Annotated in this window: 90 protein-coding genes and 1 riboswitch (1 of these 91 cut by a window edge); of the genes, 28 read left to right on the plus strand and 62 right to left on the minus strand. The window is 33.5% G+C overall.

The window, feature by feature from the left end; translation table 11 throughout:
• Window positions 1-252 precede the first annotated feature (252 nt).
• The 5 genes from B7R65_RS04300 (at window position 253) to B7R65_RS04320 (ending at window position 5,644) form a co-directional block, all read left to right on the plus strand.
• Complete coding sequence (locus tag B7R65_RS04300) at window positions 253-1,713, plus strand: spore germination protein (protein WP_088041517.1); 1,461 nt, start codon at window positions 253-255, stop codon at window positions 1,711-1,713.
• Window positions 1,698-2,801: a GerAB/ArcD/ProY family transporter gene (locus B7R65_RS04305; protein ID WP_088041518.1), complete on the plus strand. Its 1,104-nt coding sequence runs from the start codon at window positions 1,698-1,700 to the stop codon at window positions 2,799-2,801. The genes B7R65_RS04300 and B7R65_RS04305 overlap by 16 nt, the downstream gene beginning before the upstream one ends.
• Window positions 2,798-3,916 carry a Ger(x)C family spore germination protein gene (locus B7R65_RS04310; protein WP_088041519.1) on the plus strand — a complete coding sequence of 373 codons (1,119 nt, stop codon included), beginning with the start codon at window positions 2,798-2,800 and terminating at the stop codon, window positions 3,914-3,916. Before B7R65_RS04305 ends, B7R65_RS04310 begins: the two co-directional genes overlap by 4 nt.
• 91 nt (window positions 3,917-4,007) lie before the next feature.
• Window positions 4,008-4,625 (plus strand): DUF47 domain-containing protein, encoded by a 618-nt coding sequence (locus B7R65_RS04315; RefSeq protein WP_088041520.1) that lies wholly within the window; start codon window positions 4,008-4,010, stop codon window positions 4,623-4,625.
• Between the two features lie 11 nt (window positions 4,626-4,636).
• On the plus strand, window positions 4,637-5,644 hold the full coding sequence (locus B7R65_RS04320) for an inorganic phosphate transporter (RefSeq protein ID WP_088041521.1): 1,008 nt from the start codon (window positions 4,637-4,639) through the stop codon (window positions 5,642-5,644).
• 106 nt (window positions 5,645-5,750) lie between these two features.
• Here the strand turns inward: B7R65_RS04320 and B7R65_RS04325 are convergent, their stop codons facing one another.
• Complete coding sequence (locus B7R65_RS04325) at window positions 5,751-7,028, minus strand: MDR family MFS transporter (protein ID WP_088041522.1); 1,278 nt, start codon at window positions 7,026-7,028, stop codon at window positions 5,751-5,753.
• 457 nt (window positions 7,029-7,485) lie between these two features.
• On the minus strand, window positions 7,486-8,697 hold the full coding sequence (locus tag B7R65_RS04330; RefSeq protein ID WP_088041523.1) for a multidrug efflux MFS transporter: 1,212 nt from the start codon (window positions 8,695-8,697) through the stop codon (window positions 7,486-7,488).
• A gap of 250 nt (window positions 8,698-8,947) precedes the next feature.
• Here B7R65_RS04330 and B7R65_RS04335 point away from each other — a divergent pair, with 250 nt between their 5' ends.
• Window positions 8,948-9,511 (plus strand): TetR/AcrR family transcriptional regulator, encoded by a 564-nt coding sequence (locus B7R65_RS04335; protein ID WP_179194763.1) that lies wholly within the window; start codon window positions 8,948-8,950, stop codon window positions 9,509-9,511.
• 76 nt (window positions 9,512-9,587) lie between these two features.
• Window positions 9,588-10,328 carry an MBL fold metallo-hydrolase gene (locus B7R65_RS04340; RefSeq protein WP_088041524.1) on the plus strand — a complete coding sequence of 247 codons (741 nt, stop codon included), beginning with the start codon at window positions 9,588-9,590 and terminating at the stop codon, window positions 10,326-10,328.
• Between the two features lie 103 nt (window positions 10,329-10,431).
• Here B7R65_RS04340 and B7R65_RS04345 read toward each other — a convergent pair whose 3' ends face one another.
• Complete coding sequence (locus B7R65_RS04345) at window positions 10,432-13,602, minus strand: ATP-binding cassette domain-containing protein (protein WP_088041525.1); 3,171 nt, start codon at window positions 13,600-13,602, stop codon at window positions 10,432-10,434.
• 207 nt (window positions 13,603-13,809) lie between these two features.
• On the opposite strand from B7R65_RS04345, the gene B7R65_RS21215 reads away from it, so the two are divergent.
• Complete coding sequence (locus B7R65_RS21215; protein ID WP_179194764.1) at window positions 13,810-13,950, plus strand: hypothetical protein; 141 nt, start codon at window positions 13,810-13,812, stop codon at window positions 13,948-13,950.
• A 90-nt stretch (window positions 13,951-14,040) separates the two neighbouring features.
• Here the strand turns inward: B7R65_RS21215 and B7R65_RS04350 are convergent, their stop codons facing one another.
• Together B7R65_RS04350 and B7R65_RS04355 are read right to left on the minus strand one after the other, a co-directional pair.
• Window positions 14,041-14,346, minus strand: coding sequence for a hypothetical protein (locus B7R65_RS04350; protein WP_218780392.1), 306 nt, complete (start codon window positions 14,344-14,346; stop codon window positions 14,041-14,043).
• A gap of 71 nt (window positions 14,347-14,417) precedes the next feature.
• The gene (locus B7R65_RS04355) at window positions 14,418-15,881 is read right to left on the minus strand and encodes a flavin monoamine oxidase family protein (protein WP_088041527.1); all 1,464 of its coding nucleotides are present in this window, start codon (window positions 15,879-15,881) and stop codon (window positions 14,418-14,420) included.
• A gap of 294 nt (window positions 15,882-16,175) precedes the next feature.
• Between B7R65_RS04355 and B7R65_RS04360 the strand changes: the two genes are divergently transcribed.
• Entirely contained in the window at window positions 16,176-16,613 is a 438-nt protein-coding gene (locus B7R65_RS04360; protein WP_088041528.1) for a YybH family protein, read from the plus strand.
• Between the two features lie 33 nt (window positions 16,614-16,646).
• The gene (locus B7R65_RS04365) at window positions 16,647-17,114 is read left to right on the plus strand and encodes a DinB family protein (protein WP_088041529.1); all 468 of its coding nucleotides are present in this window, start codon (window positions 16,647-16,649) and stop codon (window positions 17,112-17,114) included.
• 158 nt (window positions 17,115-17,272) lie between these two features.
• Here B7R65_RS04365 and B7R65_RS04370 read toward each other — a convergent pair whose 3' ends face one another.
• Both B7R65_RS04370 and B7R65_RS04375 read right to left on the minus strand, forming a co-directional pair.
• On the minus strand, window positions 17,273-17,458 hold the full coding sequence (locus B7R65_RS04370; RefSeq protein WP_088041530.1) for a hypothetical protein: 186 nt from the start codon (window positions 17,456-17,458) through the stop codon (window positions 17,273-17,275).
• A 190-nt stretch (window positions 17,459-17,648) separates the two neighbouring features.
• On the minus strand, window positions 17,649-17,993 hold the full coding sequence (locus tag B7R65_RS04375) for a Na-translocating system protein MpsC family protein (protein WP_088041531.1): 345 nt from the start codon (window positions 17,991-17,993) through the stop codon (window positions 17,649-17,651).
• Between the two features lie 353 nt (window positions 17,994-18,346).
• Here B7R65_RS04375 and B7R65_RS04380 point away from each other — a divergent pair, with 353 nt between their 5' ends.
• Window positions 18,347-18,955: a trimeric intracellular cation channel family protein gene (locus B7R65_RS04380; protein ID WP_088041532.1), complete on the plus strand. Its 609-nt coding sequence runs from the start codon at window positions 18,347-18,349 to the stop codon at window positions 18,953-18,955.
• Between the two features lie 1,013 nt (window positions 18,956-19,968).
• Window positions 19,969-20,562, plus strand: coding sequence for a YdeI/OmpD-associated family protein (locus tag B7R65_RS04385; protein ID WP_088041533.1), 594 nt, complete (start codon window positions 19,969-19,971; stop codon window positions 20,560-20,562).
• A gap of 343 nt (window positions 20,563-20,905) precedes the next feature.
• On the opposite strand, the gene B7R65_RS21480 is transcribed toward B7R65_RS04385, so the two are convergent.
• Window positions 20,906-21,133 (minus strand): hypothetical protein, encoded by a 228-nt coding sequence (locus tag B7R65_RS21480; protein WP_218780393.1) that lies wholly within the window; start codon window positions 21,131-21,133, stop codon window positions 20,906-20,908.
• Window positions 21,134-21,257: 124 nt separating this feature from the next.
• On the minus strand, window positions 21,258-21,449 hold the full coding sequence (locus B7R65_RS04390; RefSeq protein ID WP_088041534.1) for a hypothetical protein: 192 nt from the start codon (window positions 21,447-21,449) through the stop codon (window positions 21,258-21,260).
• A gap of 959 nt (window positions 21,450-22,408) precedes the next feature.
• Between B7R65_RS04390 and B7R65_RS04395 the strand changes: the two genes are divergently transcribed.
• Together B7R65_RS04395 and B7R65_RS04400 are read left to right on the plus strand one after the other, a co-directional pair.
• Window positions 22,409-22,759 (plus strand): helix-turn-helix domain-containing protein, encoded by a 351-nt coding sequence (locus B7R65_RS04395; RefSeq protein ID WP_088041535.1) that lies wholly within the window; start codon window positions 22,409-22,411, stop codon window positions 22,757-22,759.
• The gene (locus tag B7R65_RS04400; protein WP_088041536.1) at window positions 22,711-24,741 is read left to right on the plus strand and encodes a GIY-YIG nuclease family protein; all 2,031 of its coding nucleotides are present in this window, start codon (window positions 22,711-22,713) and stop codon (window positions 24,739-24,741) included. Before B7R65_RS04395 ends, B7R65_RS04400 begins: the two co-directional genes overlap by 49 nt.
• Before the next feature lie 297 nt (window positions 24,742-25,038).
• Here the strand turns inward: B7R65_RS04400 and B7R65_RS04405 are convergent, their stop codons facing one another.
• The 17 genes from B7R65_RS04405 to flaG form a co-directional block, all read right to left on the minus strand.
• On the minus strand, window positions 25,039-26,232 hold the full coding sequence (locus B7R65_RS04405; protein WP_088041537.1) for a PDZ domain-containing protein: 1,194 nt from the start codon (window positions 26,230-26,232) through the stop codon (window positions 25,039-25,041).
• 228 nt (window positions 26,233-26,460) lie between these two features.
• Window positions 26,461-27,894, minus strand: a complete 1,434-nt coding sequence (locus tag B7R65_RS04410; protein WP_088041538.1) for a S41 family peptidase — start codon at window positions 27,892-27,894, stop codon at window positions 26,461-26,463.
• Window positions 27,895-28,069: 175 nt separating this feature from the next.
• Window positions 28,070-29,533, minus strand: a complete 1,464-nt coding sequence (locus tag B7R65_RS04415; RefSeq protein WP_088041539.1) for a catalase — start codon at window positions 29,531-29,533, stop codon at window positions 28,070-28,072.
• 334 nt (window positions 29,534-29,867) lie between these two features.
• On the minus strand, window positions 29,868-31,160 hold the full coding sequence (locus tag B7R65_RS04420) for a murein hydrolase activator EnvC family protein (RefSeq protein ID WP_088041540.1): 1,293 nt from the start codon (window positions 31,158-31,160) through the stop codon (window positions 29,868-29,870).
• A gap of 269 nt (window positions 31,161-31,429) precedes the next feature.
• The gene (ftsX, locus tag B7R65_RS04425) at window positions 31,430-32,323 is read right to left on the minus strand and encodes a permease-like cell division protein FtsX (protein WP_088041541.1); all 894 of its coding nucleotides are present in this window, start codon (window positions 32,321-32,323) and stop codon (window positions 31,430-31,432) included.
• Window positions 32,313-32,999, minus strand: a complete 687-nt coding sequence (gene ftsE / locus B7R65_RS04430; protein ID WP_088041542.1) for a cell division ATP-binding protein FtsE — start codon at window positions 32,997-32,999, stop codon at window positions 32,313-32,315. Before ftsE ends, ftsX begins: the two co-directional genes overlap by 11 nt.
• Before the next feature lie 288 nt (window positions 33,000-33,287).
• Window positions 33,288-33,614, minus strand: coding sequence for a cytochrome c551 (gene cccB / locus B7R65_RS04435; protein WP_256941153.1), 327 nt, complete (start codon window positions 33,612-33,614; stop codon window positions 33,288-33,290).
• A gap of 70 nt (window positions 33,615-33,684) precedes the next feature.
• Window positions 33,685-34,557 carry a YitT family protein gene (locus B7R65_RS04440; RefSeq protein ID WP_088041543.1) on the minus strand — a complete coding sequence of 291 codons (873 nt, stop codon included), beginning with the start codon at window positions 34,555-34,557 and terminating at the stop codon, window positions 33,685-33,687.
• Window positions 34,558-34,914: 357 nt separating this feature from the next.
• A protein-coding gene (prfB, locus tag B7R65_RS04445; RefSeq protein WP_142288198.1) for a peptide chain release factor 2 occupies window positions 34,915-36,013 on the minus strand; the annotation gives its coding sequence in 2 pieces (ribosomal slippage) (window positions 34,915-35,940 and window positions 35,942-36,013; 1,098 coding nt in all).
• Between the two features lie 141 nt (window positions 36,014-36,154).
• Window positions 36,155-38,665, minus strand: coding sequence for a preprotein translocase subunit SecA (gene secA / locus B7R65_RS04450; RefSeq protein WP_088041545.1), 2,511 nt, complete (start codon window positions 38,663-38,665; stop codon window positions 36,155-36,157).
• Window positions 38,666-39,130: 465 nt separating this feature from the next.
• Entirely contained in the window at window positions 39,131-39,679 is a 549-nt protein-coding gene (gene hpf / locus B7R65_RS04460; protein WP_088041547.1) for a ribosome hibernation-promoting factor, HPF/YfiA family, read from the minus strand.
• A gap of 252 nt (window positions 39,680-39,931) precedes the next feature.
• Window positions 39,932-40,129 (minus strand): cold-shock protein CspD, encoded by a 198-nt coding sequence (gene cspD / locus B7R65_RS04465; RefSeq protein ID WP_088041548.1) that lies wholly within the window; start codon window positions 40,127-40,129, stop codon window positions 39,932-39,934.
• Window positions 40,130-40,313: 184 nt separating this feature from the next.
• A complete protein-coding gene (locus B7R65_RS04470) occupies window positions 40,314-42,134 on the minus strand; it encodes an APC family permease (RefSeq protein WP_088041549.1) in 1,821 nt (606 codons plus the stop codon).
• A gap of 200 nt (window positions 42,135-42,334) precedes the next feature.
• Window positions 42,335-42,685, minus strand: a complete 351-nt coding sequence (gene fliT, locus B7R65_RS04475; RefSeq protein ID WP_088041550.1) for a flagellar protein FliT — start codon at window positions 42,683-42,685, stop codon at window positions 42,335-42,337.
• Window positions 42,685-43,086, minus strand: coding sequence for a flagellar export chaperone FliS (gene fliS / locus B7R65_RS04480; protein WP_088041551.1), 402 nt, complete (start codon window positions 43,084-43,086; stop codon window positions 42,685-42,687). Before fliS ends, fliT begins: the two co-directional genes overlap by 1 nt.
• A gap of 23 nt (window positions 43,087-43,109) precedes the next feature.
• Window positions 43,110-44,657 carry a flagellar hook-associated protein 2 gene (locus B7R65_RS04485; RefSeq protein WP_088041552.1) on the minus strand — a complete coding sequence of 516 codons (1,548 nt, stop codon included), beginning with the start codon at window positions 44,655-44,657 and terminating at the stop codon, window positions 43,110-43,112.
• Window positions 44,658-44,669: 12 nt separating this feature from the next.
• Window positions 44,670-45,023 carry a flagellar protein FlaG gene (gene flaG, locus B7R65_RS04490; protein ID WP_088041553.1) on the minus strand — a complete coding sequence of 118 codons (354 nt, stop codon included), beginning with the start codon at window positions 45,021-45,023 and terminating at the stop codon, window positions 44,670-44,672.
• A 306-nt stretch (window positions 45,024-45,329) separates the two neighbouring features.
• Between flaG and fliB the strand changes: the two genes are divergently transcribed.
• Window positions 45,330-46,550, plus strand: a complete 1,221-nt coding sequence (gene fliB, locus B7R65_RS04495) for a flagellin lysine-N-methylase (protein WP_088041554.1) — start codon at window positions 45,330-45,332, stop codon at window positions 46,548-46,550.
• Between the two features lie 72 nt (window positions 46,551-46,622).
• Here the strand turns inward: fliB and B7R65_RS04500 are convergent, their stop codons facing one another.
• The 17 genes from B7R65_RS04500 to B7R65_RS04580 form a co-directional block, all read right to left on the minus strand.
• Window positions 46,623-50,420, minus strand: coding sequence for an Ig-like domain-containing protein (locus tag B7R65_RS04500; protein WP_088041555.1), 3,798 nt, complete (start codon window positions 50,418-50,420; stop codon window positions 46,623-46,625).
• Between the two features lie 135 nt (window positions 50,421-50,555).
• Entirely contained in the window at window positions 50,556-51,389 is an 834-nt protein-coding gene (locus tag B7R65_RS04505; RefSeq protein WP_088041556.1) for a flagellin N-terminal helical domain-containing protein, read from the minus strand.
• Between the two features lie 255 nt (window positions 51,390-51,644).
• Window positions 51,645-51,866 carry a carbon storage regulator CsrA gene (gene csrA / locus B7R65_RS04510; RefSeq protein ID WP_088041557.1) on the minus strand — a complete coding sequence of 74 codons (222 nt, stop codon included), beginning with the start codon at window positions 51,864-51,866 and terminating at the stop codon, window positions 51,645-51,647.
• 4 nt (window positions 51,867-51,870) lie between these two features.
• The gene (fliW, locus tag B7R65_RS04515; protein ID WP_088041558.1) at window positions 51,871-52,317 is read right to left on the minus strand and encodes a flagellar assembly protein FliW; all 447 of its coding nucleotides are present in this window, start codon (window positions 52,315-52,317) and stop codon (window positions 51,871-51,873) included.
• 10 nt (window positions 52,318-52,327) lie between these two features.
• The gene (locus B7R65_RS04520; protein WP_088041559.1) at window positions 52,328-52,903 is read right to left on the minus strand and encodes a DUF6470 family protein; all 576 of its coding nucleotides are present in this window, start codon (window positions 52,901-52,903) and stop codon (window positions 52,328-52,330) included.
• A gap of 59 nt (window positions 52,904-52,962) precedes the next feature.
• Window positions 52,963-53,877 carry a flagellar hook-associated protein FlgL gene (gene flgL / locus B7R65_RS04525; RefSeq protein ID WP_088041560.1) on the minus strand — a complete coding sequence of 305 codons (915 nt, stop codon included), beginning with the start codon at window positions 53,875-53,877 and terminating at the stop codon, window positions 52,963-52,965.
• Between the two features lie 6 nt (window positions 53,878-53,883).
• Entirely contained in the window at window positions 53,884-55,398 is a 1,515-nt protein-coding gene (gene flgK, locus B7R65_RS04530; protein ID WP_088041561.1) for a flagellar hook-associated protein FlgK, read from the minus strand.
• A gap of 23 nt (window positions 55,399-55,421) precedes the next feature.
• The gene (locus B7R65_RS04535; protein ID WP_088041562.1) at window positions 55,422-55,910 is read right to left on the minus strand and encodes a flagellar protein FlgN; all 489 of its coding nucleotides are present in this window, start codon (window positions 55,908-55,910) and stop codon (window positions 55,422-55,424) included.
• Between the two features lie 25 nt (window positions 55,911-55,935).
• Window positions 55,936-56,199 carry a flagellar biosynthesis anti-sigma factor FlgM gene (flgM, locus tag B7R65_RS04540; protein ID WP_088041563.1) on the minus strand — a complete coding sequence of 88 codons (264 nt, stop codon included), beginning with the start codon at window positions 56,197-56,199 and terminating at the stop codon, window positions 55,936-55,938.
• 40 nt (window positions 56,200-56,239) lie between these two features.
• Window positions 56,240-56,656: a TIGR03826 family flagellar region protein gene (locus tag B7R65_RS04545; RefSeq protein ID WP_088041564.1), complete on the minus strand. Its 417-nt coding sequence runs from the start codon at window positions 56,654-56,656 to the stop codon at window positions 56,240-56,242.
• A 91-nt stretch (window positions 56,657-56,747) separates the two neighbouring features.
• The gene (locus B7R65_RS04550) at window positions 56,748-57,428 is read right to left on the minus strand and encodes a ComF family protein (RefSeq protein ID WP_088041565.1); all 681 of its coding nucleotides are present in this window, start codon (window positions 57,426-57,428) and stop codon (window positions 56,748-56,750) included.
• Window positions 57,425-58,510, minus strand: coding sequence for an ATP-dependent helicase ComFA (locus tag B7R65_RS04555; protein WP_256941184.1), 1,086 nt, complete (start codon window positions 58,508-58,510; stop codon window positions 57,425-57,427). The genes B7R65_RS04550 and B7R65_RS04555 overlap by 4 nt, the downstream gene beginning before the upstream one ends.
• Before the next feature lie 404 nt (window positions 58,511-58,914).
• Window positions 58,915-59,757 (minus strand): DegV family protein, encoded by an 843-nt coding sequence (locus B7R65_RS04560; protein ID WP_088041567.1) that lies wholly within the window; start codon window positions 59,755-59,757, stop codon window positions 58,915-58,917.
• 517 nt (window positions 59,758-60,274) lie between these two features.
• Window positions 60,275-60,952 carry a response regulator gene (locus B7R65_RS04565; RefSeq protein ID WP_088041568.1) on the minus strand — a complete coding sequence of 226 codons (678 nt, stop codon included), beginning with the start codon at window positions 60,950-60,952 and terminating at the stop codon, window positions 60,275-60,277.
• Between the two features lie 165 nt (window positions 60,953-61,117).
• A complete protein-coding gene (locus B7R65_RS04570; protein ID WP_088041569.1) occupies window positions 61,118-62,287 on the minus strand; it encodes a sensor histidine kinase in 1,170 nt (389 codons plus the stop codon).
• 291 nt (window positions 62,288-62,578) lie between these two features.
• On the minus strand, window positions 62,579-63,604 hold the full coding sequence (locus B7R65_RS04575) for an LCP family protein (protein WP_088041570.1): 1,026 nt from the start codon (window positions 63,602-63,604) through the stop codon (window positions 62,579-62,581).
• Between the two features lie 91 nt (window positions 63,605-63,695).
• Complete coding sequence (locus B7R65_RS04580; protein WP_088041571.1) at window positions 63,696-64,316, minus strand: YigZ family protein; 621 nt, start codon at window positions 64,314-64,316, stop codon at window positions 63,696-63,698.
• Window positions 64,317-64,546: 230 nt separating this feature from the next.
• On the opposite strand from B7R65_RS04580, the gene B7R65_RS21035 reads away from it, so the two are divergent.
• The 4 genes from B7R65_RS21035 (at window position 64,547) to B7R65_RS21220 (ending at window position 72,013) form a co-directional block, all read left to right on the plus strand.
• A complete protein-coding gene (locus B7R65_RS21035) occupies window positions 64,547-66,556 on the plus strand; it encodes an N-acetylmuramoyl-L-alanine amidase family protein (RefSeq protein ID WP_142288199.1) in 2,010 nt (669 codons plus the stop codon).
• A gap of 313 nt (window positions 66,557-66,869) precedes the next feature.
• Window positions 66,870-67,526 carry a sugar transferase gene (locus B7R65_RS04590; protein ID WP_088041572.1) on the plus strand — a complete coding sequence of 219 codons (657 nt, stop codon included), beginning with the start codon at window positions 66,870-66,872 and terminating at the stop codon, window positions 67,524-67,526.
• 710 nt (window positions 67,527-68,236) lie between these two features.
• Window positions 68,237-71,608, plus strand: coding sequence for a S8 family peptidase (locus B7R65_RS04595; protein WP_088041573.1), 3,372 nt, complete (start codon window positions 68,237-68,239; stop codon window positions 71,606-71,608).
• Window positions 71,609-71,839: 231 nt separating this feature from the next.
• Entirely contained in the window at window positions 71,840-72,013 is a 174-nt protein-coding gene (locus tag B7R65_RS21220; protein WP_179194766.1) for a hypothetical protein, read from the plus strand.
• 108 nt (window positions 72,014-72,121) lie between these two features.
• Here B7R65_RS21220 and B7R65_RS04600 read toward each other — a convergent pair whose 3' ends face one another.
• The 5 genes from B7R65_RS04600 to B7R65_RS04620 form a co-directional block, all read right to left on the minus strand.
• Window positions 72,122-73,519, minus strand: a complete 1,398-nt coding sequence (locus B7R65_RS04600; protein ID WP_088041574.1) for an Ig-like domain-containing protein — start codon at window positions 73,517-73,519, stop codon at window positions 72,122-72,124.
• A 133-nt stretch (window positions 73,520-73,652) separates the two neighbouring features.
• A complete protein-coding gene (locus B7R65_RS04605) occupies window positions 73,653-76,091 on the minus strand; it encodes an SH3 domain-containing protein (protein ID WP_179194767.1) in 2,439 nt (812 codons plus the stop codon).
• 512 nt (window positions 76,092-76,603) lie between these two features.
• The gene (locus B7R65_RS04610) at window positions 76,604-77,209 is read right to left on the minus strand and encodes a lysozyme family protein (protein WP_373419551.1); all 606 of its coding nucleotides are present in this window, start codon (window positions 77,207-77,209) and stop codon (window positions 76,604-76,606) included.
• 388 nt (window positions 77,210-77,597) lie between these two features.
• Window positions 77,598-81,146, minus strand: a complete 3,549-nt coding sequence (locus B7R65_RS04615; protein WP_088041577.1) for a S8 family serine peptidase — start codon at window positions 81,144-81,146, stop codon at window positions 77,598-77,600.
• A 591-nt stretch (window positions 81,147-81,737) separates the two neighbouring features.
• Window positions 81,738-83,045, minus strand: a complete 1,308-nt coding sequence (locus B7R65_RS04620) for a TcaA 3rd/4th domain-containing protein (protein ID WP_088041578.1) — start codon at window positions 83,043-83,045, stop codon at window positions 81,738-81,740.
• Window positions 83,046-83,567: 522 nt separating this feature from the next.
• Between B7R65_RS04620 and B7R65_RS04625 the strand changes: the two genes are divergently transcribed.
• Window positions 83,568-84,959: a M48 family metallopeptidase gene (locus tag B7R65_RS04625; protein ID WP_179194768.1), complete on the plus strand. Its 1,392-nt coding sequence runs from the start codon at window positions 83,568-83,570 to the stop codon at window positions 84,957-84,959.
• Between the two features lie 70 nt (window positions 84,960-85,029).
• Here the strand turns inward: B7R65_RS04625 and B7R65_RS04630 are convergent, their stop codons facing one another.
• A complete protein-coding gene (locus B7R65_RS04630; protein WP_088041580.1) occupies window positions 85,030-85,461 on the minus strand; it encodes a hypothetical protein in 432 nt (143 codons plus the stop codon).
• Between the two features lie 255 nt (window positions 85,462-85,716).
• Here B7R65_RS04630 and B7R65_RS04635 point away from each other — a divergent pair, with 255 nt between their 5' ends.
• The 3 genes from B7R65_RS04635 to B7R65_RS04645 all read left to right on the plus strand — a co-directional run bounded on the left by B7R65_RS04635 (window position 85,717) and on the right by B7R65_RS04645 (window position 88,868).
• The gene (locus tag B7R65_RS04635; protein WP_088041581.1) at window positions 85,717-87,876 is read left to right on the plus strand and encodes an LTA synthase family protein; all 2,160 of its coding nucleotides are present in this window, start codon (window positions 85,717-85,719) and stop codon (window positions 87,874-87,876) included.
• A 137-nt stretch (window positions 87,877-88,013) separates the two neighbouring features.
• A complete protein-coding gene (locus tag B7R65_RS04640) occupies window positions 88,014-88,421 on the plus strand; it encodes a hypothetical protein (protein ID WP_088041582.1) in 408 nt (135 codons plus the stop codon).
• 258 nt (window positions 88,422-88,679) lie between these two features.
• Window positions 88,680-88,868, plus strand: coding sequence for a hypothetical protein (locus B7R65_RS04645; RefSeq protein ID WP_088041583.1), 189 nt, complete (start codon window positions 88,680-88,682; stop codon window positions 88,866-88,868).
• Between the two features lie 454 nt (window positions 88,869-89,322).
• Here the strand turns inward: B7R65_RS04645 and B7R65_RS04650 are convergent, their stop codons facing one another.
• The 6 genes from B7R65_RS04650 to B7R65_RS04675 all read right to left on the minus strand — a co-directional run bounded on the left by B7R65_RS04650 (window position 89,323) and on the right by B7R65_RS04675 (window position 102,146).
• Complete coding sequence (locus B7R65_RS04650; protein ID WP_088041584.1) at window positions 89,323-89,973, minus strand: 2OG-Fe(II) oxygenase; 651 nt, start codon at window positions 89,971-89,973, stop codon at window positions 89,323-89,325.
• 343 nt (window positions 89,974-90,316) lie between these two features.
• Window positions 90,317-91,750: a flavin monoamine oxidase family protein gene (locus B7R65_RS04655; protein ID WP_088041889.1), complete on the minus strand. Its 1,434-nt coding sequence runs from the start codon at window positions 91,748-91,750 to the stop codon at window positions 90,317-90,319.
• 228 nt (window positions 91,751-91,978) lie between these two features.
• Window positions 91,979-92,530 carry a YARHG domain-containing protein gene (locus tag B7R65_RS04660; protein ID WP_088041585.1) on the minus strand — a complete coding sequence of 184 codons (552 nt, stop codon included), beginning with the start codon at window positions 92,528-92,530 and terminating at the stop codon, window positions 91,979-91,981.
• Window positions 92,531-93,207: 677 nt separating this feature from the next.
• A complete protein-coding gene (locus B7R65_RS04665; protein ID WP_088041586.1) occupies window positions 93,208-94,809 on the minus strand; it encodes a PQQ-binding-like beta-propeller repeat protein in 1,602 nt (533 codons plus the stop codon).
• Between the two features lie 243 nt (window positions 94,810-95,052).
• Complete coding sequence (locus B7R65_RS04670) at window positions 95,053-99,411, minus strand: glycosyl hydrolase family 28-related protein (protein WP_088041587.1); 4,359 nt, start codon at window positions 99,409-99,411, stop codon at window positions 95,053-95,055.
• Between the two features lie 293 nt (window positions 99,412-99,704).
• A complete protein-coding gene (locus tag B7R65_RS04675; protein WP_256941155.1) occupies window positions 99,705-102,146 on the minus strand; it encodes a hypothetical protein in 2,442 nt (813 codons plus the stop codon).
• Between the two features lie 499 nt (window positions 102,147-102,645).
• On the opposite strand from B7R65_RS04675, the gene secA2 reads away from it, so the two are divergent.
• Window positions 102,646-105,027: an accessory Sec system translocase SecA2 gene (secA2, locus tag B7R65_RS04680; RefSeq protein ID WP_088041588.1), complete on the plus strand. Its 2,382-nt coding sequence runs from the start codon at window positions 102,646-102,648 to the stop codon at window positions 105,025-105,027.
• Window positions 105,011-105,916: an accessory Sec system S-layer assembly protein gene (locus B7R65_RS04685; protein WP_088041589.1), complete on the plus strand. Its 906-nt coding sequence runs from the start codon at window positions 105,011-105,013 to the stop codon at window positions 105,914-105,916. Before secA2 ends, B7R65_RS04685 begins: the two co-directional genes overlap by 17 nt.
• A 47-nt stretch (window positions 105,917-105,963) precedes the next feature.
• On the opposite strand, the gene B7R65_RS04690 is transcribed toward B7R65_RS04685, so the two are convergent.
• Window positions 105,964-106,500 (minus strand): competence protein ComK, encoded by a 537-nt coding sequence (locus tag B7R65_RS04690; protein WP_088041590.1) that lies wholly within the window; start codon window positions 106,498-106,500, stop codon window positions 105,964-105,966.
• Between the two features lie 313 nt (window positions 106,501-106,813).
• On the opposite strand from B7R65_RS04690, the gene B7R65_RS04695 reads away from it, so the two are divergent.
• On the plus strand, window positions 106,814-107,329 hold the full coding sequence (locus B7R65_RS04695) for a sigma-70 family RNA polymerase sigma factor (RefSeq protein ID WP_088041591.1): 516 nt from the start codon (window positions 106,814-106,816) through the stop codon (window positions 107,327-107,329).
• A 60-nt stretch (window positions 107,330-107,389) separates the two neighbouring features.
• On the opposite strand, the gene B7R65_RS04700 is transcribed toward B7R65_RS04695, so the two are convergent.
• A complete protein-coding gene (locus B7R65_RS04700; protein ID WP_088041592.1) occupies window positions 107,390-107,839 on the minus strand; it encodes a chemotaxis protein CheX in 450 nt (149 codons plus the stop codon).
• 388 nt (window positions 107,840-108,227) lie between these two features.
• A riboswitch (cyclic di-GMP riboswitch) is annotated at window positions 108,228-108,367 on the plus strand.
• A 34-nt stretch (window positions 108,368-108,401) separates the two neighbouring features.
• On the opposite strand from B7R65_RS04700, the gene B7R65_RS21225 reads away from it, so the two are divergent.
• Together B7R65_RS21225 and B7R65_RS04705 are read left to right on the plus strand one after the other, a co-directional pair.
• Window positions 108,402-108,539 (plus strand): anti-repressor SinI family protein, encoded by a 138-nt coding sequence (locus tag B7R65_RS21225; RefSeq protein ID WP_179194770.1) that lies wholly within the window; start codon window positions 108,402-108,404, stop codon window positions 108,537-108,539.
• Window positions 108,540-108,601: 62 nt separating this feature from the next.
• Window positions 108,602-108,922, plus strand: a complete 321-nt coding sequence (locus tag B7R65_RS04705) for a helix-turn-helix domain-containing protein (protein WP_088041593.1) — start codon at window positions 108,602-108,604, stop codon at window positions 108,920-108,922.
• A gap of 404 nt (window positions 108,923-109,326) precedes the next feature.
• Here the strand turns inward: B7R65_RS04705 and B7R65_RS04710 are convergent, their stop codons facing one another.
• The 5 genes from B7R65_RS04710 to B7R65_RS21885 form a co-directional block, all read right to left on the minus strand.
• Window positions 109,327-110,508: a hypothetical protein gene (locus B7R65_RS04710; protein WP_088041594.1), complete on the minus strand. Its 1,182-nt coding sequence runs from the start codon at window positions 110,506-110,508 to the stop codon at window positions 109,327-109,329.
• 28 nt (window positions 110,509-110,536) lie between these two features.
• The gene (lepB, locus tag B7R65_RS04715; protein ID WP_088041595.1) at window positions 110,537-111,118 is read right to left on the minus strand and encodes a signal peptidase I; all 582 of its coding nucleotides are present in this window, start codon (window positions 111,116-111,118) and stop codon (window positions 110,537-110,539) included.
• Window positions 111,115-111,687 carry a hypothetical protein gene (locus B7R65_RS04720; protein WP_088041596.1) on the minus strand — a complete coding sequence of 191 codons (573 nt, stop codon included), beginning with the start codon at window positions 111,685-111,687 and terminating at the stop codon, window positions 111,115-111,117. The genes lepB and B7R65_RS04720 overlap by 4 nt, the downstream gene beginning before the upstream one ends.
• A gap of 94 nt (window positions 111,688-111,781) precedes the next feature.
• A complete protein-coding gene (locus B7R65_RS04725; RefSeq protein ID WP_088041597.1) occupies window positions 111,782-112,552 on the minus strand; it encodes a hypothetical protein in 771 nt (256 codons plus the stop codon).
• Between the two features lie 390 nt (window positions 112,553-112,942).
• On the minus strand, window positions 112,943-115,343 hold the 3' portion of the coding sequence (locus tag B7R65_RS21885) for a S8 family serine peptidase (RefSeq protein WP_088041598.1). 1,697 nt of this gene lie beyond the right edge of the window; only the last 2,401 of its 4,098 coding nucleotides appear in the window; its start codon lies off the right edge, out of view; the stop codon is at window positions 112,943-112,945.

Below are 115,343 nucleotides of genomic sequence, written 5' to 3' on the forward strand. Positions count from 1 at the left end.
CGCAGCTCCCACAGGAGTCTCGCACCTTCCGTTTCAACCAACTTCTTTTTCTGTGCTACCCTTTTAAAGTACTACCCAAATATCAACTTTTTTAAAAGAGGTCATTACATATCTATATCTAACTTAAATCAATCATTTCTATTCATATTTTAGTAAATAAATGGACTTCAAGTAACAGTATTTTTAAGTCTGTATACTCTTCAAATCTAAGGAAAGAATACAATTAATTAGACTGCTAAGGAGTAATAAAAAATGAGTCAGGTAAGATCTTTAACGAGTGATTTAACCGATAATATACAGAAAGTCCAAGAGCTTTTAAGTTATACAGAAGATTTGATTGTTAAAGACATTTATCGAAATGGCGAGAGCTGTACCATTCTATACATTGAAACTTTAGTAAAAAATGAATTGATCTATTCATTTATTATAGAACCATTATTAAAAGACGCTTCAGAGGATATTGAAAAAATCATAAAAGGATATGAGATTACGACCTCTTCATTATTTACTGCTCTATCAAAGAGTTTACTGGATGGATTTTGTATTATTTTAAGAGAGAATTGTTCGACTGCAGTTATGACAGCAATTTCAGATGATCAAGGACGAACAATTCAAGAGCCTTCTAATGAACAAAACATCAATGGTCCACATGATGGGTTTGTAGAGAGCTTAAGTACGAATGTTCACTTATTAAGAAAAAGAGTTAAAAATCCTGATTTTAAAGTAAAATACTTTACGATTGGTAGTATGACTAAAACGAAAGTAGCAATTGTTTACGTAGATTCTTTGGCTAATAAATTGATGGTTGAAGAAATAGAAAGGAGGATTTCATTAATTGAAATTGACAACGTGCATTCTACAGGAACCTTAGAGGAAATGATTGAGGAAAATCCTATTACACCTTTTCCGCAAATATTAAACACTGAAAGACCTGACAGAGCTGCATCCTATTTATTAGAAGGAAAAGTTAATATCATCGTTAATGGAAATCCGACGGTTGCAGTTTTACCTATTACTTTCTTTTCATTTTATCAAGCGCCTGATGATTATAATCATCGCTGGTTAGTAGGATCATTTTTTCGAATTATCCGTGTGCTTAGCTTCATTATAGCGATAAGTTTACCTGCCATTTACATTGCGATCGTTTCTTTTCATTCTGAAGTACTTCCGATCGGTATCCTATACTCAATTAGAGTATCTTTAGAATTTGTCCCTTTCCTTCCACTAATCGAGGCCTTTACGATGCAGATTATACTAGAACTCCTAAAAGAAGCAGCTATTCGATTGCCTTCTCCTATTGCTCAAACAATCGGTATCGTTGGTGGTCTTGTTATTGGAACAGCAGTTGTAGAAGCACATTTAGTATCTAATACTATGATTGTTGTAATTGGATTAACAGCTATCGCATCATTTGTTGCACCTGTAAGTGAAATGGGGACAAGTGCACGATTATTAGGTTTTCCGACAATGATCGCTGCATCTATATTAGGATTTTTTGGAATTACTTTAACTTTGATGCTAATCTTTATGCATTTAAGTAAACTTCAAGCGTTTGGTATACCGTATTTTTCTCCTTTTGCACCTTTTAGGAAAGAAGATTTAAAAGATTCATTTATAAGATTACCGGCATGGAAGATGAACAATAGACCGACTAATACAAATCCCCAAAAATTGAATCAACAAGGGGTCTCTAGGGTGTGGAAGAAAAAATGATACCTAATACGAATACGATCTCTAAATTCCAGTTTTTTTTCTTTATTGTGCAGAGCCAGCTCGGCATCGGATTACTCTCATTACCTAATGTTGTCTATAGCACTAGTAAAGGTGATGGATGGATTTCAACCCTTTTTGCTGGTGTAGTGGTTCAAATCACTCTAACCTTTTATTGGTTCTTGATGAAACGCTATCCAGATCTTGGTTATGCTGAAATAACTCAAAAAGTACTTGGAAGGTATTTAGGTAAATTCTGTAATTTATTTATTTTCCTCTTCTTTATTCTAACTGGTAGTTTAGCACTTAAACTGTTTATCATTTGTATAAATTTATGGTTATTACCGTTAACACCCATGTGGATTCTCTCATTAATTATTATTTTGTCTTCCATTTATTTAACCGTAAGTGACTTGAGAATTATAGCTAGATTTTTCGTTTTAGCTTCTTTTCTAATCATATTACTATTCTTTCTATCTTTGTTAACATTCAATCTTCCACAAGAGTTTCAATATATTCTTCCGATAGGGAGTTCAGGCGTGAAAAATATCCTACTTGGTAGTAATAAGTCACTTATCTCAATGTTAGGTTTCGAAGGATTTCTGATTGTTTTTCCTTTTATTCTAAATAAAGAGAAAGGTGTATTTAAAACGATTTCTCTAGCAAATTGGACCGTTACTTTTATCAATACTTACTTTCTCTTTCTTTGTCTTATAAGTTTTAGTCCACTTCAGTTAAAAAAGCTTAAAGACCCTGTGCTATTTTTATTTGAAGCATTGTCATATGAAATGGTCGATCGATTAGATTTAATTTTCGTATCAATTTGGATTGTTCCAATGACTACTTCAGTTATTGCTTATCTATATTTCTCTGTTAAAAGTATTGCTAAAACGAAATCGTATAAAAAAATGGTATGGATTAATGCAACACTAATCTACTTTATTTCAATTTTTCCTATGGATGAAATGAAAATAAATCTATTCAGCAAATATGTTACTTATTTAAGCTATGCAGTAGTATTCGCACTACCAGTCATACTTCTTGGCTTGTCTATCCTCATCAACAAACTGGAAATGAGTGAAAATACATGAAGCGCATGATATTAATTACAATAACTTCCCTTATTTGCCTATTAGTTGGCTGTTGGGATCAGAGTTTATTAATTAATAAAAAATTCGTTAACGGTGTCAGCTTTGATTTAACAGATGAAGATAAAATTTTAGGGACAGTTCGAGCTTTAACTATTCAAAATAAAGGTGGCGGACTATTCGATGTAAAAGATGAAATTGTTGAAGCAACTCGCCCTGCCTTGACTGGAATTCAACTTGATCTTAACAATAAATTACCTGGACAAATCGATGCAAGTAAAGCTTATGTCATTCTAATAGGTCAAGAACTAGCTAAAAATGGTATACATCCTTTTCTGGATATTTTTTATCGAAATAAAAATGCTTATGTTGCCTCTAGAGTTGTCATTACAAAAGGGAAAGCTAGTGAACTTCTTGCACTTGAACCGGAAACGAGCCCAATTGCCTTTGTCATATTAAAAGGATTACTATCAGCAGAAATTTCATCAAAAATTCCAAAAGAGACTGTTTTTACTGCGTGGACTAAAATTGTCGATCCAGGTCAAGATATCGTGTTACCTTCCATAGATAAGGATAAATCAAATAAAATAATAATTGGAGGAATTAATTTATTTGATGGGGACAAATTTACTGGAATTAGTTTAACTGGAAAAGACAGTAGCCTATTATTACTTCTAATGAATAGATTAGAGAAGGTAAGTGAAATTGCCTTATATTTGGATAAAAAAAGAGGTGCCTCATTTTATGTAACTAGTTTAAAAAGAGATCTAAAGGTAAAAGTAAATAAATCAACAAATAAAATAATTAGTAAAGTAAACCTAAAACTACATATTACTCTTGTGAACTACTCAAATAATCCTAATAAAAACATTAATCCTAATGAAAACATAAATATAGATAAACTCAATAAAGAAATTTCAGCCGAGCTTACAAAGCAAGCTAAAGTCGTGACTGACTCACTTATTGAAGCGAATTGTGATGCCCTTGGAGTTGGAAGAAAACTAGCAAGTACACATCCTGACCTTTGGAAGAAATTGAAATGGAAAAAAGAGTATAAGAATGTTCAATTTGAAACGAAAGTAAAAGTAATCATTGATAAAACTGGTTCAGTATTTTAATCATTTCTTGTTTCAATTATCTATAATATTAAAATATCTAGTGCATGATATGAAAAGGTCAAAATAAGATTCATTAGGAGGAATCAGTACGATGTTTGGACAGAAAAATAATCTATTTTTTGATATGCTCTTAAATATTGCCGAGAACTTATATTCTAGTTCAAAATATTATGTTGATTTTAATAGTAATAAGGCAGCTGACTTAAAGATTTTCTCTCAGGAAATGAAGAAATTCGAAACAAAAGGTGATACTCTTGTACATGAATTAATTGTGGAATTAAATAAAACATTTATTACTCCTATTGAACGTGAAGATATTCTTCAATTAGCATTAAAGATGGATGATGTTTTAGACGGATTGGAGCATTGCTCTGCTATGTTTGAAATGTACTCGATTAACCAAAGTGATGATTATATGCACAAATTTATTAACAACTTACACAGTGCTTCGGGAGAAATTTTAAATGCAGTTAAATTGCTTTCAAAGAAAAAATTTTTAGAAATCAGAGTTCATGCAATCCAAATAAAAGATTATGAATCACAATGTGACGTATTGTTGAGATCTTCAATTAAAGAATTATTTAAGAAAGAATGGCATACGGTAAAAATTATGCAATTCAAAGAAATTTACGAAGTGTTAGAAGCTGTTTCTGATAGTGCACAAGATGTAGCAAATATGCTTGAGCAAATTATCATGCGAAATGCGTAAGGGTTAGGAGTATGGAAACTATATTACTACTTACGATATTAGTCGTTATCTGTGCAATTGTCTTCGATTTTATTAATGGTTTTCATGATACAGCAAATGCTATCGCTACTTCTGTGTCTACAAAAGCTTTGAAACCAAGTAGTGCTATTATATTAGCATGCTTAATGAACTTTATAGGAGCAATAACTTTCACAGGCGTAGCAAAAACAATTACAAATGGAATTGTTGATCCAGTCTCAATCGAAGGAACGAATGGTCTGATCGTCGTTATATCAGCTTTATTAGGGGCTATCGTTTGGAATTTGTTAACTTGGTTGTACGGTATACCAAGTAGTTCATCCCATGCCATTATCGGAGCAATAGCTGGTGCCGCTGTTTCGGCAAAAGGATTTTCTGTGTTAGAAGCAGATGGATTTATAAAAATTATTCAAGCACTACTAATTTCACCTATCATTGCGATTATAGTGGGCTTCATCGTTATGACAGTGTTAGCACTTATTTTTAAACGGTCAGATCTTTCTAGAACAAATAAAGGTTTCCGTTTTTTTCAAGTATTCACTGCTGCATTACAATCTTTTACCCATGGTACAAATGATGCACAAAAAGCAATGGGAATCATAATGATTGCCCTAATTGCTGCAAAGATTGAAACGCCTGGTGCAGATGTGCCATTATGGGTTCGTATATCTTCTGCAGCAGCAATGGCGCTAGGCACATCAATTGGGGGTTGGAAAATCATTAAAACCGTTGGCGGGAAAATAATGAAAATTCGCCCTGTGAATGGAGCTGCTGCTGATTTATCCTCAGCTGCAATTATTTTTACATTTACATCACTCCATTTACCGGTCAGTACTACGCATGTAATCTCATCTTCAATTATGGGGGTTGGATCTGCACAGCATATTAAAGATGTTAACTGGGGTACTGCTAGACGAATGGTTATAACATGGATTATTACAATACCTATCTCTGCCACTGTATCCGCTATTTTCTATCAAATATTACGATTATTTATGTGAAGTACGTTTTTACATAACCTCTTTATTCACATTAAAAAACCTTCTAATTCCTTTAATATCTAGGAATTGAAGGTTTTTTTGAAAGTTTTAACTGCGTTGTTCGATCTCAAGTATTCAACTCAGCAGTTCGATTTGGTTTGACTTCTGATTCACCTTTAACTCGTCTTTCTAATGCAGGTGTAATCCGGACGAAGATAATAATACCAATTACTCCTAAGCTTGTTAAAAAGAAAGATGTCGCAAATTTTGAAAGAAACGCACTTAGTGCAACCGTTATTGAACAAATAAACATTGCCAAATTAAACGTTAAACCAGCAACAGCCATATAAGAACTTCTTGTTTCTTCTGAAGGTAGATGGGCCATATAGTTTTGTTGAACTGGAACACGAAGAACTTCTGCAACTGTTGCTACAAACATCGCTATAAATAATAATAATATGGAATTACTATAAGAAATTACGGCATATCCTCCTACGAATGCTACACAACTCCAAATGAGTGTAAGTTGATCATTCATATTCTTGACAATCTTTGTCGCAAATAGCGCCATTACAACTACTAGAATTGTATTTTCCGTTCTTAGGAAACCTGTCATTTCGATCCCACCGAATGACCAATTCAGTAGATGTTGGGTTTGGAAATCATTCGTTAATCGAATACCAATGTAATTTGATAACTGAAATTCCATTGAAAGGACTAGTAAACCAGCAAGTACATATAGGATAAATAATTTATCTTGAAATACATCACGATAATTTGAAATCATTTTTTTCGCGTGAGAACTGATTGTTTTCATTTCTGATTGTTGTGTTATCAAACTTTCTTTAACGAAAAATGTAACTAAAACCCATGTAATGAACGAAGCAACTGAAAGAGCCAGTAACAGTTCGAACAAATACGATTTGAATAAAAATCCGCCAAACACTCCACCAATTGCAATTGATAAATTGTTCGACCAATACATGATGGAATACATCAGTTTTCGTTCTTCAGGTTTACTCACATCAATCAGCATAGCTTGATTCGCAGGACCGGCCAATCCCCAACAAATACTATTAACTGTCATCATTAAAAATGTGATAAGTGGTGATGAAAACCATGGTGAATTACAGAACATCATCGTTATAAACGCTAATAACCGTAATGTTTCCGCAAACACCATTGTCTTTTTTCGACCGAATTGATCTGAAAAATACCCACCAAAAAAGTTCATGATAATTCCAATAAAAACATTTACTAGCAATAGCAATCCAGCGTGTTTTACGCCAAAATGCTTTGATAGATAAATAGCCATAAACGGAAAAATCATACTGCCAATTGCCGAACTTAGAAAAGATTCGAGTAGTCGGATTTTAATATTTCTGTGAAATTTAAGTAGATTCATTGTTTTTTAACCTCTCGTTTTTCCAATAATTTCATCGATATAACAATCCTATAACACTTATCGTTCATAAACAACACACTTGTTTGTTAATTCATATTATTCAATCTCTTTTTTCACATAAAAAGAGAGTTGCATACCAACCCTTACCTTTTCACTCCTTTTACATAGCTGTTTTCGTAAACCATGTTGCTATTAAAAAAGAATTTCGTAGATTTCCACTCCAGAATGCTCGCTTTCCGTGAGGTGGGCGATGAGCCTTGAGCCCACACGATGTGGGTCATGCATGCGTTACGACAGGACGTCGTGGTATTAGCATACCTACCTTTTTGACCACTGCTAAGGTCTCAACTGTCCCGCTAATCCGATAGGAGTCTCGCATATCCGTTCATCATCTTCTGTATTTACAGTTTGCTTTAAAACCCCTTTTAATAAAAACAATCTTCTAGAAAACAGCCTTTTACATAGAGAATGATGTTTCATCTTTTATACTAAGTTTTTTATACACTTTTAAATAAACCCATAATGCATTTAAAAATAACAATGCACTTGTAATAAGAAATACATATCTTATACCTAAATAGGCGCCTACTTGTCCACCTAAGATTGAACCTACAAATACCCCTAAATATCCTGCGGACATGTTAAAACCAAAAACTCTACCGGTCAGTGAATCAGGTGTAATTCTCTTAACCAATGTATTAACAGAAGGATTTAAACCTGCTGTCGCTAACCCTAATAAAAATCGGAAAAACATTAATTCCCAAGCATTTTTGACAAAAGCTTGTGGAATAATCATTAATCCTGCCAATACAAGTGCCCCTAAAATCACTTTCTGTGGCCCAATTCTATCAGAAAGCTTTCCTAGTCTTGGCGCAGCAATTATATTTGCTAATCCCGAAGCTGAAAATGCCATACCTGCTAATAAAGCAACATGACTTGAATGACTTGATATCTGCATAATATAGACAGTAATCACTGGTTCAATCGAATACAATGCAAGAGTTAATACAAAAAAGGTCACAAACATTGTAATCGTTAAACTTTTGTCCGGAATAATTCTCCATATTTCTTTCATTCTAAGTACTTTTTTATCCTGACGCGTAAAAGATTCCTTTACAAACAATGCGGTAGTAATGAATGCAATTAATAATAAAGCTCCAGTTATATAAAATACATTTTCTAAACCAAGCGTCTCTCCAATATAAGCACCGATCATTGGTCCAAGTAATGAACCCCCGACGCTTGCTGTAGAAAGCGTACCTAAAGCCCAACCTGCGTGTTCTTTATCCGTTTGAGTAGCGATTAATGTAGTACAAGCCGTACTATAGCCTGTAATGATTCCCTGCAATAACCTTAAACCAATCAGTACATATACATTTTGAGCAAAGCCCATACTAAATACAACTATCGCCATTCCAAGACTTGCTCGCAAAAGCATTGGTTTACGACCAAATTTGTCTGCTGCTAAACCCCAAATAGGTGAAAATATGGCAGAAATAACAAATGTAGCACCAAATGCAATCCCTGAAAATTGATCGATTAATGCTACATTATGAACCCCGAGGTTTTTAATGTATAAAGGTAAAACTGGGCCAAGTTGACTCATCCCTATACTCGTTACAAACATCCCGAACCAACAAACGATTAAATTTCTTCTCCACATGCTCATAATAACCCTCTCCCTTTTTTGTAAAACTAAGGAATTCCACTATAATAGACCTCTTTAATTAGAGACGTAATGAAAATATCACCCGATAAATCAGTTTAGTAGTAATTAAAAATACGCATTTAACATCCGACACCTTTTAAGATAAACTTAAACTATAAATTAAAGTTTGTAAACTATATATTATAGTTTACGTACAATACATTATAATGTTAAACTAATTTTATAAAGTAATATGATAAGGAGTAATAGAATGGTGCAAAAACGAAATTTGACTAAGGAAAAGATTATTGAGGCTGCTTTTTTATTGGCAGATGAAATCGGTCTTAATCAAGTTACTTTCCAAAAAATTGCAGAAAAATTACAGATAAAATATCCATCACTATATAATCATTTCACTAATATGGATGACCTTAAAATAAAAATGACTATCTACCTTTTGAATAAATTGAATTCGAATTTAATGCAAAAATTAGTCGGTAAAAGTGGTGAGAATGCAATAAAAGAGTATGCCTATGTTTATCGTGACTTTGCATTCAAAAACAAGACGGGGTATGGATTATTTATGAATATTCCAAGCACGCAAGATGAGGAAGTTAGACGTTTAGCGAAAGAAACTATGGGTATTATTCATCAAATCTTAGATTTTTATATTAAGGATGAAACGCAATTAATTCATAAAGGAAGAGCTCTAAGGAGTCTACTACATGGATTTGTCTCCATGAATTTCCTTGGTTATTTCCAACATCCTGTAAATGTAGAAGACAGCTTTCAATCGATGATCGATGATTTTATTTTATCCGTTTCGAGAAATTAGAAATGGTAAATACATTCTCACATTAAATCATTAAAAAAAGGGAGGTGTGGTAAAGCATTTTAGCTTTACCATAAAAATGAAAATAGCTAAAGGTATAGAAACGATCGAATTAGTTATGAAGTTAACTGGGCCAGAAAGTATCATCCATCCGACTTTGATTTGGGATGAAAATGAAACTATTTTAGTGGACACTGGAATACCTGGTCAAAATGGAGAAATTAACGAAGCAATCGAAAAAGCTGACGTACCAAATAACAAGCTGACAAAAATTATTCTTACACACCAAGACTTTGACCATATTGGAAGTCTCTCTGAAATTCTAAAAACTTCTGACCATAAAATTGAAGTCTTAGCACATGAAGTAGAAAAACCCTATATCGAAGGTGACAAGCCATTAATTAAAATGAATGCAGAACGAGTAGCAAAAATGACGGAATCTCTTCCAGAGGAACAACGCCAGAAAATAAAAGCTATATTTGAAATACCATTAAGCGCTAATGTAGATAAAACAATTAGCGATGAAGAGTTATTACCTTACTGTGGAGGAATCACTGTTATCTATACACCTGGACACACTCCTGGTCACGTTAGTTTGTATCATCACCAGAGTAAGACATTAATTGCTGGAGATGCACTTGTAGCAGATAATGGGATCTTAATGGGTCCTAGACCGGCTGTGACACCTGATATGGAGACTGCGCTTCAATCTATTAAGAAATTTACAAAATATGATATTGAACAAGTGATTTGTTACCACGGTGGATTGGTTAAAGAAAATGTGAACCTACAAATTTCTGAATTGGCTAATTCTAATTAACTAGCAAGTTTCAATCTAAATAGTAAAGGGCACCTTTCTCGAGGTGCCCTTTTACAATTATTCTCTTTTGAATTACTTAACGCCATTTACATATCATTCAAGATTAATTATTTCGCTCGAGACACTCATAAACTGCCATCATATCTCGTTTATTCAATTCACGAATTCGGTTGAAGATTGGAATATCTGCAACAGCTTCAGTCAGTAGGCTTTCAGAAACAACATCACTTACTTTGCCAGTTAGCCATGTATGTACGTCTATACCTTCAACGATTTCCTTACGCCCCTCGTCATTAATACCACTTGCATAACAACTTACACAAGGGATTGATAATTTATATACGCCATCATGGAGATTATCTTCTGAAATGACTTTCTTCCCTTTACAGAATGGACAAGGATTACTTGCTTTGATTTTATTAATTAACGTAACAATTTTTTTGTAACCAAACGCTTCATATACGTAAGTTAGTTTTTTGTATTTTCCATTCGTAAAATATTTATCTATAATGGTTTCTCTTGTTTCAGAAATATTGGCGAAATCACAGATTGAAATTAGGTTTTTGCTACTTATCGTTTCAATATTGCCTTTAATACTATCCCAAAAAGGTAGAACATTTTGTAAAACTACTTCATAGCCAACAAAGCTAGCTTGTTCTATTTCATACATTTTCAGGGCAACCTGAGTCTCCCTCGGAAGTAAAGAGACATCTTCTGCAAGTGAAAGATCGCCACCAACAATTGATTTTAGTTTTTCTAGTTCTGGTAAGTTCCCTACTGCTTTGATGACCTGATCAATCGGCTGATTAATAACCTCCCGAATATCTGTTTCTCCAAATTTTAGTTTTTTATGATGGTTAAGCACTGTTCCATGACAAACAGGACAAGTGATCATCTCTTTTGACGTTTTCATATTCTCTTTTATAGGTGATTTTGAAATAGACATATAACGTCCAATGACGATATTAAATCCTTCCCAGATTCTCGAAGCTTTACCTGCTTTATCATAAAATGACTTTTCCCAATAACCATATAAAAACGTATTCTTTTCAGCTTCTGTCATATCATTGTAGCTCTTACTGATATCGTGACCGAGTTCGTTCTTTATTTCATCAAATAGGAATTGTAGTTTAGGATATTGATAATATTTTAATACCTCCATCACGTCTGGATGCAGTAATCCATCCCAAAATGGAACTGTTTTATCTTGAATTACTACGTCTATATCAAATTTTTCAATGACTCGACGACCGGAACAACATGGACAATGATTTTCTTGATAATAGAAATCAAAACTTCTTGTATCTTTATTGGTCGGATGGGCTGCCACTATATGATTGATCAATCCACCAGTTTCATAAAGAAAACTAAATTGACTATACAAGTGTCTTTCAAGGTCAATGGCAATGACCGGAGCAATTGTTTCGGAGTCATACTCACCATAAATTACACGAGCAATTGGTGATAAGCTTTTTAAAATACCACCTTTATAGACATTTTCAGCATTTTTAAAATATGCAATATGATCAACTTTTAAGTAGTTAATTCCATTTCGTGACCTTAGTGTTGAAGAAATTTGTAATGGTGTTACGTTATCTGAATGATCTTTTTGTCGATAATAATCATCATGACTAACAACATCAAGATGTTGAACAGGCTGCGCTCGTCTTTTTCCAAAATCAACAATAAAATCAGAGCTCTCTAGCATATAAGCATTATGCTCAATCATCAAGATTGAGACCGATTCATCTTGTAGAATAACTCTAACACTATCTATAAATTGATTTAAAATATTTTGAGATAACCCTTTTGATGGTTCGTCAAAAATAAAAAGTGTATGTGGGTTTCTAGTGTTGGCAAATAGTTCTGAAACTAAATGAACACATTGAAACTCACCAGTCGATAATGTTTTCGTTTTTCTTTCCAAAGTTAAATAACCAAGGCCAAGTTTAATCAACAAGCTAAGGCGTTTATAGGCTATGTCTTCACTTGGCAGATCATCAATAATATCTTCAATCGAGCGCTGAAAAATATCATCAATGTCATCACTATATTTAGTGAGTTTCTTTTTAATATCGAGAAATGTCGCAACAGTTGAAAGACTTGTAATCGATTGGTTTCGATCTTGTCCAACCATAACTAGCTTATCTTTTGGATAGCGCTTCACGAAATCTTTCGCCATGCATTCATTAACCAATGTCGATTTACCACAGCCAGACTCACCAGTAAAGGTTACAAGTCTATTTTTTGGAATCTGAATGTCAGAAATGTGAATATTACGGCAGAAAAGATCATGAAATTGATAATAGTCTACTGGAGTTTCCTGGTTTCGTTCCCAGCTAATTGGTTTTGGACGTGGAGATTCTTCCACTATTTTTCCGCCATATTTTCCACTACCTGGTCCGAAAAACACTTGCTCATCAGTTATATTGAGCACTGTATCAGAATGGTCAATGAGCCAAATTTGGTTTTTATAACCTAATTGTTTAATCTGATCTAAAATTCTTAATAGCGTTTCATGATCTAGGCCAACCGAAATTTCATCAATAATAATAACGGTATTCTCACTTGTTGCCATAAATTCCGCTAAATAAAGTCGAGTTAATTCCCCGCCTGATAAAGTTCCCATAATTCGATTTAACGATAGATAACCTATATTCATATTAATAATATTTTTAAGTATATTTTGTTTCGCTTCACCAATATGTAAATCCTCTATAAGTGTATAAATGGATTCAATACTCAAGTTGTTAATATCGGAAATAGTATACGGTTTATCAAATAGATCAATTGTATAGTGCAAAACTTCTTGATTATAGCGTTGTCCATTACATTTTGGACATTCGACGTTTTTTGTATAACCACGTCCTTTACAATCCGGACACCAGCCTAGTGGATTATTGAATGAAAAAACTTCTGGAGATAGATTAAATTTTTCAGCAAGACAATCACGAATCTCTTTAAAAACACCTGTATGCGTGCCAATTGTTGATCGTGGATTTGAAGATATTGACGATTTTCCAAGAAAAAGGACTAAGGGCATTTCTTTCATTTTAATCGCACTAAAATTTGTTTCCATAATATTCGGAAAAAGATACTGATACTCAGCTTTAGGCAATAAAGAAACGAGGCGCTTCTTTGATTCTTCTCCGATTGTTTGGCAAAAAGTTGTTTTTCCGGATCCAGACAAACCAGCAATCCCCAACGATTTATCTACTGGTAGTGTTGCATCTAATTTGCTAATATTGTTCGCAATTAGTTGATTTATTTTCATAATCATTTCCTCTCAATTTCTACTTTTTCTATCTAGCATCATCATAGCAGAATTATTTCTTACAAAATTCAATGATATTGCCTAGTCTTTTGTATACTATGACCGTTTTACTGATATAAACATCATACCCATTTTTCCATTTATTGTTAACATCAAATATGACAGATACATGAAATCTAGCACATACTATTCGTGGAGGTGATAAACATGGGTAACAATCAAAATCCACATGTTAAAAAGAAAAAACAAAATTCAGGAATACCTGAGCCTGCTGCAGTAAATTCAGAAGGATATTTTGCTCCAAAAAAATCGAATGCTGAAGCACTTAATGAAGTAAAAAACCAATAGAAATAGACCGTCTTATGACGGTCCTCCTGATTGACTGCATTGAAAACATTCCACTTTAACCGATCAAAACTATTATTTTCTTTTTTACGTTTAACTCGATTCTATTTCAACAAAAACGATTTTTCCAGTATGGCAATAAAGCAATAAATTCTGATGTTCTTCTTCACTATAATATGTGTAACAAGTAAGGTCTGTAAATTCGCCACGGGATATGTCGTGTATTGTGTTTGTAAGTTTGTATGTACTCCCACGATATTTCATCTTACGTTCGATTGACGGTTGTTCAGTTAATATTTGTTCCTTCGATCGGAAATCCATTGAGCTCACTCCTTTTTCTTTCCCTCTTAGTATTGCCGCGACCGATGAGATTAGACGTAATTTGCGTTGTGAATACATTTATTCAAATACTAATGAATTGACATTCCTTCTAAAAAAGGATTGCAGAGGCAATTCGAATAACCCGAACCTCATTCCCTTTTATTAACTTCATACGCTACTCGAACGCCGGACTCAATTGCTCCTTGAATCCAACCTGGCGTAGACGAAATGTGTGCCCCTGCAAAATGGATTCTTCCTTCAGGAGTGCTCATGTAAGGACCCAATTCTTTTTGTTGATATGGTTTCGACATGACAAATGCTCCACCAGAAAAAGGATAGTCTGACCAGCTATGAGTACTTCCTACAATAAATTCTTCATATACTATTTTTCCAAATATATACGAAAGATTCTCTAGTGCTTTTTTTATTCGATCTTCTTCTGACATACTGTCCCAAATGAATGCATCAGATCCCCATGTATAGCTAGCTAAAACGACTCCAGTGCTATTAGAGCCTAACTCATGACTAGGAAAATATGAAAATTTTATCGGTAAATCAGTTGTTATCTTACCTCCGTATAGACCCATCTTTTCCCAAAATCTTGTTTTGAATTGAAGTCCAATTTTTGTCGAGTCTGCATAGTGCATCTCTCTAATTGCTTTCCATTTATTATAAGATATAGACTCATATGGGAAGAGCTGCACGAAGTCCAATAAAGAAAAAGGAATGGTCACAATAACTAAGTCAGAAGTGACTTGGTGTTTAGTAAAATTTTTCTTATCATCAGTAAAGACTGATACACCAGTATTTTCTTGTACGATTCTGGTCAGTTGTTGATTAAAATAAAGATTGTCACTTAGTTGATTTAAAAATGAATTCGGCAACTGATCGTTTCCACCAGTAATTTCGTAAAGTTTAAGGTCTTCTTCAAGAAGTATCATAACTTCTCTTAATACTGACGTAAAAGCAAGTTCAAGAAACCCTTCTATTCCAACTATAGCCTCAATCATATCGACTGCTCCTATAGATAATGATAACCCGACAGGATTATCCTTCAAAAAATTCTCCATTGAATATTGATCGTACTTATTAATCACAATTTCCCAATTTTTTTGAGGGTCTTGTTTAACAAATTTAAGAACAGGATCCACTGCTAGTTTTAATAGTTCTTCCGCTGTTTTACCTCCCTCAATAGGAGCTAATGGAAATCTTAATAAATGGGGGTTACTTTCATAATATTTCTCTCGTGTTAAAACATTATTTACATAGATTGGATCATTAGGAGTACTATTAATAAACTCATTAACAGGTAGATTAAATTTGTTTATATATTCGAATGTAAGTCGGTGAACTGAAGGTATTCGCATTGCTCCCAATTCGACATACTGGTTATTTATAAATGGTTGCCTTTTAGTATATACACGACCACCGAGTCTATCATTTATCTCTAAAATCGTTACTTCATGTCCTGCCTCTTTTAATAAAGATGCAGCAACTAAACCTGACATTCCAGCGCCCACAATCGTAACTTTCTTTGATTTGTTTGTTTTTTCTAATCCACTTCGAATGAAAGATACTATTTGTTCCATTGTAAGATTTAATTTATTATTCATAGAAATCAACTCTTCCACGGATTTTAGGATACCCTATAAATTTATTCGAAATTATATATGTTTAGAATTAATACATATTGAATCAATGTAATTTTGAAATGCTTCGTTTCATTAACAAGCATGAAATATTCCCCATTCTTGTCCTATATTCTATTAGTATGAGAATTAATTGATAGAGTTCAGGCTTATGTTTAAGAGGCTGTTTAATATTAGAGGAAAAATGTAGAAGAAATAGAATACAGTAATGGTAATATATAAACCTAATTTTAAGTGGACAACAAAGGAGATCTAATTATGAGTATTCGTTTTAATAAAGTACAGGATGTTCTAGAAAATTACAGATCTGCAATTTACGAAAAGGATGTTGAGAGATTTGTATCGACATACTCTGCTGACGTGCATGTTTATGATTGTTGGGAAAATTGGGAGTGCATCGGTATTGTCCAATGGAAGGAAACGGTGAAAGACTGGTTTAATGGTTTAAGTGAGGATGGCCATTTACTCAAAACAGATTTCGATAATGTAGTAGTTGAAGAAAATTCTAACCTCTCTTTCGTTCATTGTGCAGTTACGTTCACTGCTCTAGCAGAATCAGGAGAGAAAATTCGTCAAATGACAAACAGATTCACATTCGGATTAAAAAAAGAAAATGAATCATGGACAATAATCCATGAACATTCATCATTGCCATTAAGTATGGAAACTGGGAAGGGTATTTTTAACTTAAAGTAATATTACGATAGCTATTAAAGGAGGCGTTAATCATTGAATCGAATTGACCTGCTTTTAAACGTGCTAGATACAACGTTCGATAAGGAAAGTTGGTATGCACCGCTCAAGCATGCTATTGATGGAATCAATGCAGAACAAGCAAGTTGGAGGCCTGCTGGACAGTCAGCCACCACTATTTGGGAGACCGTTAATCACCTTATTTATTACAAAGAGAGACTTGTTGCGAACATTGAAGGTCGTCAATGGACGCGGATCGACGGTAATGAGACCTTTTATATCACTGAACAATCCAATGATGATAATGAATGGAAGAAAGTAGTAGATCGACTTGAAACCATTCATAACAGTTTAAGACATTTGCTGAGTAAGATGTCAGATGAGGATCTTGACCAAAATTCTTTCGAGAGTAATCTACTAGACATAATGCTACACGACGCTTACCATACAGGCCAAATTATTCAAATCAGAAAAATGCAGGGGTCCTGGCCTTCCCATCGATAACTTTTGTAACAACATTTGTGTATAATTCATTAGTAGAAAAAGGAATGTATATAAAAAATAACCTGTATCTATGATTATCAAGTAATCAACGATACAGGTTTTATATTTCGTGAGTTTTCATTCTTATATAGGTGGTTTCCTGGAGTCTTAATTTCTTTTTACTTACCCAAGATTGCCATTGTCCCTTTAAACACTAAGAAAAGGGAGAAAATTACAATTGCTAAAATACCAATTACAGTTGTTAATGGCTCTAAACTTGCTAAGAAAGTGCCTTCTAAAGGAACTTTTATTAATGCAAAACCAGCTAAAATACCAGCTAACATTTGAAGAATAAATCGATCCATGTTGTTTTCCCTCCTATCAATATATTTTATGTACATTTGAAAGGTAGGTTCAACAAAAGATAGACTTTTATAAAAATGTGCGTATATCATGGTCAACATCTACACGTTATTTTCGTCATTTTGGATCTTGAAAGATTTCTAATAAGAATTCTCAAAAATCATAGTCAATAGGTTCAAAATACTTTCGCTTCTACACGATTGGTTTTTCAAAGATAAATACGGATACAGCCATATCCTCTTCAATCTTTGCATCCGAAAATAAATGAAGTAGCTTCGAACCGACAAGCTCTTCCATTTCTTCAGGAACCTCCTGCCTATATACATCCCTAATCATTTCGGTTCTCGCACTATGAATTACTTTTTTTCCTTCTTGGGATTTTGCTATAAACTTTTCCGTAGGAGTTAGAATACCACTCATTGTCGTTACTGCCATATTCTCAACGAAATGAGTAAAAATCCGCTCTGGGCCCTTTCCGAAAATTTCTTTCCGCATTTTCCGCACGATATCATTAAACGCTGTTTCCTTTTTCCCCATATTCTTGCCTCCTAACAATTCAATTCTTACTAAATTTACTGATTAATTTTGTCTTGTTTTTTTGGATGAGAGGAGTATAATTATGTCTATTGAACATAATTTATACAAATTTTATGAATGGAATTCTAATAAAATATTTTGTTAGAGCTCTATTTAATATTCCCAATGGAATGATTCATTAGTAGGAATTGCTAATTGATTACTCCACCACAACATCTCTTTAGATGATCTCTTGTGGTGGAGTTTTTTTGTGTGGAAAAAGAAAGCAATCTTTTCTCTCTCACGATACTCTATTCCATTGGTCCCATTTTTCAATTAACTATTAACATACTATATTAGGGGGTATTAGAGGAATGTCTTGGACAGTTCTACATTTTATCGGAATTATTTCATATGCAGCAAGTGGAGCATTTGTTGCTCTTGAAGCTGAATATTCTTTTATCGGAGTTTACGCTTTGGGATTAACCACAGCATTCGGAGGAGCGATGATTCGAAATTATATTATCGGTGTCCCTGTCTCTGAACTATGGATCCATTCCATCATTTTAACGGTTTTAATGACTCTGACAATCATCGTATTATTACCGCTAAAGTGGATCAATCATTGGAAACGATGGAGTTTATTTTTTGATTCAATTGGACTTGCTTCATTTGCTCTCCAAGGAGCAATGTCAGCAAAAGAAGTTTTTTCGGATGATTTTGGCGTAATGATATTGGCATCTATGTTTACCGGCGTTGGAGGAGGGATGATTCGTGACATAATAGCTGCTCGAAAACCTCTTGCCTTAAAAGAAGAAATCCATGCAATATTAACGATTTTATGTGCTATATGTATATGGCTTGGTTGGAACAGCCCACTTCAGTTGACTCTGATTGTCCTGGTTGTTATCGCTTTACGCATGTCTGCTATTCGCTATCAGTGGAGGCTGCACTTACCCTGCCACTTTAGAAAAGGGAGTTAAACAGATACATTTATGTATTCTACTGCCAGGTGAAGATTCTTTAGGAAAATCAATCTATAAAAAGGTGATTTAAGTTTTAGCAGTCAAATAAAACTTAACTACTTAATTTTTTAAAAAAGGAAACACATATAAGCCCAGCTAGTCACCTTACTGGGCTATATTAGAATATTAAAGAAAATTTTAACCGGTGAACCTTAGACTTTTAACAATAATTTTCAACTTCTTCAGTGGGAGCCTATATCGAAAATAACTTTAGACTATGTCCAACTTTTATATATTATTGGAGCAATTTTTTAAACTTAAAACCTGATTAACTTAGACATCTTACCTTACATAATCCTATATAGTTCAACAGTACAATTCAATCATACTTAGTAAAACTATTTAAGCAATCAAGTTGTGAATCTAAGGGTTTATGGGTGGTTAACGCAAGTGATAGGTAGATCATTAAGGATTTTGCAAAAAAAAAACCAGCTCAAAATAGCTGGTTTAGCTTAAAATACAATCTTCAGTATCCCGCCTAGTAGTAATAGTACAGATCCTGTCAATAGAGTAATTCTCGTGGATCGATTAGATTTATGAAAAAGTTTAATTAATATTTTCAACACCTCACTTTTAATAAATAGCTTACTAATATTTATTATGAGTAAACATTTAATAAGATAAGAGTATTCATGTAAATAGTTATAGTTCAGTCCGACATTATACGTTTTTAATAGAAGTTTCTAATATAACCATTGCATGCCTTAGACAAATAAAGAATGGATTCAATTTAGCAAAATACGTACATACTTTTAAAAGAATTATAATTATTATACTTAGAATTTAGAGCTTTTTGTAAGGATTACAGTGGTTTTTTAGTTTTCGACAATCGGTTATACTTTTCCTTTTTGGCTTGGAGATGTGATCTAAAAGGAACTAATACCAGTGGTTTAATAAAAATATGTATAGTAAAATTAAACAATTAAGTAAAGGTAAAAAATGGTATGAAGAATTTGAGTGAGGTGTTCTGTATGACAGAGAATAAAATTAATCCTAAGGTTGATGTATTTTTAAGGAAAGCCAAAAAGTGGCAGGAAGAGTACGAGAAGTTGAGAAAAATCGTACTTGATTGTGAACTGACCGAAGATTTTAAGTGGATGCATCCTTGTTACACTTTTGAGAATAAAAATATAGTTTTAATACATGGATTTAAGGAATATTGTGCGCTTCTGTTTCACAAGGGTGCCCTGTTAAAGGACTCCAACGGTATTCTAATCCAACAAACGGAGAATGTGCAGGCGGCGCGCCAGATTCGCTTCACGAATGTTCAAGAAATAATCGAGATGGAAGACATCATAAAGGCCTATATTTATGAAGCCATTGAAGTGGAAAAAGCCGGCTTAGAAGTGGAATTTAAAAAGAGCTCAGAATATATAATTCCTGAAGAATTCCAACTTAAATTAGATGAAATTCCTGACTTAAAAACTGCTTTTGAAGCATTAACACCAGGTCGACAAAGAGCATATATTCTTCATTTTTCTGCACCTAAACAATCTAAAACTCGAGAGTCAAGGGTTGAAAAATGTATGCCGCAAATTCTCAATGGAAAAGGGTTAAATGATTAGACGATAGTCTACTTTAATCTATTTGCGTTCAATAAAAAGGAACACATTCTAAAATAAATGTGTTCCTTTTAGCTTAATTATTTCCGTCTTTTATGAACAATCACAACAATTGTGATTGTTCATTATCTTCCGGAATACGTTGTTAATATCTCGGCTATTATTAAATCACTTTTTTCATAATCCTCCGGAAAATTTATTTTATTATTGATAATATGAAGATTTTTATCATAAACTTTCGGAAAAACATTCACTAACTTTTACAACTAATAGAAAAAGGGCTACAAAAATGTAGCCCTTCCTTTTTCAACTATCGCATGCGTTAGTTACATAAGGAATTTGATTTTTATAAAGAAAATATCGGCAATACACTAAAGGAAATACCCATTAATAAAAATATAATTTTACCTACATACCATGGAAGCATCAAGAAGAGATCAACAGTAATATATATACTTCCTCTTTTTTTTGCCTTTTCGTGACTTTTTTTGTTATAGAATATCGCAATAATTATAACAATAGCGATTCCAAGAATTTGTGCGAAAAAAGCTCCTGATGATATATATTCATTCATTTCACATTTTAATATGATTTACATTAAATTATATCATTTCTTATTGAACTAGAACGGCAAATACTTAAATAAGAAAAAGCTTTATTTTAATTGATTTATACTAAAGGTAAAGGTAGTAAAGTGTCTAATCCCAATAATTAAACAATACATCACCTATTGTTATTGGGTTCCAACGTTCAACTTGTTCTTTAATTGTACGCACATTTCTTAATTCTTCATGATCTTCAAGAAAAAAATTCTTGTTTAGGTCACTTACTTTCATTACTGTATAACCCGTAAACTCTACTGCCAACTCTTCAAATTCGATAAACTCCAATGGGAATGAATTTCCAAATTCACCGAATTCATCTGCAACACAAAATGCTACAAAAGGCTGTGCATCATTTACTACTGCATAAATAGGTTTTGGAAGAAAGAAAAACTTTACTGCATAAAAATTTTTATAATCCCTTTCTAAATCAATTAATATCTCACATTTAATATGTCTTCTTGAAGCGATCTCTTTACACTAAGAATAAAACTTTGATTTATTTATAGTGGGTGGCTCTGGATCTTCTCCTGGCATGTAATATCCACCCGTTATTCCATATGGTAAATTCATTTTGGTCATTTTTAACTCCTATATCAAATTGTATTTTAATTAAATTAATTATTCCAATTAAATGGACCTGAAATGATATTCCTTGAAGAAAATATCCTGTCATTTAGTGCATTAAAAAAAGAACTGCCGAAGCAGTTCGTGGTTGTTTAACTAACGCATGCCTTAGTTGAATTAGAAAGGAAATTAGTAGTTATCAAACAAAAATTATTTTTCATTTAAGAATTTAAAAATCCTCCATAATTCTCCAATATTATTTACTAAATCCTCTTGTAAGCATGAATTTGAATACCAATATAATATAATCCTGATTCCTCCGTATCATAAAATGACCTTACAAATCTGTCACTCGATTCCTCGAATCATACATTAGTTGATTCGTTAACAAACTTAAATGAATTATTTATATTTAATTTCACCATTTATTTTTTCAAATTCTTCTTTGAACATCCAAATGAATACACCTGTAGTTAGTCCTACATTAGGGGAAGTAGTGTCAGAGATTCAATCAGTAATTGTTACATTTCTTTCCACTTGACAATCAACTTTTATTTAATACTGTTAACATTAAATCATATCGCACTTTTCGATTCTTGTCAAAAATATCTTGAATTCCATAAAGCACTGCATTACAATCACAGTATAAACAAACTACGTAACACAACTAGAGGGGCAGATTGATTGAATTGGTAAAAAGAATACTAACAGACCAACAAGTAATAGAAATAAAAACAAAGTTAATGAACGGTGTTTCTAATGTTGAGTTGACACGAGAATATGAGGTGTCATCTGCACTTATAGCAGATATTAAAAAAATGAAAACATACAAAAATATTTTTGTTCAAGGATGCAATGTTAGACCCAAGCCACCTGTTCCACAAACTCTTGTGAGTAAGCTTCTTCTTGAGGGAGTTGTGTATAATGAGATAGCCGAAAAGTGTGGTGTAAATAAGGCAACAATAGTTAGAATAAGAAAAAAATGGAAGCAGAAGGGATTATTGGCAAACATGATAACAACAAAAGATTAACAGATGACCAAGTAAGAGAAATAAGATTAAAATTTATGGACGGTATTCCTAATGTGGAAATTATGGAAGAATATAAAATAGCAAAAAAAACTACCTCAAATATTAAATTAATGATTACACACCAACATGTTATTATAGAAGGCTATGATGTTGAGGAAATTAAGAACAAAAAAAGAGCAAAACGAAAGTGGTATATTTCTAATCAGACAACATCCAATTGGAAGGTTAAGGGTATTATCTACAGAGCCACAAATACTGTTAACGGTAAGATGTATATCGGTCAAACTGTTAAAACTTTACAAGTAAGAATGGTTAATCATAGATCTGATGCGATGGGTAAAGTATCTAAAAGCAACTACCATTTCCACAGAGCAATCCGTAGATATGAATTTGAAGCTTTTGAGTGGGAAGTAATTGACGAAGCAGACAATTATGAAGACTTAAATGAGAAAGAAAAGTACTGGATTGACTATTACGACACCTTTAACAATGGCTACAATATGACAGTTGGTGGCGAAGGTAGTAATGGGTATATTATTACAGAAGAGGATACTTTAAAGAGAATCAAATCGCAAGGTGTGAAACCGTTTATTCTCTTTGACACAGAAGGAAATATTAAAGGTGAATATGAAGTAGTAAAGTGGGTAGAAAAAGAATTGGAAATCCCTAGTGGTGGAATATTTAGTACATTGTACAATACTGCTTTCTCTACTACCTCCTATAACGGAACTACTTACAGTGCGATATACACAGATGATTTTACCCATCTAGCAATGTGGGAGAGAATATACAAAATCAATAATCCCCATAAAGCAAGAGGCGAAGATTCTGCAATGGCTAAATTAACAGAAAAACAGGTGTTAGAAATCATTGATTTAATATTGGATGGATTTTCGTATAAAGAAATATCTAATAAATATGATATCCATGTTAATACTATCAGTTCGATTGCGAAAAGGGAAAATTGGTCACATGTTAAATTATCTATAGATATAGCGAAACGACTTCAAGAGTTGATTGAACGAAATAGAGAAGTTTATGGACATCTATCAGATGAAGAAGTACGTGAAATGCGGTTGAATTTCATGGATGGTGCTACTATCGAGGAAATGACACAGGAATACGAGATGTCAGAAAAGGCTATAAGAGACATTAGAGATATGTGTTCGTATACACATGTTGTCATCGAAGGCTATGATGTAGATTTTATAAAAGCAATTCACATGAAAGTGCCTCCACAAATGCGAGAGGAAATAAGAGAACAACTTATGCAAGGAGAACTTAAACAATTTGAGATTGCAAATATATACGATGTTCACACAACAACAGTAGAGAGAATAAGAAAAGAAATGGTATTAGAAGGGATTGAACCACCTTCACGAATCGGTAAAATAATAGAGAAAATCAAAACATATCTTCTCGAAGGAAAGCTTATGAATATAGAGATTGCAGAAAAATGTGGTGTTCACCCACAAATGGTGTCAAATCTAAAGATGAAAATGATATCAGGGGGAATTGTTATAAAGTCGCCTCCTCGACCTTTATCTTCACAAACTGAGCAGATTAGAGAACTTCTTAAACGGGGAGTCAATGCACAGGAAATAGCAGATACATTTAATATGAACGTATCAAATGTATACAAAAAAAAGAGAGCAATGCAAAAAGAAGGGATTATTCCTCCTTCACGAGATATGGCTAAAGTTGCAGAGAAGATACGAGAACTTATATTGCAAGGAGTTACACAGAGAGCCACTGCAAAAGCAACTGGTGCTAGTCGAAAGACTGTGCAGAAAGTAAAGAAACGAATTCAAGAAGAAGGGATTAAGCTTCAATCACGAGATAAGGATAAAATCAAAGAGGAAGTCAGAGAACTTCTCAAGCAAGGATTTGTGCAAAAAAGGGTTGCAGAAATATGTGGTGTAAGCTTGGCAACTGTAGAGAGAGAAAAGAGAAAAATGCGAGATGAAGGGATTGCTATATAGCGGTCTTTTTTTTGTCCAAAAATCCTCTAACTCCATTTTAATCGTATCTACTAATAGAGACAACTAAACAGAAAGAGGAAGATGCCAAGTCCAGCATGAACATGCGGTATCCTCCAACCACGCTATTTCATTATTCCACTAAACTGCCAAATACTTGAATAAGGAAATATAAAAAAAGGATCATATTTCGTTAAGAAATACGTTCCTTTTTTTGTTTTTACTTCCATTCCGGAAGATTATGAAATATATTCCGGAGGTTTTTGAAAAAATTCCGCGAGTTTATGAAAAATCACACAATCAGCCAACCTGTCCAGTAAGTTTAGCTTCTTCTTCAGGGAAAAGGAAGCCTAACTCATGGTGGTCACCTTCATATACTGCGCATTGAGTAATACGGATTTCATTGTTAAAGTCTAGTACTTCAATTTTGCAATATGCGCGATTGATTTGGAGTGCTTCATAGAATTCTGCAACAGTAGACACGTTTTGACCATTTACTTTTGTAATGGTTTCCCCTACCATAATTTCCATTTTGTCTGCAACTGAGTTTGGTAAAATCCCTAATACAACTAGACCAACAGCTTTTGATGTGAAGTATGATGAAGTGCTAATGTCTCTAGTTTTATGAATATAAGATATTACTTCCCGTCCAACGACTGCGATGGCTACTGCTACAAATGCTACGAATCCAACAAAATAGCTCGCAATACCACCTATACATACTAAAATGGATAATGTAACAACCTGTTTTCCAACAAGTTTAATAGACTCTTTGGCAACCATTCCTTGTACGAGATGATAGAAACCAATTCCGAATGGTACGCAAAGTATAGAATAGCCACTTTCTCCTAATGGTAAAGTTGGCCACCAAGAATAGTCGCTAATGATTGTCCCATTTGGAATAAGCAAAAATAGAGGTACAAGCCATAACTTGTTTGTTTCGTGGGCTCCAACCCGTTTACCACGTTTACTTTCGATAAATAACGGAGTCGTATATTTTGCAGCATTACGCTGAACTAATATTCCCTCAGCTAATAATAATAAACTTAATAGAATCGTAACAGCTGGAAGCATAGCATTCATATCTTTTGGTATCACTTTTTCTAATAACGATAGCGAAGGCACAGCTTTGTTTAGTAAAGGCAATGCAATTAGTGCCAATCCAAATACATATGCTGGAGACATCCACCTAAACTGTAATAAAAGAGCACTAACAATCGTTAAAATACTAATTAATGTTATCATTTCTATTGGAATACTAATTCCTACTAGTAATGAAACAACTGAAAGGATCCCACCTATTAGTAGTCCATACAATAAAGAAGTCTTCCATTCAAACGATGCATTAAAAATACGTATTGAAAAATGCTTACGTTCTCTCTTTACACGTAAATAACCACTAAAAAGAGTTGCAATAAAGAATATATAAGTAAATGGATTTAAAAATAATTTCGCGAATCCAACTAAAAGTCCCATTAAACCATCTGACCACATAACGTTCACCACCTTTTCTTAAATTAATAGATTCATATATATTTATGTTATCGGTTTATACTCACTTTTTCAAAGGGAATATTCCTTTTAACAAGAAAAAAGTACACTTCCCCTTGAAGTGTACTTTCGACATTCAATTTAGAAACTCCTGCTTTAGCTTGTTACAATCTATCTATTTCCCAGGAATTATGTCAAAAGAGGACGAAATTAATTCGCCCTCTTTACACTTTATTTAGAAACGATATCTAATGCTTCTTCTAATTGAGTATCATTTTTCTCATCTCTAATTTTTTCAATTAATGATGCTTCAAGCTTTTCCGAAGTTAACGGATCAAGCTTACCATTCACAGTAGCTCCAACGTCTTTTTGGAATTTCTTAATTGCTTTTTCAGTTCCTTTGCTGAAATATCCGTCTTGACGTCCTGTATCATACCCTATACCATTTAGCATGATTTGAGCTTGTTTAATGTTTTCATTATTATCATCATATTTAAATGTTTTCGTTTTATCGATTGGAGTTGCATAGAAATAATCTGGTTGTTTAACTGCAACATCTGGCTTAATACCTTTTTTATGAATCCATGTTCCATTAGGTGTTAACCATTTAAATTGAGTTAATTTAATATTACTTCCATCTTTAAAATCAAGTGTAGATTGAACAGTACCTTTACCATATGATTTCTCTCCGATTAATTGATAATCTCCTGCTTCACTTAATGCAGCTGCTAAAATTTCTGCTGCTGACGCGCTTCCTTTATCAATTAATACGTCGATTGGATATGGCTTGGCTTTATTTAGCTTAGTGTAATACTTCTCACGTTGACCATCTCTATTTTCAACTTGTAAATAAGGCTCATTTTTAACAACTAATTCTTCAAGAACTCCCTCAACTGCTTGTAAGTAGCCTCCAGGATTTCCACGAACATCGATTGTTAAACCTTGAATATTTTGATCTTCTAACTTTTTCAGTTCTTTCTTAAACTCATCAGCCGTTTTTTCGTTAAATGACGTAATGTGTATATATCCAATTTTTTCACTGTTTATATCTTTAACTGAACCGAAAACTGTATACATCGGAATATCATCACGTTTAATATTAAATTTGATAGGCTCTGGAACGCCTGGACGTTTAATTTCAATCGTTACATTTGTTCCCTTTTTACCACGAATTTTTAATACTGCATCATATTGAGATAAGCCTTTGATACTTTTCCCATCAACAGTTAGAATTTCGTCTTTTGGTTTTAAACCAGCTTTTTCAGCAGGTGAATTTTTGATTGGTGACACAATAATTAGCTTTTCACCATCTTTTGAAACTTCAGCCCCGATTCCCTCAAACGAAGAACCTAATGATTGATGGAATTCTTTCGCTGTTTTTCCATCCATATAAGATGAGAAAGGATCATCTAATGTCGTAACCATCCCTTGAATGGCACCTTCAGTTAATTTATCAGGATCAATTTTTTTCACATATTGATTTGCAATAATTTCATATGCTTTTTGTATTTTTGCAATGTTTTCGCCCTCTGTCGCCTTTACTTCTTCACTTTGTGATAATTTGTTGACGATAGAACTTGTACCATCATTGAAACCAAATGCCCCTACTCCAATACCAACAACAAATGTTGCTGACGCAAGTATCACTGAAGTCTTTCGATTCATAAAGAACCTCCCATCCGTTCATTTTAGAACGTATCAATCTACTATATAGTGTATGTATAGAAAAAGCATCACACAGACGTGCGATGCCTTTTCTGTTCTATTATATGATAAGTGAGTATCACTTATGATTGCAAGTAGAACACTATTTAATAAATATTTATTAGAAGAAATTAATCTATTTTGGTAAATGTTGTAAGTAAGGTGATAAATCTAAGCCAAGTTGATTTGCAAGTCTTTCACCTAATTTAGCATCTGCACGGTAGAAATTACATACAGCTCGTAATTTTATTTTTTCATCTACACCTTCTATGTCCGCACTAATATTTTTAATTAATGCATCTTGTTCATCTTTACTATATCGATTCCAAACTTCTCCAGCTTGACCGAAGTCATTTGTTTTTTCAATCTTTTTACGTTCCGACACACCATTAAGTGGCTGAGCAACTTCTACATATGCTACGTCTTCTTTTGGCGTATCTGAATAACTATTTGGTTCAAAATTAATCTGATGTGTCTGTTGACCAAATGGCATGTGTCCGTCTCGTTGACCATTTGCAACTTTTGCAAAAGGACAGTTGATAGGAAGTTGCAAATAATTTGCACCAATACGATATCTTTGAGTATCTGAATATGAGAAAAGTCTTCCTTGTAATAACTTATCTTCTGAAGGCAGTATACCAGGTACTAGCACACCTGGATTGAAACCAACAGACTCCGTTTCAGCAAACACATTTTCAGGGTTACGATTTAAAATCATCGTTCCAACTAATTGACGAGGAATAACATCTTCAAACCAATCCTTCGTCGGATCTAGAGGATCAAAATCAAAATCATCCATATCAGCAGGGTTTAATACTTGAACATATAAATCCCATTCCGGATAATCACCATTTTCAATTGAATCATACAGATCACGGCTTGCGTGGTTGAAATCTTTACCTTGGATTTCACTAGCTTCTTCCATTGTTAAGTTCTCAATACCCTGTTTTGGTACCCAACGAAGTTTTACATATACTGTATTACCATATTCATTAACCCATTTAAATGAGTGAACACTAGAACCTCTCATTTGACGGTAATTTGCAGGAATTCCTTCATCTGTAAATAAGTGTAATAACATATTCGTAGATTCAGGAGTTAATGACATGAAGTCCCAATAACGATTACCAGTTTGAAGATTTGTTCTCGGATCTGGTTTTAAAGAATGAACCATATCAGGGAACTTCATCGCATCTCTAATGAAGAATACTGGTAAATTATTTCCTACAAAGTCATAATTTCCATCTTCTGTGTAAAACTTTACTGCAAATCCACGTGGATCACGTAGGGTTTCTGGTGAATGCGTACCGTGTACAACTGTTGAGAAACGTGCGAAAACTGGTGTTTCTGTTCCAGCTGTTTGTAAAAATTTAGCTTTAGTATATTTTTTCATACTATTTTTTGTAACGAAAACACCGTGTGCACCTGCTCCACGTGCATGTACAACACGCTCTGGTACCCTTTCACGATCAAAGTGAGCTAACTTCTCAATTAATTGGTAATCTTCTAATAGAGTCGGTCCTCTACGTCCGGCAGTTAATGAATTTTGATTGTCTCCAATTGGAACACCTTGATTTGTCGTTAAACGATTATTAGTCATATCAGATCTCCTTATTTATAATTATTATTATTTAGTATTAATTATATAATATTGTAAATCATAATGAAAATCAATATCAAATTATAATTATTATAAACTAGTAATTCATTTAGTCGATTTTAACCACCTCTTTACTATGTAAATGACCGATTTGCCTAAAACTAGTTAATGATAATACCTGTCTAATTAATGTTTATTTCACTAATCCCCTTTTTAGCATTAAAAATAGTATAAAATCGAAACAAAGAATAATTATAAATAATAAATACTTGTAAAATACAAAAAACCTATCCTAGAAATATAGGTTAGGTTTAAATGATTAATTTGGATTCAATTAGAAATTAATATATTTTTGTGGATCAACAGCATTAGTCTTACCATAATTCCATTCACCTTTATGTAATTCAAAGTGTAAATGTTGGCCAAAAGAATGTCCTGTATTACCCATGTAGCCAATTTTTGTTCCTTTTGAAACAGATTGGCCTGTTGAAACATTATAGCTATCTAAATGCGCGTAAACAGTTGTCCATACTTGTCCATTTATATTATGTGTAATGAAAACACAATTCCCATAAGTGGATGATACATATGCTCGAATGACTACTCCGTCACCGGCAGCTACAACTGGAACACTACCACTTGCTGCTATATCAACTCCATCATGGAATTCTCCACCTTCAAATGAACGGGTACCAAAACCAGATGAGATATAACCAGATGCTGGTCTAGTAAAGTTACCACTAGATACTGGCGGAGTATTATCTGATCCACCACCTGTTGATGGCTTATTGTTATTATTATTATTTTTATTCTTTTCAATCTCTGCCTTACGTCTTGCTTCTTCAGCAGCAGCTCTCTTTTTAGCTTCTTCAAGAGCTTTTTGCATTGCAGCTTGTTGACTAGCTAGTAATTGATCTTGCTCTTCTAAGTTTAAAGCATCTTCATGAGCTTCTTTTTCTTGCGATTTGAGCGAAGCCATAAGCTTGTTTTTATTACTTACTTGACTTGCTAGTTCAGTTTTTAGATCTTCTAAATTAACTAGATCTCGTTCAATTTTTGCTTGTTTAATCGTCATTTCATCTTTCTTACTGCTTACATCAATTAGATCTAAATTTTGCTGTTTAATAATATCTTGATCTGCATGCATGATAACTTGTACAGCACTCATTCGTTGAACTAAATCTCCGAAACTATTAGAGCCTAATATAACATCGACGTAAGATAACATCCCACCAGTTTTTTGAAGCGAACGCATTCTGTCTTTTAATAACTCTTGTCTTGTATCAATACGCTTTTCAATAAATTCAATTTCTTTTTTAAGCTTTTCAATTTGCTTTTTACCACTATTAACTGCATCTTTCGTTTGGCTAACCTTTTGCTTAGTATCATCCATCTTAGCATCTAGTTGTTCAAGCTCAGCAACAATTTTTTCTTGATTTGCTTGCAAGTTCTCAATTTTGTTATTTGCTGCGTTTGTTTGATTTTTAACCTCACTACGTTTCTTTTTGATACGGTCAATTTCTGTTTGGTACTTACTCTCTGCAAAAGAAACGGATGGGATTGCCGCGATGATGAAAGTACTGCATAAAACCGTAATCATTACTTTCTTAGTTTTTCTCTGTTTCATCTAAGATCCCTCCTTATATGTATATAGAAAAGCTTTAGTATCGTTCTCAACTCAGATAGACGTTAAATTAGACACTAAAGCTTATCATTTCATTACTTTTTGGCTGTTTTCGTATACGTTGCTACTATTTATCTGTTATTGGTTGAGTATCGATCCATTCAAACGGATTATTAACCTGTTTGTATTATCAGAACCCAATAAAAACAACAATCTATTTAAAAAGAGCCTACTTATTTAAAACAATTAAACTTTTATATAATATTTTCAAATTATTTACGTAAGAATTTTCGGATTGACATTACAGAACCCCACATACCAATTACTGCACCAATTCCAATTAGAACACCTGAAATTTGGTACACAAATGGTGAGAACGGAAGTAAAGTAAACATAGATCCAGCTAATTTCGGCATTAGCATATTATAAACAAGGTTATAGCCAGTCAAGATTAATCCAATAGGAACAATTGCCCCTAGAACACCAAGGAATAATCCTTCTAATAAGAAAGGCCAACGAATAAAGTTATTTGTTGCACCTACTAATCTCATAATCTCAATTTCACGACGTCTTGCCATGATTGTAATTTTAATTGTATTAGAGATTAAGAACATCGCAGTGAATAGTAGACCAACAATTAGTACTAAACCAATATTTCGACCAACTGAAACTGCTTTAAATAATTTTTGTACTTGTTTTTTACCATAAATTACATCATCAATATAAGTTAAGCCTTCGATTTTCTTTGCAACTGGTGCAATTTTATCTGGCGAATCTGTTTTAACAATAAAAGTATCATTTAATGGATTTTCTTGTTCAAAAAGTTGGAATGCTTTTCCATCTTGTCCCATACTTTTGATCAAATTATTTAGTTCTTGATCTTTAGATGAGAACTTAACTGTCGTAACATGATCTATTTTCTTAATATTATCTTTTAATTCAGCTTGTTGTTTCTTAGTTGCTGTTAAATCAACTAGCACACGTATTTCAACATCTTTTTCTAAAGTTGTACCGATATGATTAACATTCAGAATTACAGTTAAGAATACACCTACTAGCATTAACGTTACTGCAACAGCACTTACAGACGCGAATGTCATCCAACCATTACGTTTTAAGTTACGTAGACCTTCACGAACATGTCTTCTCGCAGTTCTAGCTTTCATAACCGTACACCCCTCTCGCTTGGTCGCGTACAATTTTTCCGCCTTCAATTGCAATTACACGTCGTTTAATATTATTAACAATATCTTTGTTATGTGTTGCCATTACAACTGTCGTACCGCGATCATTGATTTCCTTAAAGATATCCATAATCTCCCAAGTAGTTTCAGGATCTAGATTCCCTGTAGGTTCATCCGCAATTACAACTTTAGGTTTGTTTACAATTGAACGAGCAATCGATACACGTTGTTGTTCTCCACCAGAAAGTTCTGTTGGTAAGAATCGAGCTTTATGTTTTAACTTAACTAGTTCAAGAACTTCCATAACTCTCTTCTTTATTGTTTTCGGATTTTCTTCTATAACTTCAAGTGCAAAAGCAATATTTTCATATACAGATAATGTAGGAAGTAACTTATAATCTTGGAAAACTACTCCTATATTTCTTCGTAATAATGGAACTTTACTATTCTTCATCTGGCTTAAATCAATTCCATTAATTAAAATCGTACCCTTTGATGGTCTTTCTTCACGATACATCATCTTAATGAATGTTGATTTCCCAGCACCACTAGGTCCTACAACATATACGAATTCACCTTGGCGAATCTTTACATTAATACCATTTACCGCAAGAACACCATTAGGATAAGTCTTGTAGACATCTTTTAACTCAATCATGACATTCTCCTTATTTTTGTTCCTTTTTTATCGAATAGGAATAAACCCATTTTATTTGGTTTTACAAAATCTCTATCCTTAACCAATACCTGCTCTTAATCTACATAATTCGATATATTTAGCTAAGCTCCTCTATTATACCATCTAAAAAATGTCAATACTGATAAATTTATGTTACATTTTGAATAATAGTCAATATTTAATTCGGCCTATTTACTAATTTCTTTAAATAAATGGTGATAATTGTCATATAAATGAAAACAGACCATAAATGGTCTGTTTTAGTTTTTATTTTTTAGTTGCTAACCATTTTGCTACGCTTTTAGCATCATTTCCTTGAAGTACACCACTTGGCATTGATCCTCTGCCATCATGTATGATATTTTCAATATCTTTTTCAGAGTATTTTGCGCCGACCTTTTTTAAACTCGGTCCAACGATTCCTTCAAGCTCGCCACCGTGACAGGTAGCACAGCTTTGTTTAAAAAGTTTTTCCCCATTACTGACTGAAACTGGTTCACCAGAATCTTTATTGTTTGAATTATTATTTGAACCACATGCTGCAACTGTTAACAGCATTCCCCCTGTAATAAAAGCAAATAATAGCTTTTTCACAAAAATCTCCCCTTTAAAAAATGCCATTAAATATAGTCTACTACTAATGCGAGAGATTTATTTTTCCTTTTTATGTCAAATTTGTGAAACCTTCTCCAAGTACTTCAGTTGCATCCACAACTGTTATAAAAGCATTTCGATCGATTGACTGAACGATGTCTTTTAAGGATGTGAACTCAGATTGATCAAGTACACACATTAACACTAAACGATCTTCATTTGTGTATCCGCCAACACCAGTTAATTTTGTTACACCTCGATCTAACTCATGAACAATTGCATTTGTCACAAGTTCCACTTCTGAAGTAATAATTAGTGCCATTTTAGATCTAGCAAGTCCAATTTGAACTAAGTCAATCGTCTTACTTGTTACGAAAAGTGCGATTAAAGCATACATTCCACTTTCAAGGTCAAATACGATTGCTGCAGTTAATACAATTAGCCCATCAATAAATGCAACACACACACCTAGTGATAAACCCGTATACTTATGAACAATTTGAGCTGCTAAATCCGTTCCACCAGTAGAGGCTTTTCCACGAAATACAATACCTAATCCTAAACCAATACAAAGCCCACCAAAAATTGCGGCTAAAAGTGGATTGTCTGTAGCAGGAGCAACATCTTTTGTTAGTAATACAACTAATGGTAAAAAGATTGTTCCCGCAAGAGTTTTCACACCGAATTGACGTCCGAGTAAAATCACACCTGCTATAAATAAAGGAATATTAAACGCCCATTGTACGATTGCAGGCTCAAAACCAAGGGTGTTTTGTAGAATTGTTGATATCCCACTTACACCACCTGAAGCAATCTTATTAGGTAATAAAAATACGTTAAATGCAACGGCTATAATTCCAGAACCTACTAATACAAATAAATAATCAAAAAACGTTTTACCCCACCCTACATAAAGAGCAGTGGCATACTTTACTTTCTTCAATTTTATCCCCCTCAATACTTCCCTCTAGATGATAACTTTCAATTTTGTATCCTTTTATAAGGACTATCTCTCTATTTTTAATTATGAAAAATACTAAAAGCTTTCATTATATGTTAACCAAAATCAACTTTTTTACATTTGTAAAACAACTAAAAAATGAATATGATTCAAGTAATTCCTTCGCTATAGCAAGTCTTGAAACTAGCTACCTACCTAGAGAGAAATACTCAAAAAGAGAACACCTTCTAAACAGAAGATGTTTAAATGAGGTTTTAATTATCCCCTATAACCCCAATTTAAAGGCTGTTAAGAAAGAGAAAATCCCCCTTCTTATCAGCCTATTTTTCAAAGTATATATTAAATCTTAGAACGTAAGTAAGCGTCGATAAATGGATCAAGTCCACCATCCATCACAGCTTGTACATTACCTACTTCAGCACTTGTACGATGATCTTTAACCATTGAATATGGGTGGAATACATATGAACGTATTTGACTTCCCCATCCAATTTCTTTTTGCTCACCACGAATTTCATCAAGTTGAGCTTGTTGCTCATCTAATTTACGTTGATATAATTTTGCTTTCAACATTTTCATCGCTGATTCACGGTTTTTGATCTGTGAACGTTCAGATTGACATGTAACAACTGTATTCGTTGGAGTATGAGTAATACGAACTGCTGAATCAGTTGTATTAATATGCTGACCACCCGCTCCACTTGCACGGTACGTATCAATTTTCAAATCTTCTGTACGAACTTCGATTTCTATTTCTTCATTGAATTCAGGCATAACTTCACAAGAAACGAATGAAGTATGGCGACGACCTGAAGAGTCAAATGGTGAGATACGTACTAAACGATGTACACCTTTTTCAGCTTTTAAATAGCCATAAGCATTATGTCCCTTAATCGCTAAAGTAACACTTTTAATACCAGCTTCGTCACCCGGTAAGTAATCCAATGTTTCAACTTTAAAACCACGTTTTTCAGCCCATCTAGTGTACATACGTAATAACATTGAGCCCCAATCTTGTGACTCAGTTCCACCTGCACCTGGGTGAAGTTCTAGAATTGCATTATTTTTATCATAAGGCTCACTTAATAATAATTGAAGTTCAAAATCATTTAACTTAACTGTTAATACTTTCACTTCAGAAACTAACTCTTCAAAAAGCTCGTCATCGTTTTCCTCTTTAACAAGCTCATATGTTAATTCTAGATTTTCGTAACCATCACTTAATTCATTGAACTCATTAATTACTTCTTTTAATCCACTTACTTCACTTATAACAACTTGTGCTGCTTTTTGGTCATCCCAAAACGTTGGCTCAGACATAAATGCTTCAAGCTCGTCTAATCTTCCTTGCTTCGTTTCTACGTCAAAGAGACCCCCTAAATGCTTGAAGGCGTTTGGCCATCTTTTCTAATTCTTGCTTTACTTCTACTAATTCCATTACTTACACCTCAATTAAAATTTTATGAACAATAAAAAGCAGGTAAAGACAAGTAATTTGGAAGGAGTAACAGTTGTAAGTTACACCAATTTCCTAAATAACTACTTGCCCTTGCCCCTTTTTCATACAGTTTCTATAGTATTAGATTCCTTTTCCGTGGCAGTTTTTATACTTCTTACCTGATCCACAAGGACAATCTTCGTTTCGACCAGTCTCTTCAGCTTTTACGATTGGCTTACGTTTAACTTCACCATCATCGTTACTTACGTGAATTGCTTCACCTTGAATCGCTTCACGCTCAACATCAGCCTCAATTTCAGCTTTCATAATGATACGAGATACTTCTTCTTCAATAGAAGCTATCATTTCTTCGAACATCGCGAAACCTTCCATTTGGTATTCACGTAATGGATCGATTTGAGCATATGCACGTAAATGAATTCCTTCACGTAGTTGATCCATTGAATCGATATGAGCCATCCACTTACCATCTACAGTACGTAATAATACAACTTTTTCGAACTCACGCATTTGTTCTGCAGGTAAAGCGTCTTGCTTTTCTTCATAACGTTCAAATACAACTTTTGAAATTAATTCAACCATTTCATCTGGCTCAAGAACGCGTAATTGATCAACAGTAATTTCATCTTCATTTAATAAGTTAGCTTCTAAGAAATCGATGATTCCTTCTAAATGCCACTCTTCTTGAAGTTGCTCGTTTGGCGTATGTGCAGAAACAACACGATTAATTGTTCCTTCTATCATACTCTTAACGATTGGTTGTAAATCATTTGAGTCGATTACTTCAGAACGTTGAGCATAAATAACTTCACGTTGCTGACGTAAAACATCATCATATTGTAATAATTGTTTACGAGCATCGAAGTTATTACCTTCAACTCGTTTTTGTGCTGATTCAACCGCACGAGAAACCATCTTACTTTCAATTGGTTGAGAATCATCTAATCCTAAACGATCCATCATAATTGAAAGATTGTCAGAACCAAATCGACGCATTAACTCATCTTCCATTGAAAGATAGAATGTTGTAATACCTGGATCTCCTTGACGACCAGAACGTCCACGTAACTGATTATCAATACGACGACTCTCATGTCGCTCAGTACCGATTACTGCTAATCCACCAAGCTCACGAACACCTTCGCCTAATTTAATATCTGTACCACGTCCAGCCATATTCGTCGCAATTGTAACAGCACCTTTGTGACCTGCTAAAGCGATAATATCAGCTTCACGTTCATGGTTTTTAGCATTTAATACTTCATGTTTTACACCTTTACGTTTTAACATTTGAGAGATTAACTCAGATGTTTCAATTGCAACAGTACCAACAAGAACTGGTTGTCCAGCTTTGTGGCGCTCAGCAATTTCTTCTACTACTGCAGTGAATTTACCATTCATTGATTTATAAACTAAATCTGCTTTATCAATACGAGCAATTGGACGGTTTGTCGGAATGACAAGTACGTTCATATTGTAAATATTACGGAATTCTTCTTCCTCAGTTTTAGCTGTACCTGTCATACCAGATAACTTTTTGTACATACGGAAGTAGTTTTGGAAAGTAATTGTCGCAAGAGTCATACTTTCATTTTGAATCTTTAGACCTTCTTTTGCTTCAATCGCTTGGTGAAGACCTTCGCTATAACGACGACCTTTCATTAAACGACCAGTAAATTGGTCAACAATCACAATCTCGCCGTCTTGTACAACATAGTCAACATCATTTGTCATCGTAATATGAGCACGAAGACCTTGGTTAATATGATGATTTAAATTCACATTTTTTAAGTCAAATAAGTTATCTACACCAAACGCACGTTCAGCACGAGAAATACCTTCTTCAGTTAATAAAACTGATTTAGTTTTCTCATCATACGTAAAGTCTACATCTCTCTTAAGCATACCTACAAATGCATTTGCTGCGATATATGCTTGTGCAGATTGTTTTGCTTGTCCAGAAATAATTAATGGAGTACGAGCTTCGTCAATTAAAATCGAGTCAACTTCATCAATAATTGAATAATTTAAAGGACGTTGAACACGTTGTTCCGCATAAACAACCATATTATCACGAAGATAATCGAAACCTAATTCATTGTTTGTTGTATACGTGATATCACATGCATAAGCTTCACGTTTTTCATCTGGATCCATGCTATTTAAATTTAGACCAACAGTTAGGCCTAAGAATTCGTATAATTGTCCCATTTCACGAGCATCACGGCTAGCTAAGTATTCATTGACTGTAACAACGTGAACACCTTCTCCGCTTAACGCGTTTAAGTAAACTGGTAATGTAGAAGTTAATGTTTTACCTTCCCCAGTTTTCATTTCTGAAATATTACCTTCGTGTAATGAAATTCCACCTAATAATTGTACTGGGTATGGTGTCATACCTAGAACACGAGTTGCGCCTTCACGAACTACCGCAAATGCTTCAACAAGAATATCATCAAGTGTTTCTCCCTTTTGAATGCGTTCTTTAAAAGCAGCTGTTTTGGCTTTTAATTCTTCATCAGATAATTTAGCAATTTGATCTTGCATCGCTACAATTTGATCAACTTGTTTCTGCATTTTATTTAATTGTCGTTGATTAAGGTCAAATACCTTTTTTAACATTCCAAGCATACGAAACGCTCCTCTATTATAAAGTCATAAATAATGTCTTCTATTAGGTAGATACTATTTCTAATTTTATCATTAAATGAAGATAAGTGACAACCTTATGTAAATATTGTTCGATTAGAATTGTTTAATAGTTTTGAAAATATACAAATATAGCTTTAGATTAGCTATTTAATTAAAGCTTTTTCGTAAATTTTGTTGCTAGTAAAAAATGGAGTATTCTAGATTTCCTCTCCAGGATGCTCGCTTTCCGTGGGGCGTGCGATGAGCCTCCTCGGCTCGCCTGCGGGGTCTCATCTGTCCCGCTACTCCCACAGGAGTCTCGCACCTTCCGTTCCAATCATCTTCCTTATTTAAAGTTTGCTTTAAAAGCCCTTTTAAAATCAACATTCTTTAGTAAAGAGCATAAAACAAAAAAGGACTAAGCGTAATTAATTCCGCTTAGTCCTTTTATCATTTACTATTTTATTATTTTGCTTCAATCAATCCATAACGACCATCTTTTCTAGCGTAAACGATGTTCGTTTTGTTTGTTTCACCGTTTAAGAATACGAAAAAGTTATGTCCTAACATATTCATTTGTAGAACTGCTTCTTCAGCATCCATTGGTTTTAGATCGAATTGCTTTGTACGAACTAATTCAATTTCATTCTCATGTTCCTCCACTGCAACAGCAGCTTCAGCAGATGGTGATGGCGCAAACATATATTTTAAAGATCCTTTTTCTCGTAGTTTGCGATTTACTTTTGTTTTATGTTTTCTAATTTGACGATCTAGTTTATCAATAACTAGATCAACAGCTGCATATAAGTCAGCATGTTCTTCTTCTGCACGTAATAACATGTACGTGCCTGGAATAGTTACTTCAATTCTTTGCTTGTCGTGGAATACCTTTGCATTAACTCGTGCTGATAAATCTTCATTAAAATAACGGTCAAATCGCGATAATTTTTTCTCTACGTAATCACGAATTGCTGGAGTAATTTCAATATTTTCGCCGCGGATGTTTAGCATCATATGGGTTTCCTCCTTCATCAAGCTCCAAAAATGAAAGCTGTCTATACTTATATTCTACATTATATCGGATTATTCCTGCATCTAATATGTGTCGAATATAAGAAATCTTTTTAGTCTGCTCATGAAAGTATATTTAAGAACATGCTTAAAGATACACTGTATTTTTTTCCAAAAACAAACAAAGGCTTACTCAAATGAGCAAGCCCTTGTGGTCCGAATCTATATAAGCAAATATTTACTTATTAACGGAAATTAAATTTTAGTTACATTAGCAGCTTGAGGTCCGCGGTTACCTTCAACGATTTCGAAGCTAACTTCTTGGCCTTCTTCTAAAGATTTGTAACCATCAGCATTGATTGCTGAGAAATGTACGAATACATCGTCTCCATCTTCGCGCTCGATAAATCCAAAACCTTTTTCAGCATTAAACCATTTTACTTTACCTTGCATTCAAATCCATTCCCTTCAGTCGAAAACTTGTGAATATTCTCCACATTTCAACTATACATCATGAAAGTGGGACAAGTCAAAACTAGCTTATCGCCTTTTTTTTCATGAATTCGACAAAAAACGAAAAATTCTAATTACTTTTTAACACTACTATTATTCTTCTTATTTTTACATTAAAATCACGTTAAACTTTAAAACGATAAGGTACCGTCGTAACGATTACGCTACGTTTATAAAGTAAGTACGTACGTAGTAAAAGACTCGATTGATTGTGTAGAACATTATGCCAGTTTTTCTTTGTAATAAATTGTGGAATTAAAACTGTGATTTCAAATCCATTATCATGAGCTTTTTGTTCCATTTCATCTATTACCTTTAAAAGTGGTCTTGTGATCTCTCGATATTCAGAGTGAACGACGATTAGTTTTACATTTGGATTCCATGCTTCCCATTTATCTCTCATTTGCTGTTCGCTATCTTTATCAAAAGAGATATAAACTGCATAAACTTCATCCGCAATACCTTGGGCATATTGCATCGTACGTTCAACTACTTTTGTAATACCAGCGACTGGCACGACCATAATATTCCCATTAATTTTTTCAGGAATATCATTGTTTAACCTTAATTGATCGCCTACTGCTTCATAATGCTTACGGATTCTTAAGAATAAAATAACGATTAAAGGTAAGAAAATAAAAATTGACCAAACTTGAGAAAACTTAGTTGTTAAGAAAATAATTGAAACCGTTGCTGAAATAAATGCCCCTACAAAGTTTGCAATTAATTTTGGGAACCAACCTGCTGGTTTCTCTCTTATCCATTTAATAACCATACCTGTTTGAGAAAGTGTAAACGGTACGAATACACCAACAGCGTATAGTGGTATTAATTCTTCAGTTTTACCTTGGAAAGCAATAATTAGTAAAATTGAAGCTACACCAAGTGTGATAATCCCATTTGAATAACCTAAACGATCTCCACGAAGTAAGTACATCCTTGGCATGAACTTATCACTAGCTAAGTTATACGCAAGTAATGGGAATGCAGAAAATCCTGTATTTGCTGCTAATACAAGGATTAGTGCTGTCGTTCCTTGGATAAAGTAATAAATTACATTTCTACCAAAAATATCTGAACCTAATTGAGACATAACTGTTTCTTCGGCATTCGGCGTAATTCCATACCAGTAAGCTAAAAACATAACACCTGAGAATAGGACCGCTAAAATTGTCCCCATCATCATCAATGTTTTCGCTGCGTTTTTCTCAGATGGCTCCTTAAAGTTAGGAATTGCATTTGAAATAGCTTCTACTCCGGTTAAAGCAGAACATCCTGATGAAAAAGCTTTTAATAGTAAGAACAACGTTATTCCTTCTGGCTTAACCCACATCGGTGCATGAGTTGTTGCAGGAGCATGGCCTGTTAATACATTATAAAGACCTACTATTATAATGATAACAAGTGCTACAACAAACAGATACACTGGGTAAGCTAAAATAGATGCTGATTCAGTTAATCCTCGTAAATTTAAAATTGTAATAAAAATAACTAAAATAACTGCAATAAATACCGTATGACTGTGTAATGCAGGAACAGCTGATGTAATTGCATCTGTTCCTGCAGACACACTTACGGCTACCGTCAAAATATAATCGACTAATAATGAGCCACCCGCTATTAAACCTGGGATTACACCAAGGTTTTGCTTAGATACGACATATGCTCCTCCACCATGAGGATAACTATAAATAATTTGGCGATAAGATAAAATTAGAGCTAATAATAAAATTAATACGCCAATACCAATTGGAATCGAATACCAGTAAGCTGCTGCCCCAATCGTAGTTAATACAATTAAAATTTGCTCTGGACCATAGGCCACTGAAGACAATGCATCAGATGACAAAATAGCCAAAGCCTTTGTATTCGATAACTTTTGCTCACTTAATTCAGTCGACTTAAGTGGTTTACCAATTAAGTATCGTTTTAAAATCGATAACATATGTACACCTCAACATAAAAAGATATAAACCAGTTTTGAGTTTATCACAAAATTAGTAAAATTTGTGTGATATGGTAGAAAATCTTACCAATATTTATTAAAAGGATGTCAAAATAATTACTATTACCTTTCCTCTAAACATAAATAAAATACTACAAAAAGAAAGTACTCTGTTAAACACAGAGTACTTCTAATGTTCTTTATTCTGTTTTATCAAAAAAAGCAGAAACATTATTTAATGACTTGTATGGATTAATATATTGCGTATGAGCTTTCTTTTGATTCTTTAATCCATTAATATCTTTTTTTATATCAGCTAAAATGATATTCATTGAACGATTGATATGATTATTTAAATCAACAATCTTATCCATCACTTGTCGTTCATTCGCGTCTTTTGGAGGCTGAACAATAGAAAGTAACGAATCTCTTTCATCTAATAACGAAAAGATTTTTTCAATGACCTCATCACGTTTTTCTTGAGACGGTACATTTGAAGTTAGTTCTGCAAGCTGCGTTGTAACTGAAAAAAGTGTCTGATTAACATCCATTAAGCCTGTCCACCATCAGCATACATTTTTTGACGATTCACTTGTATAACTTCTTTCCACGTATCTCTAAATTCTGTAACAAATCCTTCTACCTCATCTAAAATAGAAGAATCATTTTTGATATTCGCGTCTACTAAACGTCGATTCATATAATCGTACATTTGCATTAGTTGTTCAGAAACTTCAATATCCATATTTAACGTAACCATTAACTCACGTATGATGTTTTGTGCTTTTATAATATTCTTATTTCGTTCTTCAAAGTTTTGTTGTGCAATTGCACTCTTTGCTAAGTGAATAAATTTTAGACAACCATTATATAACATCAACGTTAATTCACCTGGAGATGCTGTATTTACTGAGTTTTGTTGGTATTGTTCATAAGGGTTTTTCAATGCCATTTTTTGGTCCACCTTAACGATTATTATCCACCAATGGATTGTAAGAATTGAGAGCTTTGACTATTGGCTTTTTGTATTGCTTCTTCCATTGCATTAAATTGGGCGTAATATCTATTTTCAATTATTACTAAGCGATCTTCAAATTTACCAATTCGAGTATTTAAATCAAGTAAATCTTTCCCCAATGTGAATTGGTTGGAAGTAGAATATGTCTTCCCTGCTTTTTTTGTAATATCATCGATTGCAATTTTTAAAGTATTTTTTAATCGGACAGCTAACCCTTGGTCACTTGTAACCTTTGGATCAGTACCCGGTTGTGTAAATAAATTCGCAACTTTACTTGGATCATCTTGAATTGCTTGCTTTAACTTCGCTTCGTTGATAATTAGTTTTCCGCCATCTAAATAGTCATCGCTAGTAGTTATTCCTATACTACTTAACAATTTAGTTGCAGCACCTAAAACCGGATTCCCTAAATTTGAACGCATTTTAGTTAAAACACCACTAAAAATACTATCTCCTCGAAGTAAACCACTTTGGGCTTTATCTTCCCATTGCTTAATTTGATCATCTTTCATTGCTTCTCTTTGTTCGTCTGTTAAAGGCTGGAAGTCGCGATAACGTTTTTGCGTTACTTTATTACTAATATTTGCAATTAATTCATTGTAAGAGTCAACAAAAGCTTTTACACTATCAAATACTTTACTAGTGTCGGTAGCAGTAGATATTGTAACTGGAGATGCAGAAGTTTGTTTTAATGTATACGTAACATCGCCTAGAGTGAAGGTGTTTGATTTACGTGTTGTTGTAAGACCATTGATTTTAAAACTCGCATCTGAACCATTTGATGAAGGTACCAGGTTATTGGATCCGTCAGCAGTGAATCCTATTGCTTGCATAAAGCTCTTTGTTCCAGCCCCTGCACCTGACTCATTAATTTTGATACCCGCTCCAGTACCTGTTGCTTTATTTGTAAAAACCATTTTTTGTGTAGCTGAATCATAAAAAGCCGATACACCAGCACTAGAATTATTAATTTTCTTAATAACATCATTAAGTGAGTCTGTCGAACCATCAATATCGATCGATACAGTTGATGTTACTCCATCCGGTGATGTTACATCAAATTGTAATTTTTGTGCACCTGATAGCTGGTAGCCACCATTAAATGTAATTGTATTTAATTTTGCAGTAGGATCGATTGAACCTCCACCACTATTTACAACTGAATTTGATGTCCACCTTGCACTTGATGCTAATGAAGTAATTTCATCGATTGAATTCACTACATTACTACTGGAGTTACTCGAAGAAGTAGCACTTACTACACTTTCATTCGAACTAGATACTGATTTAACATTAAAAGTCGAAACTAAACCTACACCATCAGTTATTTGTTTTCGAAAATTGTCCATCAGCAAGTTTAAATCACGATATTGTTGTGTTTGCCATTCATTTATTTGCTTTTGAGCTTTTAATTTATTTAACGGTAGTTTTTCTGCATCCATTAATTTTTTGACTGTAGCATCAATATCAAGTGCGCCTGAAAAACCTGTTATTCGGTTTACCATAAAATATCACCCTTAAATTTTTTTATCAAACATTAAACCTATAAATTCTTTCATCGCTGCGTAAAAGTCTAGTAGTTTTTTTGAAGGAATTTCTTTAACTACTTCTTTTGTATCTTTATCTACTAAAACTGCATAATAACTATGCGTTTTATCATGTAATTTAAATTCTAAGGATGTTTGTGATGGTTCTAATAATTTGTTCATTCCATCAATTACTTTTTCTAGATCTTTTTTTGGTACTATAAAATCTTCAGGCTCATTAGCAGAAACTTTTACTACATAATCTTTAACTTCTTGGCCTTGTTGTTGTACAGGGATGTTTGGGACATTCTTAGCCAAAGTCGAAGTAGATACATTGTTTATCATTCGACTTCCTCCCTTAAAAAATTAACTTCATCTATTAATATATCGGTAAAAAAAATAAAAAGTGTAGATAGAAAATTAACTAAGTGAATATCCTATTTACTTTAATAATTATAGGTACTTATCTTAAGTGCTTTTACACTTTTTTAAAAGTACAAGTTAAGCTAAAAGAATTTATTCAACTTCTTCAAATTTATTTAGTAATCTCCGAAATAAATCAAGATAGTAAGTTAACAATCTATTAAATGAAAATAACTATAAATTTATTATTTTACAACAAAAAATTTTCTTATAACCGGAGGATGAAACATGACTTCTACGCAACTAGTTCCGAGTCATTTTAAGAAATTCTCATGTATTGGAAGTGAATGTGAGAATCACTGTTGCCAGGGATGGGTAGTATCTATTGATAAAAAAACATATAAAAAGTACCAAAATTCTAATGATCCTACCTTAGCAAAAAATTTAAAGAGATATAAAGGTAATGATAAAGGGATGCCTTATGCAACTATACAGATGAAAGAATGTGGAACTTGTCCATTTTTAACTGATAATGGACTTTGTTATATTCATGCAAACTACGGGGAAGAAATGCTAAGTTCAGTCTGTTCCGTTTTTCCTCGTGTAAAAAACATTTTTAACGATGTGTTGGAGCAATCGCTTTACCTTTCGTGTCCTGAAGCCGCAAGAATTGCCTTATTAGACCCGAATCCAATGGAATTCGACATTGAAATATCAGAACGTGTTATCTTAAATTCAATCTCAAAGCAGACTAATGACATTAGTCAAAAGAGTAACTTATCACCCCATTTCTTTCAATTGCGTTCATTTGCAATTGAACTAATTCAGGATCGTACATGGGATTTAAAAACTCGACTATTATTACTAGGATTTTGGATTCAAAGATTAGAAAAATTAGAAGATGTATCTATATCAGAATCCAATTTAAAAGAAGAGTGGGCTAATTTCATTACCACTTACTCAGCTCATATTAAATCTGGTACGATAGAAACTTTATTAGATGGTACAAAAGGAAATGAATCACGATTCGTAGGCTTTATACAAGCTTATTTCTCAACTAGAAACGAAATTGAGAATATTTATAAAGAATATAAGCTATTAGTTTCAAATTTATTAAATAATTTCGACTGGCTTAATGGCCAAATTGATGATTGGACATCCAGTTATACAACAGTTAAAAACAAATCCGAAAAACTAATTAATTCAAAAGAATATATCCTTGAGAATTTCCTAGTAAACGAAATTTTCAAAGATTGGTTCCCATTCGGAAAAAATACTATGTGGGACCATTATTTATCATTAATTTTTCATTACACAATTATAAAAGTTCACTTTATGAGTATAATTACTGAAACTAACTCACTAGATGAGTCAGATATAATAAATGCAATATACTTATATGTTCGATCATCACTTCATAGAAAGTCTTATGTAAATAGTATTTTAGAATATGCTAAGGATAATCAAATGAATGATTTAGCATCCGTAGTCATTTTACTAAATTGTTAATTTCAAAATTGAATCTATTATTAAAAAGAAAAAGGAGTAACAAAAGTTACTCCTTTTTCTTTTTATACTTAATTATATTACTCTTACTTGAACAAGAATTGTTATTCCATCACTTACTACCCTTATAGTCGTTGAATAGCCTACTCTTGCTGTAGATGGGATAGTTACAAGTCCATTCGCATTTACAGTTGCAGTTGACAGATTATTAGAAGTGTAAGCTGTTCCATTAGATGCCAAAGTAACATCTTTTTGGGTACCATCAACCAACGTTCCCATAATCGTTAATTGCCCAGATGTCCCAGCTTTTAATGAAATAGTTGTAGGAACTGACTCTAATGCAATTAATTTATTGGGATTAGTAGTAACAGTAATCGAAACAACTTTACTAATTCCATTGTTTCGAACTGTAATAGATATTACGATTCCATCTTTAGCGCTACTAGATAATGTAATTAATCCATCGGTGCTAACTGTCGCATAACTTGAATTACTAGAATACGTAGTTTTTTCACTACCATTCGTAATATCCTTAGTACTTCCATCACTAAATGTACCAAGAACACTTAATTGTTTAGTTGTTCCAGTTACCATAGTAACCGCTGAAGGAGTTACTGTAAAATTAGTAACTTTTATAGATGGGTCAACTACTTTAACGTTTACATAAAGTCCGACACCATTATTTGTAATAAAGATTGATGCTGTTGCCCCATCTGTCGCATTACTTGGTGCAGATAATAAACCATTAGCATCTATAGTAACAGCGCTCTTATTATTACTATTATATAGTGTTCCAGTACTTCCTAAAGTAATATCTTTTGTACTTCCGTCAGTCAAAGTACCAGTTATAGAAAGTTGAACTGTTCCTCCAGGTGCAATAGTAACACTTGTAGGATTACTAGAAATTGACTGTACTTTAGGGGTAGGATCTACCACATTTAGTACAATTACTTTATTAAATCCATTATTAGCAACTGTAATATATGCCTTTGAACCATCAGCTGCACTACTTGAAACAGTAACTAATCCTGTAGCATTTACAGTTGTAAACGTAGAGCCACCAGTTAAAAATACTGTACCTTGGCTTGTAGAACTTATATCTTTTGTACTCCCATCACTCAATGTTGCTGTAATGATTAACTGTTTTTGTTCTCCAGGCGCCATTGTTAGTGATGAAGGATTTACTGTTAATCCAGTAACTTTAGGCGATGGATCTGTGATAGTTACAGTTATTATTTTAGCTACAGAACCATTACTTATTGTAATACTAGCAATATCGTTCTCCTTTGCATTAGCAGAAACAGTAATCAAACCATCTGCATCAACTGTTGCAATTGAAGTTGCATTACTTTTATAAATAGTTCCTTCGCTACCAAGTGTAATATCTTTTGTACTTCCGTCAGTGTACGTTCCTACAATTGATAGTTGTTGAGTTTTTCCAATATCAATAGTTGGTGCTAAAGGTGTAACATCTAACTTAGTTAATTTAGGTGCTGGGTCTAAAATTGTAAGAGTTACATTTTTAAGTACCCCATTGTTTGTAACCGCAATAACTACATTTGTTCCCACTGTAGCGTGCGTTGATACAGTAATATTCCCTTCAGGACTAACAGTCGCTGTAGATATTGCTTTGCTTTCATATTTGGTTCCCTCTGTTGAAGAAGTCACATCTCTCGTATTTCCATCTTCCAAGTTTCCGATTACAGACAATTGAATAGCTTGTCCAGGTTCAACAGAGATAGTATCAGGAGTGACTGTTAACGAAGTAACCTTAGGTCTTGGATCAACAACATTTACATTTACAACCTTTAATATCCCGTTATATTGCACTTTGACAGTAGTATTATATCCATACTTAGCCGCACTTGGAATTGTAATCAAACCGTCTGAGTTAACTGTTGCTGTTTGACTTGAACCACTAGTGTAACTTGTTCCTTCTGTTGCTAAACTTACATCTTTCGTACTTCCGTCACTATAGATTGCACTGACAGATAACTGCTTAGTATTTCCTGGAGATAAATCCACATTCATTGGGTTAACTATTAAGTCCGTAAGTTTTACACTTGTATCTTTAACTGTAACGTTTATTAAGTTTTGAATCCCATTGTTAGTAACTAGAATAGTTGTTTTCCATCCATCTTTTGCATCATTTGGAATTGTTACCAAACCATCTTGACTTACTAACGCTGTTGAAATTGCACTACTTTTATAAATCGTTCCATCTGTTTGGTTAGTAATATCTTTTATTGTTCCATCACTAAGCACACCAGTAATTACTAATTGTTTTGACTCACCTGGAGTCAGTGTTAAATTACTCGGTGAAACTTGAACATCTACAACAACAGGGGAAGCATAAGTATAACCATTTGAGACCATAGTATTAGTTCCATCTGGATTTTCCAATACAACATCGACAATCCCTTGTTTACTCGCTTGTGGTACAACTACATTTAAACTTTCTGAATTAACAAAGTTTACTTTTGCATAGTTATCACCAAACTTAACTTTTGCACCATTTAAGAAATTCTTACCACTAATTAAAACCGTATTCCCACCTTCAAAAGGTCCAGAATTCGGTGTTATTTGCGTCATCTCGGGTTGGGCCCAGTAATTAAAGTTAGTAGCTGCAAATTGAGTATCGCTATTCTCAACTTTAACAACTATGTCTCCTTGCTTACCAGCAGGTGTTGTTAAGGTGATCGTTTGACCATCTACTAATTGCGCTGTCGTCACTTCAACATTATTAAAGAATACTTTTACACCCGGAAGGAAGTATTTACCCTTAATTGTAACTGTGTCTCCACCATTTACATTTCCTTTTGAATCAGTGATTGAATCGATCACTGGAGCATGATTTTTTACAAATAGACCTGTATTCCCAACATTATATGATCTTAAGGAACCTGTATAATCTTTATATGTTATAAATCCTGTCGCAGTATTATATGCGCCTGCCTTTGCACCTGGCTTTAATCGAATTTTATAATGTAATTGCAAAGTGTTTGCTTTTAATTCCTGAATATTCCATACAAGTTTATTTCCTGTTACCGTCGGTTGCGGTATATTACTATCATATGAGCCAGGAACAATTTCAAAATTCGGGTCAACTGTCTCAGTAATAGTTACATCGTACGCACTCGCTAAACCAATTTCTTCTACGATTGCTTCATATACTTGTTGCAGTCCTACTGAACCAAGTACAAAGTGATGGTGATGAGCCGTTGTTGCCATATCCTCTAACAATAGGTTTGGAGGACTTGCTTTTGGATCTTCATTAGGTCCTAATAAAGCAATTGTATAAAAAACAATTCCTGCGTCTTTCGCTGCTTGTGCAGCTATTTTCGCAGCTTCAGTATCATTCGCTTGTCCATCCGTTAACAAAACAATTACTGGTTGAGCATCAGGACGATGATTTGCTAGTAGGTTAGTAGCTTCGTTTAATGCTTGAGAAGTATTTGTATTTCCACCTAATCTTACTTGGTCAATATATCCTTTAACGGCATTTGAATCAGTACTTAGTGGAAAAGTACTTGTGCTCGTACTAAAGTCAACTATACCAACTGAATGTTTTGTTAAATCAATTAAATCAACAAAACTTTTGGCAGCACTAATCATTGAATTAAAACGATTATCTGTCTGCATACTTCCAGATTTATCTAGCACCAAAATAATATCATTTGGTTTTACAACATTTACAGGTGGCGTTCCTGTTACATTTAAAGTAACTTCTGACTCTTCATCTGTAAAAATTGTACTAGGTGCTACAGTTCTCGAAGCATTAATAAAGTTAAATGATGCAGCTTTTGTATTCACCGGTAGTAAGATACTCATTAGAAAGATTAGTATTGTACTAAACTTTATTATTTTTCTCATTTTAACCCTCCATAACAACTTTTTTTCTAAACATTCATAAATAACTGAATATAATAACTAAATATGAAAATATACCTATATAATGTACTTAAAAAAGCGAGTATCCTAACTAGGATACTCGCTCATTTTTAAGAATTAACGAAGAAGTTGTAGTACGCCTTGTGGTTGTTGGTTTGCTTGAGCAAGCATAGCTTGAGATGCTTGAGTTAAGATGTTGTTTTTAGTAAACTCCATCATTTCCTTAGCCATATCAACGTCACGAATACGAGATTCAGAAGCTGTTAAGTTTTCTGAAGCATTGTTTAAGTTAGCAACAGTATGCTCAAGGCGATTTTGCCAAGAACCTAGTGTAGAACGACCTGTTGAAACATTTGCAATTTCTGTATCTAAATTACCGATTGCGCTATCTGCATTTGTTTGAGAAGTAACGTCCATTGCAGCAAGTGCAGTGTTAGTAGCTGTTAAATCGATACCAGCTTGTTTAAAGTCTAATTGGAATGATTGGCCTTGGTTAGCACCAACTTGAATTTCAACTTTACCAGCAGCACCAGCAGCACCATTTAATAATTTTTGAGTATTGAATTCTGTATCTGTTGAGATACGTTTAACTTCTGAACCTAATTGTTGGAACTCTAAATCAAGAGCATCGCGGTCAGCTTGTACGTTTGTATCATTTGAAGATTGTACAGCTAGTTCACGCATACGTTGTAAGATTGAATGTACTTCGTTTAATGAACCTTCAGCAGTTTGGATCATTGAGATACCATCTTGTGAGTTACGAGATGCTTGATCTAAACCACGAATTTGTCCACGCATTTTTTCAGAAATTGAAAGACCAGCAGCGTCATCACCAGCACGGTTGATACGTAAACCAGAAGATAATTTCTCCATGTTTTTGCTAGCATTTGCATTGTTAGCAGTTAATTGACGGTGTGAGTTTAAAGCAGCGATATTGTGATTAATTCTCATTTTAATTTCCTCCTTGAATGTGTTGGTTCACTTCCATGTGAACACCATTTTTTTAGAACCTATTTGAAAATCTCGAGCTTTTTCATTTAAGTTCCTTACATAAGTTATATCGACTGTTTTTTTGTAGATTTTAGTCTTTTTTTACAGAGATTTTTCGACAAAGTCATTTTGTTCGAAATAGCCACAAATTTTCAAGACTTTTTAGAACTGAATATAAGTGTCACTATTAAAATAAAAGAGCAGAGATATTAATCTCTACTCTTTTGTTTTAAATAAGTTTTTTAAGTCAACTAAACCATTAGCCGCTTCCTGATTTTCCTGCTTAATCGATAAATAAATCTCTTTACGATGAATATCTATATGTTTCGGCGCAGAAATAGCTAGCTTTACTTGATCACCTTCTATTGCTGCAATTGAAATTTCAATATCATCACCAATCATAATAGCTTCTTTAATTTTCCTAGAAAGAATTAACATTGAATTAATCCCCCTGAGCAAAAGCCGGCGTTCCAGCTAATTCATGTTTTGTGTGATAACTTGTTTGATTTAATACTACCTGCTTCCCAACCTTTTTAACACAATTTATTATAATTGGTCCTTGTAAATTTGCCGTTGATTTTATGAAGGGTTCTTTTACAGTTATAATACTGTATAAAACAGCATCTTTAGACTCTTTTAACTCTAGAGCTTCGATTGCATTTTGTGTTAATTCAATATCATATTCTGGAAATAAAGAAAATACTTCACCAATTACAAACGCTAAATCTGGCGTATTGACAGACTGTAAAATTGAAAAAGGCAATTCACTTTGAAGCGGTAATAATATAAATTTATTTTCCTCTTCAAATGCTGGAATGCCATTTGGAAAGGTTATTATATCTTCCTGTTGAATGTCTATTTCTCCGTGATATTTTGTTTGTAAATTCATACCTTCCACCTTATCCTTTTTGATCTATTGTAATTCCAGTATAATCAATTTTTAAGTCATTCCAAATATCCATATAACTACTTACTTGGCCTGGAGTAATATTAGTGGTAGGTCTCTGTGGTATAACCTCAATTTCAGGTTTGTGAGTAGTCCAATTAATCTCTAAACTGCCAGGATCATACGACATTTTAAAGCTACCATATCTTGGTACAAATGCAATGTTTACATCATAGATAGGATTTGTACTATTTTCTTTTGAGATATCAGAAATTGCATTTTTGTTATTTTGCACTTTCATCATTTGATCACCTTGCTGAGATACTCTTGCTAGTCCATCTAACCATGCTTGATATCCATCATTAAATGCATCTTCTATTCTACGACGTACACTTTTCAAATCAATATCTGCACGTGCCTCGTACGAATCCATTTCTAAAGTTGGTGCAACTCTTTCTATTTCCATTTCTGCATTTTGTTGATGGATATTCATTTCTGCTTTTGGCTGTTGAAAATCAAGAATTGGTTTTTCAACTTGCAACCCTAGTTTTGCAAACGTTGATTGTATTCGTATTTGAGGAAATTGCATGCTCCTCTTCCTCTCACTCTAAATTTTTCTAAAAGAAAAGCTATCAAAAAAATGATAGCTTAACGTAAGAAGTCTAATAAAGTTGGTTGAATAATACGCGCCCCAACACCAAGTGCAGCGTTGTGAACACTCTCTTGTGTTTTTAAATCTGTTATAACCTTTTCAATATCAGCATCTTCATTATCCGACATAATACGGTTTGCAATAATTTCTTGTGACCCTAAACGATCATCGATCATTTCTATACGATTTTCGGTTGCACCAATTTTAGTTCGTGCAGTTAAAACACTATTAAGTACTTTATCTAGGTCACCTATTGCATTATCGATTGCAGCAGTATTATTTGTTTGTAAACCGTTATGCAGCGAAACTAATTGATTCAATGTAGTTTGATCAAAAATATTGTTTGGATCTGTATTTACTGCAACACTAACTCCTCTTGATACTTCAACTTGAAACGGATTATAAGTTGTAGAAGTTGGAAATGTTCCACTAAGTGTAATTTGTCCATCAACTGCTGATGTAGTAACTGTCATGTTTATAGGTTGTTGAGTTGTATCTAATCCATTAAATATATATTTGTCTCCAACTTGAGTATTTCCAATAGAACCAAGATGTGTAATTAATTGTTTAACCTCTGCTGCTAGAGCTTGGCGAGATTCCACACTATTCGTTTCACTCGAACCATTTACAGCTAACTCTCGCATACGTTGAAGTGCTTGTGTTACTTTATCAAGGGCATCATCACTCGATTCAGTCCATGTATACCCTTCAGATAAATTACGTTTATATTGTTCTACCTGCGTAACATCTGATCGGTAATAAACACCCTTCATCGCAATAACTGGGTCATCTGATGGACGACTAATTTTTTTACCTGTTGAAAGCTGTTCATTATATTTATCAAGCTTCGAGTAACTTGAACCTAAACTTCTAAGCATATTGTTACTTATCATCGTTTGCGTTACACGCATTACTCATTACCTCCCAACAATTCCCATACCATTTATTATTTTATCTAACATTTCATCAATTGCAGTGATATTACGCGCTGCAGCATTATAGGCATGCTGGAATTTGACCATATCTGTCATCTCTTCATCTAATGATACGCTACTTACAGATTTTCTGTTTTGATCAACAGAATCTACTAAAATACCACTATTAGTCATTAATCGGTTTGCTTCTTGAGATTGAACACCCATTCCACCAATAATTCCTTGGTAAAATGCTGAAATACTTGTATTTGTTGTTGAGCCAATTGTTAAATTCGTTCTTCTCATGACATCAGCTAATGATGTAGCGTTTTTTCCATCACCATCGCTAGTCGTCGAACCGGCAGCAATATCATTAATGTTTGTGATAACTACATTAATACTGCTTGCAGTGATTGGTCCCGAACTTGATCCAAAGAAATTACCACCATTCACATCACCTAATGTAATACCAGCAGCATGTACTGTATTAAATGTATTAGCAAACGTGCTAGCAATATCGTCTAAATTTTTAAGCATTTCAGGATATAAACCTACTTGTGCATTTGAGCTATCTAAATATCCATAAGATTTTATTAAACTATCAAGTTTACCCATTGTTTTAAACTTTTCTACATCAATAATGTTATTTCCAATTGAAACAGTATCAACTAATCCTGATGTCGCATCGTAGTTTACTTTTAAATACTTTGGATCAGCTTTAATATCTGTTCCATCAATCACACGACCAGATTCAATTACACTGCCATCTTCAGCAACTAAGTCAATTGTTGCTTTACCTTCTGCTGCTGGAATTGATTGTCCACCACTTGAAGTGTAAGTAACCTTTATATTTACTAAACTAGATAATTTATCGATTAATCGATCACGTTCATCGTATAAGTCATTTGGCAACATTCCGTGTGGTTCAACGTCAGCAATTTGACGATTTACATTTTGAATTTGATTTAGAAGAGAATTTACATTCTTCGTTTCAACTTCTATTTGGTTTTGTTGATCACTTTGAACGGTTTTTAATGATTTTGATAAATAATTAAATGTTTCAGCTACTGCTTTACCACGTTCTAAAACTACTGCTCTCGCACCAGAATTACTTGGATTCAAAGCCAAATCTTGTAAAGATTGCCAAAAGCGATCTAATGTTTTAGAAAGACCTTGTTCAGATGGCTCATTCATAATATCTTCCATTTTTGAAAGCGCATCGGCACGACTAGAATAATATCCTAGTTGACTACTATTATTACGGTATTGTATATCTAAAAATGAATCTCTTATTCTTTGAATCGAAGTTACTTCAGAACCTGTACCAATAAAACCTGGTATATACGGTCTTTCCATTCCTAAAGACGGAAAAGGGGAAGTTGTTTGCATATTCGCGCGCTGGCGTGTATAACCTTCTGTATTTGCATTAGCGATATTATGCCCTAACACACTAATTGCAGCTTGTTGTGTATACATTCCTCTTTTTGCAGTTTCTAATCCCATAAACGTTGGGCGCATGATTTGGAACCTCCTTGCTTAATCTATACCTGTGAATCAAATAGTGTATCTTTTTTCTGTGATTGTTGTTTTGCTGTTGGTCCATAATTTGGTGCTGTTTGTCTTGGCTTCAGTATAGACAACGATAATGATACAAACTGCATTGATTGATAGATTAGCTCTTGATTTAAGTAATTTAGTTCTCTTAATTCTTCTATCTTTTCTTTTAATTCAGATTGAATGTTTATTAGCTTCATAGCTTCTTCTTTTGGAATCACTTTAAGACAATCAGAAAGAGTAGGTAAGTCCCCACTCCATTCATGACCGCTTAAGACTGCATAAACAGATTCGATTCGTTTCTCTTCCAAATCATTTATTGCAAGCAAGTATTTTGCTTCTTTATTAATAATGTCATCTAAACGGTTGATGTCATTTTGCTTAATGACATCCGTTTTAATTAATGATAATTCATAAAGCCTTGTGTATTCTTCTAATTGTTGTTGGAGTGTAGTAAGTAAAAAAGATGAGTTCATTGCCGATCCTTCTTCCTTCTAGTTGTTAGTTCTTGCTGAAATATTGAAGCATTTTCTCGGCTACTAATGATGGTTGTACTTTGTAGGAGCCCTCTTCGATTTGCTTTTTTAATTGCTGTACACGTTCTTCACGTTCTGCGATTAACTGAGAAGCTATTTGAAGATCTTTTGCCTGAGAGGAAATTTCTATTTTGTCTTCATTTTGTTTTTGTGGTTTCTCTTGCTCAATCTTTTTTATGTGATTTTGATAATATTGAATGCGATCAATACCAGTTGGATTAACCTTCATTTTCTCACCTCATTGTCAATCGTTTCATATCCTCATTTTTCTATCTCGCCTTATCGTCAAATAAATAAGTCGCTTTATCTCTTTTTCGTAGTTCTTGAATTCTTCTTTTCTCTTCTTCAACTTTAAGTAAGTCTTTTTTTAAGCCAGTTGAACAATCAGAACAAATCGAACCTTTTTGAATTAGTGTTCCACATTTGTCGCAAGGGTATCCCAAATTTGGAAAATCAGATACACGAAGCTTGCCGTTTCTAATCCATTTCATGATTAGTTCGTCCTCTACTTCTGTAGCCTCTACAATTTCTAGGATTGTCGCTTTGCGATTTTCACGCTTGCGGATAAAATTATAAACTTTATCAAAATTTTTCTGCTCTACTTTATAACATGATTCACAGACATCTCGTAAATTTGTTTTAACAAAAATGCTGTTACAAATAGGACAATTACGTAAGTCTCCCACTAATTTCACCTCTTTTTCCAATGTTCACTAATTATATCGGCAAAATTGGGTGGAAAATCAAGTCCTTTATCACATGACAAATTACCAATTTTTACGCACGAATTAATGTAAGTGAAAATACCTCGCTAGCACCATTTTGTAACAAAATGATTGCAGCATCTCGGACTGTTTTCCCAGTTGTATAGACATCGTCTAAAATTAATATCGGCATGTTTTGGATTTTTTTCTCTCCACAGTAGGAAAATATTTGTTCACGTTTCAATCTTTCGTTTCGATTTAACTTACTTTGCTTCTCTGTATGGATCCGTTTTAAGCATTTCGTTAAAGGAAATCCGGCTTGTTCACCAAGTACTTCTACTTGATTAAAACCTCTTTCAACTAGCCGCTCCTCACTAAGTGGGATTGGAACTATTATTTTAATATGTTTAAAATTATTTTCATAGTATTCTCGCAAATCTGTAATAAACATTGTTGCTAATGTAACATCACCGTAAAATTTATAACGATTTAACCATTCTTTCATTACATCTGTGTAATGATAAATTGATCGATTCAATTTTAATGGTTGAGAAGTGTTTAGTTCTAATGATTCCTCACAATATTTACAAAGTTTTTGATCATGAGCGTGACCGCCACATATTTCACAAATAGTTCCCGAAATCTTTTTATAGCCTGTTAAACATTGTGAACAAGTTTTTTCTTCCAGCTGAAAAAAAAGATGATGCAATGAGAATGTTTCAACGAAATGACTACCGCAATTTATGCATATCATTTGTTATCCAACCAACCTTTCTCATAGCCTAATTTATTCATTCGTACAATTTGTTTTTTAGCACGTACCATTTCTTCACTAATTCCACTATGAAAAAAGATGACATCACCATTTGGATAATCAACATGTCTGCCCGCTCTACCAGCTATTTGCACGAGTGCACTTTCTGTAAAAATTTCCTCATCAGCTCCGAGTACTGCAATTTGACTATTTGTGATAGTAACACCACGCTCTAATATGGTCGTTGTTATTAAAACTTGAATTTCTCCATTTCTAAACGCACTTACTTTTTCGTGTCTAAATGGATCTTGACTATGAACGGATGCAGTTTTTACTGTCACTTCTTTTACAGCTTCTTCTATATAAGTGCATTCTTTAATCGTTGGGATAAAGAGAAAGATAGGATAGTTTAACTTAATGTAATGTTGAAGCCATTTCTTTAATTCATTTGGGAGTTTGTTTGCTTTTTGAATGGATTTACGCCAATTACCTATCCATTTAAGAGTAGGTACTGGTAAGGGCTTACGATGGTATCTTGCGGGGACCATTACACTTTTTATTTTTCCATTTAACGCTAATCGCTGTTGATTAGTTGAAGGTGTGGCAGTTAACTGAATGGTAGAGCCAATTTGCGTCCTCGCTTCGTTAGCTACCCATTGCAGATGCGTTTCAATATTATAAGGAAAAGCATCAATTTCATCGATAATAAGTAAATGAAACGTACGACGAAAATACATAAGTTGATGAACCGTACAAATTGTAATTTGGTGTCCCTCCCACTTTTCTTCACTTCCTCCATAAAGTACTGCAATTGGAATCTTAGGAAATGATTTTCGAAATCGATTTCCAAGTTCTAACACTACATCTACTCTTGGAGTAGTAATACAAACATATTTACCTTGTTGCAATGCAGTTTCGATTCCGAAAAATAACATTTCTGTCTTTCCAGCCCCACAAACCGCCCAAAGTAGTAAATCATTATTTTCCTTTACCGCTTCTCCTACTTTTATAGAAGCCTCTTCCTGTTGCGGGGACAATCTTCCATCCCAATCAAGTCCGCTAGTGAGACTCGCATTCTTCATATCCACTTCATTTATTACCAACTTTGTGCATGTAGTCATTTTCCCCATTACGATGCATTTCCGACAGTAAGTACATTTTGATACACATCTTCCACAGAAATGAGTAGCAAAAAAGTGTTGATCTTGATTACCACAGCGAAAACATTTGAAACTAGACTTTATCTTTTGAACAGCTTGGATGATTTTACTTGTAGAAGGGATTTCTTGAAGTGTTATAGAGGGGTTTAATGCGAGTTTTCTTCCTATATACTGGACGCTCATACTCGGATCTATTAGATCCACGAAATTCACCTGCTTTCAATTGAATTAATTAAAATGTAACTTATTTTGTTTAGGAGTTGAAGCTATAAAACGAAAATTGAATTTTCAAAAGAAAAAAGCCCCTTTATAAAAGGGACTTTTACTCAAATCACATACCATCCTAGTCCTAACGCACCTTCACCAAGATGTGTTCCAATTACTGGACCAAAATATGAAATATCCATTTCAACGTTTGGATAGGTTTCACCAAGTTGTTTTGCCAATTCCTTTGCATCTTCTTCACGGCTCGAGTGAATGACGACTGCCCGCATTTTTTCACCTTTTGACGCAACTTCGCCAAATAATTCTAAAATACGTTTCATTGCTTTCTTTTCCGTTCTTATTTTTTCGAACGCTACGATTTGTTTATCTGTAAATGTAAGGATTGGCTTTACCTGAAGTAAGCTTCCTACAAATGCTTGTGCACTTGAAAGCCTTCCTCCTCTTTGTAGATGATCTAAATCATTTACCATGAAGTAGGCATTTATCGATTTTTTCATTTCATCTAAACGTGCAATGATTTCAGCAGGTTCCGCACCTTTTTGCGCCATTTTTGCTGCTTCAATTACATAATATCCTTGCACCATGCAGCTAATTTCGGAATCATATGCTATGACTTCAATATCATCTAGCATTGTTCCAGCAGAAACCATACTTTGATAAGTTCCGCTGATCCCGCTTGATAAACAGATCGCAATTACAGCATCATATTCTTTTGATAGATGTTCAAATTTCGAAATAATCTTTCCATATGATGGTTGAGATGTTTTTGGTAATTCTTTTTGTTCACTTATCTTTATAAAAAATTGTTCAGTTGTAATTTCTACTTCCTCTTGATATGATGCATCACCGAAAATTACATTTAGTGGAATCATATGTATATCTAAACTATCCCTCAACTCTTGAGGTATATATGACGTGCTGTCAGTAACAATTGCTGTTCTCATTGTCTTGTCCTTTCTTGCAAATAGTAAACTAGCATTTATGTATTTATTAGATTCATTTTACACAATCTAGTAAGTAAAATCATTGAAATAAAATCTCTTTACTATGACCTTTTTCGACAATTCTAATAGATTTTTTATCATTTTTATACTTGGTTGTTTTCGTATACCTTGTTGCCATTTAACAAATACACTAATCTATTTCCACTCCAGGATGCTCGCTTTCCGTGGGGCGGGCGGTGAGCATCCTGGGCCCACACGATGTGGGTCATGCATGCGTTACGACAGGACGTCGTGGTATTAGCATGCCTACCTTTTTGACACCTGTGGGGTCTCACCTTTCCCGCACCTCCCACAGGAGTATCGCACCTTCCGTTCCAATCATCTTCTGATTAAGAATACGCTTTTCAAAAATGCACTTTAGACAACAATCTTTTAGAAAATATCCTTATACTTTAACATACTAGACATTTAAAACAAAAACAGAGTATCTAAAGGATACTCTGCATTTTAAATCCTATTATTTTACTTCAACCCATGAATTACGGATAGCGGTTACAACTGCATGCGTACGGTCGTTAACTTCTAGTTTTTGTAGAATATTACTAACGTGGTTTTTAACCGTTTTTTCACTGATGAATAGTGCTTCACCAATTGCACGATTGCTTTTGCCGTCTGCTAGCATTTGAAGAACTTCACATTCTCTTCGTGTTAGTAGGTGTAATGGGCGACGAACCTCTACTTCACGAGATTTGAACAATTGTTCTTTTAATGATAAACGTCTAAATTCTTCTACTAAATTATGAGTAATTTTTGGATGTAAGTAGCATCCGCCTTTTGTAACAACTTTAATCGCCTCAATTAATGTATCTGAGTCCATTTCTTTTAATAAGTATCCTCTAGCACCAACTTTAAGTACATGAGTTACGTAAGATTCATCATCATGAATTGATAGAATGATAACTTTAGCATCCGGGTACTTTTCTAGCAATGCTTTTGTAGCAGTTACACCATTCATGTTAGGCATATTGATATCGATAATAAACACATCAACTTGATGATTATCCATGATCGCTACGACTTCTGTTCCATCCGAACCTTCTGCAACTACATCAAAACTCTCCTCAAAGTCTAGGATTCTTTTAATCCCCTCGCGAAATAGTTTATGATCATCCACAATTGCAATTCTAGTTTTCATTTTAATACTCCTCTGCTAATTATTCTAGTTTGCCTATATAGTTATCTATTTGGAATTTTTTAGTAATTTCTAGTATATTTTAACATATTTTAACAAATAATTCGACGAAAATCATCAAAAATCGTTTTTGTAATTTTACTTTTATAAATTTTCAGACGTTTAGACTTAAACTTCTACTTCTAAATCCGCATCGACTTCTACTTCTAGCGTAATTCGAATCGTCGTTCCAACGTTTAATTTGGAATCAATTTTAAAATCACCATTTAAAAGTTCAACCCGTTCTTTCATTCCAACCAGCCCAAACGAATTCTCGTTTTGACCGCCTTCAACATTAAAGCCAATCCCGTCATCTTTAATTAAGACGTTGATTTTGTTTCTAAAAAATTCTAATTTTACAAAAATTACATTCGGACTAGCATGTTTGCAAGCATTTTGAACAGCTTCTTGGATTAATCTAAAAATGGCAACTTCTAGTTTGGTATTAAGTCGTTTTTCAGTATTACCGTAATAGTCAAACTGAATCGAGATATGGTTATATTCTTCAAGTGATTTTAAGTACTTACTTAAAGTTGGTACTAATCCTAAATCATCTAGAGCCATTGGACGTAAATCATAAATGATTCGTCGCACTTCACCTAGAGCTGTACGGACTTGTTCCTTCATATCATTCAATTCTTTTATTGCATCTTCTTGCGGTCGTTGACGATACGTTTTAATTAAGAAATCCGATCTCATCAAGATATTCGCCAACATCTGAGCAGGGCCATCGTGGATTTCACGAGATAATTTTAATCTCTCCTCTTCCTGTGCCTGAATTAGTTGGAATCCAAATACTTGTTTTTGTTTTGCATCTTCGAGAATTTGACTAACTTGCTGAAAGTCTGTTTGGAGATAGTTTAAAATAATTGAAATACGTGCAACTAATAATTCCGCTCTTCTTAATTGATCTAGTAACGTTTGAAGTCTGCGCTCTAATTCATTTCGACGATGAATTAAGACTTTCTCTTCTTTTAATGAAAGAATGTGCTGCTCTTGAATATTCTGAGCCATCTCATAGGCATCCTTTACTTGCGCCTCTGTATATCGCTTAAAATCTCCATCAACTTCCATTAACTTTTGTCTAGCAGCCCTAACTAAAAGATCTAATCTTGCGGTATTTTCAATTTTTTCTACTACCTGCACTTTTACTTCTTCAAGTTCCACTCTAAGCCTTTCATATTCAGATCGAGTGTCTTCAACAATATCAAACACTTGTGACTTACTGTCGATAACAGTTGTTATCATATTGTTCATTACTTCATCAAGTGTATGCTTGTCCATTTTTCTGGTTGTCATTTGTAAAGTCCCCCATTAGTCAAACATCACGACTAATAAAAATATGTATATATATTCATTATAATCAAATCGTCATTATAATTGTACAAAAATTTAAAATAAGCAAAAAAATTTATATATTTTGATTACATTGTTCAATTCTTATTAGATATTATTATTTTATAATAAGTTTTAAAAATTACAAGGTGTATCATGACATTATTAACATACAGTTCACAAAAATTACAAAATTATTACAATGCGCATATAAAAAAACGCTGGATTCACTATAAAATCCAGCGTTTTGCATATTTATTGATTGGAATTATTTTCCGAACTACTACTATCTGTATTTAGACTATTACTTGTCGATGGCTTATCTAAGTCTAAATGTACTCTTAATTTACTTGAGATTTCATTTATACTTTCGTCTTCAGGAACATAGTAGTAGATACCATTAATCGTATCATCATGACCTTGAATTTTTAACGTTTCAAAATCTTGATTATTTATATTCGGCAAATGTTTAGCAAGTGAAATACCACCAGACATTTTCATATTCGTACTGATATTGTCACTAAACACTTTTGCATAATCATCCATTTTAAGAATTGTTTGTGGAGATTTAATTTTGCTTAGTATCGCTTGAATTACTTGCTGTTGACGCTCTTCACGACCAAAATCGCCACGTGGATCACGTTTACGCATACGAGAATACGCTAAAGCCTGTTGTCCATTTAAATGCATCATACCCTTTGTGAAATAGATTTTTTCACGAGGTTGTGTATCTGTATTTTCCCAGAAATCGAAAGGTACTTCGACATCTATACCACCAACTGCATCAATAATGTTTTTAAATCCTTTAAAGTCAACTGTTACATAGTAGTCAATTGGTACATTTAAGAAGTTTTCAACTGTATCGACAGTTAATTGTAAACCACCATATGAATAAGCATGGTTAATTTTTGTCTTTTCTGTATGTCCAGGGATACTTACGTAAGTATCACGAGGAATACTCATTGTCTTAATCGTTTCATCCTTTGGATTAAAGGTAGCAAGAATCATTGAGTCTGTACGTCCACCTTTTCCACCTGTTGAATAATTTTCAATTCCTAAGAACAAGATAGAGATTGGGTCTTTTGAAATTTTCACTTCTCCGTCACGAAGTCCTGAAGAGATTTGTTCACCTTTTGTTGCTTTATTTAATTCAATATATGTTTTAACACCTTGGTAACCTACGAACACTAGTACAACAATTACAATTAATAAAAATAATCTAGCGATAAAACCTTTTTTACGCCTTCTTTTCTTTCTGGCCATTTTTCGAGACTGATTCATATGTTCGAAGAGACCTCCTTTTGCGATAAAATAATAAAACTATATTGTTTAGTCTGATATTGTCATTTTTTTAAAATCTATGTGAAAACATCTACATGTATTTAACAATACTTTCATCTATCTGGCAACTACCATTTGTTAGTTCGACAATCCACTCTTTAAAAGTAGTCAATTCTCCGACTTTAATCCATAACTCGAAATCGACTTCTTCTAAGTGTTTTACACCTTCTAAATGGAAGTTAGAATTGCGTATAGCATGTTCGACTTTTCCTAATAATTTATAACTAACTTTTACACTAATAACTTTCACTAAAGTTCTTTCAACAATTCCGACTGCGTTTAAACCTTCACTAACAGATTGGCCATATGCACGTATAAGACCACCGGCACCTAACTTTTTACCACCAAAATATCTTGTAACGACGACTACAGTATCCTTTAGTCCACGTTTCTTTAATACTTCTAACATTGGTACGCCAGCTGTACCACTTGGTTCTCCATCATCATTGGCTTTTTGAATCTCGTCATTTTCACCGATTAAGTAAGCCGAACAATTATGGTTTGCATCGAAATGTTTTTTCTTGATTTCTGCTATAAATTGTTGCGCTTCATTTTCTGTCTTCGCTTCTTTTATATAACATATAAATCTTGATTTTTCGATGTCGATTTCATGACTACCAAAGCCACGAACAGTATAATAATTCGGTAGCATAATACACCTTACCTTTCGATTAACCCTAGCGATCCGTATAATCTATAATTTGTTTAGAATAGCATTTTATAGTCATACTTCTCTATATTACTACAATTATTGATTCGCTTCCTTAAAAAACGCTAATAATCGACTAAACTTTGTATTTACTGACATCGAAGGATACAGTAACATTAGAGTAAGAAGATTTTCACAATTACAATTGAAGGGAGAAATATCGAAAAAAGAAGATGAAGAAATTACAAAAAAACATCATAACATTTACCCACCTGAAAAGGTATGGAATCATTTACCTTATACTTAGTTTATGTATTTCATTTTTACCACACTTTGCAAGAGCAGCTAGTACTCCTGAAGTGAATAATCTATATTCCACACCGCTAGCAACTTGGACTATTCATTCTTACAACAATCTAAATTTGGCAGGGATTCCGTTAAAGACAACGTCTATTACAACCAGTGCTTCTCCTATTAAATATACTTATCCAAATACAGATCCAAATCAGATAAAACTATTTCAATCCGTACGTTCTACAACTAATACTTCAATTCAAAGCGGAAAGTATTATTTAAATGTAGAATACGTAGGGAAAATTGCGATTTATATCGACAATAAATTAATCATCCAAGAAGAATCTTTACTTTCCTCAAAAAAAATTAAAAAGTCTATTTTAATTTCAGACCGATTAAATCAACCTACATCACGAGATATCCACACAATTCGATTAGAACATGCAAATTTTCAAAATAATCCAATCCTTACTCTCTCATTAAATCCGATTCAACAAGCAGTAGATCTTAATCAGAAAGATATTGCTTATAATTGGGGCTATTTTGCTCCACTAGGTTATACCAGTGATTTATTTAATTTAACATTTATCAATACAACTAATTATTTAACTAATGATTATTTCGCGTCCCTTTATACAACAGACCAAACGAGTATCCATTTCGATGATAAAAAAATTTTAGAATCAAATCCAACGAGTAATAATATGCTTAATAATGCAGTTATTGAAAATGTACTTGAAGGGGAGCATACTGTAACAACAAATTTTACTGATTTAAATGGCGGAGAAGCTTCTCTCTTCTCTACAGTCGTACCTTTTTCTAATTGGGTAGCTTATTATTTTAACAATACTAGTTCTACCGGACTACCTGTCGCCAGACAAACACTCGCTAACCAAAGTTCTAATGTACTTTTAAGGGCTAGTAATGAAGCAAATAGCCCGGTTCCAGGCATCGTAGCAAAAAATTATTATGGTGTAAGGTACATAATGTATAAGAGGATGACAGCAGGAACTTATCAACTAGAATATAAATCGGGTGAAGGAGTTGGTGTTTGGCTAGATGGTAAGCAAATCGCCTATGATTGGAAGGACGGAAAGAAGTCACTAAGAAAGATTTCATTCCAAATTAGTGATAATACCTTAAATTCAACTTCAAAAGATATACATCAAATTACAGTTCGCACTTATAACCGTAAAAGTCCACAAAATATGCTTGTTTCAATAGCACCTACAGTAACTAGTCCAATTTCGCCAATTAAAACGGTAGTAATTGATGCTGGACATGGTGGTAAAGATACAGGAGCGATCGGTATAGGTGGGCTAAAGGAAAAGGATATTGTACTTGATGTAAGTAAAAAAGTTGAATCATTATTTAAAGAGATGACTCCTTATAAAATATATTTAACAAGGACTAACGATACATTTATCCCACTTGGTCAGCGTCCAGCTTTTGCAATTGCAAAAAAAGCTGATGCATTTGTCAGTATTCATGCGAATTCAGGAAGCTCATCTGCAAGTGGTCTTGAAACTTATTATTACGGAATTAAACCATCGAGTACTTCAATGAATAAAATGGTTTCTCCTACTGGCCCGAGTAATAGCTCTTTCTTTTCAAAAGAGAGTTCAATTTTAGGCAATCTTGAAACAAGTGCATCCAACACAAATCCTTATATTACTGAAAGTAAATTATTAGCTTCATTCATTCAGAAACGTATGGTAACTGCTTTTCAACTACCTGATCGTGGATCGAAACATGGGAATTTCCAAGTAATTAGAGCGAATAAACTTCCAGCAGTTTTAACTGAATTAGGATTTGTAACGAATAAGAATGATGCAAGCAAGCTTAGCTCGCCATATTGGAGACAAATTGCTGCTGAAGCAATTTACATGGGGATATTAGACTTTTTTGAGAATAAAGGTAGCGATGTGACTAGCTACAGAATATTTTAATGAACATTTTTTTTATTTAGTGAATGATTTACATTATTATATGTAAAGATAGTAAGACTATCCAAAAAGTCGACATTCCTTGTACAATTTCTAGAAATTGTAATGCTGAGTACTGCAGTTTATGTGCACACTAGAACTGTAAGGTACCCTCGCGAATGCTTTTTGAGTCGTAATGAAGTTGTAACAGAAAAACAATTGATTTTTTTCTGTTAACCTTTATAATTGGTATGATGTTAGATAAGTGACGTTATACATTAGGACATGTTGCAATACTCTTGCAGAAGTGGCCTAAATTATTAACTGGGGTGTTTATATGGCCTTACAGAATACTCAGCAAAAACTTGAAACAAGTTATTCGTTTCAAGTATTTGACTCAATTAGAAGAAAAAGTATTGTTTATTCATTTATAAAAAGAACGATGGATTTAATTTTATCATTAATGGCATTTATCATTACTGCCCCATTTGTTTTGTTCTTTATCGCGTTAATAAAAATTGATTCTCCAGGACCTGCTCTTTTCATTCAAGAACGAGTAGGATTAAACGGGAAGATTTTTAAAATATACAAGCTAAGAACGATGCGTATGGATGCTGAAGTAAATGGACCACAATGGGCTAGCACTGATGATCCTCGTATTACTAAATTAGGTAACTTTCTTAGAAAAACACGTATTGATGAATTACCTCAATTTGTAAATGTTATTCGTGGAGATATGAGTCTTGTTGGACCTAGGCCTGAAAGAGCGTTTTTTCTGGTTAAATTTAATCATGAAGTACCTGGCTTTACAAATCGTTTAGCTGTTAAACCAGGGTTAACTGGTTGGGCTCAGGTAAACGGTGGATATGAATTAACGCCAAAAGAAAAATTAGAGCTAGATCTATATTATATTGAGCATCAATCAATTCCGTTAGATATCCGCATTATGTTTAAGACAATAAAAGTGGTTCTAACAGGTGAAGGTGCTAGATAAACAGTAGCGAAAAGTACGAACAAATTATTACAAAAAATTACAAAACTGAAGGAGAGCATTTTCTATGCTCTCTTTTTATTTTTCTGTACTTTTATAAAAGTTTTCCACATTTTCTAACGATTTTCACTAAGTTATTCACATTATGTGGATAAGACGTTCAAGTTATCCACATATTCTGTGGAAATACACTTTTTCGTTTTATTTTCTTCCATGGCTAAATAAATTCAGTAAATACAATATCTTCTATATTTCTACATTTTTCTCGAAGTTTTTAAGATACTTCTTAAATTAATTTATTAACATGTTTAAATTAACTTTACCCACAAGTTATCCACAAGTAACCGTTTTTCTTTTTCAGTATGATTGGAGATTGGTAGTTTTCTATTCCAGGATGCTCGTTTTCCGATGGATAGACGGCGGTGAGCCTTTTTAGCATAATCACAGCTGAGGGCTATTACCTGTCCAGCAGCTCCCAGAGGATTCTTCTCGTACTTCCCGCTTCCAGTCATCCTTTTTATTACCAGTTTTTTTTAACAAAATAACAAACTTATAAAGATGGCCTTTCATTATTCTCTATCCTCTTTCTTCTATATTAAATGTAAATAAATTATTATAAGTTTAGATAATTAAGTATTATCTGGTTGAATTTTTAGTATAATTAAATCTACTAATTCAATTAAATTAGAAAACACTTGAAAAGAGGGGTCTGTTTGAGAAAATCCTTTAAGTACACAGTTGCCTTTACTCTAGCAGCGAGTTTACTTTCTACGAACTCAGTCTTTGCTTCGACTTCGAAAAAGCCATTTAGGACAAATTTTGTTAAAGAGAGTGAACCACTACCTTTTTTAAGAAGCAAAAATGAAACAAGCGAAACTACCTATGTCGTTAAATATAAAAACTCGATTTCATCGACTATACATAAGCGTGCAGGAATGAACATTGTAAAGTCATTCCCTACTTTAGGCTATGACATCGTAAAAATTCAATCTGGCAAAAAATTAGCATCTGCTTTATCAATCTACAATCAATATTCAGATATCGTTTCTATTTCACCAAGTGTGCAATATAAATATATGTCAACTGCTGCAAACCCTAAAGAAGACGAGGCGTATCATTTAGCTCAACTTAAGATTTCGTCTGCACAAAAGCTTGTTGCAAATAAGCCAATTACAGTTGCAGTTATCGATCAAGGTGTAGATACTAGTCATCCAGATCTTACTGGTAGAATACTAGGTTCATATAATGTAGTAAACCCTGCTTCAAAAGGAGCAAGAGAATTTCATGGTACACATGTAGCAGGTATTATTGCTGCAACGAAAAATAACAAATTAGGTGCATATGGAGTCAATCCAAATGCAAAAATCCTATCTGTAAATGTATTTGATGGCAATCCTTATACATCAGATTATACAATCTCAGAAGGTATTTTATATGCTGTCCAAAAAGGCGCAAAAGTTATTAATATGAGTCTTGGCGGTTCTACGTACAGTCAACTTCTTGAAGATACGATTCAATATGCGGTAAGTAAAGGGGTAGTTGTTGTTGCTGCGGCTGGAAATAGCGGAATCAATGAATATAGCTATCCTGCTTCATATGATGGCGTTATTTCTGTTGGTGCTACAAACAGTGAGCGTAAGTTAGCTTCATTTTCAACGTTTGGTCCAGGTGTAGATGTAGTCGCTCCTGGTGAGTTTATTTATAGTACGATTTACGACCCAGCAATTGGCAGTTCTTACTATTATTTAAGTGGGACATCTATGGCAACCCCGATCGTTAGTGGTATTGCATCTCTATTAAAAACAAAACATCCAAGTCTATCATCTTATGATGTGGAACAAATATTAGAAGAAACCGCTACTGACCGTGGTACAACTGGATACGATATTAAATATGGCTATGGATTAGTTGATCCAGTTAAAGCATTATCTTATGACTTAAAAAGATTAGCTTCTTATAAGCCTATTTCTGAAGCAGGTATTTTATCAAGTGCATCAACTATAAATCTTTCAGCAAACAATGAAGCATCTTTAAATGGTTCAATTACAAAGCCTCATCAAACTTTCCGCTATAAAGTAAATGTTAAAAGTGGTGACGCTATTGGACTTACTTTAAAAATGGCAAAAGACTATGATGACCAAATGTCACTTCGTTTCTATGAAGGAACTAGCACAAAATCATCAAAACCAGTCATTATTGACGAAGTATTAGCTGGAAAAGATGAAGGCACAGTTTACCAAGCACCAAAAGATGGCACGCTTGTTATCGAAGTAAAGGATAAGAATTCAAGATATAGTTTACAAGGGAAATCGACATTTACCCTTGGTGTTAAACATCAATCAGTTACAAATGGGGACACAGCTACAAAATCAAATCCATACTCAGTAACTAATTTGCCGTTTAACACAGAAGTGTTATCTAATCCACTTCAGCTTTTCAATAAAGGTGAAATTGGCGCAAGATATATTGCTTTCCAACCAACTAATGAACAAGCAGTATTAATGTCATTAGAATCAATCCCTGGTGTAAACAGCTCAATCAATATTTATTCAAAGGATGAATGGGATCAATATTTAGGTAGACAAGATAAAAATCAACTATTACCAATGTATTCAATTGATACAAATGGTAAGAGCGTTGGTGAAAAAGGTTCATTTACGTTTATGAAAGATACGGAATATGTAATTGAAATTTCAAGTTCACCAAATACGATCTTTACTTTACCAAAATATGATGAACAGCCTAATTTATCCGTTCCATATACTGGTTCACTGGAAAACGTTAAGTTTTCAATGTCTACTTTAAATCTTCCTGAAGACGAGGATGGTTTAACAAATAGTATGACGATTGAAGATTCCAACTACTTAACACAAAATGTCGGTATTGTGGATACGAACGATACGCAACAAATTATCGATCAAGCACGTCCGATTACACAAAATGCAGCATCTACTGCTTACATTCAATCAGATAATGATGCAGACTGGTATAAATACACTCCAAGCAATAACAATTTAACTCAATTCAATTTAAATGGTAAAAAAGAACAACAGTTAAATGCTGAACTGTATGTGTATAACACTGAGAAGAAAAAATTAGAATTTGTAAGTTCTTCAAATAATTATTATACAGATCAAAGTTATATCGAGAACAACCAAGATATTTTCACAGGACTAGAAAAAGGTAGAACATATTATGTTCGTGTCTCTTCGTTTGGTGGTGTAACAGACTTACCTTATAAGTTAACTTTTAAATCTCATGGTGAACTTGGAAACGATGAATTCGAACCAAATAATGATTTTGAAAACGCAAGTCCAATCAAAAGTTATAATGAGCTATACGGTAACTTCTCATCATCTAACGATGTAGACTATTATTACTTTAAAAATACTAGTGCTCAAACGGTCCTTAAAGGTTTTGAGTTTATGGCATTCCCTCTTTCTGAAGACGAAACAGGTACAATACCAAAAATGTTAACAGAAGACACACCGATTAATGTGACAGTTTATGAAGATACAAATGGCAATAAAAAACTAGATGGCACCGAATCGGAAAAAGGAAGTTTCTACCAAAACTATGGTGATTTTACAAAAGGTTCGTTCCAAGCAAAACCAAAATATGGCTACTTTATTGAAGTTGCCAATGCATATACAGATATTCCAAACATTCATCAGTATGGATTCCGTTTTTATTCAATGAACAGAGTTGATGAAGATGCAAAAGCGAAGTACAAAAATGGTCTTCCATCAATTATGCTTCCACTAAAAAAATCTGGATCATCAACGTATGTAGGAAATGGCTATTTAAACGCTAATGTAGCAAATGGCGATAAAGATTACTTTAGATTTGTTAATGACAAAACACGTACCATTTCATTCTCACTAGAGATGCCAGCTGTTGGGATGAATGGAAAAGTATCATTCTATGATAGCAAAGGAAAGCGTATTGCAAGTTTTGACAGATATACATTCAACGATTCTGAAATTGGTCAAATTACATTGAAAAAAGGTAATTACTACATTCGTGTAGAAGAAGTTAATGGTGTCGCAGATTACGATCAATACCAACTAATTATTCAAAAATAATGTAAAAGAGAAGGGATTCGTCCCTTCTCTTTTTTGTTGTTACTTCCTATAAAAAACTACTGTTTAATTCTCACCAAAAATGACCACAAATTAATGATCTTGGTTTGATCTTTATGTAACTAATAGGCTAACCAAGCTAACCGACTATAATATTTCTAAATTCATGAATATGTCGTTCCCTTTCTGCAAAAGATATTTACTATAAAAAGGACGGTTTTAGGTGGTTACATTATGAATCAATCTACTTTTAAATATTATGTATCTTTGTTACTAACTCCTTTAAGCATATTTTGTATTTTTATGGGTATTATGGATAAAAACTTACAAATAGCACTCCTCCCAATACCTTTCCAGTTATTTGGATTTATATTTGATAAGGTTGTTTATGGTAATGAATCAAAGTAATTTTATTCGCATCGTATTTCGTTTTTGATAAAAGACTTTCACAGATTCCCATAAAAAAAGTGATGAGACAAAAGATTTCATATCTTTGCCGCATCACTTTTTTAGTTACTATTTTACTTTTATTGTAGCAAAACGGCTTTTATTACCAGCCTTATCAGCTACATAAATATTAAGAGTTGTATTTTTAGGCATAGCTTTTATTTTCACAGAAAACTTTCCGCTCGAATTAACGATTGATTTACCAACTACTGTATTTCCTTTAAGAATGTAAACCGTCGTACCTTTTTCTGCATGACCAAATACTGAAGTTGTCTTAGTAGTCACGTTTTTAACATAAGGTGTAGCAGGTTTTTTCTTATCAATTGTAAATTTTACAATAGTTTTGTTCCCTACTAGATCTATAACTACTAATGAGTAATTGCCATCATTATTAATCATTCTGCCACTTTTTATCGCTGTTCCATTTAATTTAGCTGTTCCCTCATTAAAACGGATCGTTACACTTTTATTATGGTAATAATTGTTTTTAACTCCAGTCACCACAGGTGGTTTTGAGTCAACACTCTTATCCAAACGAACAATATAAGCTGAAGAAATATACCCTTTTACTGAATTGTCTATTGTTCGAACAGGAACCCAAACAAACTGATTCTTTGATGTTTCTGAATTATCATATGCGAAAGTACCAGTTACAATTAAAGGTGTGTTTAATGGTAGTTTCTTTAATTCTACAGTTCCAGGTCCAACTCTTAATTTCGCACCGTCTTCTGTAACAGCAACCGGGTTTCCACTTTTAAAGAAATAGTTTGATTCATGGAGCTTTTTCGTTACCGTATATTCTTTCGTTACAAAAACGATATTATCACTACTGTCTTTATCATAATTGAAATCGGACACACTAAAATCTGGACGAACAAGTTCTGTGTCAGTTAAATAACTTTGTTCTTCTATCTTCCTAAATACTTGCTCTTGATAAGCATCAAGATTTGGTAAACCATCATCTTTAAAAACCGGGCTATTTACTGGTTTTATTCCATTGTAAGCCATAATTGGAAAATACCAGTTTTCAATGTGATGTCGATTTGCACCTTTTATTTTAGGAAGGCTAGAATTACTATATTTATTGTTTAGAATACTAACCCCAACCTCAATATTGTAAGCAATATCTGTCGCTAATCTTTGCTGGTCATAGCTTGGATCCTTGTCTGTTACTTGCATGATGCCAACTCCACCATCAACTGATACATACGGTTTACCATCAACAAATTGTCTCCAATCAGACTCTTTCATAGCAATTCCTTTTACAACTTCAGGCGGAATATCTGCATTTAAAGCTGCATTTGTTAGTAAACAATTAGTATGTTGGAAGGACGGATTTTCATTTTGTTTTAATTGACCATATTTTGAACATTTTGTTTCCCATGTTGTTTCGGCAGCTGCTTTTCCACTAAATAAGCTCACTGATAATGCCGTTAAAACTCCTACTTTTACGATAAATGATTTCATTATTTTTCGGTTCTCCAATCTACAAATTTATGAATCTCTCATTCTATCTTAACATACAAGTTTACTATTTTTGGAAAAACCATATTTTTTCCATACAAAAAAGGCGACTTAGAAAATCTAAGTCACCTCCAATTTACTTTAATTCTAATGCCACATAGCTCGTTGAAATCCAACCAATATTTCCGTCAGCCATTTGAACTTTATACCATTTTTTTGTATTATCCATTGTTAAACTTCCATTTGGTTCAGTCATTAAACTTACATAATCATTTAAGTTATACTGACCAATAATATTATCTACAGCAGTTGTTGTAGATGACCTGACATTTAATCCATCCGTTAAAATTCTTCCTAAGTTTTTAACAGCAACATAACGACCATAAACATCGAATTTTATACTGTTTGTCCAATATACTTGGTCATCGATCATTAATTTGACCCAATAATCGTTCGATTTTTCAAGTAGGATGAAGTTTGTTCCCGCAGGAATTGTTTTTACTTTTGTTTTATCACCTTTAAGGGCATATAAATCAAAATTACCCTCTGTAACAGCTTGAATATTTGTTGGGAATACGTCACTTCCTACAGGCATCACAGGACGTGAAGGAATCGTCGAATTCACTGAAGCTGTCTTATAGTAATTTTTATCATAAGGTAAGATTTTTTCCATATGCTGTGCAATTGCTTTACCCCAGTTTGTATCACTCGCATAATAGAAATTCATTCCTTCACTACTCGCATCAATACGTTTACCGTTTTCATCTTTAGTTGTGAATCCAAGATAAGCACCATTATATTTCCAGTTTGATGGATTTAAGTAAGTCGTTTTTATTTCTAATGCGATATAATTAATATTTTCTCTAACAGTACTGAATTTAAATGAAGCAATGAATGGTGTTGCGTCGTATGATCCAAATCCAAATAAATTTGATTTCCCTAATGAAATAGCTGATGTACCAAATCCACTCTCATGAATTGCGTGAGCAGCTAGATATAGTGCATTTACACCATATAATTTTCCAGCATCAATAAATAGTTGGCCTTGTCCTGTCAGAACGCTCTTTTTACCTTTTAAATTTACATATGATGCAATATAGTCATTAATTTGTTTTGCTGTTACAGGAGATTGGGTACGTAAATCAACGAATTGATAACTATCGCGATTGACAATTGGATCACCAGTAACGACAGGTTTTAAATAAGCTCCTGCAACATAACCTGTTTTTCCATTAAAAGCAACCTTATACCAACCATTCGATGCTTTCTGTGTTGCTAAAACATTAGATGATTTTGGAATAACAATAATCGCTGCAGATGCCGCGTCATATGAAGCTCTTAAATTTAAGTCAGCAGTCGTTGTAAAAGCCGTATCTGGTATATCAACAACTGTCACATTATCGACTTTACCAAAGTCATTTGTATTAACATAACCCGTTTTACCATTATAAGTAACGCTATACCAGTTACCTATTTTTTTAGTTGATGAAACAACCGTATCTTTTGGTATAGTAGCCAATTTTGCAAATGCATTTCCATATGATTCATATACGTACGTTTCTTTTAATGCTTTATAATTTGTTTGAGTAAAAGTTGAAAAACTGTTAGCACTTACATCTAAACTATTAATATAGTATTTCTGATTATTAAGGGTTACTTGATACCAAATTTTCCCCGTGCTGTCTGTGGCTTTTTGAGTAGATGCAAAACCATTATTCATATCAACTGAAGTTAATTCTTTTTGATCATTTTCAGGTGCTGAATATAGCTTTGTTTGTGTTTTCGTAAAGTAGTAGGTCGTAGGTGTAGTTTCATATTTCACATCAATATTCTTCGCGAAATCGGCCATGTTAATATATCCTTTTTTTCCGTTGTAGGATACATAATACCAATTCCCGATTTTTTTACTTGTCGATACAATCGTGCCTTTTGGTATTGTGACTAATTTTGAAAATACTGATCCATAATATTGATAAACATATGTGTCTTTACTTGCTTTATATTTAGTTTGGGTAAACGAAGTAAATGTATTATTTACAACATCACTGCTATTTACATATACATACTTGCCTTTGTAATTAACTCGGTACCATGTTTGACCGATACTATTCAAAACAACTTGTGTGCTACTAAAACCATTATTCGTTTCAATTGTATACACTTCTTTTTTCTTTGTATCTGGAGTTGAATAAAGTTTAGTTGTCTTTTTAGTAAAATAATACTTTGTCGGTTGGGTTGTATATTGGTAATATTCCTTCAAATACGTTGCAGCTACCCATCCAGTTTTTGTTAAACTTTTGCCTTTATACTTATATGTATAAGACACTTTATACCAGGCACCTTGTTTTTGCGTAACATTTAACACGACACCTTTTGGTATAGTAAGAAGGCTTTTATACGTAGTTCCAGGTTTCTCACGTAATACTAGATTAGACGTAATTTGAAATTTAGCATTCATGTTCAAAACTGCACTACTCGCCTCAGTCTTTTCGATTCCTATTGTAGGAAAAGGAATGCTAGAAGACCCCACTAATATACCTGCTGACACAATTAGTGCTTTACTAATATTTTTCATGTATCCACTCTCCCATTCTTCCATACAAATTTAGATAAAGCCTGTTTACTATACAAATTGTTATGTATAAGCTGAGATTACTAGGTTATGAGTTTCAAAAAATAACCAAAAAAATCTACACAAAATGACTTTTATTAAAATTCGAATAAATTATGTATTTTTATTAATAATTATATCGGAAAGAATAGAAAAATGTTTTGTTTTATCGAAATGTAATAAATTTGACATAGGTGTTACAAAAGGGCTATTTTTGTAAATTTGATTAAAATTCAGCGTAAAGTTTAAGTTGATTTCCACACCAGGATGCTCGCTTTTCATGGGATGACGATGAGCCCCTTTGGGCCCACACGATGTGGGTCATGCATGCGTTACGACCGGAAGCCTTGGTATTAGTATGCCTACCTTTTTGACCATTGTGGAGTCTCTCCTTTCCCGCTACTCCCACACCTTTAGAAAAAGCTTACAAATAAAAAATAGCCCTTCTTCGTAAGATTGAATTCTTACTTTCAGGGCTATGATTCTCTATGTTTGATTGCCTCAAAAATTTCAAAGTACTTTGTTTTTTTCAATACTTTATCACTATACGTAAAATCTCCGTAGCAATATGGATATCGGAAGTTTTTCTTGTTGTTATTGCATGTATAAAGCTCTGGATTTGTATCGACCATTGAAAGGGAATATGATTTTGCAAGCGCAATGGAGTGCTTTCCGCCATGCGATTTTACAAAATCAATATAGGAAATTCCCATATTATAACTTTGAATAATCGTATTTAAATCTACACCTTGTTTTTTCCCATATGAATAAACATCTGCAAAATGAACAACGCCTTGTTGAATACTTTTCGATGAATTTTGAATACTATCTTTCGCCAAACCTAGTGATTCAGACGCTTGCATTGGGTCAGACCCTTTGCCTTTTGTTTCTTGCATCATAAGTCCTAATAACAGTGGTGTATACTGTTCTAATTCAACTGATTGGAGTTCAGTATAAACTTTTGATTCATATTTAATCACATCTTGAAAATAATAATGATATATAGCAAACGATCCAATAATCGCCATTAAAATTGTAAATAAAAAAAGTCTTCTAAAAAATTTCAACATTTTTACTCTAATTCAATACCTCCCTATCAATCTTTATTTATTCATTATAACGTATATTTTCAGTTTAAAAAGCAATGTACCAAAACTACATATATTTGACATCAAATTGAGAAAAAAGATACATGAAGCGATTACAATTCTTGAGACAAAAGGTCTAGAATATTATAAAAGGATTTATTCATTTTTCATTCATTCCAATCAATGTGTTTATTAACCGTTTCCTTTAGCAAAAACGATTTACCATCTTTTAGAAAGTCGCCAACAAAAAAAGAGCCTTTATTATTAGGCTCTCAAAGTGTTGAAATATAACTTAGTCACTTTTAGAATAAATCCACTTTGTAGAATCAATTCCTAAGTAGGTAAGATAGCTTCTTAATTAAGCTAAGTTTATTTATTAAGGTTATTGAACAACTGTTACTTGTTTAACTGGCGTTGTTACTTTAAAACCGTCTTTTGTTACTACATCAAGCGTGATCGTATATGTTCCATTTGGAAGGTCCGTTTCAGGTAACCATGCTGCTTTTAGTGTATGTTCATTTTTCACTTCCCACGAATCAACCAATTTCCCACTTGCATCTTTAACATTAATCGTCCAGTCTACTCTTGCATAAGCCCAAGCAGATATCTTGGCTGGTTTGGTCTCGTTTACACCAGTCGGCGCAGTTGATATATTCCAATTTTGCATACCCATAGTATATTTTATAAAGCTCGTATCTCCCCAAACCTTGTACGATTGATTTCCTGCCCAATCAATGGCTTGAATAACAATGCTTTTCGGTTCGGTATTAACGAGTTGAGATTTCACCCCAGCTGCTGGTGAATAATATTGTCCATTAACGTAAATAACAGCTGAATGATAGTCAGTTGCATTGTCTACTACATCCCAAGAAACTTCATATTTTCCGTTCTTTGGTGTCACTTTAAGTTCTGTAACTGTCGGACCGACGGAATCTACTGTTATTGGCATTTTAACGATCTGAGGTTTTGCGTTTTCATAATCTAATGTTGATTTTATAACATATTGGTATACACCATCTGGTACAAATTGATCTGAAGTATCCCTCATATCCCATTTATAACCTTGATACATTGTATCCCCAATTGGCATTATATTTTTTCTGAATTTAAATGGTGCTCCAGTATATTCACTAAAATCGCCTAAATTTTTAATGAGTTTTCCAGATGAATCTTCAATATACATTTCAACTTTATCTAAATTACGTAACGCTTGAAATGAAGCAAAAATTCCATCAAGAATATAGTTTGGTGAATAGGCAATATGGTTAAGAGTGAATGTATCATTATTGGGGTTATATCCTAATGGAAATCTTTCTGAATTTTCGTCCCAAAGTGCAGTATATCCTACAAACGCATCTTTCTCCCATGCTGGAGCGTCAATATTTCGTGGCTCATCCCAATTTCCATAGAAGCCCATATAAGGAACCGTTAAAGGTACTGCTTTATCTTGATCCTTCGCTACTGGTACAAGACGAACAAAACCTTCTACAAAACTATTTTTCTTTAAGGAGTCTGGTAAAGTTATATCGACTGTTAGATGTTTATGTTGGCCAGGTTTGATTTTAATCGAAGCTACTTGTGTTGGTGAAACTTGTTTATTATCTACTTTTACAATTGCGCCGTTAATACGTTCGCTAGTTAATGATAAATACTCTTTTGGATCCAATTTCCCATCACCATCGAAATCAAATTCCTTCGTTTCGGTCTTATCTTTTAGTAAATCTACAAATACATTGTATTCAAATTCATCCTTATCTCTATTACTTTTACCCGTAGGAATGTCGAATGCTTCCATATCTAATGTAAAGCTTGTATTTCGACTAATTTCCTTTAAAGCAACTGCTCCAGCTTGTTCTAAAGGCGTGTTTCTACTAGTTACAATAACTGGAGTATTAATGGCATTTTGAATTTTCATTAATCCTGATCCTTGTACACGTGGAGAATATGGAACTTCTCCATTCGTTCTTGGATCCATGACCACATTAGCTGTATTCATTAAAGCAACTTTTGCCTTCAAAACAGTATCTTCTGAATGTGTTAACCCTTTTTGATAAAGTGCCTGCAATAACAATGCAGATCCTCCTGCAACATGAGGAGTTGCCATGGATGTTCCACTCATCATTTCATAATCATTTCCTGGTACAGTAGAATAAATATTTCCACCAGGAGCAGAAATCTCTGGTTTAAAATCTAATGTACTTGGAGATCCAACTGATGAAAAATAGGACATTGTGTCTTTTAATGGGTTATCTACATAAGTATCTTCTGATAATTTCATACTTAGATATTGGCCATTTGGTAGAGCGCTCATTTTACTTAACAATGCTTCACCTACCGCTTTACTTGTTGAAGCTGCTGGTGTTGCAGTTGCTGTTACTGGTAGAGAAGTATAATCATTCCAAACTGTAGGTGGTATCATAATAATAGCCTTTACTCCTGCACTCTTTGCAGTAAACTGAATAGATGAAACAGTACTATATGGATTTAATAGTTTAACTACGGCAATGTAGTTAGTTTTTCCTTTAGGATAATCAGTTGCTTTACTTCCTTCACCTACGTATACCATATCATAGCTTACGTCTGGTGAAAGAGCCTTAGTAAGTTTAAAATTATAGGATGCAGGGAATTGCGTTTGATTTCTAAACGGTAGTGAAAAACCATCTGCTGCAGCTAGTGTATTCACATGATATTTAGTATTTTCATAGGAAGCAACCGATAGAGCAAATGGACTTACACCTGGTGCACCAACTGTTCCAATATCAGGATTTTCTGCAAATGGTTTTAATGACGACATAGTAATGTTATTCTTCGTACTGTAGGCTGAATTACCTGCTGCCACGACAACAAGAGTACCCTGTTCTGTAGCTTGTCGGATGGCTTTTTGGATCGGATCAAACGCTTCATCAACATAGCCCGCATCTACACCTAAACTCATGTTGATCACATCTGCACCCATTGTGACAGCATGCTCAATTCCTGCAATAATATCGTCTTCAGAGGCACCGCCACCTTTATCTGAAAATACTTTCTCAGCTAAAAGCTGTACACCAGGTGCAATACCAGCTACTCCACCCTTCGTTTCGTCTCCGTTTGCTCCAATTGTTCCAGACACGTGTGTACCATGCGGACTACCAGTTGATCCAGGAATGACATCCGTATCGTTGTCAGCCCAATCATAGCCTGTTGGAACTTTATCGGTATACCAGATTTCGTTTACATCTGTCCCAGCCATTTTTTGATCCATTTTTTCATGAGTCCATCTTTCTTTCGTTTTTGCTGCATCTGATAGCTTCAAATCCTTGTGAGTATAATCAATTCCAGAATCAACAACTCCGACTACTAAGCCTTCTCCTTTATATCCGTATTGTTCCCATACTTTTTGAGCTTGTACTAATTCCTTGCTAGTTGCCATTGTTTCCTCAAATGTTCTAGCAACATGAACGTGCGTAACACCTGGAATGGATTTGATATCTTTTAAATTTTGGAACTCAGTTTCGACACTGAATCCGTTAAACCCTTCAAAATAACGATGTTTGACTTTAATCGAATCATTGGATTTAGAATGTTTTTCATTTGAGATTTGCTCGATTACTTTATCTTGCTTTTGCTTCATTAATGATTTTTTATTTTCAGATGTATTATCCACATCTGTTGGCTGTTCTACTTCGACAATAAATCGAACAGTCTCATTCGGTTTATATGCTTTAGCTAAACCTTTTTCATATACATCTTTATACATAGTTTCGTCACTACTAGTATCAGCCTGATCTCTATTTAATAATTGTCTTCCTTGCTCCACTATTTCTTCGATTCCCGATGGTTCACTAGAATTGTCATAACTCTCAGCAAAAGCTGTAAATGATGTGACAAACAATGAGGCTAAAGCAGCAGTGGACAGTACCTTAAATGCAATTACTTTTCTTTTTTTCATTTAGATAGCTCCTTTTTCATCTTTTCAAATTAAAAACTAGAAATTGAAAGACCAGTAATTTCATTTTTATTACTAAAATTAGTATTTTTATTTTAGTAGTTAGTGAGATTGGTAGCTTCTATCCCTAGTTATCTACGCAATATTCATTATTAAGAATTTATTAAACTCTGTAAATTGGGGAAATTCCGAATATTTTATTGGTTCTAAAGACTTATGGCTCATATCAGTTATTTTGAAATAAATTGTAAATTCAATAAATATTTTGGAGAATTTCCACATAATTGGTGTATATTTTTTCCTAACTTATGTCTGAATTTGATTTATTTTGAAGGGGAAAAGCAGCAGATAATTGTGGGAAACAGAGGTAATCTATAAAAAATGAGAGATATCTAATAGGAAATTAATTTTATTTAATTAAAAAAATGAGCAAAATTTATTACTTTTTGAACGTTCAAAATAACATCCTGATCTATTTATTTATTCAAAGTATCTTCGACTTTAGTGACGTAAAAATTTTCATGGTAGTTGTACAAAAAAAGTAAATGATCCAAAAATTAAGAGCCCTCTTAAAATTGAGGACTCTGTTCACATTTATTCGATTTCTTTTACTTCTTCAATTCGATCCATTTGTAATTCATCATTTACTCTTGTGAAATGATACGTAATTTCAAATGATTTTGTTTTTGTTTTTCCTTTTTTATCAGTAATTTCATATGTCTCATTCGTAACGATACTCATTCCTGAGTCATCTTGCTTTGAGCTTTTCATTGCAAAGCCGACAAGCTTTTGAGTGGTATTTTTTTTCTTAATTTTATGCTGATACTCTTTTGATTCTAAAAATGCCTGACCATTTTGGTTAAATAACCCATCAATAAATTGTTTCTCTTCTAGATTATTTTCTGGCTTAGGATTTGGTAGATATTTGTCTAAAAATCCTTTTATACCTGCAAAAAATCCACCGTCATCCTTAGTTGTTTCCTCTTGTGGTGTAGGTGTATCAAACATTAAATCGATATACTTTCCGTTAACTGGAACCTCACTTGTTTTTACTACTTCTCCATTCATATCGATTTCAGCATGAATAGTCGTTTGGCCATTTAATAAGAATGGACCAAACTTATCGACTTCACTAATTAATTTGCCTGAATCTTTGCCATCAACGAAAATTCTAGCATCTGGTTCATTAGAGTAAATTTGAACGTAACTAACATTAAATGTTAATTCTTGATCCAATTTATTTTTAGATGCCTTTGTAAAATCTAAATCAATTGTATCTTCAACATCACTGTATTGTCCTTCATATTTCACCTTTAATGCATATTTACCTGGTAAGATTTTTTTAAATGATTTTTCATACTCGTCCTTATTTAAACGAGCATTGTTTTTATTCAAACTTAATTCTATTTCGTCAATTGGAGATGTTACTTTTAACTCAAATGGCTCTGCGCTAATTAAATAAGTTTGGTAAATCCCTAAAAATTTATTGCCTTTTTTAATCGATAATACATGATTACCATGACGATCAATTAGTTCACTTTTTTGTACTTTACCATTACTCACTAAATCCTCAACATGATTTACTAAATCAGAACTATTCATGTACTCCATAAATGCTTTGACTGATCCTACATCAAGTGTGGCACGTGTACCACCTTCTTCTAGAATTTGAGTTACTTCTTTATAGTTATTTTCAGTTATCGCTTTTTCAAATGATTTTGCCATTCGCTCAGGTGTATAGAATGATTTTATGATTAAATGAACAATGAATAGTGTAACGATTGATACACCAAAGATTAGTCCTAATTTTTTATAGTTTCGAGGTATATGTTTATTTTTATTATTTCTGATACTCGTTCGAGAAAACAAATTTTTTTCCTGTTCTCTAAGTTGGCTGCTCATTTATAGTTTTTCCCCTTATTTAAAATCTTAATAGAGTCATATTTATTGATTTTAAAATTCTCTTATTTTCAGTGTCTGTTACAAAACATTATTGTTGATTTCCACTTCAGGATGCTCGCTTTCCGTGGGGCGTACGTTGAGCCTCCTCGGCGCCATACGCCTTGCGTGAATCTCAATTGTCCCGCATCTCCCACAGGAGTCGACCACCTTACGTTACAATCAAATTCTTAGATTTATTGATTGTTTTCTTTCGTCACCCAATAATAATCCATCTTGTATAGTAAGCCTTTATTTAAATACCAACAATGTACATAAAAAAAGCCTATTTTTAAAATAGCTAATAACTATCATACTAAATTTTCCGAGAACGGTAAAAAGAAATTATTGTGAACACGTTGAAATAAAGTAAATTAGTATCTTTTAACATGACATTAATTGGTTTAATTTAATTTTAATATTTCAATGACAGAACATATTCTTACTTGCTAAACTTAAGGAATGAAAGACAGAGGAGGAACTTGCTTGAAGCCGTTAATTCATCGGAAAGAAACAATCTATTTTATTTTACTTTTAATTACGAGTATACCTTTATATGCACTTCTAGTTATTAGTGGTTTAGGACTTATTATATTAGGAATTTTAGTATTTATACCAATCATTGCTCAAATGGTTTTCACAGCCCATATTCGTACGAATGGCGTAAAAATGACGAGCAATCAGTTTCCAGAGGTTTTCGAAAGAACAAAGGAGATTGCAAAAGATATGGGATTCTACTTCGTACCTGATGTGTACGTTATTGAATCTGGTGGAATGTTAAATGCTTTTGCTACGCGCTTTTTTGGGCGCAGTATGATTGTGTTATATGCTGACCTATTTGAAATGAAAGATTCTGATCCTAAGGCTATTGATTTCGTGATTGCTCATGAGTTAGCGCATATTAAACGTAATCATATTATTAAACATGCACTAATCTTACCTGCCAATTGGATTCCTTTTTTAGGATCTGCTTATTCTCGTGCTTGTGAATATACATGCGATCGAATGGCCACTCATTATACGAATGATTTTGAAGCTTCAACTCGCGCACTAACAATGCTAGCTGTTGGTAGAAAGTTTTATCAAACGATCGACCAGCATGAATATATGCTTAATAGTAGTAAAGAGAAAGGCTTTATCATTTGGTTAAGTGAAAAACTTATGTCACATCCTACACTGCCTAAACGTATTGCTGCATTATATCATTTTAATGATGTCGAAAATTCAGTTGTATTCAAAACACCAAAACGTGTTTTTGCAATTGGTATTTTAGCAGTTGTCGTTGTCTTTGGAGGCATTATTTCAGTTTCAATGGCAGCAGATAAAATTATTTCATTTGTTGCGGATGCATATAATAATGTGGAAGAAAACACATCAGATACTGTGGAAATTGAACCTGATCAAGAAACTCCACTTACGCTTGCTATTTTAGATAATGATATTGATAAAGCAAAGCAATTAATTGATAAAGGTGCCGACGTAAACAAAAAGAATAAATTAGGCGAATCGCCACTTATTTCAACATCTTATTATGATGATAAAACGATCGACTTAGATATGCTAAAGCTTCTTCTTAAAAACGGGGCTAATCCAGCAATCGGTGATGAACAAGATTATACTGTTCTACATGCAGCTGTTTCGATGGGAGATATAAAAGCAATCGATTTATTATTAAAATATAAGGCAGACATTAATATGAAAGATTCTTACGGAGAATCTCCAATTTTTGAAGCGATATATACAGATGATGCATATACTTTTCAACACTTAGTTGATAAAGGTGCCGATCTAAAGATAAAAAATAAAGATGGTCTTTCCATTGACGATATAGCAAAAGAAGAAGTAGCTACTAAAATTTTAATCGTATTAAATCAATAAACAAAAAGGGATATGAGTCTATTCATATCCCTTTTTGTTTGGCTAATTTTCTATGAATCTATTATTCTTTTTACTGGTTACTTGTCCAACTTACCCAAACATTTGAACTAGAACCTGAGATTTTGTCATAATCGGCTGGATTATTTAGATTTAACTTTCTTCCATTTTGAGAAAATGAAATAACTGTTTTTTGATTTCCTACGCTTAAACCTGCTGTAATACCTCTTTCAGCTAATGTTTCATCTGGATTGGCACTTGCTGTAATAATCGGAGCGACTGCTTCTGTTATGATTTCTAGTTGGCCTTTATGATTAATGTATGCAGTAATGATACCGACGCTATGATGTGTTTCGTTTGCATGGAGATATATGCCTTTTGGATCAAAACGGATGACTCCGCCTCTTTGTTTTATTTGGCTTTGAGGGACTTGTGATGAAAGGAAACTAAAGCTGCTATATCCTGAAACTTTCTCTGTTACATAAAATACTGAAGTGATTGCCATAAAACTTATACCAACTAACTTCACGCTCTTACTAATTTTGCGAAAATCTATCATTTCTATCGAAAACCTTTCAGTATATAGAAAATTTTACCAACTAAAGTGTAACATAAGTCTTTCAAATCTTTCAATAATATTAAGAATCGTTTGTTAATTGTTAACAATTTCATTCAATTATGGTTAATCTTTCGCCCTAAATGTTACTAATACTAATAGAAACAAAATTCATCGAATTCACTTACATTTGGTATAATATCAATGTTAGCAATCTTATATAAAGAGAAAAAATCAACTACTATCTTGGATGATAAAAATATGGGGGAAATAATGAAGGACGATCATTTTAGAATACATTTTAAAATACTATTTGCGTTTCTTGTACCATTCATTACATTACTATTTATTGAAAGTATTTATAGAGAACATGTTTTGTTAGTTTTCGAGTGGATAAAGGAGTACCCATTACTCTTCACTTTTGAATATTTAATTTTAATTGTAAGCATGAATTGCTTCTATTTTTTAAAGCAGAGATATTATTTAATTGTACAAATGCTATTATTTCTAGTACTTTGTCTCTTTGCACTAGCGAGTCTAGTTAAAACACAAAAAAGAGGAGAACCTATTGTCCCGAGTGATTTTTTACTCCGAAATGAGGCATTAGACATCTCACAATATATTTCTGTTGATGGACTCTTTTTCACAATTGGTATACTTGCTTTTGTTATGATTATCGGAATTGTTATTAGCTTTTTACTTAAAAGTAGAAAAGAAAATACGAAGATGAATTTGTTTACTTCCATTCTTTCTCTTTTAATGGCATGTTGGCTTATTGGTGGAGTTCCATACAATCTGTATTCATATTTTAAAATTGAATCGATCGGTTGGAGTCAAAAAGTAAACTCAATGACAAATGGTAGTGTCCTTGGTTTTGTGCTTAACAACATCAATTCATCAATTAAGAAACCAGCAAATTATTCTCAAGTTAAGATTCAATCTATACTTGAGTCGAATGAAACTGCTGCTAAAAGCGAAAGCACACAAACAAAGCCAAACATACTATTTATCCAAAGTGAAGCATTTTTTGACCCTACTGTTTTTGGGCCGAATTCGTTTAAAAAAGACCCTTTAGCGTTTTATCACTCTTTACAAAAAGAGAGTACAACTGGACATTTGATTTCACCAGTATATGGCGGTGGAACGATCAATACAGAGTTAGAAATTCAAACAGGTCTTTCAACTGATTTTATTCCATCAGTCTCGTTAGGATTTCAAAACTATATTGATAAGCCCGTGAATTCTGGTGCACGAATGGTGCGTGATCAAGGATATACAGCGACTAGTATTCACACGTATCATTCTTGGTTTTATCACCGTGATGAACTTTATAAAAAGTTAGGATTTAATTCATTCCAAACGATGAATACATTTACAAAGGCTAAATTATCCGATACAACTAAGTTCATTTCTGATGTTGAAATAAGTAACCGTATTGTTCAGACATTGAAAGAAACACCTACACCTGATTATATTTATTCGGTTACAATGGAAAACCATGGTCCGTATGATAAACCGAAAAAACAATTTAACGATTATGGGACAACTCTAGATTTAAACGAGAGCAATAAAAAGATTCTAAATACGTATGCCCATAATTTAGTAAACGTTGATCATGCACTTAAAATGCTAATTGAATCATTGAAACAATTAGATGAACCAACTATTTTAGTATTTTATGGAGATCATCTACCTATGCTTGGCGATGAGATGAGTGTCTATTTAGATGCAAACTATATTAAAAATCCTGAAACTAAAAAGGATTATATAAAAATGCATAATGTCCCATTGCTAGTTTGGAGTAATTATTTACCTAAACAACCGGATATTACTTTAAGTAGTAATTTCTTAACGCCATATGTGTTTCAATTAGCAAATGTCAAAATGAATACTAATTTTTCGTATTTAGCTAATTCACTATCTAAAGGTGAATCCATCATGCTTCCATCTAAATTCCAAGATCAAACTAAGGAATCGAAGAAATTTAGTAAAGACTATGAGCTTTTACAATATGACGTGTTAAAAGGTAACCAGTATAGTTATAAAAATGATCATATCGTTAAAAATTCATCTTACTTTTTAGGGAATCCGAATTACACTATAAGTAACATTTCTCCTGAAATACTTCAAAAAGGAGACGATAAACAATTAATAACGATTCAAGGTAAAGGCTTCTCCTACTTAACACAAGTAAAGGTAAATAACGAAGTAGTAGCTTTATCAAAACGTTCACCAACAAAGCTTCAATTCTTTTTACCTAAAGACCTAATTGATCAATCTACAGAATTAACCGTTAATGTTTTTATGAAGGATTCTTTAAAGAATATAGAGAATGATCAGAAGCTTAAGGTTACGATAAAGTAATATATAAAATAAAACACCGTAATTCATGTTACGGTGTTTTTCTTATACGTATTGTAAGCGCATACGCTAAATCGTATAATATACATATCTAGTAATCTATACATATAAACATTTAAACTAAAAACGGAGGTCAGTTCATGTTAAAACAACTACATTTCTTTTTATCAACATCTAGTTTTGCAACTCAGATGCCAGGTTTTAGGACAAGAACAACTTGGAAGCAATTCGCTGCGATGATCGGTTACCCAATCCTTATGGTTCTTATTTATGTCTATATGAGGTACCAAATGGATCTAACCTCTACCGCTAAAGATGTTATTTTTTTAGGTCTTAATAATTTCGTAGTTGTTTTATGTATGATTATTCTTCCGTTTATTTTAATTACGAATGTAAGGGATATTCGTAAAAAATTACCTTTGTTCAATTCAGGGCGCCAAATACTTGGCATTATACTTACAGTATTTCTATTATTTTCAATTATGGGTATTGGGACAACTTCTATTAGTAAACTTTACTCGGATGCTTTTAGTGAGAAGCTTAAATAAAACTTTGAGTTTTATAAATTTCCGCTTCGGGATGCTGTTGATTGAAAGGAAAGTTCTTTACTGAAAGTAACATTTTTATGAATAAATTTTGTAGACCTCTAATGCTAAATTGCAGCATTAGAGGTTTTTTTGGTAAATAGTCTTTTTCAACTATATGACAGTTTAGTTTAACAAGAGAAATGACTCATTTATAACGGGCAGTTTGTACAATCGCTCCTTCATTTCGAGCATATATTTGATATAAAGGAGTGAATGTTAATGAAAAAGCGAAACTGTAAATGCTCTTGTGGAAATGAGGTGACAAAGGTAGAAATGCAACGAGTACAACGAATACTTAGTAAGCTAGATGAAGACGATATTGAAGAAATATCGCCTGGTGATTGTTTTAGGCAAGGAAATTTAATTTGTTGTCGTGTGGATGGTCGAACAATTTGTATTGAGGAATAATCAGTGTTTTATTGCCTAGTCAAGGATGAAGGTATGAAGGGCTGTAACCATATAAATCTTTAATTAATGCAAGGTACGAGCATTATTTGCAATAGAAAAGAAGGTCGCTTCTTCAACTTTCGCATGCGTTAGTTCAATATCAAAACAGGCTACTATCGTAGCTTTTATTTATTCCACTAAAATTTCCCCTAGAGAAATTGGTCATTTAAGACATTGATTATTTTTAAAAAAAATACATTTTTCATTTAACTTTCCTGCCATATAATGCAAAAAAAGACCGCCGAAGCAGTCTATGATTCTTTATGTTGTATATATGTAGTTGTAGTAAAAGCAATAGTACAACTACATTTTTTTTAAATTAGATATGTTTTTGGGGCGATTTTTTCACATTTCTACTCATAGTTCCTCTAAATAGGACATGGGTGAAAAGATAAGTTTATCATCATTCGATCCGTTACTTTGTTCTTTGCCTTCTCATCCACTGTGTCGCGACCCATTTTTCACCAACGCTAACTGGTGCACCAGCATGCAAGGTTAACTTGTTTAAGTTTTCATCTTCGTAGAAATATTCGAAATAGACTGCTGTTCCTTTTTGTGGTGTTACTGAAAGCTTCAGCTGAGGAAAAACCGTTTCCCCACCTTGTTCCACATCATTTAAATAGATCACGATTGTACTAATTCGGTTATTCTTCGCTGCTTGACTAGTCGGTAAAAAGTAATCAGTGTGCGCTTTGTATTCTTGGCCAGGTAAGTATTGTAGAACTTGAAGTCCATCCCCATGCTCAACAGGCACGTTCATGATTTTTGTAATCCTCTTTTCGATGGTCGCAATAAGGTCATTTTCATTGTTCGCAAAAAACATCCCACTGCTTGTTCGAATCGCGTCTACTTCCCGAGTTGAACCAATTTTTGAGCGCTTCATGCGGTCTTTTGACAATTGAATCAATTCATCACATTCAGCATCACTTAGTACGTTCCCTAGCAGCACAACTAGAGGTTCTTCGTACTTTGCAAGAATTCGGATGTTCCGACCTTCTGCTTGAAACGTATTCCCATTCTGTTGAAAAATCGTTTGTTCGGTTAATCCATTCACGGTCACGATCATCAACCCCTAAAGTATTTAATTTTCAGAAAATAGTTTCTATTACCAGTATATCAGATAAATTCCTCAGCACTCGATAGATTGTACTTCTTTTTCCATATCGCGAACGTTTCTTCTATAAACTAGACATGTAACTAAGCGTAGCAGAGAGGATGACAATCCATCCATGTACCACAGATTCTTTTCTGTGAAAGTTAAAGAATTTATCAAATTTAGATTTAATAAGCTAATTTAAAGCCCTTTTCTTATTAAACTATTCTTCTAGATGGCACAAAAAAAGACTGCCAACGCAGCCCAACCGTACTCAACTAACAGAATCGTAGTTCAATATGAATATATATAAAACTTATAAATTATTAACTTCATTAGCAGTACGGATTCCTGCTTCTATTGCCCCTTGTATCCATCCAGGTGTAGATGATGCGTGAGAACCCCCAAAATGAATTCTACCTTCTGGTGTCCCAATATACGGGCCAAGTTCTCTTTGTTGATTTGGTTTAAACATAATAAATGCGCCGCCTGCAAATGTAAATTGCGTCCAACTATGCGAATATCCTACTAAAAATTCTTTATAAACAATATCGCCAAAAATAATTGATAGATTAGATAATGCCATATTAATACGCTCATTATTTTCCATATGATCCCAAATAGTCGCATCGTCTTCCCATGTGTAGCTCGCCAATAAAACCCCTGTCTCATAGCCTAAATCATGACTAGGAAAATATGAAAACTTTATAGGTAAATCAGTTGTTAATTTCCCACCAAACAAACCTAACTTCTCCCAAAATTTTGTTCTGAACTGTAGAGCAATTTTAGTTGAATCAGCATAATGCAATTCTCTAATCACTTTCCATTTATTATAAGAAATAGACTCGTACGGCAAAACATCTACAAAGTTAAATAAAGAAAAAGGAATCGTGGAAATAACATAATCACATTCATATTGATTTTGTTTTGTAAGTATCTCATTTTCTGTATGGATTGTTACCTTGGAATCTCCTTGTATAATTTTTTTTACCCTTTCATTCAGTATAATATTCTCCCTCATTTGTGGTAAAAATGCTCTTACAAGGTAGTCGGTTCCTCCTGTAATTTCATAAAGTTTCAGATTTGGTGTTAAGAGTACAACAATTTCTCGTAGTATTGCCGTGAATGCAAGCTCTGGAAAACCTTCTATTCCCACAATTGTCTTGATCATATCAACTGCCCCTATAGATAAAGAAGCACCAACGGGATTATATTTCAAAAAATTTTCCATTGAGTATTGATCATACTTATCAATAATAATATCCCAGTTTTTTAATGGATCTTGATTTATAAAGTCAATCACTGGACCAATTGCAGATGTAAGTAGTTCTGTTGCAGTTTTTCCTTTTTCATTTGGAGCAACAGGATATTTTAATATATCTGGATTTGAATCATAACTTTTTTGATTAGTTAAAACATTATTAATGTAAATTAAATCATTAGGAGTGCTATTTATAAATTCGTTTACTTGTAATTTAAATTTATTAATTAATGCGAATGTTAACTGATGTAAAGTAGGGATACGCATAGCACCAAGGTCAATATATTGGTAATCAAGAAACGGTTCTCTTCTTGTGTAAATCCGTCCCCCTATTCTATTATTTGCTTCTATAATAGTAACCTGATGTCCCGCTTCTTTTAAAAGTGACGCAGAAACTAAACCTGATATTCCACCACCTATAATTGTGACACGCTTTGGTGTACTCGTTTTTGATAATCCATTTTGAATGATGTGAATCATTTGATCCATTGTAAGGACTACTTGTACCAAAGGAATTCCACCTTCTCTTGTATAAAAATAACTTTCTATACACATTATTCAATTGCAAGATGAAGTAGAATTTTAACTAAGGTTTAATTCTAAATGATATTATCTAAGATCAATGCTCGCATTCCGTTTCAATCATTTTCTATAGTTTGATAAAACAAGATTAAAAAAGCAAAGTTCATTTATAGTGAACTTTGCTTTTTTACTAACTTAATTCATTGAATCTTCTCTTGCTTTAATTAGGCTCAAATTATATTTTTCAAATTCATTTAAAGTACCTTGATATGTAGGATCTTGGCTGTACCATGATTTTGTAGCAAAATAATTATTTAAATCGGCGGACTTAAAAACGAAACCATGTCTCGCATAGATTTCATTCCTCGCTATACGCAAATCGCTCGGTGTCAGTCTTTCTATATCTCCATTCGTTAAATTCTTAAGATTGCTATCTGGTAATATAAAATCTGTTGAATTAGTCGCTTCTTCTGTATCCTCTGTTCCACTAGTTGTAGTTTGTTCAGCTGGTTTTTCTGTTACTTCTACTTTGTTTTCATCTTTTTTTACTTCTTTGACTGCTTTAGTAGCAACACTTTTTGTATGTTTCTCTCCACCATTAGTAATTTTCGGATAAACATAAAAAATGGCTGTTGTTCCCAATATAATTACTCCTGCTATTGGAATTAATATTGTTAAGAGTTGTTTTATTTTACTGTTATTAAACTTTCGTTTATCTATACGACTTTCAACTTTTTTATAGGCCAAACTTTTTCACTCCTCTGATAATTAATAAAATATGTCAGTTTATACTATTATCTAATTTATTATTTTAAATCCTGTAATTTTAACTGAAGTTTAATATGTTATTAATACAATTGAAATGACTTTTAAACAAAGATATTTTGCCGTAGTAAATGTATTTTTTATTTTACAAATAAAGTATTATCTAAATTTACACTACAGGATGCTCGCTTTCCGTGGGGCGGGGGGTGAGCCTCCTCGGTGCAGTTGCGCCTGCGGGGTCTCTCCTTCCCACTACTCCCATAGGAGTCTCGCACCTTCCGTTTCAATCATTTTCTTAGTTTAAAGTTTAATTTTATAAGACCTTTATCAAAAGCTCATCATTCCTTTTGAGACTTTTTTCAAATCTTATTTCTAGTAAACATGGAAATTTGTAGATCTCTGCTCCAGGATGTTCGCTTTCCGTGGGGCGGGTGGTGAGCCTCCTCGGCGCATTTGCGCCTGTTGGGTCTCACCTTCCCGCTACTCTCACAGGGGTCTCGCTCCTTCCGCTCCAATCGTTTTCAGATTTTCGGTTGATTTAACAAAATCTAAAAAAATAAAGCATTCTATTAGAAGGTTACATGAAAATACCCAGTTGTAATAAATACATGAGAAAGGCAGAGAGCCACTTTTTGGCCCCCTGCCTTTTCTACGATATCTTATTGTAACTTAACACTTGTGTATACTCCGCCTCTAGTTCCAACAATTATTTGTTGACCAATTATAATTGGTGATGCTTCAATATTTGCTCCTAAGTTAATTTTATTAACTATTTTACCTTTAGCATTTATTAAATAAAGATTACCAACCGAATCACCCTGAATGAAATATGCTTTATGGTTTTGTGTATAAACAGCGACAGTCGATGACCATGCATAATTTGATAATTGTAGTCGCCATTTTTCTTTTCCCGTAGCTGTGTCAAAGCTAATTAGTAATCCACCATTCATTGTTTTATATCTTGAGATGTTATAAATGACTTGTCCTTTTAATGGACCAGTTCCAAGAATTGGAGTAGCTAGTACTCCTCCATTTACAGGATGATCACCTTTAACCGAAAAGCCTGGGATTTTCTTCTCCCAAATCACTTTACCAGTTTTGCCATTTAATTTCTGTATTCGAGCATAGCCTTTTGTACCTTGTTTATCTATTTCAGAACCTGTGTATAGATATGGCATTCCATTTGAATCTTCAATAACGATTGAGGCATCTGTGTCATCATAAGCATTATTAGCCCAAATCAATTTTTTCTTAATTATATCCAGCGCTTGGATGCCGCCTCCGTTATCAGAAAAATAAGCCATGTTCTTATATACCGCTAATGAGTTTTCAATGCCCTGATACGAATTATTCTTTTGCTTATATCGATATTTAGAAATGATAGGAGCTATTTTAATCTTCTTTGATTTTGGGTTGTATTTAGTATTTAATTTTATGAAATAGACAAGCCCATTTTCTCCTCCAATTAACATTGAATCATCTTCACGATTAATAAGGGCTGAACTATCAAAAGCACCCCAACCTCGGAAAGAGAACGAATCAATTCCAGGGATAAATGCCAATAATGATTGGTCTATTAAACTATAAATACGTAAACCTATTTTTCCAGTTTGAGGTATTCCTTGTCCAACATAAAGAAGTGGATAGCCACGTGGATCAAGCGCTACGCTCCCTTTAATGGAATTCTTAATATTAATTGGATTCCTAGTTTTCTTACCAGTTGCTAAATCTAAAAAATAAATTCTGCCATCTAATGAACCGTAAACCACCTCTTTCAAATTTGGCTTTGATTTAAATTGAGGATACAAATTCATTATTTGTTGCTCTTGCTTCTTCCACTCAATCACACTTGGTTGACCAGTCCAACCTGAGCCACCACCCCATCTTGGTAAAGAAGACGTATGAAAAGTCCAGCTCCTTACTAATTTCTCCTTTGAAATGACTGGAGATCCCATCACAGCATTATTTCGAAAAGGTCCACCTCGAAAACTCAAAATACCATTTACAGTTTGATATTGCTGTGGGAAAGGCTTTGTAAAAATCTTTGCATTATTACTAAAATTATATGAGACGTTTTTACTGCTAGGTAGTGGGTTTAATTGTAGAGGCATCCATTTATCTTGTAGGTTAGTTGCTGCATTTACTTCATTATTATGTAACCAAGAAAATTTTTTACTTTTATTTTGATTTATTGTTGATAAATTAAAAAGACTAATTAGTAGAATGATAGCTACACAGATTATTTTTATTTTTTTATTCAAGTAGATTTACCTCCTTTTTATGGTTAATAGATTGAAACTATTAAAATTATATATAATACTAGGTGCATATTTTGTATATTTTTGTTACTAAATCAAAAAAAATGATATTCTATACCCATTTTAGATTACACTGTAACGCAAAGAAGATGAGTCCTGGAAAACACAGAAATCATCTTCTTTGTTTGGCTTTAACCTTTATCAAATACCCTTAACTTAAGGTGAAATTTCTTTCCTTTTTACTATTTACCTATTACTCCAAATAGTAAAGGGAATCGGTGGTGTAGGTGTATATCCATCTGCAACAACTGTTACACCTGTTGTTTTATCAGAAAAAATTTGAATTGGTTCTCCTAAAACTCCAGTACCAGTTAATGTGAAGTGAGCTTCACTTGCTTCGTTTTGATCAACATTCACACCATACCACCTATTACTACTCGTATTTAAATTATGAGCTGTTACAGTCGAACTATTTACAATTAATCCGGCAGCTTCATTCCCTATAGAACTCACATTGTTTAATGATACATCCGATGAGCTAACAATATTTATACCACTTCCATAATCAATACCATTTCCAGAACCAGTCATAGTAATATTTTTCGCACCAGTTACAGTGAAGTTTTCCAATTTCACTTTGTTACTACCGCTAACAACAGTGATAAGCGCTGCATGGCCTTTTGATCCTGTATCGTTAGTCCACGCCGTATTACCTTTTGTGATGACCGTTGAATCACCTGCTCCTATAATACTAATTTCTTTATTGATTCGAATCTGGCTATTTAATTTGTATGTTCCTTCGCCAATACGTACTTCGTCACCTTGTACTGCCGCACTTACTGCCGTTTCAAGATTTGTATAATATCTAGTCGAGTTTGCATGCGTTAAAGCTACGACATTTTTTAATGATTTATTGTTCCATATTGTTGAAGGTGAATCTTCTAGTTTGTATGTGTTGTATCTGTTTGCATCAACTTGAACATTTCCGACCGTACCAGTAATGATTTGAATATCTTCACCGATTACACCATTTCCAGTCAGTGTGAAACTAGCATCAACACTATCTTTTTTCTCTACGTTGACACCATACCATTTATTTTCACTTGTATTTAAATTCTCAGCAGTTACTTTTGAACTGTTAACAATTAATCCGGCTGCATCATTTTTTGTTGATGTCACGTTTTTCAATGTAACATTTGATGAACTAACTATATTAATACCACTACCATAATCTGTTCCACTACCTGGTGGTGTCATGCTGATATTTTTTGCTCCAGTTACTTTAAGATTCTCAATGTGAACTTCATTATCGCCACTTAGTACTGTAATTAAAGCTGCATAGCCTTTTGATCCCGTTGCATTAGTCCAATCTGCATCACTTTTTGTGATGATTGTATTTTCTCCTGAACCTATAATACTAATTTCTTTCGTAATACGTATTTGGCTATTTAATTTGTACGTTCCTTCACCAATCGAAACTAAATCTCCATCATCCGCTGCTTGTACTGCCGCTTGAAGATTTGTATAATATTTAGTCGAGTTTGCATGCGTTAAAGCTACAACATTTTTTAACGCTTTATTACTCCAAATTGTTTTTGTAGAATTCTCTAATTTATAAACATCGTAATAAGGAGCAGTTACATGGACATTTTCTGATGAATCAGAGATAATTTGAACGTCTTCCTCGAGTACATTATGTCCAGTCAACGAGAAGTAAGCATCTGTGCTATCCTTCTGATCGACGTTAACTCCATACCAACTATTACCACTCGTTTTTAGTCCTGACGCTGTTACCGTCGAGCTATTCACAATTAATCCTGCAGCATCATTGTCAGTTGAAGTTACATTGTTTAATGTAACGTTTGATGAACTGACTACATTGATCCCACTACCATAATCAGTTCCACTGTCTGGAGATGTCATTGTGATATTTTTTGCTCCAGTTACTTTTAGATTTTCTAAATTTACAGCATTATTACCACTATTAACTGTAATTAATGATGCATAGCCTTTTGAACCTGTAGCATTCGACCAATCTGAATTACCTTTTGTAATAACAGTTGAATCGCCTTTACCAATTAAATTAAGCTTTTTATCAATTCTTAATTGGGAATCAAGTGCATATGTTCCAGCTGCTAAATAGATTGAATCACCATCTTTTGCGTTTGCAACTGCTGATGTTAATTCACTAGCATTTGAGACAAATTTAGCTCCTGCTGGATATTCATTTTTATAACTAACTGTTGGTACTTGCCATTTAGTTGTATAAGCTTCTCCAAATGTGCGAGATTGAATAATTAAATGTGACGGAGCTGTTTCTGTGAAACCTTCATCTGTATCTATAGTATATTCGTTAACAAGAGTACCATTAATGTATTGTGATAACTTCCCACCATTATAAGTCATTGTTAATGTGTAAATACCTGTTTCAGTTGATACACCTGTTAAAGCGACCCATGCACCAGTTGTACTATTCCATGCTTCCCAGCCTTTTTGCTTCGAATGAGAATCATATTTATATTGTAGAATAGCCCAATCTACTACATTGTTTTGTGTAGCGGCGTCTCCATTGATACCATCTACTTGAACCCACATTGACGTTCTTACGCCTTTACCAGCATTTAATTCAGTAGTTAGATCAATCTTAGATTCTACTTTCCATTTATCAGTTAAACCTACATTCGTATGGGCACCTTTACCTTGCCAGTCATACCAATTATTTGCATTTTGTTGGTCCGTAGTCGAGTTTGTAATCCATCCATTATTCGAGATTACCCAACTATCAGGGGCAGTACGATCTATTTCCCACGACCCAAGTGTTGCATTACTATCATAAGCCGATACCCATACAACCTGTTTATTTGAATAAGTAACAAAACCCGCCTTCTCAATCGTTAATTCGTTTTTCTTAGTTGATTCGACCAATGGTACAGTTACACTATTTGTCCCTTGAACAGTTTTTTGTGGTAGAAGTTCACCATTCCATTTAATTGTTGCATCAGCTACATTACTGTTAAAAGAAACAGTTCTTTCATTTAATACAACAACTGCACTTAAAGTTATAGGTGATACGATTACACCACCGCCACCAGAAGTACCACCAGGAATTCTGTTTAAGTTTTCTCCATTCTCTTTATTAACTTGAGCTAATTGATTTGGATCTTTTAACAAGCCTCTATTTTGAATATTATCAACTTTTGTGTCTTTACCAAGAGTAACTTTCCCTTTATTACTACCACTTGCCGTCAAAGTCGTCACATTTGGCACATTTACAAGTACATTTGAATTTGTATTTAGATTTAACTCTTCAATCTTGCTAGATCCATCAATTGTAAGATCAGTATTACTATTTACTTGCAAATAGTTAATTGGAGTATTAATTGTAAGATTAGGTACGTTTCCATTTATTATTAATTGGCCAATATCATCCAAACTATTAATCTCAAATTCTTTCGTTACGACCATTTTTTCTATATTTGTATCATTACCAACTGAAAGGTTACCACCTAATGAATCTGCATTAATTGTTTGAATGACTCCATTAATATTCAATTCAACTGAAGTACCATTAGCAGTTATACGAAGTGTAGAGATTGACCCGTTTCCACTTAATTGAACGGAACCACCATTGCTAACGTTAACTGTTCCAATATTTCCATTCAAAGAAACTTCATCTGCTCCATTTTGTAAATTAACATTTGAGATCGTTGAAGTATTTCCATTTTGAACTGTAGAATTTCCAGCTAGAGAAAGATCAGTAATTGTTGTATTTCCAACTGTTTGAACTGTCGTATCATTCGATTTAATTTCAATCTTACTTAATTTAGAACCATCAAACACTAGGACTAATTTTGCTGAAGTAGTTTGTTGTGTAGTAGTAGCAGTTGGAAGGAATGATGTAGGCACGACATAAGATAATGATTTATAAAAAGCTTGTCCTAGAGATTTCTTTCCACCATCAGCATTATTTGAAGATGCAGTTTTAACTACATCCGAGCTTGATACGAGTGTTTTTCCTTTAACTGTCACTTTACTTGTATAGAAAGCATGTTTCACTTTGCTCGTAAGCTCTAAATCTTTTGTTGCCGTAATATTTTTAAGCGTTATGTAGTCGGCATTTACTTTAATCTTTCCATTAATAACAGCGCCTTTACCATCTAAAACACTATTATTTTTAAATATTTTATCGTCTGATTTAGAGGCTTTACCCGGTGAATTAATTTCTAAGTACATTAACTGTTTGATCACTTTATTGCTATCATATGTAAATTGAATTTTCGCACTTTTTAAAGCATTACTATTTGAAAAGAAACCATTCAATGATTTATCATACTTAAATATTTTCTTACCGAGTACTACTGAACCTTTTGAAATTTTCGTGATTGTTTCAATGGCCGAAGTTGTAACCTTCGAGGAAGCTGCGTTCACTTTAACAGAAGAAACTGAAACACTATCCTTGCTATTAGTTTTAGAAGTTGTTTGTAATAGATTACTAGCAGCCTCTACGCTCAAAGTATTTAGTGGTAGATTAACAACTAATGATGATGCCACTAAAACTGAGCTAACGGTCATTTTAACATACTTTTTACCTATCTTTTCATCCAAAACAAAACATCTCCTCTAACTATATAATCATTTCATATTTAAAAAAAACATGACTATTATAGTATACAGTAGACAAAGTTTGGTATAAAATCATAATTTTCTTACTTTTCTTACAAATTACGACAAAAATACCTCTTAATTTATTTTAATATAAAAAAACTCAAAAGTCTCAGTGTTCGAAAACATTCAAACTTTCATGCTATAAAATTTATATTTAGTATTTTGTAAAACAAAAAAAGCCTGCGTGTATACGCAGGCTTTTTTTAATAATATATTTTAATCTATCGACTAAATTATTGAGTTACAGTAATGTTAGCTGGAATTGAAACTTTGTTTCCAGAAGCATCTACAAGATCAAGTGTAGATAATGCTTTTAAAGATAGACCTTTTGATAATTTAGTAGCATCTACATTAGCGATTGTAAATTCAACAGTTGTTACACCAGTTGTACCAACGTTAGAATCAACGCTCTCCACCACTGCTTGTGATAATCCACCAACTAACACTTCAAAGTCAAGACCTAATTTATCAGCTTGTGATACAGCTTCAGAGAAAGTAATTGTAACTTTGTTTGTTGCAGTTAATCTAGCAGAAGTTACTGCTGGAGCAACGTTTTCAGTTAAAGATAATGTATTAGTAAAGTATGTGTTCATTACTTTAGTAGAACCTAAAGCTTTGATTCCTGAAATATTGATGTTACGAGTACCAGTAAATCCATTTGAACCAGCCTTTAAGTTAAGAACTGCAACTTGAGTTCCACCAACAGCAGCTGGATTTAATGTTACTGACTCAACGATAGCACCGTCAATTTTATAGTTAGCAACATTCGTTGCTGTAGCTCCATCAACAGCTCTGTCGAAAGTTACTACTACTTTGTTGTTGTCAGTTCCACGAGCTACACTGTTTACATTTAAAACGTCAACGTTAGCAGGAACGCCATCTTTTCCACGAGTAAATGTTACTTTAGTTCCTTCAGCATCTACTGCAGCGGCACTAGCAACACCAGCAAATGTTAAGTCAAGTGTGTAAGCTGCACCTTCAACATCAGTTCCAACTCCACCTAATAATGTAGCTAATTCTACACGAACAACTTTTTTATTGTTAGCATCTTTATATGCAACAGGAGTTGCAGCAAAAGCAGCAGTATTTGTAACAAAGTCTTTAACGAATGAACCAGCACCAGCAACTGTCGGAGTTGCTCCTAAAAGTACATCTTTATCAAATGTTACTTCAAGATATTGCTTGTTATTGTTTGCATCTGCAACTACAGCACTTGATACTACTTTTGGAGCTGCAGTTTCTTTAACAAAAGTAACAACTCGAGTAAGATCAGTTCCTACTTCACCACTTAAATCAGTAATTGAAGAAACTGCAATTGTAGCAGCGCCATCAAGTACTGCAGTAGTTGTTACATTATATTTAGTCGGGTCAGTAGAATCTTTAACGATACTTGCAGCTGCAGTTCCATTAATTGTTACAACTGGGTTAGAAATTAATTCTTCAGAGAATTTAACTGCAAAAGTTTTAGCACCTGTTTGAGTGATTGAAGATACTGTTGGAACAGCACCATCTTTAGCACCTTTTACAAATGAAGCAGTTGCAGGGTTTGGAGTTAATAAGTTACCAGCTTGGTCTTGAGCTCCGATAAATGTAGCAATTACTTCTTTACCAGCAGCAACATCAGAACCAACTGTGAAAGTTACCGATTTTGCTCCAGCTACGAAATCATTAGAAATTCCTGTTCCACCAGCTACAACTACAGTGCCATCTGCTAATTTATAGCTAACTGCACCTAAAGATTTAATTGGCTCTGAGAAGTTAACTGTAAATGAACCAGCAGAATTTTTTACAGTAGATAAAATTGCAGGAGCAACTGTATCTGAAGCAAATGTTACAACATCATTATATTTAGTAGCAGTTTTACCGTCTTTAGCAACTACTCCATCAACTACTACATCATATCTCTTAGAAAGAGGATTTGCAGAAGTTACTGTTAAAGTTTTTCCATCTGAGCTAAGTGTTCCAGTAAGAGCACCAGAAACTACTCCATCAATTGTTGTAAATGTTACAGTTGCTTTAAACGCGCCACTTGTACCATTTGTAAATACTGATGCTGGATCAACAGCTTTGTTGAATTTCACTTCTACTTGAGTAGCGTTAATTGCAGTTATGCTAGCAACTTTAGGAACTGCTAATTCTTCAATTTTCTTTAATACTTCTGCTTTAAGATCAGTAGCTTGTTTAATTAAGTCAGCTTTTACAGAAGCAGTTTTAATTTTGTTAACTAAAACCATTCCATCAGCGAACATTTTTTCTACGTCTTCTACTTTAGTGTCAGCAGTAACAACGTATGCTTTTGCAGCTTCTAAAGCAGCTTTTGCAGTAGCGATGTTTTTAGCTTCTGTTTCAGCAACTACGATAACTGTTTTGTAGTATTTGTTGATTGCAGCTGATTTTGTAGTTACTTTTTTAGTTAAAGAAGCTTTTAATTTAGCGTCTTTTTTGCTTGTTAATTTAGCGATAGCTTTTTGAGCTGCTACTTTAACTTTAGCAGAGTTTGAAACGTCCGCTCTTGTTTTTACTGATAATTTGTAATAAGCGTCTACTGCTTTAGTTGCAGCTTGAGCTGGTGTTACAGTTTTTGTTGCAGCAGCTACTGGAGCCACCGCAGATGCTACCATTGCAGCTGTAAGCGCAGTAGTAACGATTTTTTTGTTGTTTTTGTTAAATGCCATTCTAGTGTTCCTCCCTGTGATCTTATGTAGTATTTTACTAGAATAAAAGATGCATTCTCCTACTCTAGGTATTAACTCAAACCGTAGGTCAATATCTCTACTGCCTACTATCAAATTTACAAATTTTGTATAAATTTGACATAATTTACTAAATGGTTAACAACGCTAGTATACAACAACTGAATCGAAATTTGTATAAAAAATTTTAAATATTAATAATAATTTTTAATTACAAAGTTTTCAGTAATGTTACAGACAGTTTGCTGTACACATAATACATCGTCATTAATAGTCATATTTGTAGTCTTTTTTTAAACTTTTTTATTAAATTCTAAAAGATAAGACAAATCTCCTACTTTTGTCGAAAAGTATATGTGAAAACAGTTCCGATTTTCATTCTTTTCTATTAATTCTAACTTTTACTAGTTCGAGAAGAGCATAAGTTATGGTACATTAATAGAATAGAAACGATAGATTACCATCTTAGGAGGGAACACCCTTGATCCAGTCATTGCAAAAAATAATTGGCAATCGAAAATTAAAAGAATATGAAAAGTTAGTTTCGGAGATAAACGCCCTAGAATCTTTCTATGAAAAGCAATCAGATGAAGCTTTAAAAGAATTTACTTATACATGGAAGCAAAAAATTACTAATAATGAAGTAACAGTAGATGAACTAAGAGTAGAAGCTTTTGCATTAGTACGTGAAGCCTCAAAACGTGTACTTGGCATGAGACATTATGATGTACAGTTAATTGGTGGACTTACACTATTTGACGGAAATATTGCTGAAATGCCAACTGGTGAAGGAAAAACATTAGTTTCTTCATTACCAGCGTATACACGTGCACTTGAAGGAAAAGGTGTGCATATCATAACAGTTAATGACTATTTGGCTCGTCGTGACTCAGAGCAAATTGGTCAAATTCATGAATTTTTAGGACTAACTGTTGGTTTAAATATTCCTGACCATTCTATAGAAGAAAAAAAATCTGCATACAACGCTGACATAACATATGGAATCGGAACAGAATTTGGTTTTGACTATTTACGAGATAATATGGTTGATGCAGGTGAAGATCAAGTTCAACGTCCATTTCACTACTCAATCATTGATGAAATTGATTCAGTTTTAATTGATGAAGCAAAAACACCATTAATTATCGCAGGTAAAAAATCAGCACAATCACATTTATATTTACTATGTGCTAGATTTATTCGTACTTTTAAAAAAGAAGTGGATTTTTTATATGATGAAGAATCAAAAGCAATTGCTTTAACAGAGGAAGGAATTACAAAAGTAGAAAGAGCTTTTACGATTGATAATTTATATGATCTTGAGCATGCAACTCTTTTCCACTTTGTTCACAACGCTTTACGTGCTGAAGTATTATTCCAACGTGATGTTGATTACATTGTGCATGAAGGAGAAATTCAATTAATAGACTTATTTACAGGGCGTATTATGGAAGGTCGTTCTTTAAGTAATGGCTTGCATCAAGCAATTGAAGCAAAAGAGGGACTAAAATCAACTGAAGAAAATCATACAGTAGCTTCTGTAACGATTCAAAACTATTTCCGTATGTATCCAATTCTTTCTGGAATGACTGGAACAGGTAAAACGGAGGAAAAAGAATTTTTACAAGTTTATAATATGGAAGTTATTCAAGTTCCAACAAATAAACCGGTTATTCGTATTGATCATGAAGATATTATCTTTGAAAAAACTTCTCAAAAACTTCAGGCTGTTTTAGAGGATGTAAAGCTTCGCCATGAAAAAGGACAACCAATTCTAATTGGAACAACTTCAATCCGTCAGTCTGAAATTATAGCTGATTTACTAGAAAAGGCTGACATTGAATTCCAATTATTAAATGCTAAGCATGTTGAAAAAGAAGCAGAAATGATCGCTTTAGCTGGTCAAAAAGGTATGATTACCATTTCAACCAATATGGCTGGACGTGGTACAGATATTTTATTAGGTGAAGGAGTTCCTGAATTAGGTGGTTTACATGTAATCGGAACAGAGCGTCATGAAAGTGAACGAATTGATCTTCAATTAAGAGGACGTGCAGGGCGACAAGGGGATCCTGGTTCAACTCAATTCTATTTATCACTTGAGGATGAGTTATTTGTACGCTATAACCCAGATAAACTTGAGAAGTTAATGAAGAATTTACAAGTAAATCAATCTGGTAGAGTGTTAAATCATAATATCCAAGAGTTTGTCACAACTACACAACGTTTATGTGAAGGAAATCAATTTACAATTCGTGAATGGCAATTGAAATTAGACGGCGTTGCAAATGAACATCGTCGAGTAATGTATGAATTCCGAAACAACTTATTAGTTAACGAAATTGATGTAGATTGGTTAATTAAACAAGTGGACGACACAATTGCAAAAGCACTTACTTTATACTATCCAGAAAACAGTGTACCTGAAGACTGGAACCAACTTGAAGGAAAAACTGCTCTTGAACAGTTAATTCCACCATTACGTATAGATGAAGAGTATTTTAATGATGAGCAAGATGTATGGCGTGTCGTAAACGAAGCATTATCAGTTTATAAAGAATTGCTTCTAGCAATGGATGAAGAGAAAAAAGCTGAACTGATCACGATAATGAAATTGACTTCACTTGGAGTAGTAGATTTATATTGGACAGAGCATATCGAGCATTTACAACATTTAATAGAAGGAATTCACTTGCGTCAATATCAACAAGAAGATCCAATTCGTTTATATGAATTTGATGGTTTCACGTTATTTGAACACACTTTCTATACAATACAACGAGAAATTACATCAAATCTTGCTGCTTTATTTCAAGAAATTACTTGTCCAACGGAGGTAGAAGAACATGTTTTCATCGATTAAGCGTTTTTTACAAAAGGGTAAAGATTCTACTGTTTCATCGAATGATTTATTACAACAAGCTTCTACTGAAGAAACTGTACAAACTGAAGAAGTGGAAGTAAAAGAAGTTTATCCAAAAATCTCTTTCCATCCATTAATGCATATTGAGGATGAAAGTCGCTATGTTTACCAATTTTTAAATAATGAGTTACCACCTTTACTGCCTAACCAATTATCTTTATCAGCAATTGATATTGAAGTGGATGAAGAAGGGGCAATGGTAACTGCATTTGTTCGAAACAGCTTAGAAAAATCAGTTCTCTTAGAAGATGTAGTTCTTCTATTAATAAGTGAAGAAAGAGAACTATTGGCTAGAAAAGAGTTTAGCCTAGAAGATCTTGGAGAATTACCAGCATGCAGTAGTCGCCCATGGCGTTTTTACTTCGAGCGTGAGTTCTTAACAAAAGAGGAATTACCTGCAACTGGATTCCAATTAGCATTTGATTTATCTAAAAATGAACATAAATTAGATTTAAATCCGGAATGGGAAGAACAGCTTACAGAGGAACAAAAAGAAGAATTACGTAAGCTAGTTAGTACGTTACCTAAACTTGGACCGAATGAAATTAGTTTACATGCTGTATCAGCTAGATCACGTGATGATGGAAACTTATCAGCAACACTACTAATTAGAAATGGATCAAAACAAGCTGTAAATCTTGAGCAATTACCGCTTGAAGTGATCGACGAAAATGGAGAACTAATTGCTAGAGGTTCCTTTACATTACCTCCATTAACGATACACCCAAATACAAGCAAACCTTGGACATTCATTTTTCCGGAAAGTCTTGTTGAAAATCCAACATTTAATCGTTTTAGCGTTAGAGTTCCAAATCAAGAAATTATGTAAACCAAAGAAGCTAGGGACAAATTGTTCCCTAGCTTCTTTCTTTTATTTCAACCTATATTTTTCTTCAAATACTCCACCATAAATTCTTTCAATTGTATTAGCTTCTCTTCTTCTGTTTTTACTTTATATTCAGCTGTTTGACTTAGGTAAATGCCAAGTAATTTCGTTGCCTTACTCATTTGGCGATCGAATATGTAATAAGAAACAGGCACTTCAATTTCAGCTCCATTTCTGAAGTGTACTTTTGTCACTTCATTCATTTTTCGATAGTGCTTAATTTGAATAAAGTTTAGCCATTTACATGAACTGCCATTTGGAGATGTAGTGGGAATCATGAGTATTGACAATGCGGTATTGATCATAAGTGGAATCTTTTTCATATTTGGATAGCTGTTTTTCACAATTTCAAGATGCCCTTTTATTGAATGGTTATTAGCAAGAGCAGAACCTTTAATTAAGGTTCTAGCTGGTCGTGTTGAATAAACAACACCATTTGTATCAGTAATTTTTGTTAAATATTCTGGGTGGCTTGCGGTTTCTAGCATCATTGTTTCATATGAGATGACATAATCTAATTTTGACATAGGTACCTCCCTAATGATATTTCTACACCTTAAATTATATCAAAACCAATTTAACTTATTTTTGACAATTATATGACCAGGCCTGCTTACCTTACGAAAAACATTTTAATTACTCAAATATTGTTCTTATTTTTGAATTTCACCTAACTATAAAGTTAGTAAACATGAATTATGATGCTTAAAATTTAAAGTTTAATTATTTCTTCCATTCTATTTATAACCTTTATAAAAGTGCAGTACTCGATTTGATTTCGTATAGTTACCTCACCGCGGAATATAAGTAGATGGCGCGCCACTATGAAGGGCGAAACTGATGCAACGAAATCAAAATAAAGATAACATTTTTTCTGGAGAAATAAAGCCAGCAACATTTGAAGACTGCCTTAAACAGTACGAACGGATGATTAAATCCATTATGAAAAAACTAGGGATTTTTAAAATGCATGAAGAGTATTACCAAATAGGCCAAATCGCTTTATGGGTTGCTTACGAAAAACATCAAAGTGAAAAAGGAAGCTTTTCAAATTATGCATTTTTAACTGTTAGAGGACATTTACTTAATGAGTTATCAAAAGAAAGTAAATACGAAGATCGATTTGTTGTTGTGGATCAACAGAAAGAAGAAAAGTATTATACAGACGAAGCATGTTTATTTGAAGATTTTATAAGTCATCTTGATGGCATATCACCTATTCAACAAAAAATCCTTATTGAGCGTTTCTATTTAAATAAGTCGTTTTCCGAAATTGCTACAAAGTTTAATATGCAAGAGCCTAGTATTCGCTCAAGTTATCGCTACGCGTTAAAAAGATTAAGAAATAAACTGTAAAAAAAATGATAGAGTAATCAACGGTATAATTGATTACTCTATTGCTTACTAACTATGTATTTATGCTACTGAAATAACTAGAGACATTTCTCCTGCACCTTCAAAATTTAACGCTAGTTCAATAGGTGCTTTAATATTATGCAAAGTTGTGTTGCCTTCAAAAACGGTTGGAGGTGTAATATCCATTTCAATTCCTTGTTCTGATGCAAAAGTAGTTAAGTTTCCAGCTATCATATTTCCTAATTCACCAGTAAAAGATATTAAAATTTCATTTTCAACAGGCATTCCAAACATTGCTTGAGCAAGCTGACTAAAGGTAGATGATGGTCCTTTTAATACTGTTTGACCTTTGCAACTTCCCGTCATCCCAACAAGAACACCTAAATGTCCTTCTACAATATTTCCTTTAAGTATTTTCGGTTCACCTAAAGTAAAGTTTAGCGGAATAACAGTTTTAATAGATTGAATTGCACTATTTAGTAATTTAGTAATAATCAATGAATCACTCATCTATCTCTCTCCTTTTAGTAGGACTATTATCTTATTTTCCCAGGCTTCTCATTCATACTTTTTATATCGGCACTTTCCTTAAAATTAACAATATAAAAAATAGTCAAAATTATTTTTTTCGATTTCAAGTACTTATTTCCTATTACCTTAACTCTATTATCGCTTAATTCGAGTATCTTTTTAACTAGTGTCGAAAACTTATTTTCTGAATATTTTTAATCTTATTACAAAAATAACAAAAAACCCTTTATTTATCACTAGATTATAATCAAATTGAAATGTTTTTAATTTAATTAATTTTAATAGACAATTACAAATTACAACAAACTATGAATCTATTTCAGTATATACTAATTACTAAGAACAGATTTTATCCATACAATTACCCTCCAGAAAAAGGCAAACCAGTTGAAAGATTGGGACGCAAAGCCACTGATCTTCCGTTCGTTACGATGAATAATAGAAGAGTTTATACATCTTCATCTTTATTTTCATACAGTACTGAACAAAGATAGCAGGGTTACCTGGTATCATATACCTAATTTTTGGGAGGTTACTATCCATGCAAGCAGAGTTAAAAGAATACAATCTTGAAATGAGTTGGACAGATTTATTGTTAGAATGTATTGATGCAGGGATTACTCCTGAGGAAGTTCGTTCTTTTCTTTACAATTACATTAAAGATCCATGTCAAATCTAGAAGTATAACTTCTCGTTATGATATACTTTTTGTAATAGTTCAAAAAAGATATGGAGTAGCCTATGATCGGAGAACGCATAAAAAAACTACGTTTACAACATGGAATGTCTTTAACAGAGCTTGCTGAACGTGCAGGCATAGCAAAATCCTATATAAGCTCAATTGAGCGCAATCTACAAAGCAATCCATCAATTCAGGTGCTTGAAAAAATTGCAGGGGTTTTTAATACAACAGCTGAAAACCTTCTAAAAGAAGACCTTAATCCAGAGAAAATGATTGACTCTGAGTGGATGAATATTCTTCAGGAAGCGATTAATTCGGGGATTCCTAAAGAAGAATTAATCAGGTTTATTGAATTTAATAAGTATAAACAAGGAAAATAACCCTTGAAATTAAGTCATTAGCCACTTAATTTCAAGGGTTTTTGAATTGTTTCTTAAAGATTTTTTATAAGAATATCGTTACTATTGAAATTGATTGGAACGGAAGGTGCGAGACTCCTGTGGGAGTAGCGGGAAGGTGAGACCCCTCAAGGCGCATTTCCGCTGAGGAGGCTCACCGCCCGCCCCACTAAAAAGCGAGCATCCTGTAGTGGAAATTAGATAGTTTCCTGTTGAATAGATTAAAAAAGAAAACAGACTCGATTAAAAATGAAGGGACGTCTCTTAATTCGATGTTCGACTTAGAGACGCCCCTTCATTTTATGATGGTTTACTATTTCATGATTATCAACTGTAATCATTTTTAAATATCAACCTATCTTGGTAGTCCAATTACTTAAACTACTTTATTTTGTTTGGTCATACGTTAATAAAATATTATCTACAAATCCAGCATCTTTGTTTGCACTGCCAGACTTATCCTTTGAATAAGAAAGTGTTAAAGTATGTGTTCCTGGTTGGATCGCTTGTTTTAAATTTGTCCAATGACCACCCGCACCAGAATCAGATACTAATACAGTTCCATCTAATGAAATCGTTAAGAAATCTTTATTTTGTTGTGAACGAACTAAGTAATCAAATGATAAGTATGAATTATAAGCATTGTTTGGAACAGTAATCGTCACATTTGATGTAGACGTTTGATCATTCGTAATATTATTACTAATCGTATAGTAATCAGACTCTCCATCAATTCTCTCGTTACTTCTTACCCAATCACCAACCATTGGAAACGCATAGCTCGTATCTTCAAAATCCTCTAATACCGATTTTTGTGCAGTGTATAATGTGTTTGCTATATTTGCCATATCAGTAACTGCTGAATCTTTAATTGAGCTAGCTTTATCACCTAAAGCTCGAGCTTTCTTAAATTCTAATTCTTCAGTTGCTTGATTGATTAACTGTTGTACGACAGCAATTTGGTTTGTTAAATATGTTTTAACTTGAGAATCTGCTGTTCCTTTTTGCAAATCAATTAATTGTGTCAGAGAAGCTTTTGCATCATTTATTGCTTTTTCAAGCGCTTGAAGAGCTTTTGCTTTCTCATTATTAATTGATTGTTGTCCATTTGATACTTGCGTACTAAAATCAGGTTTTAGTCCTGCTACTTGACCTTCAACTCCCGCTGTCGTTTTTGCATTTAATTGTTCAATTAAAGCTGAAAATTGACCTGGAGTACTGCTATTGATACTTTGTAGAGCAGCATTTAACTCACTTTGATGGTCATTATATTGCCCATTAATCGTACTTGCTCCACTTGTAGCAAGTTCTCCCGCCTTGTTATTAATAGCAGTTCCAGTATCTCCAACGTAAGTATTTAATCGGTTTTGCATTGAATTGATTTTATCAGTTGTCTGCGTACCAAGTGTCTTACTTACTGTAGATTTTGCATCATTTAAAATTGTATTAGCATATTTAGTAAATAAATCACCTGCATTCGATGATGCAAATGCAGTTCCTGCTGATGAAACTAAACCGGCAATAATTAAGCCTGCTACGATTTTCTTTTTAGCGAATTTTTTCTTCATTATCTTCCCTTGCCTCCATTAGATCAAATTACACTTTTAGTATTTTTGCAATTTTATGAAAAGGTAGTACTGAAAATATCACGTAACCTTTTAATTTCGATATTGGTATAAATCCAAATTCCTTACTTCGGCTATCGTAACTGATGCCTGGTTCTCTATTGTCTCCTACAACAAACAAGCTGTTTTTAGGGACAATCACTTTTTCCATATCCTCAGATACTCCATATGTAGAAATTTCCGGGACTGCTAGGTCATTCACATAAATAACCCCTTTTGTAATTTGAACAGTGTCTCCAGGAACTCCAACTATGCGCTTCACAATATCAAAATTCTTACTATCTAAATGAAGGATGGCAACATCACCAAGCACCGGTTCATGGTAATATCTAGCTAATTTATTAACAAATACTAGATCCCTATCATTTAAAGTAGGAAACATCGATACTCCACTTACTCTAGTAAAACCAATCGTATTTAGTACAATGATTAAAGATGTAATAAGTACAAGAAAGAATTTTCCCCATTCGATCAAAGATTTGTTAATCGATTTTGAGTTAACATTCTCTACTTTATTAGGTTCGATTCGTTCATCAATATGGATCATACTCATTTCTGTTTCTCAACGTTAGAATCAGTATCAGTAGAATCTGTTTTGTTGCCGGAATCTGTATCACTTGAATCTACTTTGTTAGAATCAGTAACAGGATTGCTTTCACTTTGTCCATCTTGCTTTTCAGCTGTTTCTTTAATTTGATCCATTGCATTTTGTATAATTTCATCAATTTGTTCTTTTGTAGCTTCTACATCCTTGTCGCTTTTCTCATCAATTTGTTTAATCATTTCATCCGCATATTTTTGCAATTCTGCTTGCGATTCAGCGTTTTTTTCAATAGCATACTGCTGGATTTCTTCAGCTGATTGCTTTGCTTTTAGCTGAACCTCCTCTATTAAACGAGCTTTTTGTTTAATTGATTCCGCTTCAGTCATGCCAATGATATAATCATTTGATTGTTGAATTTGCTGGCTTGTCCAAGAGGTTATTGCCGCAGGTAGATTAGTATCGGCAAACGAAAATGTAGTTGCTGCAATTAATCCACCATTTAATGTAACAAATCCAATTACTAGTTTTTTAGCATTTCTTTTTATCCAAGATTGTTTTTTTTCAATACTATTCTGCATAGTTACCTCCTACGGCCGCAATTCAAAATCAAACTTTTTAATAGGGCTGTCCTAAAATCGGTGGTATTTATGAAACAGCCCATTCATTTTTTACTTATTTATTGATCGCATCTACTAACTCTTGCATTTCAGCTTTTGCATCATTTGTAGCTTGTGTTTGTGTAGCTTCTAACGTTCCAATCGCTTCTGCTTTTTTAGCATCAATTTCTGATTTTAAAGCCGTTTCAATACGATTGATTTCAGACTCTAAATGACCTAGTACAGCAGATTGAGCTGCAGTTTGTTGTGTTGAAATCAAGCTTTCAATTGAAGCCTTAGCTTCTTGAATTTTTGCAATTAACTTATTAACTGCATCAGAACGTGATGCACCTAGATCAGTTTGAAGTTTAGTGTCTGCACTTTTCGCAACAGCAGATAATTGTGTATTAAAGCTGCTATTTAATGTATTTTTTAAGTTATTAAGGTTAGTTGTTGTGTCGCCGTTTGTTTTCGTAACATATGCAGCGAAATCAGATGGAACACTCATATTTAAAGCTGTTAATGCATTAGAGATAGCAGTTAAATGCTCTTGTAATGCAGCATTAATTTGTGTGTTTGCTGTATTCGTTTGTGCAGTTCCAACAGCTTCAATGTTGTCTGCAGCTCCAACTTTATATGCATTTACATTTGACGTCATTGTAGCAACGTCAGTATTGTATTTCGCATTGTAAGCAGTTGTCACATCAGTTTTTGCGTTATTAGTTTTCGTATTAGCCCAATTAGTTAATAATGTACCTGCATTACTACTAGCAAAAGCAACTCCCCCAGAGATTAATAGACCAGCAGATACTACGCTAATTACGATTTTACTTTTAATCTTTTTCATTTAATTCTCTCCCTTTAATCATCTAATAGTATATTTTGTATTTCGTTCTTTATGAAGAACAACTACGTACTAAATATACAAAATATCGAACAAATTGACAATCCTTTCCAACGCTATAAAATACCCTAAATTGCTACATATTTCAGTGTGTTTCACTCAATTTCCCTATATTTCTTGTAATGTTTTGTTAGTTCTTGTTTTAATTTAAGTTGTTCTGTATAACGAATAAATCATATGAACTAGCATAAATAAAACTATTACTTTTTCCCCTGTTTACATACTTAATATCAAAAATATGTCAAATTAAATAATCTTAGGCATCCATGCTGTTGGAACGAAAAAAAGACCAGGTGATAATTCGCCTGGCCTTTGAAAATAGATTCGGTTTTATTACAGACCTAAATCCTTTAATACATCCTCTAATTTCTTACCTTTGTAAGCTAATTTAGCTTTAGGTGGATTAGTAGCTGTTGGGTTTTGTGCAGTGTAGTTATTTACTACATATGCCATATCACTTTGATCCACTTTGCCATCAAAATTGATATCTGCTGCACGTTTATTTGTTGCCCAGTAAGTTTGTAAGTATATTGCATCTTGAACGTCAACTACATTATCCTGGTTAACATCCCCTGCAAGAGTACTTACATCACCTGTACTAACATTTAATCCCACTGCCTTACCGTTTTGGTCTTCACCTACAACAACATTTTGAGTGTAAGTAAAATGGCCTGGTACACTGACCGTTAAAGTATACGGTACAGTTGAAGCAGGTAATTTCGTAGCAACAAATGAACCATTTGCAGATACTGAAACATTAAATGATTGTCCTTGACTATTTTTCAAAGTAACAGTTGCTAGTTTTGTATAATCCGTATTAGCTTTCGTAGCTCCCGTATCTGATGTAAATGCATTAGCTTTTACATTTCCAGTTAACTTTCCGAAAGTAGGAATTACATTAATACTGCTTCCAGCATGAGCTAAATTTACCACTTGGTCACTTGCATTCGTATAGCTTGCAGATTGGCTATCAAATGCTACATTTTTCGTGAAATCATCATCTTTTACCTTTACATTAATCGTAAATAATGGTTCATTTCCTGATAAAGATTGACCTGTAGCAGCGTTATAATTAACTGTATAAATTGTTTGGCTACCACTTGTTTGAGTCGTAAATGCTGCTGAACCACTAGCTGCAGTTACATTGTTTACTGCTGCAAATGCAGTTGGTAATGCAAATTTATACGTTGCATTTTTAGCATTTTGTAAATTGTAACCAGTTACTGCAAAATTAACTGAATCACCAGATTGAACTGACGTTGCAGATGGTTGAGCATATAAGTAAGAGCTTCCTTTTTTCACTAAAGTGAACGTCTTACTTCCAGCGTAGTTTGATGCAGCATCTGCACCTGAAATTCTAATCGTTGTTACATCTTGATTTGGAAGTGTCACTGAAGCTGAGAATGTCCCATCACTATTGACCGCAACAGCTTTACCAGCACCACCATTTACATAATATTTAAGTGTATTTTTAGACTGACTAACTGCCAAGCCAAGAGCTTTTGCATCTTCAATGTCTTGGTCAAATAACTTACCTGAAATTGTTGTCGAAGTTCCTTCCACTTCTTTAATTGGAATACCAGCATCTAAATTCGTTTCGAAAACTGGTTTATTTCCTTCAACAATAAAGTCATCCGTTGTAGTTGTTTGTTTAGAAGATACTTCACTTGTACCAACTAGTTTAATTTTATAATGTCCAGGTTTTGCATGAACTACTTCATTCGTAATTTGGTTATCTTCAATTTTTAAATAAGTTCCATCGAAGAAATTACTGATTTGTAATGTAGCACCATCACCAATCGCATATCCATCTACTTGACCTAGATATCCAACATCCTTACCATTTTCATCTTGAACAACGAAGTCAATCGTTCTCATCATTGAATTGTTTTGGAAAATTAAGCTAGCGAATGGATCATAGTATTCAGTTGGCTCTGTACTACTTGTAACTAGAGGATCAAGCACCAGTACGCCTGCGAATCCTTCTGTTACTGTACGAATAGACCAAGGGATTTGATATTCCTCTGCAGGATTATCTTTATTTGTTAGCACGATATATCCTTCATAAATTCCTTTTGCTGCTGTACTTGGTACATTAATTGACGCTTTAATCGTTTTAGTTGAAATGCCTTTTGCTGTAAGTAATTGTTTACCATTTGCATCTGTTGTTAGTCCTGATAATGAAACGGCTACACCATTTGCAGCTGGATCTAATGAACCTCTTGTTCCAACTTGGTTAACAAAACTCACATTAAATGTTTTTGCTTTCTCACTTCTATTCTTAACTTCAACTGATTTAGTACTTGTAAAATTACCATCAGTTAAAACATCAAGTCCAAAACTTAGCGCGCCAGTTCGGTCTTTAATTGGTTTCAACCTGTTTTTCACAACGCTATCCGTTTTATCAAGAACTTTAACTTCTAATTGAGAATGAATCGCTTCATACGGATCCATTAATCCTGCACCTTGCTCGAATACACTGTACGGAAGGTCTAAATCATCAGACGTATTCATTAAGATTGTTTTTACATCTTCTGGTTCTAATCCAGGATTAGCTTGTAATAATAAAGCTGCAGCTCCAGCAACATTTGGTGCTGCCATTGATGTTCCTGAAAGTGGTTCATATGCAAAACTATAGTCTGTAGGGTCATTATGATTGCTAATATAAGCAGGAACTGTTGATAAGATACTTTCACCTGGTGCTACAATTTCAGGTTTAATATCATAGTTGTAA

The sequence above is a fragment of the Bacillus sp. EAC genome, from assembly GCF_002156875.1.
In the GTDB taxonomy this organism is placed as follows: domain Bacteria; phylum Bacillota; class Bacilli; order Bacillales; family Bacillaceae_G; genus Gottfriedia.

Coding starts and splice junctions, on each gene's coding strand:
- B7R65_RS04505 (WP_088041556.1), bottom strand. CDS start 51,389: ATGAGAATTAATCACAATATCGCTGCTTTAAACTCACACCGTCAATTA.
- lepB (WP_088041595.1), bottom strand. CDS start 111,118: ATGAGTATGATCCATATTGATGAACGAATCGAACCTAATAAAGTAGAG.
- B7R65_RS21480 (WP_218780393.1), bottom strand. CDS start 21,133: ATGAATGAATATATATCATCAGGAGCTTTTTTCGCACAAATTCTTGGA.
- B7R65_RS04705 (WP_088041593.1), top strand. CDS start 108,602: ATGATCGGAGAACGCATAAAAAAACTACGTTTACAACATGGAATGTCT.
- B7R65_RS04485 (WP_088041552.1), bottom strand. CDS start 44,657: ATGGTAAACCGAATAACAGGTTTTTCAGGCGCACTTGATATTGATGCT.
- B7R65_RS04630 (WP_088041580.1), bottom strand. CDS start 85,461: ATGGCAATCACTTCAGTATTTTATGTAACAGAGAAAGTTTCAGGATAT.
- B7R65_RS04405 (WP_088041537.1), bottom strand. CDS start 26,232: ATGTGGTCAGATGGTTTAATGGGACTTTTAGTTGGATTCGCGAAATTA.
- B7R65_RS04520 (WP_088041559.1), bottom strand. CDS start 52,903: ATGCAATTTCCTCAAATACGAATACAATCAACGTTTGCAAAACTAGGG.
- B7R65_RS04620 (WP_088041578.1), bottom strand. CDS start 83,045: ATGAGCAGCCAACTTAGAGAACAGGAAAAAAATTTGTTTTCTCGAACG.
- cspD (WP_088041548.1), bottom strand. CDS start 40,129: ATGCAAGGTAAAGTAAAATGGTTTAATGCTGAAAAAGGTTTTGGATTT.
- B7R65_RS04590 (WP_088041572.1), top strand. CDS start 66,870: ATGGCCTTACAGAATACTCAGCAAAAACTTGAAACAAGTTATTCGTTT.
- ftsE (WP_088041542.1), bottom strand. CDS start 32,999: ATGATTGAGTTAAAAGATGTCTACAAGACTTATCCTAATGGTGTTCTT.
- B7R65_RS04380 (WP_088041532.1), top strand. CDS start 18,347: ATGTCTTGGACAGTTCTACATTTTATCGGAATTATTTCATATGCAGCA.
- B7R65_RS04375 (WP_088041531.1), bottom strand. CDS start 17,993: ATGGGGAAAAAGGAAACAGCGTTTAATGATATCGTGCGGAAAATGCGG.
- B7R65_RS04600 (WP_088041574.1), bottom strand. CDS start 73,519: ATGAAATCATTTATCGTAAAAGTAGGAGTTTTAACGGCATTATCAGTG.
- csrA (WP_088041557.1), bottom strand. CDS start 51,866: ATGTTAATTCTTTCTAGGAAAATTAAAGAAGCTATTATGATTGGTGAT.
- B7R65_RS04335 (WP_179194763.1), top strand. CDS start 8,948: ATGGTGCAAAAACGAAATTTGACTAAGGAAAAGATTATTGAGGCTGCT.
- B7R65_RS04650 (WP_088041584.1), bottom strand. CDS start 89,973: ATGATCGTGACCGTGAATGGATTAACCGAACAAACGATTTTTCAACAG.
- B7R65_RS04410 (WP_088041538.1), bottom strand. CDS start 27,894: ATGAATCGAAAGACTTCAGTGATACTTGCGTCAGCAACATTTGTTGTT.
- B7R65_RS04720 (WP_088041596.1), bottom strand. CDS start 111,687: ATGCAGAATAGTATTGAAAAAAAACAATCTTGGATAAAAAGAAATGCT.
- B7R65_RS04615 (WP_088041577.1), bottom strand. CDS start 81,146: ATGAAAAAAAGAAAAGTAATTGCATTTAAGGTACTGTCCACTGCTGCT.
- B7R65_RS04315 (WP_088041520.1), top strand. CDS start 4,008: ATGTTTGGACAGAAAAATAATCTATTTTTTGATATGCTCTTAAATATT.
- B7R65_RS04690 (WP_088041590.1), bottom strand. CDS start 106,500: ATGTCAAAATTAGATTATGTCATCTCATATGAAACAATGATGCTAGAA.
- B7R65_RS04385 (WP_088041533.1), top strand. CDS start 19,969: ATGACAGAGAATAAAATTAATCCTAAGGTTGATGTATTTTTAAGGAAA.
- B7R65_RS04470 (WP_088041549.1), bottom strand. CDS start 42,134: ATGTTATCGATTTTAAAACGATACTTAATTGGTAAACCACTTAAGTCG.
- B7R65_RS04575 (WP_088041570.1), bottom strand. CDS start 63,604: ATGAATCAGTCTCGAAAAATGGCCAGAAAGAAAAGAAGGCGTAAAAAA.
- B7R65_RS04645 (WP_088041583.1), top strand. CDS start 88,680: ATGAAAAAGCGAAACTGTAAATGCTCTTGTGGAAATGAGGTGACAAAG.
- B7R65_RS04420 (WP_088041540.1), bottom strand. CDS start 31,160: ATGAAACAGAGAAAAACTAAGAAAGTAATGATTACGGTTTTATGCAGT.
- B7R65_RS04605 (WP_179194767.1), bottom strand. CDS start 76,091: ATGAAAAATATTAGTAAAGCACTAATTGTGTCAGCAGGTATATTAGTG.
- flgM (WP_088041563.1), bottom strand. CDS start 56,199: ATGAAGGTTAATCCAACTGGTATTGATCGCATTCAATATTATCAAAAT.
- B7R65_RS04355 (WP_088041527.1), bottom strand. CDS start 15,881: ATGAATAATAAATTAAATCTTACAATGGAACAAATAGTATCTTTCATT.
- B7R65_RS04550 (WP_088041565.1), bottom strand. CDS start 57,428: ATGATATGCATAAATTGCGGTAGTCATTTCGTTGAAACATTCTCATTG.
- B7R65_RS04500 (WP_088041555.1), bottom strand. CDS start 50,420: ATGAGAAAAATAATAAAGTTTAGTACAATACTAATCTTTCTAATGAGT.
- B7R65_RS04700 (WP_088041592.1), bottom strand. CDS start 107,839: ATGAGTGATTCATTGATTATTACTAAATTACTAAATAGTGCAATTCAA.
- B7R65_RS04400 (WP_088041536.1), top strand. CDS start 22,711: ATGGAAGCAGAAGGGATTATTGGCAAACATGATAACAACAAAAGATTA.
- B7R65_RS04555 (WP_256941184.1), bottom strand. CDS start 58,510: ATGAAGAATGCGAGTCTCACTAGCGGACTTGATTGGGATGGAAGATTG.
- B7R65_RS04695 (WP_088041591.1), top strand. CDS start 106,814: ATGCAACGAAATCAAAATAAAGATAACATTTTTTCTGGAGAAATAAAG.
- B7R65_RS04640 (WP_088041582.1), top strand. CDS start 88,014: ATGTTAAAACAACTACATTTCTTTTTATCAACATCTAGTTTTGCAACT.
- flgK (WP_088041561.1), bottom strand. CDS start 55,398: ATGCGCCCAACGTTTATGGGATTAGAAACTGCAAAAAGAGGAATGTAT.
- B7R65_RS04320 (WP_088041521.1), top strand. CDS start 4,637: ATGGAAACTATATTACTACTTACGATATTAGTCGTTATCTGTGCAATT.
- B7R65_RS04685 (WP_088041589.1), top strand. CDS start 105,011: ATGTTTTCATCGATTAAGCGTTTTTTACAAAAGGGTAAAGATTCTACT.
- B7R65_RS04360 (WP_088041528.1), top strand. CDS start 16,176: ATGAGTATTCGTTTTAATAAAGTACAGGATGTTCTAGAAAATTACAGA.
- B7R65_RS04345 (WP_088041525.1), bottom strand. CDS start 13,602: ATGAAAATAAATCAACTAATTGCGAACAATATTAGCAAATTAGATGCA.
- B7R65_RS21035 (WP_142288199.1), top strand. CDS start 64,547: ATGAAGAAATTACAAAAAAACATCATAACATTTACCCACCTGAAAAGG.
- B7R65_RS04655 (WP_088041889.1), bottom strand. CDS start 91,750: ATGGATCAAATGATTCACATCATTCAAAATGGATTATCAAAAACGAGT.
- fliT (WP_088041550.1), bottom strand. CDS start 42,685: ATGGATGTTAATCAGACACTTTTTTCAGTTACAACGCAGCTTGCAGAA.
- B7R65_RS04580 (WP_088041571.1), bottom strand. CDS start 64,316: ATGCTACCGAATTATTATACTGTTCGTGGCTTTGGTAGTCATGAAATC.
- fliB (WP_088041554.1), top strand. CDS start 45,330: ATGACTTCTACGCAACTAGTTCCGAGTCATTTTAAGAAATTCTCATGT.
- B7R65_RS04330 (WP_088041523.1), bottom strand. CDS start 8,697: ATGAGCATGTGGAGAAGAAATTTAATCGTTTGTTGGTTCGGGATGTTT.
- B7R65_RS04710 (WP_088041594.1), bottom strand. CDS start 110,508: ATGAAGAAAAAATTCGCTAAAAAGAAAATCGTAGCAGGCTTAATTATT.
- fliW (WP_088041558.1), bottom strand. CDS start 52,317: ATGAATTTACAAACAAAATATCACGGAGAAATAGACATTCAACAGGAA.
- ftsX (WP_088041541.1), bottom strand. CDS start 32,323: ATGAAAGCTAGAACTGCGAGAAGACATGTTCGTGAAGGTCTACGTAAC.
- B7R65_RS21220 (WP_179194766.1), top strand. CDS start 71,840: ATGAATCAATCTACTTTTAAATATTATGTATCTTTGTTACTAACTCCT.
- B7R65_RS04560 (WP_088041567.1), bottom strand. CDS start 59,757: ATGAGAACAGCAATTGTTACTGACAGCACGTCATATATACCTCAAGAG.
- B7R65_RS04565 (WP_088041568.1), bottom strand. CDS start 60,952: ATGAAAACTAGAATTGCAATTGTGGATGATCATAAACTATTTCGCGAG.
- B7R65_RS04325 (WP_088041522.1), bottom strand. CDS start 7,028: ATGAATCTACTTAAATTTCACAGAAATATTAAAATCCGACTACTCGAA.
- B7R65_RS04415 (WP_088041539.1), bottom strand. CDS start 29,533: ATGACTAATAATCGTTTAACGACAAATCAAGGTGTTCCAATTGGAGAC.
- B7R65_RS04675 (WP_256941155.1), bottom strand. CDS start 102,146: ATGGCATTTAACAAAAACAACAAAAAAATCGTTACTACTGCGCTTACA.
- B7R65_RS21225 (WP_179194770.1), top strand. CDS start 108,402: ATGCAAGCAGAGTTAAAAGAATACAATCTTGAAATGAGTTGGACAGAT.
- secA (WP_088041545.1), bottom strand. CDS start 38,665: ATGCTTGGAATGTTAAAAAAGGTATTTGACCTTAATCAACGACAATTA.
- B7R65_RS04635 (WP_088041581.1), top strand. CDS start 85,717: ATGTTAGCAATCTTATATAAAGAGAAAAAATCAACTACTATCTTGGAT.
- B7R65_RS04570 (WP_088041569.1), bottom strand. CDS start 62,287: ATGACAACCAGAAAAATGGACAAGCATACACTTGATGAAGTAATGAAC.
- B7R65_RS04300 (WP_088041517.1), top strand. CDS start 253: ATGAGTCAGGTAAGATCTTTAACGAGTGATTTAACCGATAATATACAG.
- B7R65_RS04370 (WP_088041530.1), bottom strand. CDS start 17,458: ATGGATCGATTTATTCTTCAAATGTTAGCTGGTATTTTAGCTGGTTTT.
- B7R65_RS21215 (WP_179194764.1), top strand. CDS start 13,810: ATGGGTAACAATCAAAATCCACATGTTAAAAAGAAAAAACAAAATTCA.
- fliS (WP_088041551.1), bottom strand. CDS start 43,086: ATGGCATTGAAAAACCCTTATGAACAATACCAACAAAACTCAGTAAAT.
- B7R65_RS04310 (WP_088041519.1), top strand. CDS start 2,798: ATGAAGCGCATGATATTAATTACAATAACTTCCCTTATTTGCCTATTA.
- hpf (WP_088041547.1), bottom strand. CDS start 39,679: ATGATGCTAAACATCCGCGGCGAAAATATTGAAATTACTCCAGCAATT.
- B7R65_RS04350 (WP_218780392.1), bottom strand. CDS start 14,346: ATGTATTCACAACGCAAATTACGTCTAATCTCATCGGTCGCGGCAATA.
- B7R65_RS04535 (WP_088041562.1), bottom strand. CDS start 55,910: ATGAACTCATCTTTTTTACTTACTACACTCCAACAACAATTAGAAGAA.
- flgL (WP_088041560.1), bottom strand. CDS start 53,877: ATGCGTGTAACGCAAACGATGATAAGTAACAATATGCTTAGAAGTTTA.
- B7R65_RS04725 (WP_088041597.1), bottom strand. CDS start 112,552: ATGAAAAAGATTAAAAGTAAAATCGTAATTAGCGTAGTATCTGCTGGT.
- B7R65_RS04340 (WP_088041524.1), top strand. CDS start 9,588: ATGAAAATAGCTAAAGGTATAGAAACGATCGAATTAGTTATGAAGTTA.
- flaG (WP_088041553.1), bottom strand. CDS start 45,023: ATGATAAACAATGTATCTACTTCGACTTTGGCTAAGAATGTCCCAAAC.